At 66.4% G+C, this 113,442-nt stretch carries 112 protein-coding genes (2 of these 112 running past the window's edge); 72 read left to right on the top strand and 40 right to left on the bottom strand.

All coding sequences use genetic code 11. The features are described from left to right. The 29 genes from Q8T13_04965 to Q8T13_04825 form a co-directional block, all read left to right on the top strand. Positions 1–29, top strand: partial view of a hypothetical protein gene (locus tag Q8T13_04965; GenBank protein ID MDP3717105.1) — the 3' end only. 424 nt of this gene lie to the left of the window's left edge; the window shows 29 of its 453 coding nt (coding positions 425–453); its start codon lies beyond the left edge, outside the window; it ends in the stop codon at positions 27–29. A 143-nt stretch (positions 30–172) separates the two neighbouring features. Continuing rightward, complete coding sequence (locus tag Q8T13_04960) at positions 173–475, top strand: hypothetical protein (GenBank protein MDP3717104.1); 303 nt, start codon at positions 173–175, stop codon at positions 473–475. A gap of 92 nt (positions 476–567) precedes the next feature. Continuing rightward, a complete protein-coding gene (locus Q8T13_04955) occupies positions 568–1,344 on the top strand; it encodes a hypothetical protein (GenBank protein MDP3717103.1) in 777 nt (258 codons plus the stop codon). Between the two features lie 125 nt (positions 1,345–1,469). Beyond that, on the top strand, positions 1,470–2,654 hold the full coding sequence (locus Q8T13_04950) for a P22 phage major capsid protein family protein (GenBank protein ID MDP3717102.1): 1,185 nt from the start codon (positions 1,470–1,472) through the stop codon (positions 2,652–2,654). 92 nt (positions 2,655–2,746) lie between these two features. Next, positions 2,747–2,953, top strand: a complete 207-nt coding sequence (locus Q8T13_04945; GenBank protein MDP3717101.1) for a hypothetical protein — start codon at positions 2,747–2,749, stop codon at positions 2,951–2,953. 54 nt (positions 2,954–3,007) lie between these two features. After that, a complete protein-coding gene (locus Q8T13_04940; protein MDP3717100.1) occupies positions 3,008–3,529 on the top strand; it encodes a hypothetical protein in 522 nt (173 codons plus the stop codon). 6 nt (positions 3,530–3,535) lie between these two features. Beyond that, complete coding sequence (locus Q8T13_04935; protein ID MDP3717099.1) at positions 3,536–4,051, top strand: hypothetical protein; 516 nt, start codon at positions 3,536–3,538, stop codon at positions 4,049–4,051. Continuing rightward, positions 4,052–4,408, top strand: a complete 357-nt coding sequence (locus Q8T13_04930) for a hypothetical protein (protein MDP3717098.1) — start codon at positions 4,052–4,054, stop codon at positions 4,406–4,408. Beyond that, positions 4,405–4,803, top strand: coding sequence for a hypothetical protein (locus tag Q8T13_04925; protein MDP3717097.1), 399 nt, complete (start codon positions 4,405–4,407; stop codon positions 4,801–4,803). The genes Q8T13_04930 and Q8T13_04925 overlap by 4 nt, the downstream gene beginning before the upstream one ends. Beyond that, entirely contained in the window at positions 4,800–5,219 is a 420-nt protein-coding gene (locus tag Q8T13_04920; GenBank protein MDP3717096.1) for a minor capsid protein, read from the top strand. The genes Q8T13_04925 and Q8T13_04920 overlap by 4 nt, the downstream gene beginning before the upstream one ends. After that, complete coding sequence (locus tag Q8T13_04915; GenBank protein ID MDP3717095.1) at positions 5,216–5,464, top strand: hypothetical protein; 249 nt, start codon at positions 5,216–5,218, stop codon at positions 5,462–5,464. Before Q8T13_04920 ends, Q8T13_04915 begins: the two co-directional genes overlap by 4 nt. Beyond that, positions 5,451–5,807 carry a hypothetical protein gene (locus Q8T13_04910; protein MDP3717094.1) on the top strand — a complete coding sequence of 119 codons (357 nt, stop codon included), beginning with the start codon at positions 5,451–5,453 and terminating at the stop codon, positions 5,805–5,807. The genes Q8T13_04915 and Q8T13_04910 overlap by 14 nt, the downstream gene beginning before the upstream one ends. A gap of 2 nt (positions 5,808–5,809) precedes the next feature. After that, positions 5,810–6,541, top strand: coding sequence for a hypothetical protein (locus Q8T13_04905; GenBank protein MDP3717093.1), 732 nt, complete (start codon positions 5,810–5,812; stop codon positions 6,539–6,541). Further along, positions 6,534–6,755, top strand: a complete 222-nt coding sequence (locus Q8T13_04900) for a hypothetical protein (protein MDP3717092.1) — start codon at positions 6,534–6,536, stop codon at positions 6,753–6,755. Before Q8T13_04905 ends, Q8T13_04900 begins: the two co-directional genes overlap by 8 nt. 192 nt (positions 6,756–6,947) lie before the next feature. Further along, positions 6,948–7,301: a hypothetical protein gene (locus Q8T13_04895; protein ID MDP3717091.1), complete on the top strand. Its 354-nt coding sequence runs from the start codon at positions 6,948–6,950 to the stop codon at positions 7,299–7,301. 97 nt (positions 7,302–7,398) lie between these two features. Beyond that, complete coding sequence (locus Q8T13_04890) at positions 7,399–7,830, top strand: hypothetical protein (GenBank protein ID MDP3717090.1); 432 nt, start codon at positions 7,399–7,401, stop codon at positions 7,828–7,830. Then, positions 7,830–8,129, top strand: a complete 300-nt coding sequence (locus Q8T13_04885) for a hypothetical protein (protein ID MDP3717089.1) — start codon at positions 7,830–7,832, stop codon at positions 8,127–8,129. The genes Q8T13_04890 and Q8T13_04885 overlap by 1 nt, the downstream gene beginning before the upstream one ends. 6 nt (positions 8,130–8,135) lie before the next feature. After that, the gene (locus Q8T13_04880; protein ID MDP3717088.1) at positions 8,136–10,454 is read left to right on the top strand and encodes a hypothetical protein; all 2,319 of its coding nucleotides are present in this window, start codon (positions 8,136–8,138) and stop codon (positions 10,452–10,454) included. Continuing rightward, positions 10,454–11,977 carry a hypothetical protein gene (locus tag Q8T13_04875; GenBank protein ID MDP3717087.1) on the top strand — a complete coding sequence of 508 codons (1,524 nt, stop codon included), beginning with the start codon at positions 10,454–10,456 and terminating at the stop codon, positions 11,975–11,977. The genes Q8T13_04880 and Q8T13_04875 overlap by 1 nt, the downstream gene beginning before the upstream one ends. Beyond that, the gene (locus Q8T13_04870; GenBank protein ID MDP3717086.1) at positions 11,977–12,381 is read left to right on the top strand and encodes a hypothetical protein; all 405 of its coding nucleotides are present in this window, start codon (positions 11,977–11,979) and stop codon (positions 12,379–12,381) included. Before Q8T13_04875 ends, Q8T13_04870 begins: the two co-directional genes overlap by 1 nt. Positions 12,382–12,385: 4 nt before the next feature. After that, positions 12,386–12,664, top strand: a complete 279-nt coding sequence (locus Q8T13_04865; protein ID MDP3717085.1) for a hypothetical protein — start codon at positions 12,386–12,388, stop codon at positions 12,662–12,664. After that, positions 12,665–13,024, top strand: coding sequence for a hypothetical protein (locus Q8T13_04860; protein ID MDP3717084.1), 360 nt, complete (start codon positions 12,665–12,667; stop codon positions 13,022–13,024). It abuts the gene before it with no gap. A 3-nt stretch (positions 13,025–13,027) separates the two neighbouring features. Beyond that, positions 13,028–13,720: a hypothetical protein gene (locus Q8T13_04855; GenBank protein ID MDP3717083.1), complete on the top strand. Its 693-nt coding sequence runs from the start codon at positions 13,028–13,030 to the stop codon at positions 13,718–13,720. A gap of 12 nt (positions 13,721–13,732) precedes the next feature. After that, entirely contained in the window at positions 13,733–14,209 is a 477-nt protein-coding gene (locus tag Q8T13_04850; protein MDP3717082.1) for a hypothetical protein, read from the top strand. Between the two features lie 14 nt (positions 14,210–14,223). Beyond that, positions 14,224–14,808: a PAS domain-containing protein gene (locus Q8T13_04845; protein ID MDP3717081.1), complete on the top strand. Its 585-nt coding sequence runs from the start codon at positions 14,224–14,226 to the stop codon at positions 14,806–14,808. A gap of 24 nt (positions 14,809–14,832) precedes the next feature. Then, positions 14,833–15,390, top strand: coding sequence for a hypothetical protein (locus tag Q8T13_04840; protein ID MDP3717080.1), 558 nt, complete (start codon positions 14,833–14,835; stop codon positions 15,388–15,390). A gap of 176 nt (positions 15,391–15,566) precedes the next feature. Further along, complete coding sequence (locus tag Q8T13_04835; protein MDP3717079.1) at positions 15,567–16,502, top strand: hypothetical protein; 936 nt, start codon at positions 15,567–15,569, stop codon at positions 16,500–16,502. Continuing rightward, positions 16,484–17,161 carry a hypothetical protein gene (locus Q8T13_04830; GenBank protein ID MDP3717078.1) on the top strand — a complete coding sequence of 226 codons (678 nt, stop codon included), beginning with the start codon at positions 16,484–16,486 and terminating at the stop codon, positions 17,159–17,161. Before Q8T13_04835 ends, Q8T13_04830 begins: the two co-directional genes overlap by 19 nt. After that, on the top strand, positions 17,130–17,735 hold the full coding sequence (locus Q8T13_04825; protein ID MDP3717077.1) for a hypothetical protein: 606 nt from the start codon (positions 17,130–17,132) through the stop codon (positions 17,733–17,735). The genes Q8T13_04830 and Q8T13_04825 overlap by 32 nt, the downstream gene beginning before the upstream one ends. A 210-nt stretch (positions 17,736–17,945) precedes the next feature. Here the strand turns inward: Q8T13_04825 and Q8T13_04820 are convergent, their stop codons facing one another. Next, positions 17,946–18,164, bottom strand: coding sequence for a hypothetical protein (locus Q8T13_04820; GenBank protein ID MDP3717076.1), 219 nt, complete (start codon positions 18,162–18,164; stop codon positions 17,946–17,948). Positions 18,165–18,485: 321 nt separating this feature from the next. Here Q8T13_04820 and Q8T13_04815 point away from each other — a divergent pair, with 321 nt between their 5' ends. Continuing rightward, positions 18,486–19,757 carry a phospholipase D-like domain-containing protein gene (locus Q8T13_04815; protein ID MDP3717075.1) on the top strand — a complete coding sequence of 424 codons (1,272 nt, stop codon included), beginning with the start codon at positions 18,486–18,488 and terminating at the stop codon, positions 19,755–19,757. A gap of 10 nt (positions 19,758–19,767) precedes the next feature. Here Q8T13_04815 and Q8T13_04810 read toward each other — a convergent pair whose 3' ends face one another. After that, positions 19,768–21,225: a phosphatidylserine/phosphatidylglycerophosphate/cardiolipin synthase family protein gene (locus Q8T13_04810; GenBank protein ID MDP3717074.1), complete on the bottom strand. Its 1,458-nt coding sequence runs from the start codon at positions 21,223–21,225 to the stop codon at positions 19,768–19,770. Then, a complete protein-coding gene (locus Q8T13_04805; GenBank protein MDP3717073.1) occupies positions 21,222–21,356 on the bottom strand; it encodes a hypothetical protein in 135 nt (44 codons plus the stop codon). The genes Q8T13_04810 and Q8T13_04805 overlap by 4 nt, the downstream gene beginning before the upstream one ends. A gap of 148 nt (positions 21,357–21,504) precedes the next feature. Between Q8T13_04805 and udk the strand changes: the two genes are divergently transcribed. Continuing rightward, positions 21,505–22,128: a uridine kinase gene (gene udk, locus Q8T13_04800; GenBank protein ID MDP3717072.1), complete on the top strand. Its 624-nt coding sequence runs from the start codon at positions 21,505–21,507 to the stop codon at positions 22,126–22,128. Between the two features lie 33 nt (positions 22,129–22,161). Here udk and Q8T13_04795 read toward each other — a convergent pair whose 3' ends face one another. Further along, positions 22,162–22,398, bottom strand: coding sequence for a hypothetical protein (locus tag Q8T13_04795; protein ID MDP3717071.1), 237 nt, complete (start codon positions 22,396–22,398; stop codon positions 22,162–22,164). A gap of 139 nt (positions 22,399–22,537) precedes the next feature. Between Q8T13_04795 and Q8T13_04790 the strand changes: the two genes are divergently transcribed. Continuing rightward, positions 22,538–23,698, top strand: a complete 1,161-nt coding sequence (locus tag Q8T13_04790) for an aminotransferase class I/II-fold pyridoxal phosphate-dependent enzyme (GenBank protein ID MDP3717070.1) — start codon at positions 22,538–22,540, stop codon at positions 23,696–23,698. A 64-nt stretch (positions 23,699–23,762) separates the two neighbouring features. On the opposite strand, the gene Q8T13_04785 is transcribed toward Q8T13_04790, so the two are convergent. The 4 genes from Q8T13_04785 to Q8T13_04770 form a co-directional block, all read right to left on the bottom strand. Then, complete coding sequence (locus Q8T13_04785; protein MDP3717069.1) at positions 23,763–26,084, bottom strand: DPP IV N-terminal domain-containing protein; 2,322 nt, start codon at positions 26,082–26,084, stop codon at positions 23,763–23,765. Positions 26,085–26,166: 82 nt separating this feature from the next. After that, a complete protein-coding gene (locus Q8T13_04780; protein ID MDP3717068.1) occupies positions 26,167–27,102 on the bottom strand; it encodes a hypothetical protein in 936 nt (311 codons plus the stop codon). A 23-nt stretch (positions 27,103–27,125) separates the two neighbouring features. Then, positions 27,126–30,416 carry a CHAT domain-containing protein gene (locus tag Q8T13_04775; GenBank protein ID MDP3717067.1) on the bottom strand — a complete coding sequence of 1,097 codons (3,291 nt, stop codon included), beginning with the start codon at positions 30,414–30,416 and terminating at the stop codon, positions 27,126–27,128. Continuing rightward, positions 30,409–31,239, bottom strand: a complete 831-nt coding sequence (locus Q8T13_04770) for a sigma-70 family RNA polymerase sigma factor (protein ID MDP3717066.1) — start codon at positions 31,237–31,239, stop codon at positions 30,409–30,411. Before Q8T13_04770 ends, Q8T13_04775 begins: the two co-directional genes overlap by 8 nt. A 406-nt stretch (positions 31,240–31,645) precedes the next feature. Here Q8T13_04770 and Q8T13_04765 point away from each other — a divergent pair, with 406 nt between their 5' ends. Both Q8T13_04765 and sppA read left to right on the top strand, forming a co-directional pair. Then, the gene (locus tag Q8T13_04765) at positions 31,646–32,419 is read left to right on the top strand and encodes a response regulator (protein ID MDP3717065.1); all 774 of its coding nucleotides are present in this window, start codon (positions 31,646–31,648) and stop codon (positions 32,417–32,419) included. Between the two features lie 141 nt (positions 32,420–32,560). Further along, positions 32,561–34,306 (top strand): signal peptide peptidase SppA, encoded by a 1,746-nt coding sequence (gene sppA, locus Q8T13_04760; GenBank protein MDP3717064.1) that lies wholly within the window; start codon positions 32,561–32,563, stop codon positions 34,304–34,306. A 1-nt stretch (position 34,307) separates the two neighbouring features. Here sppA and Q8T13_04755 read toward each other — a convergent pair whose 3' ends face one another. Further along, a complete protein-coding gene (locus tag Q8T13_04755) occupies positions 34,308–36,233 on the bottom strand; it encodes a peptidyl-prolyl cis-trans isomerase (GenBank protein MDP3717063.1) in 1,926 nt (641 codons plus the stop codon). A gap of 136 nt (positions 36,234–36,369) precedes the next feature. On the opposite strand from Q8T13_04755, the gene Q8T13_04750 reads away from it, so the two are divergent. The 7 genes from Q8T13_04750 to Q8T13_04720 all read left to right on the top strand — a co-directional run bounded on the left by Q8T13_04750 (position 36,370) and on the right by Q8T13_04720 (position 44,794). After that, entirely contained in the window at positions 36,370–37,422 is a 1,053-nt protein-coding gene (locus Q8T13_04750; GenBank protein ID MDP3717062.1) for a diguanylate cyclase, read from the top strand. Positions 37,423–37,477: 55 nt separating this feature from the next. Beyond that, positions 37,478–38,503, top strand: a complete 1,026-nt coding sequence (locus Q8T13_04745; protein ID MDP3717061.1) for a rod shape-determining protein — start codon at positions 37,478–37,480, stop codon at positions 38,501–38,503. Between the two features lie 101 nt (positions 38,504–38,604). Continuing rightward, positions 38,605–39,453: a rod shape-determining protein MreC gene (mreC, locus tag Q8T13_04740; protein MDP3717060.1), complete on the top strand. Its 849-nt coding sequence runs from the start codon at positions 38,605–38,607 to the stop codon at positions 39,451–39,453. Then, on the top strand, positions 39,450–39,956 hold the full coding sequence (gene mreD, locus Q8T13_04735) for a rod shape-determining protein MreD (protein MDP3717059.1): 507 nt from the start codon (positions 39,450–39,452) through the stop codon (positions 39,954–39,956). Before mreC ends, mreD begins: the two co-directional genes overlap by 4 nt. A 72-nt stretch (positions 39,957–40,028) precedes the next feature. Further along, a complete protein-coding gene (mrdA, locus tag Q8T13_04730) occupies positions 40,029–41,954 on the top strand; it encodes a penicillin-binding protein 2 (protein MDP3717058.1) in 1,926 nt (641 codons plus the stop codon). Beyond that, positions 41,954–43,039: a rod shape-determining protein RodA gene (rodA, locus tag Q8T13_04725; protein MDP3717057.1), complete on the top strand. Its 1,086-nt coding sequence runs from the start codon at positions 41,954–41,956 to the stop codon at positions 43,037–43,039. Before mrdA ends, rodA begins: the two co-directional genes overlap by 1 nt. A gap of 99 nt (positions 43,040–43,138) precedes the next feature. Then, entirely contained in the window at positions 43,139–44,794 is a 1,656-nt protein-coding gene (locus Q8T13_04720; protein MDP3717056.1) for an Rne/Rng family ribonuclease, read from the top strand. 71 nt (positions 44,795–44,865) lie between these two features. On the opposite strand, the gene Q8T13_04715 is transcribed toward Q8T13_04720, so the two are convergent. From Q8T13_04715 to Q8T13_04665, 11 genes are all read right to left on the bottom strand, one after another. Next, positions 44,866–45,312 carry a hypothetical protein gene (locus tag Q8T13_04715; GenBank protein MDP3717055.1) on the bottom strand — a complete coding sequence of 149 codons (447 nt, stop codon included), beginning with the start codon at positions 45,310–45,312 and terminating at the stop codon, positions 44,866–44,868. 210 nt (positions 45,313–45,522) lie between these two features. Beyond that, a complete protein-coding gene (locus tag Q8T13_04710; protein MDP3717054.1) occupies positions 45,523–46,584 on the bottom strand; it encodes a DUF4097 family beta strand repeat-containing protein in 1,062 nt (353 codons plus the stop codon). 8 nt (positions 46,585–46,592) lie between these two features. Next, positions 46,593–47,342: a zf-HC2 domain-containing protein gene (locus tag Q8T13_04705; protein ID MDP3717053.1), complete on the bottom strand. Its 750-nt coding sequence runs from the start codon at positions 47,340–47,342 to the stop codon at positions 46,593–46,595. A 63-nt stretch (positions 47,343–47,405) separates the two neighbouring features. Continuing rightward, positions 47,406–47,966, bottom strand: coding sequence for an RNA polymerase sigma factor (locus tag Q8T13_04700; GenBank protein ID MDP3717052.1), 561 nt, complete (start codon positions 47,964–47,966; stop codon positions 47,406–47,408). 241 nt (positions 47,967–48,207) lie between these two features. Then, positions 48,208–48,507 (bottom strand): MGMT family protein, encoded by a 300-nt coding sequence (locus Q8T13_04695; protein ID MDP3717051.1) that lies wholly within the window; start codon positions 48,505–48,507, stop codon positions 48,208–48,210. Further along, the gene (locus Q8T13_04690) at positions 48,504–49,184 is read right to left on the bottom strand and encodes a hypothetical protein (protein ID MDP3717050.1); all 681 of its coding nucleotides are present in this window, start codon (positions 49,182–49,184) and stop codon (positions 48,504–48,506) included. The genes Q8T13_04695 and Q8T13_04690 overlap by 4 nt, the downstream gene beginning before the upstream one ends. A gap of 19 nt (positions 49,185–49,203) precedes the next feature. Next, a complete protein-coding gene (locus Q8T13_04685) occupies positions 49,204–50,772 on the bottom strand; it encodes a S8 family serine peptidase (protein ID MDP3717049.1) in 1,569 nt (522 codons plus the stop codon). A gap of 31 nt (positions 50,773–50,803) precedes the next feature. After that, positions 50,804–52,201 carry an HD-GYP domain-containing protein gene (locus tag Q8T13_04680; GenBank protein MDP3717048.1) on the bottom strand — a complete coding sequence of 466 codons (1,398 nt, stop codon included), beginning with the start codon at positions 52,199–52,201 and terminating at the stop codon, positions 50,804–50,806. Next, the gene (locus Q8T13_04675; protein MDP3717047.1) at positions 52,198–54,477 is read right to left on the bottom strand and encodes a HEAT repeat domain-containing protein; all 2,280 of its coding nucleotides are present in this window, start codon (positions 54,475–54,477) and stop codon (positions 52,198–52,200) included. Before Q8T13_04675 ends, Q8T13_04680 begins: the two co-directional genes overlap by 4 nt. An 18-nt stretch (positions 54,478–54,495) precedes the next feature. Next, positions 54,496–55,848: an HD-GYP domain-containing protein gene (locus Q8T13_04670; protein ID MDP3717046.1), complete on the bottom strand. Its 1,353-nt coding sequence runs from the start codon at positions 55,846–55,848 to the stop codon at positions 54,496–54,498. After that, positions 55,845–58,058 (bottom strand): HEAT repeat domain-containing protein, encoded by a 2,214-nt coding sequence (locus Q8T13_04665; protein MDP3717045.1) that lies wholly within the window; start codon positions 58,056–58,058, stop codon positions 55,845–55,847. Before Q8T13_04665 ends, Q8T13_04670 begins: the two co-directional genes overlap by 4 nt. Before the next feature lie 32 nt (positions 58,059–58,090). Between Q8T13_04665 and Q8T13_04660 the strand changes: the two genes are divergently transcribed. From Q8T13_04660 to tsaD, 7 genes are all read left to right on the top strand, one after another. After that, entirely contained in the window at positions 58,091–59,428 is a 1,338-nt protein-coding gene (locus Q8T13_04660; GenBank protein MDP3717044.1) for a thymidine phosphorylase, read from the top strand. A 19-nt stretch (positions 59,429–59,447) separates the two neighbouring features. Beyond that, positions 59,448–60,707, top strand: coding sequence for a NupC/NupG family nucleoside CNT transporter (locus Q8T13_04655; GenBank protein MDP3717043.1), 1,260 nt, complete (start codon positions 59,448–59,450; stop codon positions 60,705–60,707). Then, entirely contained in the window at positions 60,704–61,576 is an 873-nt protein-coding gene (locus tag Q8T13_04650; protein ID MDP3717042.1) for a purine-nucleoside phosphorylase, read from the top strand. Before Q8T13_04655 ends, Q8T13_04650 begins: the two co-directional genes overlap by 4 nt. Beyond that, positions 61,563–61,955, top strand: coding sequence for a cytidine deaminase (cdd, locus tag Q8T13_04645; GenBank protein MDP3717041.1), 393 nt, complete (start codon positions 61,563–61,565; stop codon positions 61,953–61,955). The genes Q8T13_04650 and cdd overlap by 14 nt, the downstream gene beginning before the upstream one ends. 33 nt (positions 61,956–61,988) lie before the next feature. Further along, positions 61,989–63,296 (top strand): PQQ-binding-like beta-propeller repeat protein, encoded by a 1,308-nt coding sequence (locus Q8T13_04640; protein MDP3717040.1) that lies wholly within the window; start codon positions 61,989–61,991, stop codon positions 63,294–63,296. Positions 63,297–63,372: 76 nt separating this feature from the next. After that, complete coding sequence (mtnA, locus tag Q8T13_04635) at positions 63,373–64,404, top strand: S-methyl-5-thioribose-1-phosphate isomerase (protein ID MDP3717039.1); 1,032 nt, start codon at positions 63,373–63,375, stop codon at positions 64,402–64,404. Between the two features lie 59 nt (positions 64,405–64,463). Then, on the top strand, positions 64,464–65,525 hold the full coding sequence (gene tsaD, locus Q8T13_04630; GenBank protein MDP3717038.1) for a tRNA (adenosine(37)-N6)-threonylcarbamoyltransferase complex transferase subunit TsaD: 1,062 nt from the start codon (positions 64,464–64,466) through the stop codon (positions 65,523–65,525). Here tsaD and Q8T13_04625 read toward each other — a convergent pair whose 3' ends face one another. Beyond that, positions 65,526–65,948, bottom strand: coding sequence for a secondary thiamine-phosphate synthase enzyme YjbQ (locus Q8T13_04625; GenBank protein ID MDP3717037.1), 423 nt, complete (start codon positions 65,946–65,948; stop codon positions 65,526–65,528). It lies immediately after the preceding gene. On the opposite strand from Q8T13_04625, the gene Q8T13_04620 reads away from it, so the two are divergent. From Q8T13_04620 to Q8T13_04575, 10 genes are all read left to right on the top strand, one after another. After that, positions 65,949–66,383 carry an NUDIX hydrolase gene (locus Q8T13_04620; protein MDP3717036.1) on the top strand — a complete coding sequence of 145 codons (435 nt, stop codon included), beginning with the start codon at positions 65,949–65,951 and terminating at the stop codon, positions 66,381–66,383. Then, complete coding sequence (locus Q8T13_04615) at positions 66,380–66,952, top strand: HDIG domain-containing protein (protein ID MDP3717035.1); 573 nt, start codon at positions 66,380–66,382, stop codon at positions 66,950–66,952. Before Q8T13_04620 ends, Q8T13_04615 begins: the two co-directional genes overlap by 4 nt. A gap of 26 nt (positions 66,953–66,978) precedes the next feature. Next, entirely contained in the window at positions 66,979–67,953 is a 975-nt protein-coding gene (locus Q8T13_04610; protein MDP3717034.1) for an ABC transporter ATP-binding protein, read from the top strand. A gap of 3 nt (positions 67,954–67,956) precedes the next feature. Beyond that, entirely contained in the window at positions 67,957–68,796 is an 840-nt protein-coding gene (locus Q8T13_04605) for a hypothetical protein (protein ID MDP3717033.1), read from the top strand. Beyond that, the gene (locus Q8T13_04600) at positions 68,793–69,767 is read left to right on the top strand and encodes an ABC transporter ATP-binding protein (protein ID MDP3717032.1); all 975 of its coding nucleotides are present in this window, start codon (positions 68,793–68,795) and stop codon (positions 69,765–69,767) included. The genes Q8T13_04605 and Q8T13_04600 overlap by 4 nt, the downstream gene beginning before the upstream one ends. Beyond that, on the top strand, positions 69,764–70,603 hold the full coding sequence (locus tag Q8T13_04595; protein MDP3717031.1) for an ABC transporter permease subunit: 840 nt from the start codon (positions 69,764–69,766) through the stop codon (positions 70,601–70,603). The genes Q8T13_04600 and Q8T13_04595 overlap by 4 nt, the downstream gene beginning before the upstream one ends. A 9-nt stretch (positions 70,604–70,612) precedes the next feature. Continuing rightward, the gene (locus Q8T13_04590) at positions 70,613–71,602 is read left to right on the top strand and encodes a hypothetical protein (GenBank protein MDP3717030.1); all 990 of its coding nucleotides are present in this window, start codon (positions 70,613–70,615) and stop codon (positions 71,600–71,602) included. A 10-nt stretch (positions 71,603–71,612) separates the two neighbouring features. Continuing rightward, the gene (locus Q8T13_04585) at positions 71,613–73,607 is read left to right on the top strand and encodes a VWA domain-containing protein (GenBank protein ID MDP3717029.1); all 1,995 of its coding nucleotides are present in this window, start codon (positions 71,613–71,615) and stop codon (positions 73,605–73,607) included. Positions 73,608–73,903: 296 nt separating this feature from the next. Next, positions 73,904–74,908 (top strand): hypothetical protein, encoded by a 1,005-nt coding sequence (locus Q8T13_04580; GenBank protein MDP3717028.1) that lies wholly within the window; start codon positions 73,904–73,906, stop codon positions 74,906–74,908. Positions 74,909–74,957: 49 nt separating this feature from the next. Then, positions 74,958–75,362 (top strand): gamma-glutamylcyclotransferase family protein, encoded by a 405-nt coding sequence (locus tag Q8T13_04575; GenBank protein ID MDP3717027.1) that lies wholly within the window; start codon positions 74,958–74,960, stop codon positions 75,360–75,362. A 128-nt stretch (positions 75,363–75,490) separates the two neighbouring features. Here Q8T13_04575 and Q8T13_04570 read toward each other — a convergent pair whose 3' ends face one another. The 4 genes from Q8T13_04570 to Q8T13_04555 form a co-directional block, all read right to left on the bottom strand. After that, positions 75,491–75,757, bottom strand: coding sequence for a PilZ domain-containing protein (locus tag Q8T13_04570; GenBank protein MDP3717026.1), 267 nt, complete (start codon positions 75,755–75,757; stop codon positions 75,491–75,493). Beyond that, positions 75,757–76,140 carry a hypothetical protein gene (locus Q8T13_04565; protein ID MDP3717025.1) on the bottom strand — a complete coding sequence of 128 codons (384 nt, stop codon included), beginning with the start codon at positions 76,138–76,140 and terminating at the stop codon, positions 75,757–75,759. Before Q8T13_04565 ends, Q8T13_04570 begins: the two co-directional genes overlap by 1 nt. A 160-nt stretch (positions 76,141–76,300) precedes the next feature. Then, a complete protein-coding gene (locus Q8T13_04560) occupies positions 76,301–77,041 on the bottom strand; it encodes a tetratricopeptide repeat protein (protein ID MDP3717024.1) in 741 nt (246 codons plus the stop codon). Between the two features lie 87 nt (positions 77,042–77,128). Next, positions 77,129–80,080 (bottom strand): TonB-dependent receptor, encoded by a 2,952-nt coding sequence (locus Q8T13_04555; protein ID MDP3717023.1) that lies wholly within the window; start codon positions 80,078–80,080, stop codon positions 77,129–77,131. Positions 80,081–80,407: 327 nt separating this feature from the next. Between Q8T13_04555 and Q8T13_04550 the strand changes: the two genes are divergently transcribed. From Q8T13_04550 to Q8T13_04540, 3 genes are all read left to right on the top strand, one after another. Then, positions 80,408–81,457 (top strand): isocitrate/isopropylmalate dehydrogenase family protein, encoded by a 1,050-nt coding sequence (locus Q8T13_04550; protein MDP3717022.1) that lies wholly within the window; start codon positions 80,408–80,410, stop codon positions 81,455–81,457. Positions 81,458–81,531: 74 nt separating this feature from the next. Further along, positions 81,532–82,713, top strand: coding sequence for an acetyl-CoA C-acetyltransferase (locus Q8T13_04545; GenBank protein MDP3717021.1), 1,182 nt, complete (start codon positions 81,532–81,534; stop codon positions 82,711–82,713). After that, positions 82,713–83,570, top strand: coding sequence for a 3-hydroxyacyl-CoA dehydrogenase family protein (locus Q8T13_04540; GenBank protein ID MDP3717020.1), 858 nt, complete (start codon positions 82,713–82,715; stop codon positions 83,568–83,570). The genes Q8T13_04545 and Q8T13_04540 overlap by 1 nt, the downstream gene beginning before the upstream one ends. A gap of 1,104 nt (positions 83,571–84,674) precedes the next feature. Here Q8T13_04540 and Q8T13_04535 read toward each other — a convergent pair. Both Q8T13_04535 and Q8T13_04530 read right to left on the bottom strand, forming a co-directional pair. Beyond that, positions 84,675–85,487 (bottom strand): nucleotidyl transferase AbiEii/AbiGii toxin family protein, encoded by an 813-nt coding sequence (locus Q8T13_04535; protein ID MDP3717019.1) that lies wholly within the window; start codon positions 85,485–85,487, stop codon positions 84,675–84,677. Next, positions 85,445–85,675, bottom strand: a complete 231-nt coding sequence (locus Q8T13_04530; protein ID MDP3717018.1) for a hypothetical protein — start codon at positions 85,673–85,675, stop codon at positions 85,445–85,447. Before Q8T13_04530 ends, Q8T13_04535 begins: the two co-directional genes overlap by 43 nt. A gap of 113 nt (positions 85,676–85,788) precedes the next feature. Here Q8T13_04530 and Q8T13_04525 point away from each other — a divergent pair, with 113 nt between their 5' ends. Both Q8T13_04525 and Q8T13_04520 read left to right on the top strand, forming a co-directional pair. Then, positions 85,789–86,022, top strand: coding sequence for a DUF6364 family protein (locus tag Q8T13_04525; GenBank protein ID MDP3717017.1), 234 nt, complete (start codon positions 85,789–85,791; stop codon positions 86,020–86,022). Further along, positions 86,012–86,437 carry a PIN domain-containing protein gene (locus tag Q8T13_04520; protein ID MDP3717016.1) on the top strand — a complete coding sequence of 142 codons (426 nt, stop codon included), beginning with the start codon at positions 86,012–86,014 and terminating at the stop codon, positions 86,435–86,437. Before Q8T13_04525 ends, Q8T13_04520 begins: the two co-directional genes overlap by 11 nt. Here Q8T13_04520 and Q8T13_04515 read toward each other — a convergent pair. Next, entirely contained in the window at positions 86,429–87,118 is a 690-nt protein-coding gene (locus tag Q8T13_04515) for a TRAP transporter TatT component family protein (protein ID MDP3717015.1), read from the bottom strand. The two genes, Q8T13_04520 and Q8T13_04515, sit on opposite strands and share 9 nt — an antisense overlap. Positions 87,119–87,125: 7 nt before the next feature. Here Q8T13_04515 and folE point away from each other — a divergent pair, with 7 nt between their 5' ends. Continuing rightward, positions 87,126–87,776, top strand: coding sequence for a GTP cyclohydrolase I FolE (gene folE, locus Q8T13_04510; protein ID MDP3717014.1), 651 nt, complete (start codon positions 87,126–87,128; stop codon positions 87,774–87,776). A gap of 96 nt (positions 87,777–87,872) precedes the next feature. On the opposite strand, the gene Q8T13_04505 is transcribed toward folE, so the two are convergent. Further along, on the bottom strand, positions 87,873–90,719 hold the full coding sequence (locus Q8T13_04505) for a TonB-dependent receptor (GenBank protein MDP3717013.1): 2,847 nt from the start codon (positions 90,717–90,719) through the stop codon (positions 87,873–87,875). A gap of 194 nt (positions 90,720–90,913) precedes the next feature. Here Q8T13_04505 and Q8T13_04500 point away from each other — a divergent pair, with 194 nt between their 5' ends. After that, positions 90,914–91,636, top strand: coding sequence for a hypothetical protein (locus tag Q8T13_04500; protein ID MDP3717012.1), 723 nt, complete (start codon positions 90,914–90,916; stop codon positions 91,634–91,636). On the opposite strand, the gene Q8T13_04495 is transcribed toward Q8T13_04500, so the two are convergent. The 3 genes from Q8T13_04495 to Q8T13_04485 all read right to left on the bottom strand — a co-directional run bounded on the left by Q8T13_04495 (position 91,623) and on the right by Q8T13_04485 (position 94,690). Further along, positions 91,623–93,011, bottom strand: coding sequence for an aminotransferase class V-fold PLP-dependent enzyme (locus Q8T13_04495; protein MDP3717011.1), 1,389 nt, complete (start codon positions 93,009–93,011; stop codon positions 91,623–91,625). The two genes, Q8T13_04500 and Q8T13_04495, sit on opposite strands and share 14 nt — an antisense overlap. Before the next feature lie 180 nt (positions 93,012–93,191). Then, positions 93,192–93,989: a CoA transferase gene (locus Q8T13_04490; GenBank protein ID MDP3717010.1), complete on the bottom strand. Its 798-nt coding sequence runs from the start codon at positions 93,987–93,989 to the stop codon at positions 93,192–93,194. Continuing rightward, complete coding sequence (locus Q8T13_04485; protein MDP3717009.1) at positions 93,974–94,690, bottom strand: alpha/beta fold hydrolase; 717 nt, start codon at positions 94,688–94,690, stop codon at positions 93,974–93,976. Before Q8T13_04485 ends, Q8T13_04490 begins: the two co-directional genes overlap by 16 nt. A 61-nt stretch (positions 94,691–94,751) precedes the next feature. Between Q8T13_04485 and Q8T13_04480 the strand changes: the two genes are divergently transcribed. The 3 genes from Q8T13_04480 to Q8T13_04470 all read left to right on the top strand — a co-directional run bounded on the left by Q8T13_04480 (position 94,752) and on the right by Q8T13_04470 (position 97,931). Continuing rightward, the gene (locus Q8T13_04480) at positions 94,752–95,510 is read left to right on the top strand and encodes a hypothetical protein (GenBank protein ID MDP3717008.1); all 759 of its coding nucleotides are present in this window, start codon (positions 94,752–94,754) and stop codon (positions 95,508–95,510) included. A gap of 28 nt (positions 95,511–95,538) precedes the next feature. Beyond that, positions 95,539–96,231 carry a glycosyltransferase family 2 protein gene (locus tag Q8T13_04475; GenBank protein ID MDP3717007.1) on the top strand — a complete coding sequence of 231 codons (693 nt, stop codon included), beginning with the start codon at positions 95,539–95,541 and terminating at the stop codon, positions 96,229–96,231. A 74-nt stretch (positions 96,232–96,305) separates the two neighbouring features. Beyond that, positions 96,306–97,931 (top strand): hypothetical protein, encoded by a 1,626-nt coding sequence (locus Q8T13_04470; GenBank protein ID MDP3717006.1) that lies wholly within the window; start codon positions 96,306–96,308, stop codon positions 97,929–97,931. Here Q8T13_04470 and Q8T13_04465 read toward each other — a convergent pair. The 4 genes from Q8T13_04465 to Q8T13_04450 all read right to left on the bottom strand — a co-directional run bounded on the left by Q8T13_04465 (position 97,928) and on the right by Q8T13_04450 (position 103,010). Beyond that, entirely contained in the window at positions 97,928–98,497 is a 570-nt protein-coding gene (locus tag Q8T13_04465) for a VTT domain-containing protein (protein ID MDP3717005.1), read from the bottom strand. The two genes, Q8T13_04470 and Q8T13_04465, sit on opposite strands and share 4 nt — an antisense overlap. A 47-nt stretch (positions 98,498–98,544) precedes the next feature. After that, entirely contained in the window at positions 98,545–100,083 is a 1,539-nt protein-coding gene (locus Q8T13_04460; GenBank protein MDP3717004.1) for a sodium/solute symporter, read from the bottom strand. Next, entirely contained in the window at positions 100,083–100,373 is a 291-nt protein-coding gene (locus Q8T13_04455) for a DUF485 domain-containing protein (protein ID MDP3717003.1), read from the bottom strand. Before Q8T13_04455 ends, Q8T13_04460 begins: the two co-directional genes overlap by 1 nt. A 132-nt stretch (positions 100,374–100,505) precedes the next feature. Then, positions 100,506–103,010: an ABC transporter permease gene (locus Q8T13_04450; GenBank protein ID MDP3717002.1), complete on the bottom strand. Its 2,505-nt coding sequence runs from the start codon at positions 103,008–103,010 to the stop codon at positions 100,506–100,508. 392 nt (positions 103,011–103,402) lie between these two features. On the opposite strand from Q8T13_04450, the gene Q8T13_04445 reads away from it, so the two are divergent. Further along, positions 103,403–104,158: a hypothetical protein gene (locus Q8T13_04445; protein MDP3717001.1), complete on the top strand. Its 756-nt coding sequence runs from the start codon at positions 103,403–103,405 to the stop codon at positions 104,156–104,158. 70 nt (positions 104,159–104,228) lie between these two features. On the opposite strand, the gene Q8T13_04440 is transcribed toward Q8T13_04445, so the two are convergent. After that, positions 104,229–106,307: a radical SAM protein gene (locus Q8T13_04440; protein MDP3717000.1), complete on the bottom strand. Its 2,079-nt coding sequence runs from the start codon at positions 106,305–106,307 to the stop codon at positions 104,229–104,231. Positions 106,308–106,524: 217 nt separating this feature from the next. Between Q8T13_04440 and Q8T13_04435 the strand changes: the two genes are divergently transcribed. Together Q8T13_04435 and Q8T13_04430 are read left to right on the top strand one after the other, a co-directional pair. Beyond that, complete coding sequence (locus Q8T13_04435) at positions 106,525–107,766, top strand: amidohydrolase family protein (GenBank protein MDP3716999.1); 1,242 nt, start codon at positions 106,525–106,527, stop codon at positions 107,764–107,766. 60 nt (positions 107,767–107,826) lie between these two features. Further along, complete coding sequence (locus Q8T13_04430; GenBank protein ID MDP3716998.1) at positions 107,827–109,443, top strand: hypothetical protein; 1,617 nt, start codon at positions 107,827–107,829, stop codon at positions 109,441–109,443. Positions 109,444–109,507: 64 nt separating this feature from the next. On the opposite strand, the gene Q8T13_04425 is transcribed toward Q8T13_04430, so the two are convergent. From Q8T13_04425 to Q8T13_04415, 3 genes are read right to left on the bottom strand one after another with little or no spacing between them, the layout of a single operon-like run. After that, positions 109,508–110,662 carry an aminotransferase class I/II-fold pyridoxal phosphate-dependent enzyme gene (locus tag Q8T13_04425; GenBank protein MDP3716997.1) on the bottom strand — a complete coding sequence of 385 codons (1,155 nt, stop codon included), beginning with the start codon at positions 110,660–110,662 and terminating at the stop codon, positions 109,508–109,510. A 40-nt stretch (positions 110,663–110,702) separates the two neighbouring features. Then, complete coding sequence (gene speB / locus Q8T13_04420) at positions 110,703–111,509, bottom strand: agmatinase (protein MDP3716996.1); 807 nt, start codon at positions 111,507–111,509, stop codon at positions 110,703–110,705. Positions 111,510–111,516: 7 nt separating this feature from the next. Beyond that, positions 111,517–112,296, bottom strand: coding sequence for an SDR family oxidoreductase (locus Q8T13_04415; GenBank protein MDP3716995.1), 780 nt, complete (start codon positions 112,294–112,296; stop codon positions 111,517–111,519). Positions 112,297–112,453: 157 nt separating this feature from the next. On the opposite strand from Q8T13_04415, the gene Q8T13_04410 reads away from it, so the two are divergent. After that, positions 112,454–113,442 carry the 5' portion of an acetylornithine deacetylase/succinyl-diaminopimelate desuccinylase family protein gene (locus Q8T13_04410; GenBank protein ID MDP3716994.1) on the top strand. Its footprint extends 280 nt past the window's final position, so only the first 989 of its 1,269 coding nucleotides appear in the window; its start codon is at positions 112,454–112,456; the stop codon falls past the right edge of the window.

The following is a 113,442-nucleotide window of genomic DNA, read 5'->3' as shown; positions in this document are numbered from 1 at the left end:
TCATGCAATCGGCATTGCGCGCCCAGTGATGTATGGCGCCCGGTCTGTGTCGCGGCTGCCGGAAACGCCCCGCGAAGTTTCGCGTGAAGGGCGGTCGCGTCAAGGCCGACCGAGACCACGACCTGTGTTTTCAATGCACCCGCGCCCAGAAGGACCGGGACCGTCCACGCCGATGGCTCGCGAACCGATCCGAGACCGCGAACGAGTAACGCCCGCGACGGTGCTCCGCCAACGCGAAGCGCTCGAGCAGCTGCTGCTCGCCGTGTCGCACCAGGTCGACGCCTTGCTCGAGCACGAGGGCGTCAGCATCCGCAGCTCTGCGAGGCGCTCAGGGCTCGCGCCGATGACGATGACCACCCTGTTGGCGGCCCGCCGCGATCTTCGCCTGTCGACCATCGTGGATGCCGTGGTGGCTATGGGCGGGCGTGTCGAGATCCGCATCTGCGCTAACGAACTAGGCCAATCTGAGCCGTAGCCTCGAAACTCTGGCAGGCTGTCACCGTTCACACAATTTGACGGGCTCGATCGCGGCGGCGTGATGCTGCGCGCTCTACCCCGGGAGGCGAGATGCCACTTAAGAAAGTTCTAGCGAGCAAGGCCGAGCTCGATGCGTTGCCAGAGGCCACGCGCGGGCTCTACGTCGAGAAGGACGGGAAGTTCATCCTCGACCTGGACGGCGACGACGATGTCACCGGCTTGAAGGGCGCGCTCGACAAGGAACGCGAGAACGGCAAGAAGCTCGCGAAGGAACTCCAGCAACTGCGCACTGACCTCGCCGGGACCGACCCCGTCAAGGCCAAGGCCGCCATCAAGCGGCTGCAGGAGCTCGAGGACAAGGAACTGATCGAGGCGGGCGAAGTCGAGAAGCTGGTGACCAAGCGGGTCGCCGCGCTCGAAGCCGACAAGAACGCCGAGATCGAACGACTGAAGGGCGAACTGGGCGGCCGCGATGCGCGGCTGAGCGAGCTGCTGATTGATAACCAGCTGCGCCAGGTCGCCACCAAGGTCAAGGTCCGCGACACCGCCGTCGATGACTTCATCGCCCGCGGCCAGCGGCTCTACAAGTTGAAGGACGGCAAGGCCGTCCCGATGAACGGCGAGGAAATCGCCTACAGCAAGAAGAAGGCGAACGAGCCCATGCCTATGGAGGAATGGGCCGCCGACCTGGTCGCCAACGCGCCACACCTGTTCGAAGGGTCCGGCGGTGGGGGCAGCCAGCAAAGCGCGGGCGGCGGAGGCAAGGCCTTCACCATCACCCGCGAGGAAGCTCGCGACTCTGGCAAGTATCGCCAGATGAAGGATGAGGCCGCGAGGGCCGGGCAAGACCTGCAGATCGTCGGGTAATTCCCGGCGGTCGGCAGACAATTAGACCCACGCACGCAGCTGCAGGGCGGGATGCCTTTCAGTCGACCGGGATGGTCGCGTGACTTCGGTCACAGCGCTATTTCGTTTCCACTGAAGGAGAATCCATGGGTAACACCCTGTCCGCGTACGATCCCATCTTTTACGCCAACGAAGCTCAGATTGCGCTCGAGAAGGCGCTCGGCATGGCCGGTCGCGTCTATCGCGGGTACGACGACGAGAAGACCTCGCGCGAGAAGGGCTCGGTCATCACCGTCAAGGTGCCCGGCACGTTCACCGCGCAGGATGCGCCGTCGGCCGCGCAGGACGTCACGGCGTCCTCGATCACGATGAGCCTCGACTACCACAAGGAAGTCAAGTTCGCGCTCACCGACAAGGAACTCTCCTACACCAGCCAGCAGATCATCGCGGATCACATCGTGCCCGCCAGCTATGCGCTGGCCGACAAGATCGACCAGATCCTCGCGGGCCTGGTGACCGGCATCCCGTGGTACACCGACTTCACGGCGCCGGCGGCCGTGGCGGACATCACCGCCGCGCGCAAGATCATGTTCGACAACAAGGTGAACCTGAAGGACGAGTCCAAGCTGCACTGCATGGTCTCGGGCCAGATCGAATCCGAGTTGCTGAACCTCTCGGCGTTCACGCAGCACCAGGGTGCCGGCGACGCCGGGGCCGCGGCGCAGATGAGCGGCTACCTGGGCAAGAAGTTCGGCTTCAACTTCTTCGCCAACCAGAACGCGCCGGCGCTGACCTCGGCGACCGTCGCCGACCTGGCGGGTGCGATCAACAACGGTGCTGGCTACGCGGCCGGCATCAAGTCGATCGCGGTCACCGGCATGACCACCGCCGCGCAGTTCCGTGCGGGCGACATGGTCCTCATCACCGGCCACACGCAGCAGTACGTGCTGACCGCCGATGTGCTGCTCTCCGGCGGTGCCGGCACGCTGTCGATCTACGGCAGCCCGAACGTCCAGGGCGGCGGCCTTGAGTCCGCGGTGGTCGACACGCAGGTGGTCACCATCGTGCTCAACGGCGGCTCGGGCGCCACGAAGACCAACAGCATCATGTTCCACGAGGGCTTCGCGGCCTTGGCGATGGCCAAGCTGCCGGATTTCTTCGACGGGAATGGCGTGAAGGTCTTCGCGATGCCCGTGGATCCGAAGTCGCGCATCTCGGTGCGCGCCCGCACCTGGTCCGACCCGAACAACAGCAAGTTCTACGTCGCCCTGGACGCCCTCTTCGGCGTCAAGGTCCTCGACGGGAACAAAGCTGTGCGCATGCGCGACTAGTTCGCGCATCCCCAACCGACCGTTTCCGCTGACGCGCGCCGGCTCCTCACGAACGAGGGCCGGCGCGTCCCAGCCGCCACGAGGAGACCTGTATGGACCCGATTCGCAATCCCGACCAGTTCGTCCGCATCAAGGACGCCAAGAACCCTGGCGGCTCGCTCGTGCTCGCACGACGCGACTTCGTCGAGGGCGAACACGAGCTCTTCGACGCAGCCGACGCGCCGACTGGCGAAGCCTCGGAACCCAAGGCCCCGAAGACGCCGAAGGAACCCAAGGCCCCGAAGACGCCGAAGGCCTAGCAGCCACCGTTCACCGGTTACTCGTCCACCACGATTCTCAGGAAGGTAAGGGCTATGCGTCGATCCTCATTCGCAGTTGTCGCAGCCATCGTGCTCGCGATCGTCGTGTCGTTCACGGTGTCGAGCTCCACGGTGGAGCGTCAGATCATCGGTCAGCTGGTCTGGACGACCGGCACCACCGCGCCGTCGGCCACGCAGGTGCCGGCGCCGAGCACGGGCAGTCTCTACACCCGCACCGACACCGGCCAGGTCTACATCTACAACGGCTCGGCCTGGATCACGTACGGCGCGCTGGGCACCGCGCAGGGCCTGAAGGTGGCCGTCGGCACCATCACGCTGGACGGCACGAACCCCAGTTCGGCGACGACTGGGCTCGCCGCGATTACCGGGTGCGCGATCGTGGACAAACGAAGCGACACGCCCGGGGATGACCCGAGCTTCTTCACGACCATCACCGCAGCCTCGGCGGGCCGGCTCGATGTCTATGCGTGGAAGAACACCTCCGGCACCGACCCGACGCTCGTCGCCTCGACTGACGCTGACGACCTGGTCGACTACGTCTGCATCGGCACCTAGACCCCGATGGCTCTGGTCCTCGTCGCCACGCCCGGCGCCGCCAACGCGAACAGCTACTGCACGCTCGCGGAGGCGAACACGTATCACGAGTCGCACCCCTATGCCTCGGCATGGACCGGTGCGGCGACGGACGATGCGCGCAACCGGGCGTTGGCGACGGCGACACGGCTCCTCGACGAGCACATCGAATGGGACGGCGCCGCGGCCGACAGCGTTCAGGCGCTGTGCTGGCCCCGGCTGGGGATGCTCGATCGCAACGAGAACACGATCGGCAGCACCACCATTCCCCAGGCACTGAAGAACGCGACGGCGGAACTGGCGCGACAGCTCATCGCCGGCGATCGCACCGCCGACAGCGACATCGAGACGCAGGGCATCAGCAGCCTGACGGCCGGGCCCATCTCGCTGGCCTTCCGTCCTGGCGTCACCGCGAAGGTGCTCCCGGACGCGGCCTGGTCGATGGTCAAGCTGTGGGGCTCGCTGCTTAGCCGCAGCAACACGATTCCCTTGGAGCGGGTGTAGATGGGCCTCGCCAACATCATTCGGAGCGGCGTCGCGGTTGCTGACCGGCTGACCGCTGACCTGCAGGTCGACGTCACGCATCGAACGGTCGGCGCCGCGGACGGCGACGGCAAGCCGGCCACGGGTTCGACGACCACGCGCTCGGCCATCGTGACCTACGAGACCAAGCCCGTGAAGATGCTCGACGGCCGCGAGGCGCTGAGCCAGGCGCAGGTGGTGTTCCTGAGCGACGTCGCTGTCGCGATGGAAGACGTGCTCACGTTGCCGGGTGGCGTTACCGGGCCGATCTTGAAGGTTAGCCGGCCGGCCGATTCCGCTGGCACGGGTGGGTTCTTGACCCAAGTGTGGCTCGGATGAGCGGGTTCTCTCTCGAATGGTCGGGGCTTGATGAGTTCGTCGCAGCCGTGCGCGGCATTCCGTCCGTCGCGCTGAACGCCGCCGGCGGATCGCTCTACCGCGAGGGCGAAGACGTGATGACCGAGTCGAAGGAACTGGTGCCGGTTGACATGGGGCCCCTGCGCGACTCCGGCCATGTGGAGCTGCCGATGTTCGAACCCGGTGAAGTATCGGTCACCCTCGGCTATGGCGGAGCAGCCCAGGACTATGCAGTCGCGCAGCACGAAGACCAATCGTTGAACCACCCGAACGGTGGCGAAGCAAAGTTCTTGGAGACGCCGCTCCTGCGCCGAGCCGATGGCATGGCTGAGCGGATCGGCGCGGACATCGCGCACGCGATCGGAGCGCAACAGTGACGCTCGAGGAGCTGGCCACCCACCTGGCCGCGGCGCCGCAGGGGTTGGGCCTGACGATCGGCACCAACCTGTATCGCGGCCCGCTGCCTGACGCGACGGGGAGTGAGCCGGCGGTGGGCCTGGTACCACGCATCGGGGGCCGAGCGTCCGAACAGGAGTTCGGCGCCGCCGACCTGGCGTTCGAGTGGCCGCGGCTTCGCGTGGTGGTGCGTGGAGCCCGGCAGGACCCGGCGCCGGCGCGCGCGAAGGCTGAAGCGATTTACAAGGTGCTCGGCAAGGTCCAGGCACAAGCGCTCAGCGGGACGTTCTACCACGGCATCAAGTGCTTCCCGGTGGCCTTCGATCGGAGCGATGCGAACGACCGGCCAATCTACGTGTTCGACATCGAGGTCGAGAAGGAAGTGAGCGCGGCATGACCGCCGATGAACGCCAGGCGGCCCTGACGCTCCTTGAGGCGGCGCAGCGCCAGATCGACGCGGCCCGAACGCTACTCGGTGGCCGGCCGGTGGCCGGCGCCAGCAGCCAGGCGCCATCAGGTCGCAACGTGCAGACCGGCGACGGCAAGTGCCCCGAGTGCAAGGAGAAGGCCGGGAAGGTGAAGAGCTCGATCGGCAAAGACGCCAAGGATCTCTGTGGAGCGTGTGGTTATGAGTATCCGTAACGGAGCGAAGCGCGCAGCCGGCCAAGTGGCGACCTTCACCAAGGGCGCCGGCTACGTGGCCACCGTGCGCCTCAGCACGAAGGACAACCAGACGCTGGCATCGCCGGGCGATCCCTGCGGCCAAGTGCCAGACAGTTCGCTGCCACACCTGGTCGCGCACGATCCGCCACAGATTGTGGCGGCCAAGACCTGGAACGCGCTGTCGGCGCCGCAGGCTGGCTGGCTGATCGATCGCGCGGGTCGGAATCAACCAATCGCGACGGCGACTGACCTTGACGTCATCACGCGCACCTGGCTGGCGAAATCCGGTTTCTCGGTGCCTGAACCCGAGACGGGAGTCTAGCGATGGCCAAATACGGCGGCAAGGACGTCCCGTTCATCCTGGTCGATGGCTTCAACCTGCTCGCGTCGAAGGTGTTCGACGTCAACGTGCCGGAGCCAGAGGCCGTGCTCGAGGAGACGACCGGCGTCGGTGACAGCTGGCTAGAACACCTGCCCGTCGGCCTGCGCAAGGCGACGATGTCGCAGAACGGACTGTTCGACGACGCCGCGGACGGCCAGAACGCAGCGTTCAACGAACAGCAGGCGACGTCGCGCATTGTGTGCACCGGTGTCGAGGGCAACACGATCGGCAAGCGCTTCACCGGGCTGCAGGGCGCGTTCGGCGCGAAGTACACGCGCGCCGGCAGCCGCGGCGGCCTTCACAAGGCCTCGGTGGTCTACACCTTGACCGGCCAGGTGGACGAGGGGGTCATCCTCCAGCACCTGACCGCGAAGACAGCCGACTGGGACACCGAAGGCGCCGATTCGGTCGACAACGGCGCTTCGTCGGCCAACGGTTTGGTGGGCTACCAGCACGTGACGGCGCTTAGCGGGTTCAGCGGATTCGTCGGCAAGATTCGACACTCGGCCGACGATGTGACCTACGCCGACCTGATCACGTTCGCGAACGTGACGGCCGCGCCGGCGAAGGAGCGGGCGACGGCCGCCGGCACCGTGAACCGGCACCTGGCGTACAAGGGCGACGTGACCGGATCGGGGTCGCTGACGCCCATGTGTGGAGCGGCGCGTGGATAGCCCCCATGGCTTGAACGTGGACGCACTACCCGCCGACCTGGCCACGTTCACGGCTCAGGCCGAGGCCATGGAGCGCCTCGCGGTGGCTGGTCTGCGGGTGGCGCCAGAGCGGTTGAACGCACGCGAGAAAGTGTTTGCCGCTGCGCTTCAGCGGCACGCCAAGGGCCTGAAGGTCGCGGCGGCCGCTTGGCAGATAGAGATCGCCGCGAAGTAGTCGGTTCGTTGATTTCGTTCGTTCCGGAGCCCGCTCGAGGTCCGCTGCATCCTGCAGCTTCCACCTCAGTAGCCGCCTGACGGGACCGCGCTCAGTAGTGAGCGCTTTCCATAAGGGGGCATCGTGGCCAAGTACGGAGCAAATTCACTCGTTTTCGAATTCGACGCAACGCCGGGCGGGGCCCTGCAGGACATGACCCCACACACGCTCGACATCGGTGGCGTCGAGATTGAAGCCATCCTTGAGGAGTCGCACGCCTTCGGTGTGTCCTGGGTGGCGTCGCTGGCGGTCGGTCTTCGGAAGATGAACGACCTGACGGTCGGCGGCTTCTATGACGACACGGCCAGCACCGGCCCCAACGCCGTGTACAACGACGTCGCGGACGGCCCGAGCGACAGCACCCGCACGGCGAAGACCACCTGGGGCGGCACGAAGACCACCTCCGTGGAAACCTGGATCAAGAAGTTCTCCCGCATCGCCGCGCGCGGCCAAATCACGAAGTACGCGACGTTGCTCGCCCCCACCGGGACGGTCACCGAAGCCTAACGCGCTCTCCCGCCTCAGTGGCGGGATTCCCCCGGCGGCGCGCGCACGCGTGACCCCGCCGCCGGTTGTGCATCACGCAAACGACGAGGAGTGAACCGTGTCCGAACCTTCAGCAGCGACCTTCAAGGTCATCAGCATCACCACCGAAGCCGGTGTCGAGCTCGCCAATGTGCGCGCCGTTACCGGCCCCGACGTCATTACCGTCAAGCGCCTGGGCTGGCGCCGCCTCGAGGAAGCCGAGAAGGCCAACACGAAGGCGGCGATAGCCCACGTGCGTGAACTTGGCGGCATGGCCGTGGTGAAGGAGATCCGCGAGGCCGGCGGCCGGCCTGCAATCGAGGCAGCCGCGAAGGCCGACCCCCTGGTGTCCTACGACATCGGCGTGCTGCTCACGATCGGCGTGACCAGCTTGGATAGCGAGGGGATCGACGAACTCGAACCGGCCACGGCGAAGGCCGTGGCGCGCGAGGTGTTGCGCTTGTCGAACCCGTCGTTGTTCGAGTCGGAGGACGAAAGAAAAAACGCCTAATGCGGTTCCACCGCTTCCTGGAGGGACGCAAGTCCCTGATGCCACAGGAATGGGTGGTAAGCCGCATAGCCGAAGAGTTTCACCTTCCGCCCAGCCTCGCAGTGCGCGAACTGCGGCGGCACCGGGACCTTGTGCTGCGGGTGATGGAGCTGCGTGCGTATGCCGACGCCTTCCACCTTGTACGGGATTCGAAGGGCGAGGACAGCCTCCCGCCCGAAGGGGCGAACCCGATGGTCGACCTTGTGTTTGAACTGCAACTGCGAGCCATGCGCTCGCGAGGTGGACGCAACCGCGACTAGCAACCGATGAACTACACCCTAACCGCCCTCTTGAAGGCGATCGACCAGATGTCGCCAGTTGTTGTGCAGATCGCTGCCAACGTGGCCAAAGGTTCGTCGCAGATGGAAAAATCGTTCAAGAGCGTTCAGGGAGGTATCGACGCTCTAAAGGGTGCCATGGCCGCACTTGGCATTGCGGCCCTGATCACCAAGTTCACCGAGTTCACCGGCAAGCTGACCGACATGTCGGCCAAGACCGGCATCAGCACCACCGGCCTGCAGGTACTGCAGATGCACTTCGATCAGGCCGGCGTCTCGATCGACACGGTCACCGCGGCCGTCGGGCAGATGTCGCGCAAGTTGGTCGGCGGAGACGAGGGCGCCGTGAAGGCCCTCCAAACGCTTGGCCTCAAGGCCGACGAGCTCGTGAAGATGGAGCCGGACAAGGCCTTCATCAAGATCGGCGACGCGGTCGCGGGTATCAAAAACCCGATGGAGCGGTCCGCGATCGCGATGGAGGTCTTCGGCAAGGGCGGCATCGAAGTGCTCGCCGGCCTCGACGGCAAACTCGGCGAAACCACGGAATCGTTCAAGAAGATGGGTCTCGTCCTCGACGAAGACCTGGTCGCCGCCGGCGACGAGTTCGGCGACACGCTGACGGTGCTCGAGACGGCGGGCATGGCGCTCATTGCGCAGGTCCTGAAGCCGATGCTGCCCGCCCTGACGTATCTCGCCGGCGCCGTCAGCGATCTCGCGCGCACTGGCCTGCCGGCGCTCCAGGGTGGCTTCGAGACCCTCATCCAGTGGGGCATGCAGGCGCAGAAGTGGATATACGACTTCCTGGGCGGCGTCGCGGATGCGGCGACGAAGGTCCCTGTCCTTGGTAAGCACCTCGGGATTGCCGGTGACGCCGCCAAGTTCTTCGAGGAGAAGTCGCAGGGCATGGCCGACACCATCAAGGCGATGAATGTCGAGATGCCCAAGCAGGAGGCCGTGCTCCGCAAACTGCCACCGGTGATGGGCCAGTACGGCGATGCGACCGGCAAGGCAAAGAAAGAGGTCGCAGAGCTCGACCCGCAGATCGATCGACTGACGAAGTCGCTGGAGGATCAGATCAAGCGCTACCAGGAGCTGAAGCAGACGGTTGGTCAGGTCGCGGCCACGCCCGATTGGTTCAAGTTGACGAAAGCGTCCCTCGTCGAAGGGCAACCGATCATGACGCGCGCCATTCAGGACACCGCGAAGATGCAGGACGAAGCGCAGAAGTGGGCCGAAACGAACGGCGCCCTGCTCGCGCCATCGATCAAGAACGTCAGCACGCAACTCGCGGACGCCGGCACGAAGGGCGTGAGCCTGTTCCAGAGCGCGATCGCCGGATTGCCACAAGCCATCATGTCGGCCATTCAGGGCGGCGGCAGTGTGATCGGCGCCGCCGGCGCGGCGATCGGCACGAACTTGATGACGAAGTTCTCCGAGAAGTTCGGGCCCGCGATCAAGGCGGCGTTGCCGTTTGGCATAGGCGAAGCGGTGACAGCGCTGCTGCCATCATTGGGCGCCCTGTTCGGACCGGTGGCCGAACGGATCGGCGGGTTCTTCAGGAGCATCTTTGGCGGACCGTCCGCTGAGGAGCTGCGCGGCCGCCAGGCGGTCGCGGACTTCGAGGGCCAGCTGCACTCCTTGCTCACGCAGACGCAGCGCAATGAAGCCGGGAACGAGTCCTGGAAGATGACGGTGATCGCCATTCGCGACGCCTACATTGCCGCCGGGCACAGCGAGGACGAGGCTTTGGCGGCCGCGGAACGGTTATGGCAGTCGAGCAAGAAGGGCGCGGGAGAGACCGAGGCCGCGATCGCTGCGATCAAGGCCATCATGGACGGCACGGCCACGACGAGCACCACCGCGGCGGGCACGGTCGACGCCAGCCTGGATGCCGTCGAACGCGCAGCTCGCGATTCGGCCAGCGCGGTCGGCGGCGTGGTCGGTCAGCTTGATGGAGTCAATCGCGCCCTCGACAGTATGAACCGGGAGGTTCGCACCAGGGTCATCACCGAACACATCGACATCTACACCGAGGACCGCGGCGGCGACGGCTCCGCCACATTTGCGGTCGGCACCAAGGGCGCGTCGGGCGATTGGTTCCAGAATTTCGGCGCCGGTACGCGCGCGACTCTGCACGGTCGTGAGGCCGTCGTGCGAGAAGACCAGGCCGCGGCCTTCGCCGCGGAGCACGGCGCCGGCGGCGGCGACTCGGCCGCTCTGGATCGGATCGAACGCCTACTCAGTGACCAGCCTCGCGCGTTAGCACTGGCCATGCAGAACGCGCTCGCGCTCGGAGGTCGAGGCTAATGGGCGTCGCCTTCTCGATGCGCCTCCTGACGGAATTGTCCGGCGTCTGGACTGACTTTAGTGACGATCTGGACGCGGCCGGCTCAGCGTTGAATCTCGAATACGGCATCGACGGCAACGGTCCCGAGGATCTGGTCGCCGGGTCCGGTGTGCTCGCGTACTTACTGAAGAACCACGCGCGAAACTCGCTCGGCCTTCAGGGCGCGTACTCGCCGCTTCACGCGAACAAGAGGGCCGGGTGGGGCTTCGGCGACCAGGTGAAGGCGATCTTCAATTACTCGGCGGTCGACTACACAAAGTTCCGCGGCAAGGTCCGCGTCATTGATCCGGAATCCGGGCGGTATCGATCGCAGCGGGTCAAGGTCGTGGCGTACGACCATCAGCACGACCTGATCGAAACCGACGTCCGCGAGATGGCCGTGCAGGTCAACAAGACCGAGGCGGAGTCGATCGAGGCGGTCCTCGACGCGATCCCCGCCGAGGCGCAACCGCCGGCGCGCGACATCGACGCCGGCGTCGACGTGTATCCGTACTCGGCCGACGACATCCGGGGCGGCGTGAAGGCGGCGACGTTGATCAAGGACTACGTGGTCAGCGCGCAGGGCCTGCAGGCGACGCGCGGCGACGGCACGTTTATCTACCGCACGCGCCACGCCCGCGCGCTCGCGGTGTCGCAGGGGACGTTCAACGAGACGATGGTCCGGCTGGAGGTGCCCTCGTCGCTTGAGGGCGCCTTCAACCTGGTGCGCGCGACGATCCGCCCGAAGACGGTCGATCCGTCGCCGACCACCGTCCTCTGGGCGCAGACCGGCGGGGCGCCAGAAATGGCGCCGGGCGAAACGGTGACGATCTGGGGCAACTACAGCGACCCGGCCGACCCGCAAGTGCGGATCGGCGGCGTCGACCCAATTGAGGCACTCGTCGCCGGCACCGACTACTCCGCGAACAGCGCGGCCAATGGGTCGGGAGCGGACCTGACGTCTAGCCTGTCCGTCGTCTGCGAAGCGTTTGGCACGACGGCGAAGTTCGTCGTGACCAACGTCGGCGCCGCGGCGTTGTTCCGGACGTCCCTGCAGGTGCGCGGCCGCGGCGTGTACGACCTTGGGGCGCAGACGATCCAGTCGTACGAGGCCGAGGACTACGGCGTTCGTCCCTACGACATCGAACTCCGCTATCAGGACGATGCCGTCGTGGCGCAGGGCCTGGCCGACTACGTCCGGACCACGCGGCAGACGCTCGCCGGTCAAATCCGCTCGATGTCGTTCCTCGCGAACGAGTCTGACTACCTGATGTTGCAGGCACTCAACCGCGAGATCGGCGATCGGATCACGGTCACCGAGACGATGACTGGCTTGACGCTGGTCGACGCGTTCATTCAGAAGGTCAAGTTTGAGGTGTCGACCGGGCCGCGGCTCGTCTGCACGTGGGGCCTCGCGCCGGCGGCGGCCGGGTCTCTGAAGATTCTCGACAACGCCGTGACCGGCGTTCTGGACGCGGCCGCCTGCCGCTTGGGGTACGCATAGTGGGACGCATTCGCGGCGCGAGCCGACTGCACAACGTCAAAACGCCGGAGGAATTGGCGGCCAAGCACGAGGCCGAGATTCGCGCCCGCGCCGATCTCGGCCTGCTCGACGTGGCCATTCCGTTCGTCGCGTCGACGCTTGTGCACGCCCGCGTCGACGGCGGCGAATGGCTGATCGATTGCGAGTGCGGGGCCGGCAACGCCGTCGAGCCAGGTTGGCCGGAGGCCCGCTGCTTCGCGTGTGGAGCGGTTCACACGGTCGTCGCGATACCTGACGAAGAAACGCGCCTGAACATCGAGCACGTCCTCTCGTGCCGGCCGCTCGCAAGGAACCGCTGGTGGCGGCATGGCGAGGACCTCGTCGGGCTCGCCATCGAAAACGCCGAACACGGAGTGAGGTTCTAACGTCATGGCCTGGACCTCGCCAAAAACCTACATCGCCGGGTCGGTGCACACCGCCGCCGAACTGAACACCTACGAGCGCGACAACTTCATCGCGGTTCGCGCGGGTGGCATTGCGATCTCGGGCCAGGCCGCGAACGGCGTTCCGTACGCGACCAGCACGACGCAATTCGGAATACTCGCGGCCGGCGCCAACGGCGCCGTGCTGACGTCCAAGGGGTCCGGCGCGGCGCCGGCGTGGGGGCCATCCCCGATTGCGGTGGCGATTGTGTTCGGCGGAGGTTAAATGGCGGCTCCCAATATCGCAGCGATCGCAACAGTCACCGGCAAGAGCTACGGCTGCGCGGTTGGCACATCGCGCACCGATCTTGTGCCCGCGGTCGCCACCGGCCACGTCGTGAAGGTGAACGTCATCAACCTGGCGAACGTCGACGGCTCGGTTCCGGTTGACGGTACCGTTGAGTGGTACGACGCCTCGACCACCACCTACTTCAAGCTGGGCCAAACGCTCTCGATTCCCGCGGACGGTTCGGTCGCGCCAAAAGAGTGGTGCCCCCTCTACCTCGAGGAAGGCGACAAGCTCACGGTGCTGGCGTCGGCCGCCGGCGATTTAGAAGGCTTCGCCAGCGGCGAGGACATGAGCTAGGCCATGTCAGGGTGGAATGGCGGCGTGATCGGTGCGACTCGCACCCCGACGATTCTGGCGGCGTCCGGCGTGTGGGCGATGAACCTTCTAGCGAACGCGCAACGCGCCGGAATTTGGCCGCGTCAACGCGACGTGGTGGCGTTCGACGCCGTCACCACCGGCGGGTCGTCGTTTTCTCACACGGTGGGGAGCGGCAACAATCGCAAGCTGCTGGTGTGTACTTGGGCCGACTCCAGCGGCGTTACGTACAACGGCGTCGCAATGACCAAGGTCGCCCAGGTGCAACAGGGCTCGGGCATGTGCTCGATCTGGGAGTTGACGGCGCCTCCGGTCGGAACCTACACCGTGGCCACGGCGGGAGGCGGCGGCTACACCATCGCGGCCTCCTACAGGGGCGTGTTGCAGTCGCCCATCTCGCTGTTCGCCACGAATAGCAACGTAGCGTCGGCCACGGCGCCCGTCACTTTTACCACCACGGTGGACGGCTGTTGGGCCGTGCAGTACACGGTGGTCAACGGGTCGGTCACGTCGTGGTCGGCCGGAGCAACACAGATCGCCACGTACGGCGGCGTGACGGCAGCGGCCGACACCGACTCGCCGAAAACGCCGGCCGGTTCGCTGACGATCACGGCGAATCTCAGCGGCGTCACGAACTGGGGCGCCGTGATGGTGGCCCTTGAACCCGCATTCCTGTAGAGGATTGGAAAATTGGATCACTACTTCAACGAACGGGCTCCGGGCCAAACGCCCGACGCGCTCCCGTTCCGGATTCGGCTCTCGAACGGGCTAACCCGCACCGACCCGACAACTTTCACCGCCGAGGAGATCGCCGACGCCGGATACGTGCTCGCGCCGGAGAGGCCGGAGCCGGACCCGGGCCGTCGGGTCGTGTGGGACTCCGGGGTGTGGACCCAGGTGCCTCTCCCGGTGCCGACCCTTCGTAGCCTCTCGCGGTTCGAGTTCATGGGCCTACTCACGCCGCAGGAACGGATCGCGCTGCGCCAGCGCGCGGCCGCCGGCGACGTCGTCCTGGCCGACGCGCTCGAGATGCTCGGGCTTGCGGCTCACGTCGAGGTCGGCCACCCGCTGGTCACACAAATGCTCGGCTACGTGCAATCGATCGGCGTGATGTCGGCCGAACGGCGCGAAGCGTTCGTCGCGGCGATGGACGCCGCGGCGAAGTAAGGGACGGATCAAAAATGGAACCGTCACTCCAAGTCGTCGGCCAATGGCTCGCTGCCTTCACGGCCGCCGTGGGCTTCTTGCGGTGGGCGAAGGTGAAGGCCTTCGACCCGGCCCGGAAGATGCTGCAGCGATTGGGCTCGGCTCTCGACCTAGTTGAGCGCGAGCTCGGTAACGGCGGCAAGTCGATGAAGGACAAGGTGACGCGCATCGACCGCATGACGGCGCGCGTCGATGCACGGCAGATCGCCCTGATGGCGGCCTTGCCTGAGCCGATGTTCTGGACCGACCCCAAGGGCGAGTTCGAGATGGTCAACCGCGCGATGGAAGACCTGACCGGGTTCTCCCGGGCGCACCTCATGGGCATGGAGTGGGTGAGTGCCGTGCACTCGCTCGACCAGGTCCGCGTCGTCAAGGAGTGGCAGGGACCGGATGATGGCGCCGTCAAGCACCAGCGCGCCTGGTTGACCAGCTGCCGGCTGCTGACGCCGTCCGGGCGCATTCTGCTGGTCCGCATCGAAGCGCACCCTATCCGCGAGTCGTTCGGAGATCACCTATTGGTCGGGTGGCACGGCGTGCTGACGGCGGAGGACCGCGCGTGACGCCCGCCGTGCACGGAGGCCGCCATGACTGCTGACCATCTCGCCGCGTTGCGCCAGCAGTTGATTGACCACGAAGGCATGCGGCTGCGCCTCTACCGGTGCACGTCCGGCAAGCTCACGATCCTGTGCGGTTACAACATCGACGACCGTGGCCTCGGCCCGCTCGAACGAGCGCTGGGCCGTCCGCTGACGCGGGCCGGGATCGAACGTGACGGGCTCACCGAAGCGGATGGCCGTCTGCAGCTGGCGGCGGATGTCGATCGGTTCGAGACCGACGTGCGCGACCGCTGGCGCAACTACGACGCGCTGGATGGGGTGCGGCAACGCGCAATTATCGACTTCGTCTTCAACCTAGGCGTCGCCGGCGCCGCCAAGTTCGTCAGCGCGGTCCGGTTCGCCGACATGGCGCTGTCGACCCGTGATGTCGGATTTCAGGAAGCGTGCTGGACGGCCGTCTCGTTTCACATCATGGACTCCGTCTGGGCGCGGCAAGTCGACGATGGCCTGGCGGGCCGCCGCGGCCGCGCCGATCGACTGGCCACCATGATTCGTACGGGCAGGGATCCCGGCATCAAGCGCTGACCACGAAGTTGTCTCAGCTATGGCGTCGACGTGGTGGCCACCCGTCGATCGCTGAAAGGCGTCGCGCTCTGGCGCGCTGAGACACGACATAGAGCATCGGGACCATGAGCGGCCCGAGGTTCACGCACCCACGCGTGGGCTTCGGGCCGCTTTGTCTTTTCAGGGAGTAGAACACCATGACGCGACTGATTCTCTCGACCTTCGCGCTGCTCGCCACAGTGGCCTGCGGCATGACGCTGCCGCCGATTGTCATCGGCGTGCCGCCGCCGACGAAGCCGACCGCCCGACCGGCGGAACCATCGAAGCCAATGGCGACGCTCGCGCTCGAAGTGCTCGACGATGGCACCGGGGCGCCGATCGGGACCGCGTTCGCGCGCGTGGAGGGCGGACCTGAGCGCCAGGCCGACGGCGTCGGCTACATCGCGTTCCAGCTGCCGGCCGGCGGGACCGTCTACGGCGTTCGCGTGGAGGCGGACGACTACGCGCCGGTGACGCGGCGGTTCCAGCTTGGCGCGTCGGCCGACGAGGCGGACGGGGCCGGCAATCGGCAGTTTACCGTGCGGCTCGCGTCGACGAAGCCCGCGCCGACTCCCGCTCCGGTCGTCGTACCACCGCCGCCCGCGCCTCCCCCGACTGCGGTGCCCGCTCCGCCGGCGCCGCCCGTTGAGAGTCCGACGATCGCGGCCTGCGCGGCGGCGAACAACGACGGCCGCGTGTCGCAGGAATGCCTTGACGCCGTAGCAAACCAGTCGCCGGAGGACCTGCGGTTCTGCCGCCAGGGCGCCGCGATCTCGTGTCACCTGATTGTGCGTCGCGTGGTGAAGGCGCTGCGCGCCGGCGCGCAGCAGACGACCGAATCGTGGGGGTGGGGCCTACTCACCAAGGGCGGCGGCGAGCAAGGCTGCAACGCGACCGAATGCGACGGCGGCCTCGGACCTGACGGCAAATACGCGGAGGACGTGATCACGTTCCTGCAGCCTGGCGCGAGCGTGCGCGAGTGGACGGGCGCCGACGTGGTCGGCGGCATCGGCGCGCCGGGCGCGCGATTCGTGGGCGGCGCTCTCGGCCCGGCCAACGATCGCCCGTCGAACAAATGGGCGCCGGTGCCGTGATCCCGATCCTCGCGGTCGCCGGCACGCATGGGTGGGACGGCTCGAGCGCCGGCCAGTGGTACGACCCGACGACCGGGCCGCTCATGGCGTTCTGGCGCGCGAACGGGTTCACGCCGCGCCTCGGCGACGACGGGCACGGCTTCTGCTGGCCGACCGTCGTCGACGGCGTCGGGTTCGGGAATCGGCTGCGCGTCTGGAAGTCGAGCGCCGAGAATCTGATCGACTGGTGCGTCCCCGCAATCGCGAGCGACCGGCGCATCCCCGGCCCCGAACTGCACATCGCGGCCCATAGCCACGGCCTGCAGCCGGTGCTGATTGCCTGCGCCGGCGGCCTCAAGGTCAACGTCCTGATCTCGTTCGGGTCGCCCGCGAGGGCCGACGTGTTGAAGGCGTACGGCCAGGCCGCGCGCCCCAACATCGGCCATTGGGTCCACGTCTACCACGACGGCTTCGACTTCTGGCAGGCGATCGGCGAGGCCTTCGATGGCAACGTCGGTATCGAACGCCAGCAGCTGCTCGCCGACATCAACTGGAAGGTGCCCGGCCTCGGGCATAGCGGCGCGCTGGCCGATCCGAAATGGTTCCCGCGCGTCTGGCCGCAACTGTTCGACACCATCAAGGATCGTCATGGCCGCCCCGACTACCTCGCCCGCGCCTGAAAGCGCCGCGACCGATCCGGACCTCGCGCGACTGCGGGCCCGCCTGAACGAGATCCCGGCCGGGAAGACCGGCGCCCTCGTGGTCGGCGTTGACTGGACCGGCGGCCGGCCGTCGTGGCGGGTTGGCGTCGCGTCGCGCGTCGGCGATCACTTTGCTGTGGGCGCCGACGTCGAGAAGCGGTTCCGCGAGCGGCCGAACGCGAAGATCTACGCGGCGTTGACCTGGCTGCTGCTGATGGCGTTGTGGCTACCGGCGCCGGCGAGCGCGCAGCCGACGAGCTACCCGGCGTCGCTCGTGCGCGTGGTCGACGCGGACACGTACGTCCTCCGGGTCGACCTCGGGTTCGACGTCAGCTACACCGCGACGATTCGGCTCGCCGGCCTCGACACGCCGGAACGCTTCACGCCGGAGGGCCGCCTGGCAACCGCCGCGGCCGAGGCGGCGCTTCGGTCCGGGCCGATCCGCGTCGCGCCGACGGGGGCCATGACGTTCGCACGCCACGTCGCGCACGTCTACGTCGCCGGCAAGAAGCTGGCGGACATCCTCGAGGCGGCCGGCCATCGCAAACGATGATCCGGACGGGCCGTCGTGCCCAAAGCGCTGCGACGTGGCCACGCCGGCGGAACCGGCTGGCACGCCTGGCCGCTTCGTGTGCGTCGGATGTGGGACGGAGTTCCCGTGGCCGCCGAAGACCTGAGGGCGATCAAGAGCCGGTCGCTGGGAGCCTCCGCTGCCCCGGTGGAGGAGGCTGGTGTCTTGATCCCCTCAGTTCGCCCTGGCGTACTAGTAGCGTGTCTCCGACCAGCCCGCGAGCGGGAGCCCGGTGCTCGCGTGCATCTCTTCAGGCGTGACGCCCGCGACGTAGACCTTCGTGCATCCGGCGCTGCAGGTCCTGGTGATGGTGAAGCTCTCGGGGGCGTCATCGAATCCATCCGCCACTACCTGGACGTCGGCCGGCTGCCCGCAGCGTTCGCAGGCCTTGGTTGTCTTGTTGTTGATCATGAAGGCGATGGTAGACCGGCGCTTGGCTTACCGCCCATCCCCGAAAAATCGAGTTACCCCGGAGCTACCCCGCGCCGCGCCCATCGCCTGCCTGCTAATTCTGTGGTTTCAACAAGTTACCGGAGACATCCCTTAAGCCTCAGGAGCTAGTCCGGGCAACCGGGTGGAGGTTCGAGTCCTCTCTTCCGCACCATTCGACTCACCAACTAATCGCCTTCGGCGGTTCGTTGGTTCGCTCATGGCAAGCCACCTCGCCACCTAATCCCATCTTAATCGCGGCTCGGCCAAGGTTTCGGCGTACATGTTGCAAGGGCTTAGCGTATGGCTGAGCCTCGCCGCCGGCGTCAGTGGCCCTACCTCATCGCAATTGCGTTGGCCGTGATCGGCGTCCTCCTGCTGATCGCCCAGGATCAGGAGACGATCCGCGTCGAAAGCCCGCTCGAGGCGGCGGACCCCGGGTTCCCCGACTACCTGGCCGCCTTGACGGGCACCGCCGCCATTGATGGCAATGCCTACACCGTGCTCCGCAATGGCGACGAGACGTATCCCGCGATGCTCGACGCCATTGCCGGCGCCCGGTCCCGCATCAGCTTCGAAAGCTATGTCGCCAAGGACGATGCCACCGGCGAACAGTTCATTGCCGCGCTCATTGCCGCGGCAGGGCGCGGCGTGACCGTGCGCGTCGTGCTGGACTCGATCGGCGCCAGCCTGTCGGATGCGTCGCAGGATCGGCTGAAGCAGGCCGGCGTGCAGGTGAAGTGGTTCAACCCGCTCCGGTTCTGGGCGCTCGAAGAGACCAACTACCGAACCCACCGCAAGGTGCTGGTGGCCGACGGCGAGGTGGCGTTCATTGGCGGCATGGGGATCGCCGATCACTGGCAGGGGCACGCGCAGGACCAGGACCATTGGCGCGATACGCAGTTTCGGATCGAGGGTCCCGTGGTTCGCATGCTCGAAGCCTCGTTCTACGAGAACTGGCTCGAATCGGGCGGCCGGTCTGCGCCGGCGCTCGACCCGGAGCCGCCGCCGCGGCCGGCGGGCGCGCGGTCGGTCGTGGTCTGGAGCAACCCGACGGCGGGCGCCAGCAACATCAAGCTGGTGTATTTGCTCGCCATCGCAGCGGCCCGGCACTCGATTGAGATTCAATCCCCGTACATCACCCTCGACGAATCGACCTTGTGGTCACTGACCGAGGCGCGCCGTCGCGGCGTCCGGGTGCGGCTGCTTGGGGAAGGCACGATCACCGACGCCATGCCGGTGAAGCACGCGAGCCGGTCCGAGTACCAGGACCTGCTCGATTTGGGCGTGGAGATCGCGGAGTACCAGCCGACGATGATGCACACCAAGACGCTGGTGGTCGACAGCATCGTCAGCCTCATTGGCTCGGCCAATTTCGGCAACCGGTCGTTCGAGTTGAACGATGAACTGGTGGTCGCGGTTCACGACCGCGGCCTGGCCGCGGCCATCCTGCGAGACTTCGAAGCGGACTTGCAGAAGTCTACGATGATGACGGCCGCGACCTGGAAGGACCAGCGGTCGTTGACGAGCAAGATCCAGGAAGGGTTCTGGTTCTACTTCAGCGAGGTCTTCTAGCCGGGACCACCTAGACCTGGTCCTGGACGAACGACGCCAGTGCCTGCCGCGCCTTGGCCCACAGGGGCCGCTTGCGCCACCGCTCGAGGTCCACGCGCTCGCACGACCTGGCATCCTCCTCGAACATTTCGTTCAGCTCGCGCGAAACCCCGGCGTTGCACAGGCAGACGTTGTTCTCCTCGTTGTGCGCAAATGATCGGCTGTCGAAGTTGGTGGTCCCCACCGTGGCCCACAGACCATCGACCACCATCGTCTTGTGGTGCAGCATCGTGCGGTTGTACTCGAGCAGCTCGACGCCGGTCTCGAGCAGCGCGCCGTAGAGCCGGATGCTGTTGAGCCGCGCGATCCAGTTGTCGTTTGACGTGCCCGCCATCATGATGCGCACCCGCACGCCGCGCTTGATGGCGTCGCGGAACAGGTCGATGGCCAGGTGGTCGGGTACGAAATAGGGGTTGGCAATGTCGATGCTGTGACGGGCGGCCGAGATCGCCAGGCAGTACATGACCCGCGCGGCCGAGGCGCCGGTTTCGGGCGAGCTCATGACGGTCTGGAGAGCCAGCGGGCCGGCCGGCGGCAGGTCGGGATAGAAGTCCGGACCCGCCACCAACTCGCGCGTGCACTCCAGCCAGTTCTGCGCGAAGCCGGTTTGCAGCGGCCGCACCGCCGGCCCCGCCATGCGGATTTGCAGGTCGCGCCAATGCTGGTCGTCTTGCGCGTCACCGGTCCAATGGTCGGCGATGCCGGCGCCGCCGGTGAACCCGATACGGCCGTCGATGATCAGCGACTTGCGGTGCGTGCGGTTGTTCAGGCGCCGCAGCCGGTTCCAGCGGATCGGGTTGTACCACGCGACGTGACAGCCGCCGTGGCGCAGGATCTCGAGGATCTCGTTGCCGACGGTCGATGAGCCGACGGCATCGAGCAGGATCTTGACCCTCACGCCGTGCGCCGCCCGCTCGGCCAGCGCCCTCGCGAAGGTGAGGCCGATCTCGCCTGCCCAGTAGATATAGGCCTCGATGGTGATCGAACGCTCGGCGCCCTTGATGGCCGCCAGCATGGAGGGATAGAAGCGGTCGCCGTTGTTCAGCAACTCGAGCGAGTTACCCGGCTCGAGTGGCACGCCGGCGGCGCCGGCCATGGTGTGGAGGAAGTCGTCCGAGCCGACGGTCAGCCCGTGGTCGAAGCCGTACTGCGGGGGAAACTCCACCGGCGTCGAGAGCGAACAGAGCCCGGCCCACGCGCCGGCGGCGAACGCCTTCCACCAGTCGCCCTGGGCCACGAAGTACACGCACACCGCGGCCCACGGCGGCCACGACCAGATCAGGCGGCGCACCCGCGTCCATGCGGTCGAGATGCCCTTGGGTGTCGTCGTGCGCGGATCGCGGGCGGGCTTGTAGCTCGTGCGCGCCGTTCGGGGACGGTGTCGGAGCGGCGACGGCTGGCTGCGGGGCGAAGGCTTAGACAGGCTCACCGGGTTTTCGGCGTGCGGTCATGCCGCACGATCTGGATCGCCAGGTACGCGGCCCCTGCGCCGGCCAGCATCAGCATTGCCAACGCAGGATACCCGAAGATGCGGGCCGTCGTCTCGACGCGCATGATCATCGAGCCGCCGACGATCAGCGCGGCCAGGATCAGTCCCAGCGTGATGCGGTTGGCGACCTGCGTAGCGGCTCAGCTTGGGCGGCAGTAGGTTCACGCTCCCAACTGTTGCAATTGGTGTGCCTGTCGGGCTGCGATATATGATCGTGGCATCAAAAAGCCCTCTTTCGTAATTGGCGTCGCCGGCGGATCCGGCTCAGGAAAGACCACCGTGGTCCGGCGGATTGTCGACAGCCTGGGCCTGGACGAGGTCACCCTGCTCGACCACGACCGCTACTACCGAGACCGAAACGACCTGCGGCTGGAGGAGCGCGCGGCGCTCAATTACGACCACCCCGATGCGCTCGAGACCGACCTGATGGTGCGGCACGTGCGGGAATTGAAGGCGGGGCAGGCCGTCGAAGTGCCGCAGTACGACTTCACGCGTCACGCGCGGTTGTCGGAAACCAACACTTTTCAACCCAGGCGCGCCCTGATTGTCGAGGGAATCCTGGTGTTCACGGACGCGGCCCTGCGCGACCTGATGGACATCAAGGTGTTCGTCGACACCGATTCCGACACGCGGTTCATTCGCCGTCTGCGGCGCGACGTCGCCGAGCGCGGGCGGACCATGGAATCGGTAATCGACCAGTACCAGAGCACCGTGAAGCCGATGCACCTGGAGTTCGTGGAACCCAGCAAGCGCTACGCCGACGTCATCATCCCGCTCGGCGGCCACAACACGGTGGCCGTCGACCTGTTGTTGACGATGCTGCGGAGTGTGGCGGGGAGATAGGCAACCCCAGGAAGGGGTTGCCTCCACCCGAGGCTAGCCCTGGCGGTTGCGGTTGAAGAGGTAGGCGCCGAAGGCGGCGAGGCCACCGAGCAGAACGATGTCGCGGATCAACTTGAACAGGTTGATCACCCAGGCAATGCCGAGGCCGAGCGCCACCCACTGCACCCACCACTGGCCAGGCGACGTCATCATGTTGATGACGAGGCAGAGCAGCAGGATGAACGGGGCGGTGACGAGGAACTTCACGCGTTTCAGGGGTCCAAACACCATAAGCTCCTTTCCCTAATCATACGAGGCCGCCCCGGGAAGGTTCGACCACGATGACCACCTGGGATTTTAGGCGCGTTTCTGGTTTGGCGCCGCTCGGGATAGAATTCACCCGATTTCTCGTTCCTTCCTGGAGGTTTTCATGTCCGTTCGGCATCCGTTTTCTCGTCGTCAGTTCGTAGGGGGCGTCGCCGCGACCATCGGCGCCCTGAGTCTTCGTCCCGAGGCCGACCTGCGCGCGCAAGGGCAGACCGCCCAGTTCACCGGCGGCGAAGCCGAGTACGACGCCTACATCAAGCTGGCGAGCAACGAGAACAACTACGGCCCGCCGCCGTCGGTGATGAAGGCCATGAACGACGCGTGGAAGTACTCCAACCGGTACGGCTACCCTGACGGCAACGTCGTCCAGGTGATTGCCGACCACCACGGTGTCAGGCGCGAAAACGTCCTGTTGACGGCCGGATCGGGCGAGGGGCTGAACGTGATGGCCACGACCTACCTCGGGCCGGGGAAGAAAGTGCTCGGCGTCAGCCCGTCCTACGCCAGCATCTTTCAGCAGGCGGCCAACGTGAAGGCCGACTCGATTCAGATTCCGCTGACCAAGGACTACCGGCAGAACATCAGCCAGATGATCGAGACCGCGAACCGTTACGCGCGCGACATCGGCTTCGTCTACATGTGTAATCCCAACAACCCGACCGGCGCGATTGTCACCGCCAGGGAAATCAAGGACCTGCTCGACAACATCCCGAAGGACATGCCGGTGCTGATCGACGAGGCGTACCACCACTTCGTGGACGATCCCGCGTATGGCACCGCGATCCCGTATGTGCTCGAGGGCCGGCCGGTCGTCGTGGCCCGCACCTTCTCGAAGATCGCGGCGCTGGCCGCCATGCGCATCGGCTACTCGGTCGCGCCGGCGGAAATGATTCGCGACATGCGCATCTACGCGTCAAACAGCGTCAACGTGCTGGCCAAGTGGGGCGCGGTCGCCTCGCTGAAGGACAAGGCCGCCGAAGCCGACGTCAAGGCCAAGATCCTCGACATGCGCAACAAGACCACGAAGGTGCTGGAATCGTGGGGCTACCCGGTCATCCCGTCGCAGGCCAACTTCTTCATGGTCAGCCTGGGCGACCGCACGGTGCAGGGGGTGATCGAGGAGTTCCGCAAGAAAGGCATCCTCGTCGGCCGGCCGTTCCCGCCCATGCTGAACCACCTGCGCGTCTCGGTCGGCACGGCGGAGGACATGGAGAAGTTCATGACCGCCTTCAAGCAGATCTTCCCGCAGAAGGCGCAGGGCTGAAACCAGACAGACAGGCGGGCCTCGGGCCCGCCTGTTCTCGCCGCCGGTTTTATCCCGCCGCAGCCTACGAAGTAGGCGAAGGCGGACCTTTCAACTGAAATCCTGCCGGCGGTTCCACTCCCATCAAGTGCTTCACGAAGTAGTCCCAGCGGCGCCGGACCATGTACGGTTCGTTGCCGAAGCCGTGGCCGCGGTTGGGGAAGATGATCAGGTCGAAGTCCTTGTTGGCCTTGATCAGCGCGTCAGCGACGAGCAGCGTGCTGTAGAACGGCACGTTCGCGTCCATGGAACCATGCGCCAGCAGCAGCTTGCCCTTGAGCTTGTGCGCGATCAGCTGGTTGGCCTGGTTGTCGTAGTTGGTCGTGCCGTCGGCGTTCTTCTCGAGCAGTCCCTGCCACTTTTCGGCCCAGTCGTCCTCGTAGACACGGTTGTCGTGGTTGCCGGCCTGTGACACGCCGACCTTGAAGAAGTCGGGGTAGCTGAACATCGCCGCGGCGGTGGCGTACCCGCCGCCGGAGTGGCCGTAAATCCCGGCGCGCTCGATGTCAATCCACGGATAGCGCGACGCCAGCTCCTTCATGCCGGCCACCTGGTCGGGCAGGGTGTTGTCGCCCATGTTGCCGTAGTAGGCCGCGTGGAAGCGCTTCGACCGCCACGGCGTGCCCATGCCGTCGATCTGGACGACGATGAAGCCGAGTTCGGCAATGGCCTGGGTGTCGCCCCGCGCGGCCGAGAAGCTGCGGCTGCCCACGCTGCCGGTCTGCGGACCGGGATAGATGTTGTTGACGATCGGATACTTCTTTGCCGGATCGAAGTTGGTCGGCCGATAGAGCAGGCCATAGAGCTCGTCGACGCCGCCGCGGTCCTTCACGGTGATCGGCATGGGCGGCTTCCACCCGGTGGCGAGCAGGCGCGAGATGTCGGCCTTCTCGAGCGGCAGCACGACCTTGCCCGAGGCGTCGCGCAGCACCGACGTCGAGGGGACGTCTGGCCGCGAGAAATTATCGACGAAGTAATTGCCCGAGGGCGACATCGAGATGGCGTGGTCAGCGTCGTCTGGTGTCAGTAACTGGAGGTTCGAGCCGTCCATGCCGATGCGGTAGAAGTGCCGGAAGTAGGGGTCCCGCCCGCGTTGCTTTCCGACGCCCTGGAAGTACAGCATGCGGTTGGCTTCGTCGACACGCGTCAGCTGCGTGACGTTGCCCTCGCCGCTGGTGATCGGGTGCTTCTGCTTGCCGGTGTGCAGGTCGTGCAGGTAAAGGTGACCCCAGTTCTCGCGCTGCGAAAACCAGATCGCCTCGTTCGAGCCCGGCAGGTACTTCCAGTTCACCTTGCCGTTACCCGATTCGAGGAACGTTTCGCCCTTCTCCTCGAGCACGTCACGAATCGCGCCGGTGGCAGCGTCGGCCACACGCAGGTTGGCCTGCTGGTGGTTGCGCGAGGTCGAGACGAACGACACCTGGCTGCCGTCCGGATGCCACTGCACATCCACCCACTCGCCGCCGCATTTCACGTCGTCACAGAGGGTCGAGCGGTGCTGGTCGGGGCCCATCTGCAGCCGAATCACCTTCGGCCCGTCCACTTCGATGACCACGCGTTCGATCATCGTGACGTGCTCATCACCCGGCAGCGGGTACTTCCAGGCCGAGAGCGCGGGGTGGCCGACCACGGTGTTCACGAGATACATCTCGCCGGTCTTGCGCTGGTCTTGCTGGAACGTCGCGATCTTCTTCGAATCGGGTGACCACACCATCACGGGGTTGTCGCTGCGGATCCAGCCGGCGTTGTCGGTGGCATAGCCGTAGTCCTTGACGCCGTCGGTCGTCAGTTGCGTGTCGGCGCCGGTGGCGACGTCGCGGACCCACAGGTTGTGGTCGCGAATGAACGCGGCCAGCTTGCCGTCGGGCGACAGCATGCTGTTGGGAATCCGCGCCGGGCGGTCAGCACTGGTGCAGGCCGCGCCCTGCACGTCGCAGGTCCAGCGTTTGGTGTCGCTGTCGAATGAGAAAGAGAGACCGTCAGCGGCAAAGCTCAACTGCGTGAACGGCAGGCGCGTGGCCGGCACCGGCTTGCCCATGGCCGTCGTGAGCGCGGCCGCGACGGCAGTGTGGTTGAACGCGGGGGCTTTGGTCGCCCGCACCGCATCGACGAGCACGAACTCGCTGCCGGCCGCCGTGACGTTCCGGTACCAGAACCGGTCGTTGGGCAGCCAGTTGGCCTGCACGGGCCCGTTCGAGACGAGCGGGTTGGTGTTGTAGCCAAGATAGCGCTCGGCGCGTTCGTAGTCGGCCGCCGTGACAGCCGCCCGCGACTGGGCGGCGCCGGGCAGGGTCATGGCGGCGATGAGCGCGCCGGTCGCGAGGGAGAGCAGAGACAGCTTTCGCATGGCAAAAGTATGCCACGCCTGCGCTCAGGGGAAGATGAAGACCGGGCTCGGGCAAACCCGGTCTTCCAAGGGGACGAACGGTCTAGCGCTTGGTGCCGAGGCCGAACATGGCCATCCAGCACAGCCAGGTGTCGGGCGGGAAACGCGTTTCCGAGGCGATCAGCCCCGCACTTGCGCTCGACGGATTGACGAACGGCAGCGCGGTCTCCGGAACCGTGCGGCCGGTGGCCTTGTCGCATTCCGCGACGATCGGCTTGGCATCAACCAGGTAGTCGAAAACCAAATCGCTGTGCTCGATGCGCGTCGGGCTGCCGCCCCGTGCGTCCATGGCGGCAGCGCTGAAGATCCAGAGGTCTTCCTGTTGGCCTGCCGGGATCACATGGGTGACGGCGTCACGGACGCTGGTGAGGCGGATCGAAGTCGCGGCCGCCGCGTCGCTCTTGTAGTTCACGGCGTCGGTCAGCTTTTGGCTGTAGCCGTCGAAGGACCACACGCGGCCGGCGTCCGGGTGCGCGGCCGAGTTCTCCAGGCGGCCGCCGCGCAGGGAGACCGTGGCCGATGCCCACTTCTCGACGTTGCCGCGGACCCGCTTGCCCGGGGCAATGCGATCCATCTGCGCCAGCTGCGTGGCTTCGTTGGTGACCGCCTCGCGCGTGCCGGAGACGACATCAAGCGAGGTGTTGCTGAGCGAGCGGAAGACAAAGTCTTCGGGCCGCGTGCCGATGAGGGCGTTGTCGAAGGCCTCTGGGACGACGCCCGTGACTGGAGTGAAGTTCAGGGCCTTCGCGATCGATGATCCAGCCCGTGCCATCAGGAATGGCACATGGGTCAGGTGGTGATGCTGGCCAGGGGTCGCCACCAGGACCGAATGATCCTGGCGTTCGATGAAACCCATCATACCGACGAAGCGAATGGCAACCTGGCCGGTCGTGGGGGCAGCGAGCGCGGGACGAGCGATTGCGGTACACGCGGCGGCGGCTCCGAGGGACACTCGGCTGACAAACTGACGACGATTCATTTCGTGCTCCTGAGGTTGGGGGGCTATCGATCGGAGCCGTACAGCACCAACGCACTCCAAGCGCCGAGTCGACGGCCGTTGCTCTGTAGAACGTTGCGTTGGAGAGTGTTGAGGGCTTCGTCAGCGGTGATGCCCGAAGACATCAACCGGTGGAATCCCACCATGAGTTCGCGAGTGGCCGCTTCGTTGGCCCCGGGCAGCGTACCCACCACGGCCGGTACCCCGGCGGCGATGAACGCACGCGCCAGGCCAAGGGACCCTTCGCGGCTCATTGATTCGTTGGCCGTGACGTCGTCGATCACCACCACCCTGGTGCGCGGCAAAGCCCGGCTGGCAAGATCACGGCCGAGTAAGGCGCCTGAATATCGAACGCCCGGTTCGTCGGACAGCATGAGGCGCGACAGCAACGGGTAAGCGGCATTGGGCCTGGTCTGCGCGGATAGGTGAACGATGGCGTGCGATGGAGCGTCGGCGATAAACCGCGATCGCGTGGCCGCCGAACCGGTCAGCACTGCGGGCTGGTTGTAGGCGGCGGCGACGGCGAGCGCCTCGCTGGCCGCCAGTGCGCCCGGACCACCGAAGATCAATGAATCCGTCTGGCCGGTGGGTGGCGGCGAAGCGCGACCGGCGGCGGCTCCGGCAACGTTGGACGCCATCGTGACGGTCATTTGCTCAACCAGGAAGCGACCCTTGGAGGCATCCCACAAGGCCGCGAAGCTCACATCCTGGTAGGTGGCATCCGGCACGAACGAGAGTCGCGATACCCCGGCCAGGTCGCCCGCGACGGGTCTCAGGATCTCCCGGAACAGGTCCGCACCGGCGCCAGGGACGACGGCCTCGAGGCGAATCTCGTCCAGCTGCCGCGACACCAGTCGCTGCGCGTCGCGTCTGGTCAGCGGCCGCATGACTACCGTGGTGCGCTCATGGCCGATGACCCAGACTGCCAGCTCGTCTTCGAACTGATTGAGGGCGACGATGGCCTCGCCGACTGGTATCGATCGTTCGATGTCGCTCAACGTGTGGTTGACGGGGGCGCGGTTTTTTTCGGCGAGCGTCCGCGCCCTCGCCCGCTCCGACATCGCGAACGCCCGGGGATAGTCCTTGTTCCTGATGGCGAATTGGACGGCCGTGTCGAACAGTTGCCACGACTCGTCGAGGGTAGAGACCTGGCCTTCGTCCGACAGCGATGAGCGTTCTTCCTCGAACGCCTGGATGCCGCGCTCGAGCGCCGCATCGGCCGCCACCAGGTTGCCCAAGACGATGTTGGCCTTGGCCAACTGCAACGCCAACTGGGCGACGCGGAGACGATCACCGCGCTGCCCGACACGCTCGATCGCCGCTTCGGCCGCCGCGATGGCTCGCGCGGGATCGGTGCGGCGGAACACGTTGCTCTCAGCGGCGAGGATCGGTTCTTCGATGCGCAGGTTGACAGCCGCGGCCGGCACCGCGGCCAGGGCCAAACGTGCAGCGGCGAGGTCATTCTGCGCAGCCTTGTCCTGACCCAACTCCGACAACAGGGCGGCACGGGCGCTCAATGAGTCGACAATCGGGGCCAGTCGGCCGGCGGTCTTCGCGTTGTCGACCACCGCGTCCTGGAAAGCGAGACTGGCTTCCGGATTCTGGCGCCTGACCGCCGCGGCGGCGCCAACCAGCACACCATAGTGGAGTCGCTGCGATCTGGAGATTGTCAAAACGGGTAGCGCCGCGGCCCGGTGTTCCCACGCCTGTCGTTCGTCGCCGAGATAGCCGTGCAAGCTCGCCAGCAGGTTATGGGCCCCGGCGGCCTGCTCGACGTCTCCCATCTGAGCAAAGGTAGCGAGGGTGTCTTCGTACGCCGCCTGTGCCTCGCCAATGCGACCCTGGCCAAATGCGATGAGCCCAAGGAACCAGGTGCTGCGGCCGGCGGCAAAGAGATAGCGCCGTTCACGGGCCTCGGTGCCGCTGGCTGCAAAGGCCGACAGAGCGGTGCCGGTCTGGCCCGTGACGAAGTTAATCGCCGCCAGTTCGATGCGTGCGCGGACGGCAAAAGGCGAGTAGGCGGCGTGCAGCTGCGGCAACGCGGCCGCGAAGCTCGCCGCGGCCGCCGGGAAGCGGTCTTCGGCGAACGCGCGCGCGGCCTGCGCGTAGCCGGCGTGAGCGACCGCCAGGGCGCGCACGGCGCCGGATCCGCGTGCCTGGGCGCGTTCAATCGCGGCTACCGTGTCGATGTAAATCCGGTCACCCGCGACGCGGCCGAACGCCTCGGCCATGGCTCGCACGCGGGCGAGTTCAACGGCGCCGTCGCGCCCGGCCTCGACCGCAGCAGCCCATGCCGGCAGCAACTCGTTCTCGAGTACGGCCCGGGCCTCGGTCATCTGCGTCCGCACGGCGGCGTCGGCGAGCGTCACGTCGATGTCGCCACGTAGCTGCGGCTCGATCGCGAGCCAGGCGGCGGCCGCCGTTGGCCTGGATAGCTCGGCCAACCGCGCGCGGGCTTCGTCGGCCCACGGCGAATCCGCATCGCGTTCGAGATAGTCTGCCCACGCACGCTTCGCGTCGGCCGTCAGTGACAGGGCCGTCATCGCCAGGGCCCGGTTGAACCACGCCTCGGTCAGGGACGGATCGATCCGGCGGGCGCGATCCGCCGAAGCCAGGGCCCGGGGCAGGTCATCGGGCCGCAGGCCCAGCCGGGCCCGTTCGAGTTGCACCGTCGCGACATCGTTCAGGTACCGCGCGTTGGCCGGCTGTTCTCGCGAGGCCGCCAGCAGCGCATCGGCGGCGGCGTCGAACTGTCCGGCCAGCAACTGCGACCGGCCCAGGTCGTTCAATCGCGAGGGTGTTTCTCGTTCGCCGAACGACTCGCGAATCTTGGCGGCGGTCAGGAGGATCCGATCGGTCTCGGCGGCTCGGCCACCTTGCCCCCCAGCAGATGGCGCACCCAGTGGGGCATGCGGGAACCCCCCGGTCAGCCGGCCGAGAACCGATCGTTGCTCACTGACGCCGACAAGATTCACGAGCCCCGTATCGCGATCCAGCCACGGCCTCACGAGTGAGGGCGTGAACAGGACTGTGACCACGGCAGCCGCGGCTGCCAGCACACCCACCAGGGTTCGTCGAGTGGCTGCGCGTGAAGCGATCTCCACCGCAGGCTCGGCGTGGGGTGTGGACTCCGGCACGTCCGCAACCGTTCGCACGACCCCGGCCACCAGTGCCAGGCACTGGGGACACGAGGCAAGATGGCGATCCACGCGAGCACGCTCGGCCAGACTGAGGCCCCGGTCAACATACGCCGCCAGAACCTCCGGTTCCGGACAGCGGGTGTAGGAATCACCCATCTTGATTAGGTAGACGGACAGGTCCCAAAAACCTCTCAACCTCGGCGCGCAACAGCGGTGGCAGGGCGATGGTGGGATGGCCAATGAGCCCGATCGCTTCGCGGGGATCGATGCCCGAGTTCGTCAACGCGCGTTTTAGTTCCTTGATCGTCCGGTCCAGCCGGCGGTGCAGCGTCGGCACGGAAATGCCGCTCGTGCGCGCGATCTGGGCGATCGAAAGGTCATGCCGATACCGCAACGTGAGCAGCACCTGGTCCTGATCCGGAAGGGCCGCGATCGCTGACTGCAGGGTTCGTGCCAGTCGCTCGATGTTCACGCGGTGCTCGGCATCCTCGACTCGGGACTCTGATGTCTGCGGGGACGGTACCGCCGCGGCGGCTTCTTCTCCTACTTCAGTTGTCTTGAGCCGGACCGGCAATTGGTTCCACAGGTCGCGCAACTCGCGCACGGACACGCCCGAGCCCTGGCTGGTTTGCACGATTTCCAGCGCTTCGTCCAGCGTGTACCCGTCACGGGTCACCAGCCGCTCGAGCAGCACGGCCACTGGCCCCAGCCGATCCGCCACCGCCGACGGGCGCCACCGGCCCCACCGTTCCACGCAGAAGTCGAGCGACAGCCGCTCGATCACCGCGGCCAGATAGGTCCGCCATGAACTGCGATGCTGAAACTTGCGCAGAACGGCGTAGTCGTCCTCGATCAGGCGCAGGCGGACAAATCCGGCGAACTCCTCCTGCTCGGCAGACAGGTGTCGCCGCCGACCCGTCGTTCGCACGATTTGATCGATGAGGTCGAGGTGTTCGACGAGCAGCCGTTGATAGTCCACGCGGATTTGGATGGGAACCCGCCCGATTATCAGTACGCGTCGGTGTCAACACAAGGACGGTAACGGACAGGCGCGAATATTTTGGGTGAAAAGACAGTTGAGAGAATCCGCGCGCATGGCCGTCTAGATCAATAGCGAGACCGTCCCTTGGTCCGGTGCCCTTGGCACGACTCCTGAACTACAGCTCGTCACAGGAGGCAGGACGACGATGGGAACGCCCGCAAATTGGCCGATTCTTGATGAATTCAACCAGACGACCCTACCAGGGGATGCGTGCGCGCCCATGTGCGGGCCTGTGCGCCCAGTGGGACACACGCAGGATCGTTGGAAGCAGGATAGTATGATGATCAGCTTCTTTGGCGGACCCGGCGGGGCAGGAGCCCGCGTCTGGTCCTCAGGCAGAATTGTGGCGGACCAACCGGATCTGGAACAGCTGCGGACGCGAGTCCGCGAACTGGAAGCGTTGTGCACGGACGTGCTCGTCGCCGGCGTCGATATTGGACTGCCGCAGCACCTCCTCAATCAACTCTGGGGCGCCGTCGGCCACGGCGAGTTACCACACGCATTCAACGTCGACCTGCCTCCGGCGCCGCCGCGTCCGCAGACCGTGGCACCCGCCGCGTCTGAACCGGCCACCGTGACCGCCATGCCGGAGAAGCCCGCGGCAACCGGCCACGCGGCCGCGACGCCGCGTCCGCCGCTGGAGATTCCCGACATCCCGCTGACCTCGAACCCGCTGACGGCGCCGAAGGACGACTCGCACCCCAAGCCGCCGCAGGCCGAACTGAAGCCGCTCGGCATCAAGAAGACCGTCGTTGTCGTCGACGATGACCCGATGATGCTTGACGTGTTGTCCCGCATCCTGCAGCGCGAGAATTTCGAGCTGCTGATGGCGAGCGGTGGTCCCGAAATCATCCAGAAGCTCGCCGGGCACACCGGAGACGTTGACCTGCTCGTCACCGACTACGCGATGCCCGACATGCAAGGCCGCGAGCTGGCCGATCGTGTCCGCGAGCGGTTCCCGGCGGTCAAGGTGCTGTACCAGACCGGCTTCAGCGACATGCTGTTCGAAGACCGGGTGGAACTCGAGGAGGGCGCCGCGTTCCTCGAGAAGCCGTTTACTGCGCGGGGCCTGCGCGAGGCGGCCCGGCTGGTCCTGTTCGGTTCGATCAATCCCTAAGGCGGCGGCTTGCCGGGGTCGGATGACTCCGGTTCCGTCCCTGCATCCGCCCCACGCGCCACTTTCCTGGGCTCGCCGCCATGGCCGAGGTTCGGGTAGCGCCCGCCGCCCACGCCCGCCACGCACGGCTATACTGATCCGGTGAATCGCGCTGTCAGATTTGTGTTGGTGTTCCTGGTCGTGGCCACGATGGTGTCGGTCGCGGCCATGGTCATGTTGTTCGTACTGGTGGGCTCGGAACCGGCCGTTCCGGCGCGCGCGACGCTGGTCTTGAGCCCGAACGGGGACCTGCCCGAAGTGCTGCCCGAGGTCATGTTCGGCGGCGACGAGCTGACGGTGCGCTCGTATGTCGAGCTCATCCGCAAGGCGAAGTCCGACTCGCGCATCACCGGGATCCTGTTGCGGCCCGGCATGCTCAGCTCGCCCTACTGGGCCAAGATCCAGGAAGTGCGCGACGCGCTCAACGACTTCCGCGCCAGCGGCAAGTACGTCCACGCCTGGCTCGAGTACGCCGGGGATCGCGAATATTACCTGGCATCGGCTGCCGACCGCGTGTTCCTGTTGCCATCGGCCACGCTCGACCTGACCGGCATTGCCAGCTACGAGCTGTTCCTGCGCGGCACGTTCGACTGGATCGGCACCTATCCGGACTTCCTGAACGTCGGCGACTACAAGAGCGCCGTCAATACCTACCTGGAGAAGTCGTTCACGCCGGCCCATCGCGAGATGGCCGACTCGCTCAACCGCAGCCAGTACGAGCAACTGGTCCGCGGCATCGCCGATGCCCGCAAGAAGTCCGAAGAAGAGGTGCGCGGGCTGATCGACCAGGGCCCGTTCCTGCCGGTCGACGCGTTGCGCCTCGGGTTGATTGACGAGGTCGCCTACGAGGACGAACTTGACGACCTCAACGACGACCTGCGCGGCGCCGAGTTTATCGACGCCGAAGACTACGCCCAGGTCTCGTCGCGCGTCACCGGCCGGTCGAAGGTGGCCGTGATCAACGCGGTCGGCGTGATCAACTCCGGCCGCAGCGGCTACGACCCGATCAACGGCGCGGTGGTGGGCGCCGATTCCCTGGTGGAGTACATCCGCAACGCGCGCGCCGACCGCTCGATTCGCGCCATCGTGCTGCGGGTCGACAGCCCCGGCGGGTCGTCCACCGCCTCGGACGTGATCTGGCGCGAGTTGTCGATTTCGCGCGAGAACGCGCGGCCGTTGATCGTCTCGATGTCGGACCTGGCGGCCTCGGGCGGCTACTACATCGCCCTGGCCGGCGATGCCATCGTCGCGCAGCCGGGCACGCTCACCGGATCGATCGGGGTCTACACCGGCAAGTTCGTGACCGCGGGCAGCTTCGAGAAGCTCGGCGCCAACATCGAGTCGGTCAGCCGCGGCAAGCGTGCCGAAATGTACTCGCCGGACCGCCGCTTCACGCCCGATGAGCGCGAGAAGATCGCGGAGTCGATGCAGGCGGTCTACGACCAGTTCGTGGAGCGCACGGCGGCGGCGCGACATATGGCGCCCGAGAAGGTGGATGAGGTCGCGCAGGGACGCGTCTGGACCGGCGAGCAGGCTCGCCAATTGGGCCTGGTTGACGAACTGGGCGGTCTCTATACCGCAATCGACCTGGCCAAGCAGCGCGCGAAGATCCCGATCGACGAAGAGGTGGAGCTGGTGGTGTTTCCGCCCAGGCGCAGCGTGTACGAAGTGCTGTCCGACCAACTGCGGTCGCCGCTCGGCCGCCTGCAGGAACGCCACACAGCCGACGCGTTGATTCAGTTGCTGGGGCCGCGCGAAAGAAAAGCCTTGTCGGCGCTGCTCGCACCGTCAAGGCTCTTCAGGTCCGGGCAAGTGCTGGCGCACATGCCGTACGTGTTCGTGAGGTAGGTTAAACGCCGCCGGTGACGCGCGCGAGCGTGTCCTGGCGGATGTTGATCTTCAGGCCGCTCTTGGCCTTCTGCATGTAAGCGCCGAAGAACTTGTCGCGGCGCGCGTTTACCAGCTCATCGCGCAGCGTGTCCTTGCCCGACTCCACTTCGGCGTCGGTCACGCCGACCTTCTCGACCACGCGGATAACCGCGGTGCCGGTGGGCGTGGAGATCGCTTCGCTCACGCCGCCCTGGGGCAGCGCGAAGGCGGCGGCATCCACGGCTTCACTGATGCCGAGGTCAGGAATGGCGCTGCCGCGGGCGACCAGTTCGGTGGTCTTCACCTCAAGGCCGGCGCGCTTGGCCGCGGCGGTGAAGTCCTTCGCGGTCTTGAGATCGTTGGCAATTGCCGCCGCACGCTGCCTGGCCATTTCCGCGGCTTTTTCCTGGCGCACGTCGTCGGCGACGCGTGCCTTGACCTCGGCCAGTTGGGGCACGTACGAATCCTGGCGGCCGGTCACGGTCGCAAAGACCCAGCCGGTGGCGACGCGCAGGGCCGGCGTGACTTCGCCCTCCTTCATGGCGAAGACGCGCGACGAGAGTTCCGGCTGCGCGCCGATGCCCTGGATCGGCTCGTCCGACGCCATCATCCCGGTTTCGACCACCGCCAGGCCGCGTTCCTTGGCGACCCGATCGAGGTCGGCGGGCGTCTTGGTGGTGGCTTCGAGCGACTTGGCAATGCTCTCGGCCTCGGCCTGCGCCTTTTGCCACTTCAGCTGGTCCTCGAGCTCGGCGCGGACGTCGGCCAGCGCCCGGGTCGACTCGGGCTGGTTGTCGACGACCTTGATGATGTGGAAGCCGAACGCCGTCTTCACCAGGTCGCTCGTCTCGCCTGCCGTCATGCCGAACGCCGCCTGTTCGAACTCGGCCACCATGCGGCCGCGGCCGAAGTAGTCGAGGTCGCCGCCGTTCATGTTGTTGGTGTCGTCCTCGGAGTACTGCTTGGCCAGCGCCGCGAAGTCGGCGTTGGGCGCCTTGGCCTTCTTCAGCACCTCTTCCGCCTGTGCCTGCACCGCCTTCTCGTCCTTGCCTTCGAGCTTGAACAGGATGTGGCTGGCGCGCACCTGCGCCGGCGTCTGGTACTGCGTCAGGTTCTGCTGGTAGAACGCGGCGATCTCGGCATCGGGCACGACGATCGCGCTGCGGACCTGCTCGACGTTGACCTGCGCGTACTTGATCTTGCGTTTCTCGCCGATGCGGTACTTGTCCTTGGCGTTTTCGAAATACGGCACCAGTTCGGCGTCGGTCACGGTGACCTGGCTCTTGAACGCCTCGGCGGTGACCGGCACCACCTCGAGCTTCACCTTCTCGTTGCGCTTCTTGAACTCGGCGACCACGTCGGCATCGTCGACCGACATCCAGCCGGTGAGCGCGGTCCGCAGTTTCTCGATCTGCAGGGCACGGCGCAGGCTGGTCTCGAATTCCGTGGTGCTGAGCGGCGGATTCTGGATCTGCAGGATCTGCCGGTAGCGCTGCTCGCCGACGAACTTGCCGTTTTCCTGGAAGCCGGGCAGGGCGAGAATGCGCTCGCGAATCTCGACATCGCTGACGGTGATGCCTTGTTTGCGCGACTCGGCCACCATGGCCTCTTCATCGATCAGCTGCTGCAGGATCTGGCGGTCGATGCCAAGCTGCTTGAGCAGCTGGTCGTTCATCTGTCCGCCGTAGGCGTTGCGATAGGCCTGCACCTGCGCGTTGTAGCGCCGCGTGAACGCGCCTACCGTGATCGTCTCGTCCGCCACCGTGGCGAGCTCCTCGTTCGGAGCGGCGCCGGTGGGGGTGGTCAGGAAATCAGGGATGTAGAACAGCACGAAGGTCAGGACTACCGCCGCCAGGCTCCACTTGAGCCAGCCCTTGTGTCGCCGCATCCGGTCGAGCATCGTCATCGGTCAAAATCCTCTGGGAAACCAGAATCGTAACACGGAGGCGCACCCGGCCGAACCTTCGTGATTGAACCATCGTGCTTGAACCCCGTGTTTGAACCCCCGGGATTGAACCCCCGTGATATATTCAGTCAGTTGAATGACTTACGGCGGTTCTCGCCGTCCGGATCTGGCCGCTCGCCTGCGACGTGGCCAGCGCGCGCTCAAGAGCCGTCTCGAACGGACTGAGTCCGTCCTGGCCCTGGTTCGCGCCGCACACGACTCGCTTGACCCCGAAAGCATTGGCCGGCTCGTCGTGGCCCGTGCGGACGAATGGTTCAAGGCGCCCGCGTGCGGGCTGTTTGCTGCCGACCTCGACGGCCAAGTCGTGGGCCTGTCGTCAAAGGGCATGGGACCGGCGCTTACGCCCGCGGCGATCGGTGTAGCGCGCTGGGTGCTGGCGTATGGGCGCGAGCTGACGTCGGCCGACCTGCGAAAAGACGCGCGGGCGCCGGGGGCGGCCGGCGCGGTGCTGGCCTGGCCGTTGCGTTGCCGGGCCCAGACGGTGGGCGTGCTGGTCGTGGCCGAGCGGCAGGCCGCCACGCAGGCGCCGCACCTGCCTCCGGCCGTGGGCCAGTTGCTGGGTGTGATGCTGGAGGGTCCCGCGCAGGCGTTGGACAACGCCTTGCGGCTGCGGCGGTCCGAGGCACTGTCGGTGACCGACGACCTGACCCAGCTCTACAATTCGCGGTACCTGAACCAGGTGCTGCGGCGCGAGGCCAAGCGCGCCTCGCGTTCGGGTCGTCCGCTGTCGCTGCTGTTTCTCGACCTGGACGGCTTCAAGGGTGTCAACGACGCCCACGGTCACCAGGCGGGCAGCACGGCGCTGGTGGAAGCGGCGGCCGTCATTCGGCGGTGCGCCCGTGAAACCGACATGGTGGCGCGCTTCGGTGGCGACGAGTTTGCACTGATCCTGCCCGACACGGGATCGGAAGGCGCGGCAGCCGTTGGCGACCGTGTCCGGGAACGTATCGCGGCTCATCCATTTCTCGCGGGACATGGCCTGAGCATGCGACTGACCGCGTCGGTGGGAGTGGCAACGCTGCCCGACGTCGCGGCTTCGGCTGAAGAATTGGTGCGTGCGGCCGATATGGCGATGTACCAGGTAAAAGATTCGGGTAAGAACGGGGTTCGCATCGCCCAGGCCGAATAGGCCAGCGCTGCACGGTTCTGCACACAGCGCTTAGTAAGAAGCACTAGTTAAAAACATGGGTCTAGGTTCGTTTCTGTCGTTTCTTTCCACTGACTTGGCCATCGATCTCGGGACGGCCAATACCTGCGTGTACGCCAAGGGGCGCGGCATCGTCGTCAACGAGCCCTCCATGGTGGCGGTCAACAAGGTCACCGGGCGCGTCGAGGCGGTCGGCACCGGCGCCAAGGAAATGCTCGGGCGGACGCCCGGCAACATCGTCGCCATCAAACCGATGAAGGACGGCGTGATCGCCGACTTCGATGTCACCGAGAAGATGCTGACGTACTTCATCAAGAAGGCGCACAACGGCAACGTGTGGGTGCGGCCGCGCATCATCATCGGCGTGCCGTCGGAAATCACGCAGGTTGAAAAGCGCGCGGTCAAGGACTCGGCCTACCGCGCCAAGGCCAGCGAAGTGCACCTGATCGAAGAGGCCATGGCGGCGGCGATCGGCGCCGGCCTGCCGATCACCGAGCCGGCCGGCAGCATGATCGTCGACATCGGCGGCGGCACCACCGACATTGCGGTGATCTCGCTGGCGGGCATCGTCTACAGCAAGGCCGTGCGCGTGGCCGGCAACGAGATGGATGAAGCAATCATCCAGTACATCAAGAAGACCTACAACCTGCTGATCGGCGAGCGCACCTCGGAGCAGATCAAGATGGAGCTCGGCTCGGCGTATCCGCTCGAACAGCGGATGACGATGGAGATCAAGGGGCGCCACCTGATCGAGGGCGTGCCCAAGACCATCACCATCACCGACGAGGAGATCCGCGAGGCGCTCGCGGAAACCGTCAACGTGATCGTCGATGCCGTGCGGATTGCCCTCGAGCGCACGCCCCCCGAGCTGTCGGCCGACATCGTCGATCGCGGCATCGTCATCACCGGCGGCGGCTCGATGCTGAGGAACCTCGACAAGCGACTGCGCGAGGAGACCGGCCTGCCGGTGTCGAGCGCTGAGGATCCGCTGTCGTCGGTGGTGCTCGGCGCCGGCAAGATGCTGGGCGAGTTCGACCTCCTCCGCAAGATTGCCATCGATTAGAGCCGTGTCGGGAGTCGGGAGTCGGGAACCGGGAGTCGAAATGCCAAGCACCACGACTCCCGACTCCCGTCTCCCGATTCCCGGCCAGCGATAGAACCCGTATGGCTTTGGCCGATATCCGACAACGTCCCGGCGTGCTGCTTGGCGCGGCCATCCTGCTACACGTCGTCCTGATCTCCGCCCAGGTGAATACCGCGTCGGGGCTGCCGGTGCTGCAGGTGGTTACGTTCGGGTCGTTCGCCGAGGTGCAGCGCGGCACGACGGCGCTGTTCGACGGCGTGCGGAACTTCTGGTCGGGCTACGTCGCGTTGCGCCAGGTGCACGCCGAGAACGACGCCCTGAAGAGCCAACTGCAGACGTTGCAGGTGCGGTTGCAGCAAGAGCGCGCCGAGGCCCAGCGCACCGACAGCCTGCGCCAGTTGCTCGAACTGCGCGAGCGCGCCCACCTCGACACCACCGCCGCCGAGGTGATTGCCGCCGCCGCCTCCCCGGAATTCCGCACGGTCACCATCGACAAGGGCACCAATGAGGGACTGCGCAGCGACATGGCCGTGATCTCGCCGGCTGGCGTGGTCGGCCGCGTGATCCTGCCGGCGCGGCGGGCGTCGAAGGTGCAGTTGCTGATCGATCGCAACGCCGCGGCCGGTGCCTTGATCGAGCGGACGCGCGTGCAGGGCGTGGTCGAGGGGTTTGGCGACGGGTCGCTGCGGATGCAGTACGTGCCGGGCACGGCCGACGTGAAGCCGGGCGACCTGCTGGTGACGTCGGGCATCGACGGCATTTACCCGAAGGGTTTCGTGATTGGCACCGTCGAACAGGTCGAGCGGGGCAGTGGCGGTTATCACCAGATCACGGTGCGGCCGGCAGTGGATTTCGCGCGCCTCGAGGAAGTCCTGATCGTTCGCACGCCCCAAGCGTCCTCGGGCGACGTGCCCGAGGGGACGCCGTGAGGGCGGTCGCCGCTGCGGCGGCCATCGTGGCCGCGCTGGCGCTGCAGACGACGCTGGCGGGGATGGTGATTCAGGGGACCGCGGCCATCGACCTGGTGCTGATCGTGGTGGTCTATATTGCGCTCAAGTCGGGCCCGGCGGCCGGCCTGGTCAGTGGGACCGCGGCCGGGTTGGTCCAGGACGCGTTGTCGAACCCGATCCTGGGCATTGGCGGCCTTGCCAAGACCATCGTCGGCTTCCTGGCGGGGGTGCTGGCCACTCAGTTCATTCTGAACGGGCCGCTGCCCCGGCTGGTGCTGCTGGTCCTGGCGACGTTCCTGCACGCCGCCATCTTCATGGGGCTCTATGTGTTGCTGGACCTGCGGCAGTTTCCAGACCCGCTGCCATCGGTGGTCGGGCAGGCGCTCGGCAACGGCTTTGTCGGCGTGGTGGCGTTCCAGCTGGTCGAGTGGTTGCCGGGCTTCGTCGACCGCAGTCGCGGCAGACGGTCTTTGAAGCGATAATTACAAGATTCGGGGGCGGGAGTAAACTCCTGAACCCGTGAACCCGTGAACCCGTGAACCCGTGAACCTGCCATGGCCATTGCCGAAGATCGCCGCCGCCTGACGACCCGCCTCACCGTACTACGGGTGTCGGTGGCGGCCGCCTTCCTGCTCCTGGCGCTGGGCTTCTGGTTCTTCCAGGTCGTGCAGCACGCCAAGTTCCAGGAGATGGCGGAGAACAACCACCAGCGCACGCTGACGTTGCGCGCGCCGCGGGGCATCATCTTCGACCGCACCGACCAGCTGCTGGTCGAGAACCGCAACTCGTTTAACATCTCGATCCTGCGCGAGCACACCAAGGACATGGCCCGCACCATTCGCCTGTTGGCGTCGGTGACCGGGGTCGACGAGAAGATGGTCGGCGAGGTCGTCGCGCGCCAGCGCCGCGAGCCGAGCTACCGGCCGATCGTGATCATCCGGGATGCGACGCTGGCCCAGGTCGCGGCGGTGACCGCGCGCCGGCTCGACTTCGAGCTGCCCGATGTGATCGTCCAGGAAGTGCCGACCCGCGAGTATCCCGATCAGTCGATGGCGGCGCACCTGATCGGCTACGTCGGTGAGGCCAGCGAAGACCAGATGAGTGCCGACCAGGTGGCCTCCGGATCGATCGTCGGCCAGTTCGGCATCGAGCGGGTCTATAACAAGCTGCTGATGGGCGCGGACGGCGCGCGCCGGGTCGTCGTCAACAGCATGGGCCGCGAGATTCGCACGCTCGAAGAAGTGCCGCCGGTGCAGGGCCGCCGCGTGCAGCTGTCGCTCAACTCGGCCATGCAGAAGGCCGCCGAAGACGCCTTCCGCGCCGCCGGCTACTGGGGCGCGGCGATAGTGCTCGAGCCCAAGTCCGGCGACGTGCTGACCCTGACCAGCCTGCCCGCCTTCGACCCCAACGATTTTGCGACCGGCATCGACCGTGCGACGTGGAACCAGCTCAATACCGACAAGTTGCGGCCGCTGCAGAATCGCGCGATCCAGGGCCGCTATTCGCCGGGGTCGCTGTTCAAGATCCTGATTGCGACGGCGGCGGTCGAGGAGGGTGTGATTTCGCCCGAGCGGCAGATCTTTTGCGCGGGCGGCGGCACGTTTTACGGCCGCTTCTTCCAGTGTCTCGGCAAGCACGGATTCATGGACATGCGGCGTGCGCTCGAAAAGTCGTGCAACACCTACTTCTATACGGTTGGCGACATGCTCGGCATCGACCGCATCCACAAGTGGGGCGAGAAGCTGGGGCTGCACGGCAAGAGCGGCATCGACCTGCCCAACGAGGCGGATAGCATCGTCCCGTCGCAGGAGTGGAAGCGCAAGCGCTTCAACGAGCGGTGGTACGCCGGTGACACCATTTCGGTCGCGATCGGCCAGGGCATGGTGGACGTAACGCCGATGGGGCTGGCGGTGATGATGGCCAGCATTGCCAACGGTGGCACGCGCGTGGTGCCGCGCCTGGTCAAGGCGTTTGATGACGGTAATGGCTGGCAGCCGGTGGCCGCGCCGCCGAGCCCATACGCGCCGTTCCTCATGAAACCCGAGACCATCTCCGCGGTGCGTGACGGCTTGTGGCTGGCGGTCAACGGCGCCGGCACGGCGCGGCGCGCGATGATCCCGGGCCGCGACGTGTCCGGCAAGACCGGCACGGCGCAGGTGATTTCCCTCCAGGGCAAGAAGCGCGCCCGCGGCACCGACCGCGACCTGCGCGACCACGGCTGGTTCGTGTTCATGACGCCGAAGGACAATCCCGAGCTGGCGGGCGTCATCTTCACCGAGCACGGCGAGCACGGGTCGTTGGCGTCGCCGATCGCGAAGCACATCATCCAGACCTATTACGCGCAGCGTGACGGCGAGCCGTTGCCGGTGCTCGCGCCGCCCCCGGCGGCGGCGCCGGTACCCGTTCCTGTGCCTGTGCCTGTGCCGGCGGCACCGGTCCGCACCACGGCGATGACCGGTCCGGCCGGGGGAGGGCGCTAGTGTTCGAGCGCCGGCTCTACTATCACATCGACTGGGCGCTGATCGGCGCCGTGCTCGCCATCTGCGCGATGGGCCTGGCCATGATCTACAGCACCACCGGCGGCGCCGGTCCGGTCTACTGGACGCAGGTCTACGCGCTGGGGCTGGGCGCCGTGGCCATGGTGCTGTGCCTGTCGTTCGACTATCGCTCGCTGGCCGACAAGTCGCACTTCTTCTATCTGGCGATGATGGTGGCGCTCGTCGGCGTGCTGTTTTTCGGGGCGGTGCGCGGCGGGTCGCGCCGCTGGATTGACCTGGGCGTGTTCAACCTCCAGCCGTCGGAATTCGCGAAGGCCACGCTGGCGTTGATGCTGGCGAAGATGCTCGGCGAAGAGCGGCGGCCGGCCCTGACCAATACCGATCTGGCCCTGGCCGTTGCCCTCACCGCCATTCCGTTCCTGGCCATTGCCCGCCAACCCGACCTGGGCACCGCGGTCACGTTGTTGCCGATCCTGCTGGTCGTCGTCTTCGTGGCCGGCATGCCAATGAAGTACATCTACACCATGGTGCTGCTGGCCGTGCTGGCGGCGCCCATCGCCTACAAGTTCGGCCTGCAGGACTACCAGCGGGAACGCATTTCCACCTTCCTCGACCCGGCCCAGGACCCCCGTGGCGCCGGGTATCAGCAAATCCAGGCCCGCATCACCGTCGGCTCCGGCGGCGTGTGGGGCAAAGGCTACATGGGAGGCACGCAGGGGCAGCTGCGCTTCCTTCCCGTCGCGCACAACGACTTCATCTTCTCGGTGCTCGCCGAGGAGCAGGGGCTGGTCGGCGTGCTCGTCGCACTCGGGTTGTACCTGTTCGTTATCATGCGCGCGCTCGATGCGGCCCGGCTGGCCAAGGACCGACTCGGCGCTTATCTCGTCCTGGGCGTGCTCTCGTCGTTCACGTTCCAGGTTGTCTACAACATCACCATGTCGGCGGGTCTGGCGCCGGTCAAGGGGCTCACGCTGCCGCTCATGAGTTACGGCGGCTCCTCCCTGATCGCGACGCTCGCCGGGTTCGGCCTCATCCTCAACGTGCGGATGCGGCGGTTTACGAACTGATGCCGACTATGGCGGGAGTCGGGAGTCGGGAGTCGGGAGTCGTGTACGTCGTCTCCCGGTTCCCGGTTCCCGGTTCCCGATTCTGACAGGGCACTTTCCATGAACAAAGAAATGATCATCGCCTCGAATGGCCACGAAACCCGTGTCGCCATTCTCGAGGACGATCAGCTCGCTGAGCTGTTTGTCGAGCGCGAGCAGAATCGCGGCGTCGTCGGCAACGTCTACAAGGGCCGGGTGTCGAAGGTCCTGCCCGGCATGCAGTCGTCATTCGTCGACATCGGCCTCGAGCGCGACGGCTTCCTGTATGTCTCGGACGTCATCGCCAACCTCGACGAGTACGACAAGGACGACGACGACGACGAAGGTGCCAAAGGTGCCAGGGGTGCCAATGGTTCCAAGGGCGAGGGTGCCGAGGGTGCGGGTGCCAATGGTGCCGAGGCCGGGGCCGAGGGTACGGCCGCGCCCGAGCGCCGCGGCCGTGGCCGTGGCGGACGTGGTGACCGCGAAGAGGGCAAGGAACGGGCGCCGGAGCCCAAGATCGAAGAGCTCCTGAAAGAGGGCCAGGACGTGATCGTCCAGGTGGCCAAGGAGCCGCTCGGCACCAAGGGCGCGCGCCTGACCTGCCACGTCACGCTGCCGGGGCGCTTCCTCGTGTTCATGCCGACTGTCGACCACATCGGCATCTCCCGCAAGATCGACAGCCGTGAGGAGCGCACGCGCCTGCGCGGCATCGTCAAGGAGTTCCGTGAGCAGCACCACTTCAGCGGTGGCGTGATCATCCGCACGGCGGCGTCGAACCGCTCCAAGGACGACATCCTCGCCGACCTCAACTACTTCTACAAGATCTGGGTCGACATGCGGCAGCGCGGCGAGCAGAAGCGCTCGCCGGTGACCGTCTACCAGGAGCCCAGCCTCGTCGCCAAGCTGCTGCGCGACCTGCTCACCGACGACTACTCGGCGATTCGCATCGATCATGCCGGTGAACACCAGCGGGCGCTCGAGTTCATCGGTCGCATCATGCCGGGCCTGGCGCCGCGCGTGAAGCTCTATGACAAGGACTTCCCGATCTTCGACGAATACGGGGTCCAGGCCGAACTCGACAAGGCACTGCGCAGCAAGGTGTGGCTCAAGTCGGGCGGCTCGATCGTGATCAATCAGACCGAGGCGCTGGTCGCGATCGACGTCAACACCGGCCGCTATGTCGGCAAGAAGACCGCCGGCCGGCTCGAAGACACCATCATCAAGACCAACCTCGAAGCGGCCAAGGAAATCGTCCGCCAGATCCGGCTGCGCGACCTCGGCGGCATCATCGTCTGCGACTTCATCGACATGGAGGAGAAGAAGAACCGCCTGAAGGTGTTCGGGGCGGTCGAGCAGGAGCTGCGCAAGGACCGCGCGCCGTCAAAGGCCCTGCAGGTCTCGGACTTCGGCCTGGTGATCGTCACGCGCAAGCGCGTGAAGCAGAGCCTCGAGCGCGTGCTGACCGAGCCGTGCCCGTATTGCTCGGGCGCCGGCACCATCAAGTCGAGTGCCACGGTCTGCTACGAGATCCTGTCGGAAGTGAAGAAGGTGGGCTCGGACCTGGACGGCCCGGGTGTGCTGCTGCGGGTCAATCCCGACATCGCCCGCGCGCTGCAGGAGGAAGAGAAGGGCGTGCTGCGCGACCTCAAGGAACTGCTGCGCCGCGACGTCATCGTCAAGCCCGACGTGCACCTGCATCACGAGCAGTTCGACGTCATGTCGATCGGCGGGTGACGGGCCACCAATAGAAAAAGCCGGGTACCGCGTCGTGCGGTCCCCGGCTTTGTCGTGTACGGCTCGCGGTGTTACATCGCGGGCGGCATGTGAATGAGGTAGCCGACACCGGCGCGGTTGATCCAGACGCGCAGGTACTCGTTCCCCTTCAGCATTTCCACCCTTGTGCCCGTCCGCGTCGAGGCGGGCGCGTCGGGGCCGGGCTGCAGGTCCTTGGCTTCGGCCGCGGGGATGATGCTGACGACCTCGCGGCCGGCCACCTTGCCCCCCTGGACGAACTCGACCCAGCGCTCCATGGTCTGTCCGGGCACGACCGGCGTCACGGCCTGCGCGGTCAGGCGGACCTGGTAGGTCCCGGCCTTCAGCGCCTTGCCGTCGGCCATTACGCTCCGGGGCAGGCTTACCGACCCGAGGCTCGCCTCGCCCGCGGGCACCTGGCCTTGCGGGGTGGTTTGCGCGGACACGACGCCCGCTGTCAACACGGCCGCAAGCATTGCGACAAGAATCCTGACCTTCATGCGTTCTCCTCCTGGCGGCGATCCGGGGGACCGCCTTCGGGGTTCATTATGCCAGAAGAGTGCCATTCGACTCGATAGGCGTCCAGCCCGGCTGGACACCCATCTCGCTCATGGCAGGCCATCTGGAGGGCAGCTGCAGGCCCCAAGTAGGGCAAGGGCCTGCCCTGAGCGAGTAACCGGACGCTTAGCGTCCGGTTACGAGTCGAAGGGTTACTTCTTGGTAATCACGACCGAACCGCTATGGCTGCGAACCGCAACCAGGGCGCTGGCGTCGCCGTAGGCGCCGCGGATGGCGCGGTTGCTGGCGCCCCGCCGTTGGTCACGGTCGTTGCGGCCCATGGTCCGCAGGGTCACCGGCACGTCCGACCGCACGCTGCCGCTGAACGTGTCGGCGTCCAGTTCGAAACCGGTGTTGCCCGAGAGGACGATACGGACGTTGCCGGAGTGGGAGGTGAAGGCGTACCGGCCGGCCTTGATGAGCGGGGCATCGAAGTCGATGTTGCCCGACACCGACTTGGCCTCGACCCGCTCGACCTGCGTCCCCGACAGCCGGACATTGCCGCTGACCGAGCCGGCCTGGAGCGTCCGCACTTTGAGCCCGGAGGCGATCACCGAGCCGCTGACCGTGCTGAGCACCATCGTCGACGCGCCGCCGGCGTCGCGGGCGGTCACGTCGCCCGACACCGTTTTGGCGAGCGCCAGGTTGGGGGCGGAGTCGACGCTGACATCGCCGCTGATCGTCTCGGCCCGCACTTCACCGCGCACGCCCGAGACGATCACGTCACCGGAGATGGACTTGACGGCGACCGAAGCGCCCGTGGGGACGGCAATCACGTAGTCGATTCGGCCCGAAAAGCCGCGGTCCCCGTTGCCGCGGCGCGGGTAGACCGAGCGCACTTCGACACGGCCGTTGAAGTTGTTCATCTCCACCCGCAACTCGCTCAACAGCCGCTTGGCCTCGTCTGCGCTGCGATGGCGGACCCGCCTGGTGGCCTCGACGCGAATCTCGTTACCGCTGCTGCCGGTGACTCGGACGTCGCCGGCGATGCCGGTGAGGTCGAGCGCCGCGCCCTCGTCGACCTTGAAGGTCTGCGAGGTCTTGTCAACCGTTTCGGGGCCCTGGCGCGAATCCTGGTAGCGCTCGAACCAGCTCGGACGCGGGCCGCCTTCGTCCAGCAGCAGGCCGCGCAGGGTGACCGCGGCACTGGCCGGCGAGGCGCTCGCGACCAAGGCGAGGGCGACAATCAGGCGTGGGAAGAATCGGTTCGGCATAACGTCCGTTACTGCGACAGGGTCTGGATGCGGCGCCCTGCCTCGGCTTGATTGCCCTTACGCATTTCGTTGATCAACTCGACCGTGGTCTGCAGCAGCGCCACCTTGGTGCGGAGGGCGTCGAACAGGCCGTCCTGCGCGTTGGTGCTGGCCGGCTGCGACTTGAGCGCGGCGCGGCTCTCGCTGATCGCCTGGTCGATCACCGTCAAGTTCTTCTGCAGGACCGACGCCACCTGCGGGTCGAGTTCGCCGTTGTCCTGGTTGGCAATGGTCTGCAGGTCGTCAATCGCCTTCTGGTAGTGCTTCTCGGCCGCTTCGAATTCTGCGGCCACCGACTCGACGCTGATCGCGCGCCCGGTGGCCTCGGCCGCGTTGTCGGCTGGCGCGTTGTCACGCGACATCAGCGGCAGCAGGCCGATCACGGTCGCCAGCACCAGCGCCGCGGCGGCGCCCAGCCACACGGGCCAGTTCGCGCCGCCTCCGCCAAGGCTTCGGCGCCCAAGCTCTGGCATGGCGAGCAGCCGGCCTTTCGGGGCCGGTTCCGCGGCCACGGCGGCCTGCAGGCGCGTCCATGAACCGGGCGCCGGCTCGTGACGGTCGAGCATGAAGGCCGCCGCACGGATGGTGCGCAAGTCGGTGACGAGCGCGCCGCAGAGGTCGCAGGCCTCAAGATGCCGCTCGACGTTCCGCTGGGTCGCGGGATCGAGACGCCCATCGACGAAATCGACCAGGGCGGCATTGAGGTCACTACAGGTCATAACTGAAACTGAAACTGAAACTGAAACTGAAACTACCAACTAAAACTACCAACTATCAACTCTTCAACTTTCAACTCTCTTCCGCAGTCCGTTCGCAAGGTAGGAGCGAATACGCATCCGCGCCTTGTGCACCTGCGACTTCGACGTGCCTTCCGACACGCCGAGCATGGTGCCGACCTCATGATGCCCGAACCCTTCCACGTCGTGAAGGAGGAAGGCGGCCCGGCAGGCCGGCGGCAGCGACGCGATCGCCCGTTCCAGGTCGATGCGGCTGACCGCGCTCAGGATCGGCACCGGCGACGCGACCGGCACGGCGTCGGGCTCGTCCAGCGAGTCGGTGTGCTGGCCCATGCGCGTTTGCCGGTTGCGCAGCACGTCCAGGCAGTGGTTCATCGCCAACCGGTAAAGCCACGTGCCGAGGGACGACTCGCCCCGAAAGCTCGCAATCTTCCGGTAGGCCAGCAGGAAAATATCCTGCAGCAGGTCGTCGGCCTCGCCCTTGGCGCCGGTCATCCGGCTCGCCAGATTGTAGAGCCGCGTGGCGTGCTGGCGGTACAGGGCCTCGAACGCCGACCCATCCCCACTCCGAATGCGCTCGACCAACTCGAGATCGGCGCTGTTCACGTCACTTGTAGGGTTAGACGGGGACATGGGGGAGGAGGTTGATAGGGTGCCTAAGGTGCCTAAGGTGCCTAAGGTGCCTAGGGTGCCTAGGGTGCGCGGGGGTGGGCCTGGGATTGGTGCGCACGCCAACAGAGACGTCTGAAAGGCCTAATTGGTTCGCATTCTTCGTCTTTGCACCTCAGGCACCTTAGGCACCCCAGGCACCCCAGGCACCCCAGGCACCCCAGGCACCCTAGGCACCCTAGGCACCCTTCCAATGAATTCCCGAAAAGCCTACCACTCGTCCCGGGGCGACGGTCAGGCCCTCCGCCGATAGCAGGGACCGTTTGAGGGACAAACTGGAGTAGCCGCCCAGCCGGCCCCCAGCGGCGACGACCCGGTGGTAGGGCAGGCCGGGCCGGTCGGCGGTGCGCATGATGTTGCCCACGGCTCGGGCGGCGCGGGGCTTGCCGGCCAGGCGGGCCACGTCGCCGTAGGTGGTCACCCGCCCCGGCGGGATGCGCGACACGATCAGCAGGACCTTGCGCTCGAACGCGGTCACCGGCCCACCGTGATGCGCGCCCGGAGGCTGGTCCCTCCGAGGTTGTCTTCGCCAAACGCCTTCGACACGCCACCCTCGCCGATGGCGTCAGGTATTGTGGTCCAGGCGACCTCGCCTGCCACGCCCAGCCAGCGCGTGATCTTGAACTCGGCGCCGCCGCGCAGGTGGTATCCGCCAAACCGCTCGTGGACGTCTTCGCCCGCGCCCGAAAACGAGGAGGTCTCTTTGTAGCCCATCGAGGTGTAGCCCCCGGCCGCATAGGGAATCAACTTGGGCAGGCGGCGAAATCGAAACTTCCAGCCGGCGCTGATCTCGAGCGGCACGACCGAGACGTTGACCGGGATGCCGAGCGGGTAGACCTGGCCGTCGAGGATCAGCACGCGCTCGCCTTCAGCCGCGAACTGCCAGGCGCCGATGTCCACGAACAGCCCGCCCCACGGCAGGCCGGCGGTGGCGCCGCCGCCCAGGATGGTTCCTGAAGGCGTGCCCAGGATGGCGTCGAAGCTGTCGGTGGCCGCGAAGGTGAACTGCCCGACCATGGCGTAGCCGCCCATCTCGATGCTGCGCGAGGGCGCGGATCGCCGCACGGTGGTTTGCGCCGTGGCCGGCAAGGCCATCGACAAGGTCGCAACCATCGCCAGAACACCGAGGCGCCCCACCTGTGTGATCTGCGTCATCTGTGTCATCCTGTGGCCGTTATCGCGCGAGGCCGAGGCCGCGCAGCGTGGCGCGTGGGTTGATGAGGCCGTGGCCGAACAGGTCGTCGCGGCCCGCGGCGCCCTTGTCGGTGGCATACAGCTTCATGGCCGCCTCGATCGCCGCCGGGTTGGTCACGCCCTGCTGCATCAGCAGCGCGGCAAAGCCCGACACGTGCGGCGTCGCCATGGACGTGCCCTGGTAGTAGTAGTAGGAAAACGAGTCGGCCCGTGGCGGCCCGTACTGCGACGGCGGCCGCTCGAAGGTTTCGAGCAGGTCGAGGTCGAGGGTCTGTTGCAGGATGCCGGCGCTCGTGCCGCCGGCGCGCTGGTCGCCGCCGGGCGCCGACAGTTCCACGAACGTGCCCGAGGTCGAGTAGTAGGCCGCGTCGAGCGTGCGGCCGACCGCGCCGACCGCCACCATCCCGTTGATGTCGGGCGCCGGCTGCGCCAACCGGTTGGGCTGGTTACCGCGGTCGCGGGTGTTGCCTGACGCCACGGCGATGAACACGCCCCGGCCCACCGCGTAGCGCATGGCGTCGGTGACCACCGGCGCGGGTCCGCCTGACGAGCGGCCAATGCTCAGGTTGATCACCTTCGCGCCGTTGTCGGCCGCATAGCGAATCCCTCGCGCCACCACATCGTCGGTGCCCTCGTTCGGACTCGAGAAGATCTCATCCCACAGCGACTGGATGATCTTCACCGGCATGATCCGGACGTTGTAGGCCATGCCGGCGACGCCGATGCCGTTGTTGGTGAGCTGGCCAACCGTGCCCGTGACGTGCGTGCCGTGCGAATCGAGATCGACCGGGAAATCGTCGTCCCAGATGAAGTCGCGCGGGGCCACGAAGCGCGTCGAGCCGCTCGCGCCCAGTTCCGGCGCCGCCGCGAACGGGACGTCAACAATCCCTAGGGCGGGGTAGAGGGGGCCGCCCTGGGTCATGCGGAACGGGAATCGCGAGTTGTAGCGGAACGTGCCCGAATGGAAGGCCACGCCACTGTCGAGCACGGCCACGATGATGTCGGAGGTCGCGCCAGGCTGGATGTCCCACGCGCGCTCCATGTCGAGGGCGGGGAAGTTCCACTGGTTGGCGTACAGCGGGTCGTTGGGCCTGCTCATCGCGTAGTTGCGATAGCGCGGCTGGGCGTACTCGACGTCGGGCCGCGCGCGCAGCACCGCGGCGGCGGCTTCGGGATCGGCGTCGTGGGGAATGCCGATGAGGTCGAAGTTGGCGGAGCCGGATCGGTCGACCGTGTCACCGGCGACCTGGCTGGTCGCGGCCGTGATGCCGCCGGCCGTGGCGTCGGGCTTGAACTTGACGATCACCGAGCCGCGGACGTACGGGAGGTCGGCGTCGCCGCGTTCGCGCAGCCGGTCGGCGTCGTCGCGGCCGCGCGCCGGGCGCGGCGGGTCCTGGTCACGCAGGCCGCGATCGATCGGCGGCAGCGAGGCCTCCTGCATCAGCATCCGGGTGAAGGCGGGCGCCTGTGGTTCCTGGCCGATCCCGGTGGCGGTGAGCAGTCCCGCGCCAATGACGGCCGCGAGGCCCACCGTCTTCCACAACGTCATACCGTCATGTTAGTTGCTCCGGCGCCCACCGCTACAAGTAGTTCAGCGGATCGATCCCGTACTCGGCGGGATCCAATGGTGCCAGCACGCTCTTGGGCCCGGGACCGTCTGCGGTGGCTTCCCACAGGTTGATGTCGTACGGAACCTCCAGGGCCTGTCGCGACGGCAACTGGATGACGCGGACGCGTGGCTTGTAGGGATCCGGCGCGTGCACGGCCATGACCACGGCGAGGGCGCCGGTGTCGAGGCGCACCAGGTTGCCGGGCGGGTAGATGCCGAGCAGCTGCGTGAAGCGGCGGACCAGGTGCTGGTCGAACTGCTGGCCGTCGTTGCGCTTCATCACTTCGAGAATGCGGTCCGACGGGAAGGCCTGCTGATACGCGCGCTGCGATCGCATGGCGTCGTAGACGTCGGCAATGCTGCACAGCATGGTGCCCAGGTTGAGGCCGGCCCGCGAGACGCCGAAGGGATAGCCCGTGCCGTCGAGGCGCAAGTGGTGTTCGAACGCGATCACCGGGGCAATCGCCGGCATTTCCGGCGTGCGCCGGAGAATCTCCGCGCCGTCCACCACGTGCATGCGCATGATGTTGAACTCGGCGTCGGTCAGTTTCTCGGGCTTGTTCAGGATCTCGGTCGGCGTGCGCACCTTGCCGATATCGTGCATCAGCGCTGCCAGGCCCAATTCGCGCAGCATCGAGCCTTCCATGCCGAGCGCGCGCGCCTGCGACATGGTCAGAATCGACACGTTCACCATGTGCGTGAACGTGTAGTTGTCGTAATTCTTGAGTGCGGTCAGGGCAATCAGCGCGGTCCGGTTGGCTGACACGGCCTGCGCCAGTGAATCGATCAGGGCGCGAGCGGCCTTCGGGTCGGGCGTGTCCTCGGTCTTGGCCATCTCCCACACCTGGCCGGCCACATTCGAGGCGTCCGCATAGAGACGCCGGATCGTCGCGACGTCGGCTGCCGACTTCTCGACTTTCTGCTCGGCCTGGATGCGCCCCACCCGAATGTGCGTCAGCGTCCCGAGCACGGCCAGCGGATCGTTGGGTTCGACGCCTGGTCCCGACGCGCCGGGCCGCCGCTCGGGGTGGGCAATGGTTTGCGCCAGCGTCTGCAGTTCGTCGGGGGTCACGCCACGGTCGAACACGATGCGTTCGATGCCGAGCGACTTCAGTCGCCGGATCATCTCGCCCATCGACTCGGCGGCGCGCGGCAACGGCATGTCGCCGACAATCACTTCCTGGCCGATGATGCCGATCGCCACCGACGGTTGGTCGCTCAGCAACTGCGTGATCGATTCGTTGAGGCCGTCGAATGCCCGCTGCACCAGCGGATGCGAGGGCGCGTACAGCTGGGCGCCGCGCAACGCGGCGCCCAGCCGGCGCATGAACTCGTCGGCCATCCGCAGGCGGGTGACTGGATCGATCACGCCTGGGTCCTCCGTGCCGCGGACCGCATCGGCGCGGGTTCGGCCAGCGCCGTCCTGACCGCGCGCTTGACGCCGCGCGAACCGCCGTCGGCCGCTTCGCTCAACGTGCGCTCGGCGCTCGGCAGGCTGATCGCGCGCAGGGCGCGCGCAGCCGCCGTCCGGATGCGGGTGGTGCGCCCAGGCGCGTACCACTCGCCGCGATAGAGGATGTCCTTCAGCGTCGCGACCGAGCGTTCATCGTTGGCGACGCGTCCGAGCGACTCGATGTTCGAGATGTAGTCGCCCTCGAGCGCGCCGGTGTAGCCGGTGTGCGTGAGCAAGTGGACGAACAGCGGCGCCGCGCGCTCGTCGCGCAGCGACCCGAGCGCCTGCAGGATCGCCTCTCGCGTGTGCGGCTGGCCGTTCTTCAGGGCGTGCTCGAGTGCCTGGAACGCCTCGTTCGTGCCAATCTGCACGATCGCCCGCAGCGCCTCTCGTTGCACCTGCGGATCGCCATCGTCCAGGAGGTTGCGCAAGTCGGGCAGCGCGGCTTCACCCCCCAGGGCGCGCAGCAGGTCCACTGCGGCGCGGCGCACCGCCGGGTTCGGCGACGTGCGCAACTCGTCGGCGTACTGGCGGGCGGCGCTGCCGAACCCGATCAGGATGTCGCGCAGGAGGCGCACCGTGCGGGCGTTGTCTTCGGCGGCCAGCGCATCGGCCAGGGGCTCGACCAGGTCGGGGCCAATGGTGTTGCAGATCTGCGTCGCGATGCCCACTTCGCCGTCGGTGGCCTGGCGCAGGAACAACGCCAGGTGCCGGACCAGGGCACCATCGACCAGGCGCGTGACGCCAGCCGCGGCGTACGCCGCATTGGCCGACTCGGTCCGCTTCGCGGCGGCGACGACGGCATCGACCAGTTGGGCGGCGAGCGCCAGATCGCCGACGAGCACCAGCTGTTCGATGCTGCCGACGGTGAGATCCAGCACTCCGGCCCAGGCATCGTGGCGCGCCTCGATGGTCAGCAGATCCAGCAACAATCGCTGGTCAAGGCCACGGACCTCTTCGTCGCTAACCGTGGACATCCAGGCGCGGATGCGCACCGGCGGGTCGTCGCCGATCTTGTCCACCTCGAGCGCCATGGTGCGCGCCGAGGTCAACTCGCGGGCGTAATCTTCCGACACGAACTGCGAGTCGGAATACGTGGTCAGCATCTGCGTCGAGCTGTTCCACACGCTTTCGAACTGCGGATCGTCGCCGAACATGGCCGCGGCCTGTTCGGTCGCAGCGGCGAGGATGCTTTGTTGGCGTTCGGGGTCGGGCACCAACGTCTGGAATGCTGCCGCCAGCCGGTTGCTGGCGCCGCGGTCCTTGACCACGTTTTCGACGAGAAACCTGGTCAGCATCTCGTCGGTGAGGCGGGCCTGCAGCTCGCCGCCCAGGTCCATGCGCGGTGCGGTCGAGCCGGGCGGCTGCAGCGGGGGCGGATCGGTGATGAGCGTCAGCAGCATGTCCGGCGACATCTGCGCCGCGGCGCCGGCCATGCGATCGAGCACGGCGTCCAGTTCGCCGGGCTGCCGTTCGGCGGCGTAGTTGGCCAGCCCGTGCATCAGTTCCAGCAGCGACTTGCGCTGCTGGACCGAGTCGTCGCCGCTGGCGCGGCCGTGCGCCTGCAGCTTCTCGGCGAATTGCGCCAGCCGCTGCGAGTCCTTCGCCATCTCGAGCATGCCGGCCATGCCCGGTTCGAGGACGCCCGACTCTTCCTGCTCTTCGCTGAGCGTGGCCAGGATGCGGTCCCACGACGCCGACTCGCCGTTGCCGGCGCGCTCGCGCAAGACCTCGGCATAGTCGATTTCTTTGAGCGTGATCGACTGGTTGCCGTTGGCCGCCCACGCCGCGGCCACGCCGCCAATGGCCCGGGCGTCCTCGGGCGACTTGGCGAGCAGCATCAGGAAGGCATGCCACTCGTCGGGTTCGAGCGTGCTGAGCAAGGTGACTTCGCCGATCATCTGCAGGTGGAGCAGCGAGGCCAGTTCGGCGGCGGCTGGATCCGGTTTGGCGAAGCCGCGGCCACCCACCAGCAACGCGTCGGGCAACACGGTGATCGGCAGCGGGCCGTGATAGACCGCCTGCTTGCCGGCCTCGGTAATGCGCGACAACGCCCCCTGGATCGTCGGATGGCTGGGCGGGTACATCGACACCACGCGCGTCGCCGCCTTGCAGGCCTTGGCGAACTCCGACAGGCGCCCGGCAGTGTCGGGCGAGAGCGGTTCCGGCGACGGAGTGGATGAGGACGGCATGGCTGAGGTAACCAGGAATTATAAGTACGCCAGCGGGTCAATGCCTACCTGGGGGCCATCGACGGCTTCAACCACCGCACGATGGAACTCGCCGCGGCTGTCGCGATCCCAGGTGTTGGTCAGGAGCGGCGTTTCATACGGCGCGCCCAGGCGATCGAGCACCAGCTTCACTTGTGGCCGGAAGGGGTCGTCCGGATGGGTCTGCGTGACCACCCCCACTTCCTCGGTGCTGAGCCGGACCACCGTGCCAATCGGGAACAGCCCCATCAGGTTGACGAACCGCCGCAGCAGCGACGGATGGAACGCCGGGCTGTCCTGCTGGCCCATGATGTGCTTGATGCGATCGGTCGCCAGTCCGGCCCGATAGACGCGATTGCTGCGCAGCGCGTCGAACACATCGACGATGCTGACCACCATGGTGCACAGGTTCAGCGTCCGCGCGCCGATGTTCTCGGGGTAGCCGCTGAGATCCTGCTTCAGGTGATGCTCGAAGGCGACGACCGGCGCCAGCGCCGGCGTTTCGGGCGTGCGCCGCAGGATGTGCGCGCCGTTCACCACGTGCAGCTTCATGATGGTGAACTCTTCGTTGGTCAGCTTGTCGGGCTTGTTCAGGATCTCGAGCGGCGTGTGGACCTTGCCGATGTCATGCATCAGCGCCGCGAAGCCGAACTCGCGCAGCATCGGACCCTCGAGGTCGAGCGAGCGCGCCATCGCCATCGACAGCGCCGCCACGTTCACCATGTGCGTGAAGGTGTAGTTGTCGTGCCGCTTGAGCGCGGTGAGGGCGAGCAGCGACGTGCGGTCCTGGTAGACCAGCTTCGACAGGCTGTCGATAATGCCGCGCGCGTCGGCCGGATCGGGTTGCTGCCCGGCCTTCGCGGCCGTCCAGATGGTCTCGGCGGTTGACACCGCCTTCGTATACATCTGCTTGGCCGCTGCCAGTCCCACTTCCGAGTCGTCGGGTTCTTCGACCACCACCTTCGACACCTGGATGCGGCGAACGCCACGCGAGGTCAGGCGATCGCTGACGGCGGTGCGCGAGGTGCGGTCGGCCAGCTCGTCCATCAGCGCCCGAATGTCGGTGACTTCGACCTCGCGGCCGAACGTGATCTTCTCGATCTTGCGGTCGCGCATGTCGCGCAGCAACCCGGCCAGCGAGCCCGAACCGCGCGGTAGCCGGAAGTCGTTGACCACGACATCGTCTTCCAGGAAGGCCACGATCACGGCCGGCGTCTCGGCCAGCGTCGGCTTCAACAGGGCGTGCAGCGCCGTGGCCGCGCGATCGACCAGGGGATGGGTGGGGGCGTAGAGCTCCGTCGCCCGCAGCGCCGCGCCGACGCGGCGGACCAGGTCTTCTTGCGGCGTGATCATGCGGGCGACCGTGGCGCGGCGGCCATGCGCCGCAGGAAAAAGTCGCCGTTGCGGGCGAGGTCGGTCAGGGTGTCACGGGCCTTGGGCGTGCCGATGCGCGACAGCGCGCGCAGCGATGCCTCGCGCAACCGCCGCGTCTTGCCCCAGGCCAGCCACCGGCGGCGCCGCGCCATGGCGGCAATCTGCGACAGCGCGCGGTCGTCACGAAACGACGCCAGCGCGTCGAGCGTCTCGACCACCATCGACAGGTCGTCGCCGAACGGATCGCTGTCGTCGAGCACGCGCGCCAGCATCGGCACGACCCGTGGATCCTTGAGGTTCACGAGGGCGGAGATGACCGCGGCGCGGGCCTCACCCGCGGTCGCCTTCAACACCATGTGCAGCGCACGGCCGGCGGCCGCGTCGTCGATGCGCGCGAGCGACGATACCGCTTCCTGCAAGACCCGCACGTCGGTGCGCCGTAACAACGCTTGCAGCGGCGGTACCGCCGCCGCCGTGCCGATTTGTCCCAACAGGCGCGCCAGTTCGCGCTGCACGAACCAGCGCCGGTCGTCGATCGCGGCCGCGAGGCCCGGAATGGCCGGCGGCCCAATCTTGGCCAGCAGCGCCGCCGCGCGCTCGGTCGCGACCCCACCGGTTTCTTTCTGGAATGCGCCGATCACCGCCGGCACGGCCGGCGCGCCGATGGCGAGCACGACCGCTCCCAGGCTGCTGCACTCCTCGGCCGAGAGGTCGGCGAGCCCGGCCGCCGATTCCACCAGCGCGCTGGACGTGCCGAGGCCATCGAGGGCGCGCCGGCACGCGTCGGGTGCCAGCGCGGGCGGTCGGGTCGTCGCCGCGGTCAATTCCGTCACCACCGGGACCGCCTCGGCATAGGCGCCGGCCAGCAGCAGTTCTTCGACAAAGGCCGCCATGTCGCGGGCCGTTTCCGCCATCCGCTCGGCCTGCGATTCGTTGCGCAGCAGGTCGATCAGCAACTGGCCCGACAGGCGGCGCACGCTCTCGTGGCCGAGCGTCGACAGCCACTCGGGCATCTCTGGCGGCAGGCCGCGCGCCGCCAGGTCAGCGGCCCGCTCGGCCGCCGAGTCCATCGACTGGCGGTAGTCGGTCGACACGTAGGTGGATTCGTCGTACTTCAGCAGCAGCTCGTCGAGCGACTGGCGGATGTCGTCGATTGGCCGCTTGCTGCCAAAATCGCGTTCCGAGATCAAGCGCTTGGCGAGGGTCAGCACGCGGCGCTTGCGTTCGAGGTCCGGGGCCAGCGTGTCGAGCACCTTCGCCAGCCGGTTGGTGGGGTGGCCCGGCGCCGACATGGCGCGTGCCAGCAGCATGGCCACCTGCTGGTCGTCGAACGCCTGCTTCAGCGCCCCGACGATCTGCACCCCCTCGCCGGCGCTTTCCTCCTGCAACATGAGCTCGAGCGCGGTGGAGGGGTCGAGGTTCGAGGCGGCCAGCGCCAGCGAATCGATCACTTCCTGCACCCGCTCGGGCTCGAGGGCGGCCACGGTCTTGGCGATGTGGCGGTACACGGCCAGCACGGTGGCGGCCTGGGTGGTCACGAGCGGCGAGCCGTCAGGCGTGGTGAAGGGCTCGCGGCTGTCCTTGGCCAGCTCGCCAATGGCGCCGACATCGCGCGAGATCTCGAGCAGGCGCTGCTGTTCGTCGGCCGTGAACGTCGACCGGCCCATGATGATCGACCGGACAATGGCCTTCCAGCTGGAGTCGCGGCGCGCCGGTCCCTCGTCCAGTTCGCGCTCGAGAATCTCCTGGTAGTCGATCTGCTCGAGCAGGATGGCGTTCTGATCCTCGTCCGCCCAGATCGCGGCCGGGCCGCCACGCGAGCGGCGGGTCGCGCGATCGAGTGACAACACGTTCAGGAGCGATCGAATCACCGCCTCCGGCGGCGCCATCATGATCGAGACCTGCAGGATGTCGCGGTCGTGCAGCAGCTCGGCGCACTCCACCACGGCCAGTTCCGAAGACTCGAGCGCAACGCCGTCGAGCAGCAGCTGGTGAGGCGTGACCGCCAGTTGCATCAGGCCGCCGCCGGCCGCGTCGGCCGCCGCCACAGTGAGGCGCTCCACCGCGGCGACCACGGCCGGGTGCTCGGGCGGATAAAACCCCCAGCTGCGCAACGCGAGCGTCATCGCGCGCGCCAGGTTGACGGCGTTGCGGGTGAGGTCGGCCGGTGCGGCCGCGCGCTGGGCCATGCGTGTGTCTAAGATATACTGCCGACCGCCCCATGCGAGCCGTCGACATTATTCGCGCCAAGCGGGACGGCGACGCGCTGTCGCGCGAGGCGATCGACGCCTTTGTGACCGGGGTGACCGACGGATCGTGGCCCGATTACCAGGCGTCGGCCCTGCTGATGGCGATTGTCCTCAAGGGGATGAACGCGGTCGAGACCGCCTGGCTGACCGACGCGATGGCCCGCTCGGGCGACCGCGTCAACCTGGCGCACATTCCGGGCATCAAGGTCGGCAAGCACAGCACCGGCGGCGTCGGCGACAAGGTGTCGATCGTGCTGGCGCCGCTGGCCGCCGCGTGCGGCATCACGGTGCCCAAGATGTCGGGCCGGGGCCTCGGCCACACCGGCGGCACCCTCGACAAGCTGGAGGCCATTCCCGGCTTCCGCGTCTCGCTGACGCTCGACGAGTACCAGGCGCAACTCGCCGACATCGGCTGCTGCCTGATCAGCCAGACCGCCACCATCGCTCCCGCCGACAAGGCGCTCTACGCGCTGCGCGATGTGACCGGCACCGTCGACAGCCTGCCGCTGATCGCCGCGTCCGTGATGAGCAAGAAACTGGCGGAAGGCAGCGATGCGCTCGTCCTCGACGTGAAGTGCGGCCGCGGCGCCTTCATGAAGCGGGTGGCGGACGCGCGCGCGCTGGCGCGCTCGATGGTGTCGATCGGCACCGCCGCCGGCGTGCGCACCGAGTGCCTGATTACCCAGATGGATGTGCCGCTCGGCCACGCCGTGGGCAATGCCCTCGAGATTGCCGAGTGCGTCCAGGTGCTGCGCGGCCAGGGCCCCGCCGACCTGACCGAATTGGTCGTGCGTCTGGGGACCCGCATGGTGCGGCTGGCCCAGAAAGCCGCCACCGACGAGGACGCGGCGGCCCTGGTGCGCGACACCCTGGCGTCGGGCGCGGCGCTGGCCAGGTTCCGCCTGATGGTGGAGCGGCAGGGCGGCGACCCAACGGTGGTGGACGACCCCGGCCGGCTGCCGTCGGCCTCCCTGACCCACGTGGTGACGGCCCCGCGACGCGGTTTCGTGACCGCGCTCGATGCGCTGCTCGTCGGCCGCGCCGCCGTGGCGCTCGGCGCCGGCCGCGACAAGAAGGATGACCAGGTGGATCTGACCGCCGGAATCCTGCTGCTCAAGAAGCCCCTGGATGCGGTGACCGCCGGCGAGCCGGTGATGGAACTGCGCTACAACGATGCCTCGCGGCTGTCGGCGGCCTTGTCGCTGGTCACGCAGGCCCTGGTGATCGGCGACCAGCCGCCCGCCGCGCCGCCGCTCGTGCTGGGCTGGGTGCACGACAGCGGCGAGACGATGTTCGTCGCCAACGCGTAACGGTAGTGAGGGACCTGTGCTGAGCACACTGCAACCGCTGATCGGTCTTTTCGGCATCCTCGGTCTCGCCTATGCCTTGTCAACCAATCGCCGGGCCATCAGCCTGCGGATTGTCGGGTGGGGGCTCGGCCTCCAGGTGCTGTTCGCCTTGATCGTCCTCAAGACCACGATCGGCCAGCGGGTGTTCGAAGTGCTGGGCGAGAAGATGCGCCAGCTGCTGGAGTTCGCGGTCGTCGGGTCGGGTTTCGTGTTCGGGGCCATCGGCGACGCGTCGGTGTGGAGCCGGGTGATGACCGGTGCGCTCGGCGAGGAAGGTGCGCGTTACGGCGTCGTGTTCGCCTTCCAGATCCTGCCCACCATCATCTTCATCGCCGCGTTGTTCGCCATTCTCTACTATGTCGGCCTGATGCAGATGATCGTCCGCCTGTTCGCGGTCGTGATGAACAAGCTGATGGGCGCCAGCGGCGCCGAGTCGCTGAACGTCGCCGCCAGCATCTTCATGGGCCAGACCGAAGCGCCGCTGACCATCCGGCCGTTCCTGCCCCGCCTGACACAGTCGGAACTGATGACGGTGATGACGTCGGGCATGGCCCACATCTCGGGCGGCATCATGGCCGCCTACATCGCGTTCGGCATCGACGCCAAGCACCTGCTGACGGCCGTGATCATGACGGCGCCGGGCACGCTGTTGATGGCGAAGATGTTCGTGCCCGAGACCGAAACGCCCGAGACGCGTGGCACCGTCAAGCTCGAGGTGGTGAACACCGACGTCAACATCATCGATGCGGCCGGCCGCGGCACCTCCGAAGGCCTGCACCTCGCGCTCAACGTCGGCGCCATGCTGATCTCATTCGTGGCGCTGATTGCGCTGCTCAACGCCATTCTCGGCGCCGCCGGCGGGCTGGTCGGATTCGAGGGCCTGTCGCTGCAGATCATCTTCGGCTGGGTGTTCGCGCCGGTCGCCTGGAGCCTCGGCGTGCCGTGGCAGGATGCGGCGACGGTGGGCAACCTGCTGGGCACGCGCATGGTGCTGAACGAGTTCATCGCCTTCGCGCAGCTTGGCGGCCTGAAGGAGACCCTTGACCCGCGCTCGTTCACCATCGCGACGTTCGCGCTGTGCGGCTTCGCCAACTTCGCGTCGATCGGCATGCAGATTGGCGGCATCGGCGCGCTGGCGCCGACCCGCCGCGGCGACCTGGCGCGGCTGGGCCTGCGGGCGATGCTCGCGGGCACGCTCGCCAACTTCCTGACCGCCATCATCGTAGGCTTCCTGCTGTGAGCCTTTCAGGGATCGGGGATCAGGAATCAGGGATTGGGGGAAGCGGGTTGGGCTCGGATTTCGATCGTGCGACGGAGGCGGCCGAGTGGCTGCGGGGCCACGGCTGCGGCGGCGCGGACGTCGCAGTGGTGCTCGGCTCCGGCCTCGGCGACTTCGCGAACCACCTGGGCGATTCGTTCACCATTCCGTATGGCGACATCCCGCACTGGCCGGCCTCGAAGGTCATTGGCCATGCCGGCAAGCTGGTCGGCGGCACGCTGCGCGGCAAGCGCGTGCTGGCGCTGTCGGGCCGCGTCCACGTCTACGAAGGTCACCCGATGACCACGGTGACTTTTGCCGTGCGGGTGATGGGGCGGCTGGGCGTGCCGCGGGTGATCCTCACCAACGCGGCCGGCGGGATTGCGCCCAACTGCTCACGAGGCGCCCTGATGGTGATCGACGATCACATCAACCTGATGGGCGACAACCCGTTGATCGGGCCCAACGACGAGCGCTACGGCGTGCGCTTTCCGGACATGTCCCACGTCTATTCACCGCGCTTGCGAGCGCTCGCAGACGAGGCGGCGAAGGAGCAGGGCGTGGCGGTGCAGCACGGGGTCTACATCGCCGTGCTCGGGCCGAGCTACGAGACGCCGGCCGAGATCCGCGCCTTCCGGACCCTTGGCGCGGATGCCGTCGGCATGTCCACCGCGCCCGAGGCCATCGTCGCGCGCCACATGGGCCTGGAGGTGCTCGGCATCTCGTGCATTACCAACCCTGCGGCCGGCGTGTTTCCAGAGCCGCTGCACCACGACGAGGTCATGGAGACGGCGCGCCAGGTGAAAGGGCAGTTCATCGGGCTGCTGGAGGGGATCATTGGCCGCCTCTGAGGTCCTGATCGCGGCCGCCCGGGCCGCACGCGAGCGGGCCGTGGCCGACTACTCGGGCTTCAAGGTCGGCGCGGCGCTCGAGACCACCGATGGCCAGCTCATCACCGGCTGCAACATCGAGAACGCCACCTACGGCCTCACGGTGTGCGCCGAGCGAGTGGCCATGTTCAAGGCGCTCTCCGACGGCCACCGGGCCTTTACCCGCATCGTGGTCGTCGCCGACACTGACTCGCCCACGCCGCCGTGCGGCGCCTGCCGGCAGATCCTGTGGGAGTTCTGTGGCGACATCGAAGTGGTGCTCGCCAACGTGACGGCCGTGACGACGACACTGCAAATGAAAGACCTGTTGCCTCTGCCGTTTGATCGGCGTCTCCTGTAGCGCCTGTTCGGTCCAATCGGTTTAACATCGGGCATGCTTCAACTCTGGGCGGCGACGGCCGCGGTGGCTGTGACGCTCCTGGCCTCGGTGTCGGCACAGGTCAAACCCGCGCTCGAGGAGTGGCGGCAATGGCGCGGCCCCTTCAACACGGGGATGGCCCACGGTGACGCACCGCTCACCTGGAACGACCAGACCAACATCAAGTGGAAGCTGGCGATACCTGGCCGCGGTCATTCGACGCCGGTCGTGACCGGCAACCGGCTGTACTTCACCACGGCGATTCCGACCGGCAAGCGAACCGCTCCCGAGGGACGGAGCCGGGCCGGCGGCGGCGCTGACTCGGGCCTCGAACACCGGTTCGAGGTGATCGCCGTCGACCGGCCGTCGGGCCAGGTGGCCTGGCAGCGGACCGCGACGGTGGCCACCCCGCACGAGGGCTATCACCGCACCTACGGCAGCTTCGCTTCGAACTCGCCGGTGACCGATGGCACGCGCGTCTTCGCGTTTTTCGGCTCGCGTGGGCTGTATGCCTACGACCTGGAGGGCACCCTCCTGTGGAAGAAGGACTTCGGCGTGAAGATGCGGATGGACATGGCTTTCGGCGAAGGCACGCCGCTGACGCTGCATGACAACCGCCTGCTGCTGCACTTCGATCACCTCGACCTCGGGTTTCTGGTGATGCTCGATCCGGCGACCGGCCGCGAAATCTGGCGCACCGCCCGCACCGAACCCTACAACTGGGCCGCCCCGTACGTCGCCCAGCATGCGGGCCGGCGTCAGATCATCATGAGCGGGCTGACCGTTCGCAGCTACGACTTCGAGACCGGCAAACTGATCTGGGAAGTGCCGGGCCTGGGCGAGAACACCATCCCGCAACCGGTGCAGTACCGTAATCTCGTCTTCGCAATGAGTGGCCACACGCTGAAGATGCTGATGGCCATCCCCCTGGGCCAGACCGGCAAGCTCACCGCCGCGGCGTTGGCGTGGTCAACGGCGCGCGGGGCCTCGTATACTCCGTCGCCGCTGCTGCACGACAACCGTCTTTACGTGCTCACCGACAACGGCCTGGTCAGCAACTTCAACGCCACGACCGGCGTGCCGGCGTATCAGCAGGCACGCCTGCCGAAGCCCTATAGCTTCAAGGCGTCGCCGGTTGGCGCCGACGGCAAGATCTACCTGGCGACCGAAGACGAAGACGTGGTGGTCGTGAAGATGGGCGACACGCTGGAGGTGCTCGCGACCAATACGCTGGCCAACCAGTCGTTCATTGCCTCCCCGGTGATCGTCGGAGGCGAGTTATACCTGCGCAGCCAGACCCACCTGTTTCGAATCTCGCAGTAGTCCCGACCAGGAGTGCCCTCCCGACAAGATTTGCCCTCCCGGCAAGCTGTGCCTTCCCGGTATGATCCTGTAACAGATGCTCCCAACAATCGCGTGGCAAGACCCCGACATCGTCATGATCGATCAACGCAAGCTGCCGGCCACGGAGGTGTACGTGACCTGCCGCAGCGTGAACGACGTGGCCAAGGCCATCAAGACCATGGTCATTCGCGGCGCGCCGGCGATCGGCGTGTGCGCGGCCATGGGCCTGGCGCTCGGCGCCGCGCGCAGCAAGGCCACCGGCACCAAGCAGTTCACCACCGAGTTCCAGCGCAACTGCGACCTGCTGGCCGCCACCCGCCCGACGGCCGTCAACCTGTTCTGGGCGATCGAGCGAATGAAGCAGTCGTTCGCCGAGGGCGCCCTGGCCGGCGAATCGGTGGACCAGCTGAAGGCGCGGCTTCGGACCGCCGCCGATGCCATTCATGATGACGATGTGGCGAGTTGCCGGGCGATTGGCGCGTTCGGGGCGACGCTGGTGCCGGAAGAGGCGTGCATCCTCACCCACTGCAACGCCGGGGCACTGGCCACCGCCGGCTACGGCACGGCGCTCGGCGTGATCCGTGGCGCGGTCGAAGCCGGCCGCAAGGTGCGCGTGCTGGCCGACGAGACGCGGCCTTTCCTGCAGGGCGCGCGGCTCACGGCGTGGGAGCTGGTGAAGGACGGCATCGATACCACCGTCATCACCGACAACATGGCCGGCGCCATCATGCGTTCAGGTGACATTAACCTGGTGGTGGTCGGCGCCGATCGCATTGCCGCCAACGGCGACACCGCGAACAAAATCGGCACCTACTCGGTGGCCGTGCTCGCGAAAGAGCATGGCATTCCGTTCTACGTGGCGGCCCCGTGGTCCACCATCGACCTGGCCACGCCCGACGGCAATGCCATCCCCATCGAGGAGCGCGATGCGCGCGAGGTGACCCACGTGGGATCGGTGCAGCTGGCGCCCGAAGGGGCGCGAGTGCGCAACCCCTCGTTCGACGTCACGCCGAGCAAATACATCACCGCGATCATCACTGAGAGGGGTATCGTCAAGCCACCGTTTCTCGAGAACCTTCGTGCTTGAACCCTCGTGCTTGAACCGGCGTGATTGAACCCTCGTGCTTGAACCGGCGTGATTGAACCATGTTAGTCCTCGGCATCGAGACATCGTGCGACGAAACCGCCGCTGCCCTGGTCGAGCAGACCGCGGATGCGGTCAAGCCGTGGGCGATGCGATCGAACGTCGTTGCCTCACAGGTGGACATTCACCGCGAGTGGGGCGGGGTCGTGCCGGAGCTGGCGTCGCGCCAGCACGTGCGCGATATCTGTGGCGTGGTCGAGCGCGCGCTCTCTGATGGCGGCGCCACATGGCAGGACGTCGACGCCCTGGCCGTGACCCAGGGCCCAGGTCTTGTCGGCTCGCTGCTGGTCGGCGTGTCGTTCGCCAAGTCGGCGGCGTGGGCGCTGCAGAAGCCGCTCGTGGCCGTGAACCACCTCGCCGGCCACATCGAGTCGATCTGGCTCGAACACGGGCATATCCCGCTGCCGGCCATCATTCTCGTGGTCTCGGGCGGTCACACCAGCCTCTATCTCGTACAGCGGGAGGGGGAGTACGAACTGCTTGGCCGGACGAGGGACGATGCGGCGGGGGAGGCGTATGACAAGGTGGCGAAATTGATCGGCCTGGGGTATCCGGGCGGGCCGATTCTCGATCGTCTGGCGCGCGACGGAAGCGACACCGCGATCAGCTTTCCGGGCACGCGCCTGACCAATCCCGACCGCAACGCGCCTGAGCGGGATGGCCGCTTTGATTTCAGTTTCAGCGGGCTCAAGACGGCCGTGCTGCGCCATGTGCGGCAGCGGCAGGCGGCGCTCGGCACCGAGCAGTTGCCGCCCAACGAAATCGCCGACCTCGCGGCCAGTTTTCAGTATCGCGTGGTCGACACGCTGATTGATCGCGCATTTGCCGCCGCCCACTGGCACGGCGCCAAGTCGATTGGGATCGCCGGCGGCGTGTCGGCGAACTCGCGATTGCGGCACGAGGCTTTGGCCAGAGCCGGGCGCAGCGAGATCCCGGTTTACATCCCGAGCCTCGCGCTGTCCACCGACAATGCGGCGATGATCGCCGCCGCTGGGATCCGCTTGCTCGACGCCGGGCGGCTTGCGCCAGCTGATCTCAATGCCGCAGCCAGTCTCCCGCTGTGACTACTCGCCGATCACCTTGATCAGCACTCGCTTCGCTCTCTTTCCATCGAACTCGCCGTAGAAGATCTGCTCCCAAGGGCCAAAATCGAGCGCCCCCTTGGTGATGGCGACGACCACCTCGCGGCCCATCAGCTGGCGCTTCATGTGCGCGTCGGCGTTGTCTTCGCCGGTGCGGTTGTGGGCGTAGCGGGTGGGTGACGCGTCGAACGGCGCCAGCGCCTCGAGCCATTTGGCGTAATCCTGGTGCAGCCCACGCTCATCGTCATTGATGAAGACCGAGGCGGTGATGTGCATCGCGTTGACCAGGACCAGGCCTTCGCGGACGCCGCTCTTGCCGACGGCGGCCGCCACTTGCGGCGTGATGTTCTCGAAACCCACGCGCGCGGGAATGGTGAAGGTCAGATATTCTGTGTGTGACTTCATATGGCCAGAGAATACCCTGCGCAACCCGTGGTCGGCGTCGGCGCGGTCGTCGTTCGCGACGGCCGGGCGCTGATCGTCAGGCGGGCCCATGGACCACGCCAGGGCGAGTGGTCGTTGCCCGGCGGCCATTTGCACCTCGGCGAATCGCTGATCGACGGGATGCGCCGCGAGGTGAAGGAAGAGACCGGCCTCGAGGTCTATCCGGGGCCGATCATCGAAACGTTCGACCGGGTGCACCGCGACCCCGATGGCCGCATCCGCTACCACTTCGTGATCATCGACTTCGTGTGCGCGTCACCCGGTGGCGACGCGGTGGCCGGCTCGGATGCCGAAGCGGTGGAGTGGGTGACCGGGGCCGAACTCGACGCCTACGGGGTCAACGCGCACGCCGCGGCGGTCATTCGCAAGGGCTTGGAGTATTCTTTTCCGGCATGACCCTCTCACGTGAAGCCGCCTGGCAATTGCTGACCGAATGGACCCAGGGCGAGAGCCTGCGCAAGCACGCGCTCGCCGTGGAGGCTGCCGTGCGCGGGTACGCGCGCCAGCAGGGTGCCAACGAAGAGGAGTGGGCCGTCGTCGCGCTGCTCCATGACTTCGACTACGAGAAGTATCCGACGCTCGGCGACCATCCCAACAAGGGCTGCGAGCACCTGCGGTCACTTGGCTACCCGGAGTGGGTCATGCGGGCCATCCTCTCGCACGCCTCGGAGATCACCGGCGTGCAGCCGGAGTCGCCGGTCGAGAAGACCCTGGTGGCCTGCGACGAATTGGCGGGCTTTGTCACCGCGGCCTCGCTGGTGCGGCCGTCCAAGAGCGTGCTCGACCTCGAGGCCGCCTCCGTGATCAAGCGGATGAAGGACAAGGCGTTCGCCAGGCAGGTGCCGCGCGATCACCTGGTTCGCGGGGCCGAGCTCATGGGGCTGCCCCTCGAACAGCACGTCACCAACGTGATTGGATTCCTGAGGCTCGAGGCTGACGCCTTGGGACTTCGGGGAACGCTGTAACCCTTAGAGCCGTATACTCAACGCAGATGACCGAAACGGGTGCGGGCCAGGCCCATCCCTTAGACGCGCCACGGTTCGCCGGACCGGTGGTCCAGTGCCAGAATCTCAGCGTCCGCTACGGCAAGCAGTGGGCGCTCACGGACGTCACCGCGGTGTTCCCCCCGGGGGCGGTCGGCCTGCTCGGCCCGAACGGCGCCGGCAAGAGCACCCTCCTCAAGTCGCTGCTTGGCTTCCTGGTGCCCGACAAGGGCAGCATGAAGGTGATCGACATGGACGTGGCCACGCAGCCGCTCGAGATTCGCGAGCGGATTGGCTACATGCCGGAAAGCGATTCCCACATCCCCGGCATGAACGCAGTGTCGTTTGTCGCCTACTGCGGCCAGTTGTCGGGCCTGCCAACGACCGACGCCATGCAGCGCGCGCACGAAGTGCTGTACTACGTCGGCCTCGGCGAGGCGCGCTACCGCAACATCGAGACCTACTCGACCGGCATGAAGCAGCGCATCAAGCTGGCCCAGGCCATTGTCCACGACCCCGATTTGCTGTTCCTGGACGAGCCCACCAACGGCATGGACCCCAAGGGCCGCGACGAGATGCTCGAGCTGATTCACGATCTCGCCCACAACAAGAACGTCAACCTGATCCTGTCGTCGCACCTGCTGCCCGACGTCGAGTTCACCTGCGACCACGTCGTCGTCATGGACAAGGGCACGGTCGCCACCTACGGACCGATCGACGCCCTGAAGGGCACCACCGGTCGCGTCTACGAGCTGCGGATCAAGGGCGACGAGACGCAGTTCATCAGCGTGCTGCGCAGCGAGGGCTTCGACGTCAAAGACTCGGATGAAGACGTCATGCGGGTGTTCGTGCCCGGTGTGGCCGGCGACAACCCCAAGGTGCTGTTCGACCTGGCGGCCCGCGAGCGGGTGCAGGTGCGTCACGTGCGTCCCAGCGTGCCGACCCTCGAAGACGTGTTCGCGCGCGCGGTGGGAGACAAGTAGCCCATGCCCATTCACGATCAGGGTTATCGGCGCTACGGCGGCACCCGCGCCACCATCGGCCAGGCCTGGCGGGTGATGACCCGTGCCGGCATCATGAGCGTCATCTCCAAGCGCCAGTTCCTGGGTTTGATGCTGTTTGCCTGGGCGCCCTTCGTCGTCCGCGCGGTGCAGATTTACGTCTCGGCCACGTTCCAGCAGGCGTCGTTTCTCGCGCCCAAGGGCGAGACCTTCCGCGAGTTCCTCGACCAGCAGGGCGCGTTCGTGTTCTTCGTGACCATCTACGTCGGCGCCGGCTTGATCGCCAACGACCGCCGCGCCAATGCCTTGCAGCTCTACCTGTCGAAGCCGATGACGAGCGCGGAGTATATCGCCGGCAAGCTCGCCATCCTGTTCCTGTTCCTGGTGTCGGTGACGTTCCTGCCGGCCATGATGCTGCTGCTGACGCAGGCGATCTTCGCCGGCAGCCTGACCTTCATCAGCAACAACCTCTACCTGCTGCCGGCCATCACCTTGTTCTCGCTCGCGCAGGTGCTGCTGGCGTCAACCACCATGCTGGCCTTGTCGTCGCTGTCGAAGAGCAGCCGCTTCGTGGGGGTGATGTTTGCCGGGTTGTTCTTCTTCACCACCGCGCTCTTCAACGCCTTGCGCGGCATCACCGGCCGCACCAATTTCGCGTGGCTGTCGCCGACCGCCTCGCTCGAGCAACTGGGTGACGTGATCTTCCGGTTGCCGCCGCGCTACCAGTTGTCGCCGGCCATCGCCGGGATCACCGTGCTGGTGTTGATCGGCGCGTCGTTCTTCATCCTGAGCCGCCGCGTCCGCGGGGTGGAGATCGTCACATGACGACAAGCTTCGCCACGTCGGGAGTCGGGAGTCGGGAGTCGGGAACCGGATTGGTGCTGGTCCAGGCCGATCACGTGTCCAAGTGGTACGGGCAGGTCAGCGGCCTCAACGACGTCACCGTGTCCATTCCGCCGGGCATCACCGGCTTGCTCGGGCCGAACGGCGCCGGCAAGTCGACGTTCATGAAGTTGATGACGGGGCAGTTGAAGCCGAGCCAGGGCACCATTCGCGTGCTCGGCGAGCCGATCTGGGGCAACCCCGACGTCTACGCGCGCATTGGCTTCTGTCCCGAGCAGGACGCGTTTTACGACCGCATGACCGGCTTCGAATGGATCAACGCGCTCGTGCGCCTGAACGGCTACAGCGACGCGGAAGCCGAGGCCGCGGCCAAGGCCGCTCTCGACAAGGTGGACCTGCTCGACGCGGGCGCCAAGAAGATTGGCGCCTACAGCAAGGGCATGCGCCAGCGCGTCAAGCTCGCCCAGGCGCTGGTCCATGACCCCGAGTTGCTGATTCTCGACGAACCGCTCACCGGCATGGACCCGCTGATGCGGCGCAAGACCATCCGCCTGATCAAGGACTGGGCGCGCGCCGGCAAGCACATCATCGTCTCGAGCCACATCCTGCACGAGATCGAGTCGATGACCTCGAACATCCTCCTGATCAACAACGGCCGCATCCTCGCCGAAGGCAACGTGCACCAGATTCGCGACCTGATCGACACGCACCCGCACACCGTGTTCGTGCGCGGCGCCGACCCGCGCGCGCTGGCGCGCAAGTTCATGCAGGAAGACGATGTGCTCAGCATGAAGTTCGAGCCGGGCGCGGTGATCGTGGAGACGTCGAAGCCCGACAGCTTCTATGCGCGGCTGACCGAGCTTGCCGCGTCGGGGGAGTGCGGCCGCATTGACGAAGTGCAGTCGCCCGACGACAACCTGCAGGCCGTCTTCAAGTACTTGGTGAAGCAATGACCACGGCCATCCCGAAGCACAAGCACATGAGTTTCTGGGCCGCCTCGCGCCGGGTGTTCGACCTGTCGCTCGGCGAAATGCTGTGGTCGCGCCGCACCATCTTCATGGCGCTGGTCGTCGGCGGCCCGGTGCTGCTGGCGGTGATCGTCAAGGTGCTCGAGCTGTTCGGGATGTCGGCGCTGCGCGTCAACGGCCAGCGCGTCGCCGGCTTCGGCATTTTCGGCGTGATGATCTGGATGCTGTTCCTCCGCTTCATCGTCCCTGTGCTGGGCGTGTTCTACGGTACGGCGCTGATGGCCGACGAGGTGGAAGACAAGACCATTACCTACCTGTTCACCCGCCCGATTCCGCGCGGCGCGGTGCTGGTGGGCAAGTACCTGGCCTACCTGGCGTGCACCCTGCTGGTGGTGCTGCCGTCGGTAATGATCGTCTTCTTCCTGCTGGTGCCCTTCTCGGAGCTGCCCGCGACATTTGGCTCGCTGGTCACCGACCTCGGACTGCTGGCCCTGGGGCTGGCGGTGTACGGGGCCCTGTTTGCCTTCGTCGGGGCCTACTTCAAGCGGCCCCTGGTCATCGGGCTGGTGTTCGCCTTTGGCTGGGAGCAGGTGGTGATGGCCCTGCCGGGCTACCTGAAGCAGTTCACAATCGCCTTCTACATGCAGTCACTGGTGCCCCACGCCATGCCGTCGGACGGCGTGGCGAGCATCCTCCAGGGGATGTTTCGGGAGAACCCGCCGGTGGCGGTGTCACTGGCGTGGCTGTTTGCATACCTGGTCGTCTTCCTCTACCTGGCCACGCGCGTGGTCGAGCGGAAAGAGTACATTCTCGAGCAGTAGGAAAGCCTTTTGGGACACCGCGCGCACGTGATCATCGCGCTCATCGCCCTGGCCGCAGTTGCCGCGTCAGCCCAGGCGCCTCCCGATCAAAGCCTGCCACCCGTGCTGGCGCGCATGGGCGCCTACATCAGCAGCTACGGCGAAAAGGCGGCCCTCGTGGTCGCAATCGAGGAATACACGCAGACCGTGATGTTCGAGGGCGCCGCCGCGCCTACGCCACCGCGCCGCCTGGTGGCGGAGTTTGCGATCGTCAAGACCGGTGATGGAACGGGCTGGGTGGGCTTTCGCGACGTGGTGGAAGTGAATGGCACGGCCATCGCGGATCGACGCGACCGCCTGGTGTCGTTGTTTACCGCGACAACCACCACCGACGCCACCGAGTTGCAGCGCATCGCCAACGAGAGTTCGCGGTTCAACGTCGGGCCGGTCAGCCGCAACTTCAACGTGCCGACGTCCGCCATGTTCTTCTTTATTCCGGATAACCTCGCGCGCTTTGCGTTCACGCGCAAGGGCACCAGGAAGATCAACGGCGAAGAGACGTGGGAGATCGCGTTCAAAGAAACGCGCACGCCGACCCTGGTCATGACCGCAGCCGGCGTGGACGTGCCGGTGTCGGGAACGCTGTGGGTCAAGCCCGATGATGGCACCGTCGTGCGCACGCGCCTGCAAATGAAGAACTTTGCCGACCAGATGACGTCGCCGGTGCAGACAGCCCCGAGCCAGCGGCCCCCGCTCAACCCGTCGGCTACGCAAGGGCGGCGGGAGGCCGCGGTGCCGACCATGTATTGGGACAAGATCGAGAGCTCGGCGGATATCGAGGTCACTTACCGCCCGCACCCGGTGCTGGGGTTGTGGCTGCCGTCTGAGATGGCAGAGTTCTACAGCGGCCCCATCACCCTGAAGATCACCCCGTCGGTCGGGCGATCGACGACCCGCGCCAAGTACTCGGATTTCAAGCAGTTCGGCACCGCCGCGGCGCTCGTGGTCCCAAAGCAGTAGAGTCGATCGCATGAGTGTGCCTGTCTTGCGCATCGCCGTCCTGTCATGGCTCGTGGTCGTGGCAATCGCCGCGGCTCCGCATGCGGCCGGGGGCGGCCAGCAGCCGGCGCCCGCGTTTCGGACCGGCATCGATCTCATCACGTTCGAGGCGACCGCGCTCGATCGCGATGGTGTGCCGGTGCGGAATCTCGGCCCTGAAGACTTCTCGGTCACGGTTGGCGGGCGGCCGCGGAAGGTGGTCTTCGCCGACTTTCACGGCGACGGCATGGTGGTGGCCGCTGGTGGCACGACCGCACCGGCGCGCGAGAGCCGTGGCCGGGCGTTGGGCGCCGAGGGCCGCATTGTCGTGATCGTGGTCGATCGCGATTCGCTCGCGCCAGGCAACGAGGCCGCCCTGCTCGAGGCGGCCACCGCCGTCATCGACGGACTGCAACCCGCCGACGCGGTCGGCCTGGTCGGTGTGCCGGTCGGCGGTGTGGACTTGACCCGCGACCACGACCGCGTGCGCGCGGCGTTGCCCCTGATGTCGGGCACCCGTCCGCGCCAGGACATGTATCGTGACCGCAATATTTCCTGGGATGAAGCGCTCGCCTACGAGCGAGGCGACTCTCGCGTCATTGCCGAGGTCATCGAGCGCGAGTGCTATCGCATCCCCGCCGACCCCAACGGGGGACTGCAGAACCGTTGTCCGCCCGACCTCATCGTGCAGGCGCGCGAGTTGCTGCAGATTGGGCGCGCCCACGTTGAGACCACGACCTCGGTCCTTGAAAGCCTGGCCGCGAAGCTGGCCCCGCTGCGCGGCTCGAAACACGTCATCCTCATTTCCGGCGGGCTGCAGTTTGGCCAGGACCTGCTGACGCGCTTTCAACGGTTTTCGCAGAAGGCAGCCGAGGCGCAGTTGACCCTCTACGCCGTGCACCTAGACCAACCCGACTCGAACGTCACCGACCGGCGGACCGTCACCTCTGCCTTTGGCGGCCGCGAGGCGACCGCGGGCCTCGGCGCCCTGACCGGCATGACCGGCGGGCGGCTGTTCATGGGGGTGGGCCGCGCGACCGGCGTCTTCGATCGCATCACGACCGAGATCAACAACTTCTACGTGCTCGGGGTCGAGAGCGGGCCCGAAGACACGTCCGGCTCGCCTCGCTCGCTGGAGGTTACGGTCAAGCGGCCGGGGCTGACGGTGCGCTCGCGGCCCGAGGTCGCCCCGCGGCCCTCCTTCGCCGTGGCTTCGGAGGGCAAGCCCTCGGTTGCCAAGGCTTCGGAGGGCAAGCCGGGGACGCCGGCCGCCGATCCGTTGCTGGCGCTCCTGAACCAGCCGACCGACATCAGCGATCTCGCGATTAGCGCCACCGCGTATTCGACCCGTGGCACCGAGGAGAGCACGCTCCGGGTGTTGATCTCGGCGGAGCTCTCAGCCGAGCGGGCGCGGTTACCGGCCGATTGGGCATTCGCGGTCTTCAACGACGGCAATGTGGTCGCCACCGGCCAGCAAACATTCGAGGCCGGCACACCTGGGCCACTGGTCATGACGACGTCGGCGAAGCTCCTGCCCGGGCGATACCGCCTGCGCGTGGCCGCGAGGGATGCGGATGGCCGCGCCGGCGTTGTTGATGTGCCACTGGCTGCGGGCCTGCGAGTCGCCGGCGAGCTGCAATTGAGCGATCTGGTCGTCGGGATCAGCGAGGGTGGAAGGCTTCTACCGCGCGCCCGGGTCACCCAGGGGACGCCGGTGTCGGCCTTGATCGAACTGATGTCCGCCGACGCGGACCGCCTGGCAGGCGCCAGGGCGGTCATCGAGGTGATCCCTGCCGGCACCGCCGAGCCAGTACGGAGGTTCCTGATGGCCGTCCAGACCGTCGACGGGGCGTCGGTCATCATAAATGCGGCGGAAATTGACACTTCGAGCCTTCCGCCGGGCCGCTATACCGCCAGCGTGGTCGCGACCGTCGACGGCCAGCCGGTCGGCCGGGTCAGCCGGGTGTTCGAGATTCTTGAAAAATGAGGGGGGTCGGGGCTTCCACCTTCGCGCCGAGCGCTTCGGTGGACAAGTCGCCCCTCCTGGGGCTCGGCGGCTCCGCCGCCGTCGTTGGGGTCGGCCCGATGGGCCGTCCTGGGGGATTCCCCACGAGGCGCGGGAGCGCCAAGCCCTACGAAGACCGAAGGTCGAGCCCTACCAGGCGCGGAGCGCCGAGCCCTACGCCCGAAGGGCGCCCCAAAGAGCGCCTAAAACGACAGAAATGTGACGAATTGCGGAACTAACGCCCCCGGCGAGTCCGTATACTCAAGCAGGAGACCCGCATGTCGAACAAGACGCGATACTTCGTGGCGGTTACGGGCGCGATTCTGGCTATTGGCCTGGGGACGGGCATTGTCGCGTCCTACATGGGCTTGCCGGTCTCGGTCCTGACGAGCGCCGCCGGTCCGGAAGAGCTCGAGTACGTGCCGGCCGATGCGGCGGTCGTTGCCTACGCCAACGTGCGCGACGTGATGAACTCACAGCTGCGCAAGCGGTTCACCGAGATGGAGCCCTCGCAGAACCAGAAGAACGAGTTCGAGGAGAAGACCGGCCTCAACTTCGAAGAAGACATCGACACCGTGGTCGCCGCCGTGATGCCCAAGGGCAACATTGCCGACAAGCCCAACGAGGCATTCCTGCTGCTGGTCCGCGGCCGGTTCGAGGCGTCGCGCATCGAGGCGCTGGCGCTCGAGCATGGCTCCACGGTTTCCGAGTACCAGGGCAAGCGCCTGATTGCGTTCCACGAGGAAAAGCGCGACACGGCAGACGAGGGCATGGCCCTTGGGTTCGTCGCGGCCGACCTGGTCGCGTTCGGCAGCGTGACCGGCGTGAAAGCTTCGATTGACGCGCGCCGCGAAAACCGCAACGTCGTGGGCAACATCGAGATGATGCGCCTCGTGAGCGAGCTCGACAACGCCAACGCCTGGGCAGTGGGCCGTTTCGACGCCATTGCCCACCAGTCGGGCCTGCCCACCGAAATCGCCGCGCAGATGCCCGCCATCACGTGGTTCTCGGCGGCCGGCCACATCAACGGGGGCGTGAGCGGCGTGCTCAAGGCCGAGGCCAAGGACGAAACCTCGGCCGCCAACCTGCGCGATGTGCTCAAGGGCGTGCTGGCACTGGCCAAGATGCAGGCGGGTAGCCAGCCCGGCATGCAGGCGATGGCCGACTCGCTGCTGCTGTCGGGCGAAGGCAAGAACGTCGCCCTGTCGTTCACGGTGCCGGCGGAAGTGCTCGACGTGCTCGAGGGCCTCGCCAAGGGCCGCAAAGCCGCCGCCATCCAGTAGTGCCAGAAGGGCAGCACTTCAGTGCTCCCGCGAGGTAATATGCGCGGACGTGCCTGACCACGTCTTTTTCTACGGAACGCTGATGTCGCCGTTCAATCGGCCCGGGCGGCTCCGCGTCACTCCGAAGCTCAACTACTCAGGGCGTGGCTCCATTGGGGCCGCGCTCTTCGATCTAGGGATCTATCCCGCAGCGGTTCCCACCGACGACCCCGGCCGGGTCTGGGGCGAGGTCTACGAGATGCTCGACACCGCCCCGGTGCTGGCCGCGCTCGACGAGATCGAGGGCTACCGGCCGAGCGAACCGGCACGCAGCCTCTACACCCGCATCCTCACCGACGTGACGCTGGACGACGGCCGGACGGAACAGGCGTGGGCATACTTCTACAACGCGCCGCTCGGACGTGCGCAGCGCATTAACTCGGGCGATTATCTCGAACACCTCGGCAGGACTTGAAACTTGAGAGTTGAAAGTTGACGAGTTGAAAGTTGGTAGTTGAAGTTGGAAGTTTCAGTTTCAGTTTCAGGAACTGAAACTGTCACTTGCAAACTTCAACTACCAACTACCAACTTTCAAATTTCAACTTACTTGGTGAGCTCGTCGACGAAGTGCGCGATCGCGGCGGCGACGCGGTCCGACAGTTCGATGAACTCGACGCCGGTGCGGTAGGTGATGATGTCCTGGTCGACGTCGCTGATGCGCGAGTGCGCGACGCGGCCCTTGACGACGACCGAGCGATCGCCGAGGGTGAGGCGGAACTCGTGAAGCGAATCCAGCTGCAGGGGGAAGCCGGTTTCCACCTGCATGCCGCCGTGGCTCATCTGGCGCACGGCGGTCGGCTGGAATACCATTACCTCGCCGTGTAACGCCCCCAGGAGTTCGATGCGCTTGGAATCGCGCTTGTTGTCTTCCGGGGCCATTGGCTCGAAATTATAGCGTAGGCCTCGCCGTTGACGTAGGTGAGGATGGGCAGCCGGCGCGTCGCCGGATCGAGCTGCAGCATCTGCAGCACCTGGCACGCCTCTTCGTCGTCCGGCGCAAAACACAACACCACCAGATCGGGACGCCGCCGGCGAATCGCCAGGTACGGGGTGTCGTCCTTGTCGATGAAGTCGACGCGGTAGCGGGTGGTGCCGAGCATCGGCTGAATGCCAGCCAGCGCCTCGGGACCTGCGCCAACGATCAGGGCTCGCGGCATTGCTGTGCTGTCGGCCTGCGTTTGGACGGGTCTCATGTGCGCACTCCCTCTGTCCCCATATCTACAAGAACCGCGCCAGACAGAAATGTGCGTTTCCTACAGAAATAGACGTGTGGCGCACTCAAAAAGTGACACAACTCGTCACTGGCATCGACAAGAAGTGGCAGGGAAGGGAGACGAAAGGGCGCATTTCGCCCTACGGCCTGCGGTCCCGAATCGCCTGTTCGAGTTGCGGGTTCACCCTGAAGCCCGCCTTCTTCGCAGCCTTCAGCGACGCCTCGGCTTCGGCGATGCGGTTGGTTTCGAAGTAGACGACCGCGAGGTTGCTGTGCGCCTCGCCGAACCTGCCGTCAACGGCGATGGCGGCCTTGTACTCCCGTTCGGCGTCGGCGAGCTTGCCTGACCGGAAGTACGCGCTGCCCAGTGACAGCGACACCCACGGCGGCACCGACGCGTCGATGCTCATGTCGTTGCCGCGCGCGATCGCATTCTGAATGTCACGACGCTGGTTATTCAGTTGACGGAGCAGGTTCTGCTGCTGCGGGCTCGGCGGCATCGTCTGCACCTGGCGGACTTGTTCGTCGATTTCGGTGATGCGATCCTGGCGGTAGCGCTGGGCATCTTGCTGGTTGGTGAAGTGGCGCCCGGCCTGGGCGATATAGAGCTTGCGGCAAGTGGTTAGCGTGGCGATCGCCGAGACGTATTGCTTCAGGGCAATCTGGGCCCGGCCGAGCCCGTAGAACGCGTCCTCGAAGGTGTTGTCGATGGCCACCGCCTGCTGGAACGATTGGGCGGCCCGTTCAAACGACTCGGCCGACATCAGTTCCCACCCCTGCCGGTTGTGGGGCCGGGCGCGGTCGCGTTCGGGGGTTGTCTGCGCAGCCGCGGTGCCGGTCAACGTCAGTGCGGCAAGTGCGAGGGCGAGTATGTGGCGCATGGAGCCTCCTGGGCGATCCCCCCAAAACGAAACTGCCCCGCGGGCCGAAGCCCGCGGGGCAGTGATGATATCCGACGCGGAGCGCGCTTAGAAGAGGAAGCGCACGCCGATCCGGGCCTGCATCGGCGTCTGGAACGCGTTGTCCATCAGGAAACGCGGATCCTTCACGATGTTCTGGCTGACGATCAGGTCGGCCAGGTTCTGCCGGCCGGTGTAGAACAAGGCCTCGTCCGGCGTCACGCCGTTGGTCTTGTGGTAGGTCGAGTGCTTCCCAACCGCGGTGTCCTGGTTGAACAGGTTGAGCACGTTCAGGCTCAGCTGCACTTCCTTTGAGCCGCCCACGTTGAAGCTGTGCTGCACGAGCAGGTCGGTCTGCGAGAACATCGGCGTGCGGCCGTCGCTGCCGCGGCCCAGGTACTGGACCGGCAGGTTGTTCGGCGCGTAGATGCCGATTTCGCGCGTGACCGGCAGGCCGCTCGCGATGTATTCGTTCACGCCCACGCTCGTGCCGAAGCCGAACATGTAGATGAACTGGCTCTTGAACTGATGCGGGCGATCGGTCGCCAGCGGACCCAGGGCTGCTTTGCCGCCGTCCTGGAACATCATCAGCGGGTAGTCCCACAGCCGGCCCACGTTCGGGCTGGTGCGGCCGTTCTCGTCAGACTGCGACAGACCGGAGTAGTTGCCATAGAGGCGGCTCCAGGTGTAGCCGGCGCGCAGGTACCAGTTGTTGGCGTAACGCTTGTCGAACGCGAACTCGACGCTGTCGAAGTCGCGGACCGCCTTCGGGTTCGCCACGTTCGGGTTGGTGAACGCGAGTGAGGCCAGGTTGAAGCCCGGGTTGGCGATGATGTAGATCTCGTTGCCGGCGGCGTCGAGGGCGCCCGTATCTTCAATGGCGCGATCGACCTGCTTGTGCACGTAGCGGACGCTGACCGCCATGATGTCGTTCAGCTGGTGTTCAATGCCGGCCGAGGCTTCCTGCAGCTTCATGGGCTTCAGGTCCGGATCCTGGTGATCGGCGTCAAGCGAGACGAACCGGAAGTCGACGGGTCCGCGGATGAGCGTGCCCGAGCAGGCCGGGGGGCACTGGGCGCCGGCCGTCAGGTTGGTCCAGTCAGGCGTGTCGAGGGTGTAGTAGTACTCGAGCCACTTGTCGCCGCCGAACGAACCGCGGGGGAGTTCCAGCTTGAAGATGTCGTAGAAGACACCCCACGAACCGTAGGCCTTCCACTTGCCGTCGCCCTTGATGTCGTAGGCGAAGCCGACGCGCGGCGCCAGCTTGTCGGCGAAGTTGAACTCGACGCCGTAGTCCGGCACGCCTTCCTGAGTCGAGTAGGTCGGCACCCGCTCGCGCTCGGTGCGCACGCCGGCGTTGATGGTCAGCTTGTTGTTGATGGTCCAGGAATCCTGGATGAACAGGCCGATGTTGGTGGTCGTGACGTCGCCCTCGGTGATGAAACCCTGTTTGGGGACCACACCGTTGCTGCGCACCTGGTAGTAGCCATACGGGCCACGGAGACCGCCAAGGGCGGTATTCCAGCGGATCCGGACGAGGTTCGCCGATTCGCCGCTCAGCACGTTATTGCCGACCTGGTCGGCCTGCACGCCGAACTTGATCTGGTGCGCGCCGCCTGCATTGGCGTAGAGCGTGCCGTCGGCCTGGAAGTAGAGACGCGTCTGCTGGTCGCGCGTCACCTTGGTGTTGGTGGGGATGTTCTGGAACCCGCTCGCCCGCTGCAGGCTCACCGGCGTGTCGAGCAGGCCGATGTTGTTGCCGGTCGAGAAGATGACGCGCGGCTGTTCGACCACGTTCGAATCGTTCTGGTCGGCAAAGTAGTAGCCGCCGCGCATGCCGAGGAAGAACCGGGGCGACGCCACCCAGTCGAGGTTGCCCGACACCGAGTAGTTCGGGAACTTCGAGGTCTTGGTGTAGTTGGTCCCGGCCGGATCGGTTCCGGTCAGTGCCGGCAACAGGCCGTTGGTTTCACGCCAGCTGTTGTTGTATGACACGCGGCCGCGCAGGCTGTTGCTCAGTTGCGCGGTGACGTTGGCGGTGATGTTCTGCGCCGGCGTCTTCTGCTCGACCGAGGCCGTGCCCGCCGCGGGGTTGCCGGCGCTCGTCGGGCTGACGTTGCGCGTGGTCGTTTCCATGACCGGCAGGTAGGCGCCGAAGAACCAGGCGCGGTCGCGGACGAGCGGGCCGCCCAGGGTGAAGCCGGGCTCAGTCCGCTTTTCATCGTCCTTTGGGTAGGTGATGTACTCCGCGATGTCGTCGTTCACCAGGTTGCGGCGCAGGGTCGGGGTCCGGTCCCCGGACAGCGAGCTGCTCTGGTAGTTGAAGATGCCGCTGCCGTGCATCTCGTTGGTGCCGCTCTTGGTCATGGCGTTGATCACGCCGCCCGTGGCGCCGCCAAACTCCGCGGTGTAGCCGCTCGACTTGACCTGGACTTCTTCGACAAAGTCGGAAATCAGTCGCTTGCCCGACGTGCCGCTGACCAGGTTCGTGGTCTCGATGCCGTCGATGATGTAGCGGTTCTCGCCGGCGCTGGCGCCGTCGATCGAGATGCCGCCCAGCTTGTTTTCCTGGTTGGCGCCGGGCGCCTGCGTCACCATCGTGGTGAAGTCGCGGCCCTTCGGCAGCAGTTCGACCTGCTCGGCGCGGATGTTGGCCTGCCGCGACGTGCTGCGCACGTCGACCAGCGGGGTCTGGGCGGTCACGGTCACCGTCTCGGCGACGCCGGCGAGCGGCAACGCGAAGTCCACCTTCTTCATCTGGCCGAGGCCGACGCGCACTTCAACGACTTCCCGGGCCACGAAGCCCTGGAGGTTGGCGCTGACGCGGTAGTTGCCGGGGGGGAGCGAGGGGAAGCGGTACAGGCCGACCGCGTCGGTCACCGTCGCGCTGACGACGCCGTTAGCGGTGGCTTCAACGGTAGCGCCCGGAAGGACGGCACCCGAGGCGTCCTTGACGACGCCTTCAATCGAACCACGCTGATCCTGCGCCCAGGCGGGCGCGACCAACGTGCAAAGCAACATGATTACTGCGAAAGGTTTTGCGAACATTACCTTTCCTCCTTTGGAAAGCAAACAACAACGCAACAGAAAGAATGAGGAAACTCACCGGCGCCGGGGTTACCGCCGCCAACGGCCCCGGGTCACCGGGACTCCTCGATGGTAGCCCACGGACGAGGCCGAATGTGGTGCGAATCCGAAGGAATATGGGACGAAATGCACGGGTTATGGGCCAGACCCTGGCCTGGTTTTCGGTTTTGGCCCGTAAATACAGGGGTTTTTTGAACGTTCGTTTGATAGTATCTTTTTTCTCATGCTCCCCATAACTCACCCGGCCGAGGACGTTCACGCATGAGAGTGGCGGTCATTCCGGGCGACGGCATTGGCCAGGACGTCACCGCGGAGGCGGTGAAAGTGCTGCAGGCGACCGCGGCCGCGTTCGGCCGGCGGTTCGATCTCGTGCACCTGCCGTGGAGCGCGGACCACTACCTGAAGACCGGCGAGACGCTGCCGGCCAACGGCTACCAGATGCTGCGCGACGAGTTCCAGGCGATCTTCGTCGGGGCGCTGGGCGACCCGCGGGTGCCCGGCAACCAGCACGCGCGCGACATCCTGCTCGGCACGCGGTTCGAACTCGATCTGTATGTGAACTACCGCCCCGTGCGGCTGCTCGCCGATCGCCTGTGCCCATTGAAGGATCGCGGGCGCAAGGACATCAACTTCGTCGTCTTCCGCGAGAACACCGAAGGCGTCTATGTCAGCGTCGGCGGCCGGTTCAAGGCCGGTACGCCAGACGAAGTCGCCATCCAGGAAGAGATCAACACCTTCAAGGGCGTGAACCGCATCATCCGCCACGCGTTTGAGTACGCGAAGGCCAACGGCCTGACGAAGGTGTGCATGGCCGACAAGAGCAACGCCATGCAGCAGGGCCACGCCCTGTGGCAGCGCGTCTACAAGGAAGTGGCGGCGGAGTACCAGGGCATCACCGCCACGCATCAGTACATCGACGCCCTCGCCATGTTCCTCGTGAAGGACCCAGGTCAGTACCAGGTGATCGTCACTAACAACCTGTTCGGCGACATCGTCACCGACATCGGCGGGGCGCTGCAGGGCGGCCTGGGCATGGCGGCCTCGGGCAACCTTCACCCGGGCAAGACCTCGTTGTTCGAGCCCGTGCACGGCTCGGCCCCGCCGCTCGCGGGAAAGAACGTGGCCAACCCGATCGGCGCGATTCTGTCGTCAGCCCTGATGCTCGAAACGCTGGGCGCCGGTGACGAAGCGAAGGCGATCGAGCGGGCCGTCGAGGCCGCCATCGCGCAGAATCACACCACGTCCGACATCGGCGGCCCGCTCGGCACGCGCGAGGTAGGGGATTGGATCTCGAAAAGAATTTCGAAGTGAAGCTTGCCAGGAGGGCGGCACAGGTCGCCAGGTTTGCCAGGAGGGCAGCACTTTAGTGCTGCCGTGGGAACAATATGTCCAAATCAGTTTTCATTCTCGGCGGCGCCCGGACACCCATGACGCAGCACGTCGGCGCGCTCAAGGACGTGTCGGCGATTGAGCTTGGCGCGATTGCGTCGAAGGGCGCGCTCGAGCGCACCGGCACCAGGCCCGAGTGGATCGACCACGTCGTGTTCGGCAACGTCCAGCAGAGCAGTGTCGACGCGCACTACGGCGCGCGTCATGTCGGCCTCAAGGCGGGCGTGCCGATCGAAGTGCCGGCGCTGACGGTGAACCGCTTGTGCGGCTCGGGCATCCAGGCGGTGCTGAGCGGCGCGCAGCAGATCCAGTTGGAAGAAGCGGGCGTCGTGCTCGCCGGCGGCATGGAGAACATGAGCCAGGTGCCGCACGTGATTCGCGGCGCGCGCTCGGGCTTCAAGCTGGGGCAAGGCAAGCTCGAAGACTGGCTGTGGGAAGGGTTGACCGATCCCTACGCGGGTTGCTCCATGGCCATCACCGCCGAGAACTGCGCCGTGAAGTACGGCATCACGCGCGAAGACGCCGATGCCTACGCCCTGCGCAGCCAGCAACTGGCGCACAAGGCGTGGACGTCCGGGATCATGACCGACGAAGTGGTGCCGGTCGAGATCCCGGGCCGCAAGGGCGTGACCGTGATCGCGCAGGACGATTACCTGCGTCCCGAGACGACCATGGAGATCCTGGCCAAGCTGCCCACTGTCTTCAAGAAAGACGGCGTCGTCACCGCCGGCAACGCCAGCGGCATTGTCGACGGCGCGGCGGCCCTGGTGATTGCCGGTGAAGAGGCGGTCGCGAAGCACGCGCTCAAGCCGCTTGGCCGCATCGTGTCGTGGGCGACGGTCGGCGTCGAGCCGACGATGATGGGGATGGGCCCGGCGCCGGCCATCCGTAAGGCGCTCGAACACGCCAGGATGACATTTGGGCAGCTCGACTTGATCGAGATCAACGAAGCCTTCGCGGCGCAATACCTCGCCTGCGAAAAGGAGCTCGGCCTCAGCCGGGACAAGGTGAACGTGAATGGCGGCGCCATTGCCATTGGGCATCCGCTGGGCGCCAGCGGGGCGCGCATTCTGCTGACGCTGCTGCTCGAGCTGCGCCGGCGCGGCAAGAAATACGGTGTGGCCTCGGCCTGTATTGGCGGCGGTCAAGGCATTGCGATGATCGTGGAGGCGCTGTAATGGAAATCAAGACCGTTGGCGTGATTGGGTGTGGCCTCATGGGCGCGGGCATCGCGCAGGTGTCGGCCGCGGCCGGGTTCAAGACCTTCGTCCTCGACGTGAACGAGGACGTCGTCAAGAAGGGCATTGGCCGCATCGACAAGTTCCTGACCGGCGGCATCGAGAAGGGCAAGGTCACGCCGGAGCAGAAGGCGACCGTGTTCGCCAACCTCACCGGCACCACCAGGTTCGAAGACCTCAAGGACTGCGACCTCGTCATCGAGGCCATCGTCGAGAACGTCGAGGTCAAGAAGAAGACCTACGCCCAGATCGAGGCGGTGGTCGGCACGCACTGCGTGATCGCGTCCAACACCTCGTCGCTGTGCATCACCGAGCTTGGCGCCGGCACCACGCGGCCCGACAAGGTGGCCGGCCTGCACTTCTTCAACCCAGTGCCGCTGATGAAGCTGGTGGAAGTGATTCGCGCGCTCGCGACCAGCCAGGAAACTTACGATGCGCTGATGACGTTTGCCCGCGCGATCGGCAAGGAGCCGGTGACGGCCCCCGACCGCGGCGGCTTCATCGTCAACCGCCTGCTCGTGCCGTATCTCCTCGACGCGATCCGCTGCTTCGAGGAAGGCCTGGCGACGGTCGAGGATATCGACAACGGCATGAAGCTCGGCTGCGGCTACCCGATGGGCCCGTTCACGCTGCTCGACTACGTCGGCCTCGATACGACGTATTACATCGCGAACATCATGTTCGACGAGTTCCGCGAAGCCCGTTTCGCGCCGCCACCACTGCTGAAGCGCATGGTGCTGGCCGGCCACTTCGGCAAGAAGTCCGGCAAGGGCTTCTACGAGTACGCGGCGAAGTAAGGCAGGTCAGAGCCTGCAGTTTTTGCACTGTTTCCAGCCAGTCGGCAATTTCCACGCCAACTTGGTTGAAAACATCGTGCAAAGTCTGCCAAATTCGTCGTCTGAGGATCGCGTGACCAGCGCAAAATGCGCTAGCTCATGCGGTCGAGCCTCAAGAACACGGGTCTTGATGGATTGACGCCTTTCAAGGGCGCCTTCCATGCGCTGGAGGTGGCGAATCGGTATGGGTGCTCGCACGAAGTAACCGAGCCGGGACTCTAGGAGTGCCTTGACTGCGTCCAGATCCCGTCGGTCTAGTTGCGGCGCGCTATTCAAGATTGCCAAGACGCGGTTCTGGAATTGCAGGCCATCGCTCGCAGACCAAGAGGTGATGTTCTTGACTTCGATGATCTTGTTGCCAAGCGCCAACACGAGGTCCGGACGCGATCGTGAACCGGCGCCGAGTATCTCCGGCGCTCTCTCGTCGAAGTAGCGGACGTTCTCCCAAGTTTGATTCCGACACTGGGCAGCCTCGCCGAAGCATCTCTTTGCCATGGCATCCCTGGGGCATCGGGCACACATTTCGCGACTATCAGTTCTTGGTCCCTCATACACAGTCTGGGACGAGAGACCCGCGAGTATGTGCTATCGATTTGCGGTCAGGTGACGTCGCCTGGGAACGGCCCCTTCTTGACGACGTCGAGCCTCACGCCTCCGACACACCGCTCGTCACCAACTATTTCACCTGTAGTTCGACATCACATTCGTCGATCGAGTCGATTCGAATCGTGGCACATGGTGGCACTACATTCGGCATCCAGTTGAGCGACGGGCACCTGGCCTGGGTGGCACCATACGGCATTCCGTATGACGCGTTTCCGGTCGTGCACGGGCGCGCGTTGTTTCTGACGAGCCAGAGCCACATGGTCGCTCGACGATGGCAGCCTGATCGACAGGCAAGGCGGCCAAGCTGCTGCGCAACGGCATCGAAGACTCGCTCGCGGCGATGGCGGTGAGCATCCGTGACCGGACACAGTCATCGTCGTGCCCGTGTCGCGTCACCGCCCCGCCCGTTCATGGGACACAACCGGTCCGTCGTCTGGGAACGGCAGGCATCTGGAACCCTCAGCCGGCGATCCGGGGAAGCGCTCCGCCCAGGCGGCCAGCGTGAAACACAATCTCGCCAGTCTTGATGCACCGGTCGAGGTCCGCGACGCCACCGCGAAACAACTCCCCCGAGGGCGTCAGCACAGCTTTGCCGACTTCGGTGGCTGGCAGTCTTCCAATCAGGGGCGGCGCGGCATCGAGGGCGTGGCGCCAGCGTCGCGACAGGTCGGCCGCGTCAGGTGGCGGCCCCTCGAAGGCCAGGGACGCAACTTCCTCCGCCGAGTACTGCGATGAGCGACGGGCGTGGTCGATCACACCAAGCGGCGAGAAGCCGGGATCCTTGCCACACGCCGCCCACGCCAGGTATCCCAGCGGCTGCAGGCGCTCGTCGCAGGCGATCACATCGATCCAGTCGCGCACTTCGAGTCGCCCGATCAGCGCCAGCACCTTGTTCGTCGCCAGGTCGAAGGGATGCAGCGTCAGACCCAGTTCCTGGTGCTCCACGAGCGGAAAGAAACGGTAGGCGCTGTCGTGGACCCACTCGATGAGCAGTTGGTGGTGGTCCCGCGAGGCCGTGGCCTGCACGAAGCCCGGGCGTTCGCGGATCGCGGCGACGGCATAGCCGTGGCCTTCGAGCAGCAGCCGATCCGCGTCCCACGATCGTGCCACGGCCTCGGTGGAATCGTGGAACAAGTCGAGATCGCGCGACAGACGATGAGCCTCGAGCGCCACATTCAAGGCGATGCCGCCGGCCACATAGCTTTCGCCGCCCGCCCGGCGCCGGCCGGCTAGGAGCTGGCAGACGTCGCGCTGGAAGACTGTGAGAGCCATGTGCGGAACTGGGCGACGCGCAGAAACGCGGCGCGGTCGCCGTGCTGCGCGATCTGGCGCAGCACCTCCTCGCGCTCCGCCGGCGTTTGCGGATAGTAGTCTTCCCGCAGGAACCACAAGCACCGTGCGCGGTACTGGTCGACGAAGCGGCGGAATTCCTCGTTCGAACACGCCGGCGACCGGGACATGACGGCAGTGTAGCATCCCGCGGTAACCCCGTTGACCAACCCGTGGTTCGCACGTAGAATGGTGCTGCACGTGACATACGTGCTCATCTTGGCTGGAGCGAGTCAACCCTCACATGAAGACCAACGTCACCCTCAAGCTCGACGCCGACCTCATCCGCGAGGCCCGGGTCCTGGCGGCCGAAGAAGGGCAATCGATTAGCGCACTCCTGACGGAACGGCTCGAGGCGCTGATCCGCGAACGGAAGGCATTCGACAAGGCGCGGCGGCGCGCCTTGGCGCGATTGCGCGAGGGGTTCGACCTCGGCTTCACTCCTCCCAAGTCGCGAGACGAGCTGCATGAGCGATAGGTTCTTCGTCGACACGAACATCCTGATGTACGCGCATGACTCAGCAGCCGGGGTGAAGCACTCGCGCGCGAGGACGCTGGTCGAGGAGCTCTGGCGCGACCGGTCTGGTGTGGTGAGCACGCAGGTGCTGCAGGAACTGACCGTCAACCTTCGCAAGAAGGCGCGCACGCCGCTCGATACCAAGACCACTCGCGAAATCGTCGCCGACTACCTGACGTGGCACGTCGTCGTAAACGGGGGCGAGGCGATTCTCGAGGCGCTCGACCTCGAAGCGCGATACCAGATCTCGTTCTGGGACGCCCTCGTGATTCAGGCCGCGCACGTCTCGGGCGCGGAGGTCGTGTATTCGGAAGACCTCTCACACGGGCAGGCGTATGGGTCGGTGCGAGTGATCGATCCGTTCAAGTCAGCGTAGCTTCTGCAGCAGCTGCTTCGCCTGCTCCTTGAAGCGCCGATCCTCCGGCGTCCAGTCGGGATCGAGCGGGGCATCGATCGCCGCCTGGTACTGCTTCCGCGCCTCCTCCTTGCGTCCCATGTCAGCCAGCGTGTCGGCGAGGAAGAGGTGTGAGATCACGCTGTTGGGGCCGTAGGTCAGGGACTTGCGGAGATGCTCTTCGGACTTCTTGTTGCTGCCGCCGAAGAGGCCCGGCACCTTGAAGTACCACCGGCCCAGCGCGCGGTCCGCTGATCCCTGCAGGAAGGCGGGTTCGAGCTTTAACGTCGTCTCCAGCGCTTCGCGGATGGCGCCGCGGTATTTCATGCCCTGGCGCAGGCCGAACGACTCGGCGAGCGCGCCCATGTTGGCGGCCATCCAGAAGTGGCCCTCGGGCCGCTTCGCATCAATGGCCATCGCCGCCCGCGCGGCGGCGATGCCGGATTCGAGCGCCGCCTTGCGCTGCGGTTCGGGCAGGCCGTTGGTCCCCAGCCAATAGCGGGCCTGGGCGAGCCGATAGGCCGCGGTGAAGTCGTACGGGTTGGCCGTGAGCCGGGCGGACCAGAGGTCGGCGGCTTTCTGGGCGCTGGCCAGGTTCTCGCGATCCCGATAAAGCGCGTCGGGATCGTCGGCGGGAACCTGGACCGCAAAATGTGCATCCAACGGAGGTATGGCCCCAGAGACCGCGACCCCCGAGATGCCGGCGACCGAGATGTACAATGACCCGATGCAGGATCTCATCCACCGGCTGCTGATTGAACTGGGCGAAGACCCGACCCGCGAAGGGCTGGTCAAGACGCCGCGGCGGGTGGACAGGGCGCTGAGGTTTCTCACAAGCGGGTACCAGACCGATATCGACGAGACGCTGAACGGGGCGCTGTTCAGCGTCGATTATAGCGAGATGGTGATCGTCCGCGACATCGACTTCTACAGCATGTGCGAACACCATTTGCTGCCGTTCTTTGGCAAGTGCCACGTGGCCTACATCCCGAACGGCCGGGTGATCGGCCTCAGCAAGATTCCGCGCCTGGTCGATATCTTCGCGCGGCGGCTGCAGCTGCAGGAGCGGATGACCAACCAGATCGCCGAGACCATCACCGAGAAGATCAAGCCACTCGGCGTCGCCGTGGTCTGCGAAGGCACGCACCTGTGCATGTCGATGCGCGGCGTGGAAAAGCAGAACTCCTACACCATCACCAGCGCCATGCTGGGCGCCTTCCGCGATCACTCACGGACGCGCATGGAGTTCCTGGAGTTGCTGAAGCTGCGCGGCGGGATCGCCTCGTCTGGTCCGACCCACTCACACGACTTCGGCGACTAGCGTCGCGAGTTCAGGAAGACGGAAACAGGAGATCAAGAGATCAGAAGAATGAACTTCTCCTGAACTCTTGACCTCCTGTGACTTTCTCGTGATCTGCTAGAAGCGCAGAGCCGCGTTGAAGCGGACGTTCCGCGGCCCGTAGACCTGCGCCGGCGAGGCGAACTGCGGCACCGTGTTGATGGCCCCGGCCGGATCACCGTTCTGCCGCAGGTTGATGGTGTTACCCAGCGTGCGGGCATCCCAGTGGGTGTTCGAGTTGCTGACGTTGTGGACGTCCACCGAGATCTCCAGGCTGCGCGCGCCGAAGCGCGCGGTCTTGAACACGCGCAGGTCGCCATTCTTCCGGAACGGCAGCCGGTACGAGCCGAGCGGCTCGACATTGACGGTGGTGTTGCCGCCGACGGTCTGCGCGGTGCTGATCTGCCGGGTGATGGCGGCGCCACTCTGCGCGTTGAGGTTGCCGGCGATGCCGATGTCGTACCACGGCAGGATGTAGGTGCCGCTCACCTTGAACTGGTGGGGGCGGTCGCCAATCTGGCCGGTGACCGGACCCGCCGCGTTGATCAGCGCGTTCGGGTTGACGTTCACGCTGACGCCCTCAATCCGCGTTTGCGAGTAGGTGTAGCCAGCGAGCATTTGCCAGCGACCCGACATGCGCTTGGTGCCGGAGATCTCGATGCCGTTGTAGGTCTGGCGGAAGCTCCGGTCGTTGGTGAAGAAGGTCTGATTCACCGCCGTGGACGTGCGGTTGTAGAACTGGAACGTGCCATCGTCGGCCGTGCCGGCCACCCCGTCGCGGCCGTTGTCGTTCCGGGTGGTCAGGAACGTGTCGTACGGCGCCGCCGGGTTCGACGTGGCCTGGGGATTGCGTTCCGTGCGATGAGTGGCGATCACACTCAGCCGCAGTGACGGGAACAGTTCGTGATCGAGGCCGCCGGTGATCTCGTCGGTGTACGGCCGCGAGTAGTTCGGGTCCACCGACACCGTCGAGGTGTTGACTCGCGAGATGACCGGTGTGCCGGTCTGCTCGCCCGGCTGGAAGCGGAGGTCGCCGTTCAGATCGTTCCAGGGATAGTTCTCGGAGTAGTTCCCGTTGGGGTTGATCGTGTCGAGAATACCGCCGCCCGCCGCGATCACGTAGTAGTAGCGGCCTACCGCGAACTTCAGGCCGGTGCGCCCGTCGCCCCGGACGTCGTACGCGGCACTGAGGCGCGGCCCGGCCGTCTTCCAGTCGACCACATCCGGCAGTTCGGCGAATGACCGGGTGAGGTCCGGGAAGAACCGGCTGGCCGGGCTGCTCTGCTCCGGGAGGTAGCCGTTCAGGTGTTCCCATCGCACGCCGGCGGTCAGCGTCAACCGTTTGAACGACACGCTGTCCTGCGCGTAGAGGGCCAGGATGTTCAGACCGGTCTTGGAAAAGAACGGGGTGCCGAACAGGGTCACGTTCTGCGACCGCCCGGTGGCGCTGCTGTAGGTCAGTTCCACATCATCGAAACGCGAGACGCGGTTCTCGACCTGCATGTGCGAGTAGTCGGCGCCGAACTTGAACTCGTGCCGGCCGCCGGCGAACTCGTCCAGGTAGTACTGGCCGGTGGCGTTGGCCTGGTAGCGGTCGCGCCACCGCTCGGTGCCGGTGGTGAAGTTGCGGGTGCGGATCCCCGTCGCCGTGTCCAGCAGCGTCTGGTCGGCGCCGTTCAGGTAGGTGGGGAAGAAAATCTTGTTCAAGCCGACGCGCGCGTCGATGAAGAACTGCTGCGTGACTACCGAGTTCAGCAGCACCTGGTAGATGTCGAACACGTCGTCTTCGTTGCTGGTCGAATCCTGCACCAGCGTGTTGGCGCCGGCCAGGAAACGGTTGGGTTTCTTGTAGTACTGCCGCGAGTACAGGCCGGTGAGACGGCTCTTGTCGCTGATCTGATAGTTCAGGTTGACGAGCCCAGACGTGATGTCGGTCTTGTCGAGCACGAGCGACGAAAACGCCGCCGGCGTGTTGACGTGCACGCGCCAGTCGCGGAACGAGGCGAACATGCGCAGCTTGTTGGCGACCAGCGGGCCGCCGCCGCTGACGTTGACGTCCGAGACAAAGTCCACGCTGTTGGATTCAGGCCGGAACCCGAACCGCAGCAGCTCGTCGTCGATGTTCTGCCCCTGCGTGGCATCGCCCAGCCAGGCGCCCGTCAGCCGGCCGGTCCAGCGGTCGCCGCCGCTCTTGGTCACCATGTTCAGGAACACGCCGCTTGTCGGCACCGTGATGTCGTGCGCGCCGGTCGAGACCTGGATGTCGTCGAACGCGTCGAAGTCGTAATAGAAACCGGCGGCACCGATCGCCGCCGGGTCGCCGACATTGATGCCGTTCAGGTAGCTGGAGTTCTGCGCGCTGGTGGTGCCGCGTGCGTTGAACACGCCCTGCAGACCACCCGACGTCCCGCCGACGTCCGGCCGGGTGATCAGCAGGCTCGGCACCTTGTATTCCACCAGCGACCAGATGTCGCGGCCGCCCGGGGTGGCCTGCAACAACTGCTCGCCCAGGTTGACGCTGGTGTTGGCGCTGGTGGTATCGACGACCGGCGAGGCGCCAGTGACCGTGACCGTTTCGGCGACGGCCGCGACCGTCAGGGACAGGTCCAGCGGCACCGTTGCGCCGACCTGCACCGACACGTTCTCGCGGATGACGGTACGAAAGCCCTGCAGTTCGACCTTCACGGAGTAGATGCCCGGCTGCAACGACGGAAAGCGGTTGACGCCGCCGGCGTCGGTGACGCCGCTCATGGTCCCGGCCACCAGCACGGGGCTGGCCAACGTAACGATGACACCGGGCACGGCGGACCCCTGCTCATCGGTGACCCGGACCAGGATCGACCCGGTCTGGACTTGGGCGGCGACAGGCGCCGTCGCGAGGGCCATCAAACTGATCGCTGCGAACCACAATCGAACTCTACTCATTGACCTATCCTCCGGAAAACCGGTTGCGCCCTACGAGAAGTTGGAGTGGAACAAGCTTGCCAGCACTCGCTACTCGGCGGCTGACCTGACAGAGAGAGACAGGAAAGCACGCGAGGTGACCAACAGTCAGTCGGGGCAACAGGCTAGCCCGAGCCTAAGCAAACGAACTGCCGAACGGACGCTATACTTACGGAATGCGTGTGATGCTGGCTCTTCTGTGTGCAAGCCTCATGTTCATCCCGTCGCTCGACGCACAGACCACCAAGACCACCCCGAAGAAAGCGCCGGCCAAGACCACCCGGAAGGCGGCGGCGCCGGTAATTTCGCGCATCCAGGCCGAGTTGAAGTGCCCCTCCGAGCTGGGGCAGGGCGTGGCCACGGGCCGCCGCTATTGTGACGTGCTCACGGCGAGCGACCCGAAGGACGGCATTCTCATCACCATCCCGCCGCACCGCGGGCCGGTGAAGCTGATGTTCGAGCTGCACAACCGCCACACCTATTCGGCCGAGCTCGTCAAGCAGCAGCAGGCTTATCGCAAACACACCGCGACCATCGGCGTGATGTCGATGGACAACACGCTGATCGATCGGGCGACGGTGCAAAGCGAGTTTCGCACTGAAAAAGACCTGTTCGACCGCATCAGCGGGGGCGCCGGACCGGGCGGGATGAAGGCGGTGGCGCCGATCGGCTCCGAGTTCATCACCGTCGAACTGCCGGCCGCGGTCGTCGACCAGGTGTCGGTGATGGGCGAAAAGCTGTCGGTCGTGAGGCCCGACGCCACCGACAACTTCACCGCCACGGGGCGGCCCATCGCCACCATCAGCAACGTGATGCTGGAATTCACACCCGCACCCGCAGCGAAGAAGGCGCCGGCCCCCAAAGCGCCGGCCAAGAAAGCGCCGGCTAAGAAAAAGTAGCGAGCGCCGCGCGGTAACAGGCCAGCATGGCATCGGCCGAACGGTCGATGTCGGCTTCGGTCGTCGACCAGTTCGACACCGCAATCCGCATCGCCTGCTGTCCCTGCCAGAACGCGCCGCCGGCCCAGCACGTGCCGTCGGCCTGCACCCGCGCAATCACATCCTGGGTCGTGCGATCGTCTCCAAACCGCACCAGCACCTGGTTCAGCACCACCTCGTTCAGGATGGTGATGCCGGGTGCCGCCGACAACCGGTCCGCCATGCGCCGCGAGAGCGCGCAGTTGCGGCGGACGAGCCCCTCGATGCCGGCGCGGCCAAGCGCCCGGAACAGCGCGTAGAGCGGCACCACGCGCGCGCGCCTCGATGACTCGGGCGTCCAATCCATGCCAATGCGTTCTTCGTCGTCTCCCCGCTGCAGATACGAGGCCTTCATGCCCATGGCCGCGCGCAGGGGCGCCGTGTCGGCCACAATCGCGAGGCCCGAATCGTAGGGCACGTTCAGCCATTTGTGCGCGTCGGTGGCCCACGAATCCGCGGATTCAATGCCGCGCACCTGCGATCGCAACTCGGGTACCGCGGCGGCCCACAACCCGAATGCGCCATCGACGTGGACCCACGCGCCGCGCGCGTGCGCCATCTCGACGATCTCCGCGATCGGATCGCTGGCGCCGGTGCTGACGTTGCCCGCCTGCGCGCACACGATCATCGGGCCGTCGCCCGTGCCCAGCTGCGCCCGCAACGCATTCGCACGCATGCGGCCCTGGCCGTCAACCGGCACGAACTCGAGTTCGTCGCTGCCAAACCCGAGATACCGCAGCGCACCGACCGCCGACACGTGGACCTCACCTCCGACGAGCACCCGCACCTTGGGCGCGCGCTGCAGGCCCTGGGTTTCGACGTTCCAGCCGGCGCGATGCAACACTTCGTGCCGCGCCGCGGCCAGGCACGTGAAGTTGGCCATGTGGCAACCGGTGACGAAGCCGACCCCGGCGGATGCCGGCAGCCCGAGCAGCTCGACGATCCAGCCAGAGACGATGTCTTCCATCACCGAGGCCGCTGGTGAGAGCACGTACAGGCAGGCGTTCTGATCCCACGAACTGACCAGCCAGTCGGCGGCCACCGTGACCGGCACCGCGCCACCGGTCACGAAGCCGAAGTAGCGCGGCCCAATGGTGGCAACAATGCCGGGGTCGGCGGTCTTCGCCAAGTGATTGATCACCTCGACCGAATCGGTCGCGCCGGCGGGCAGCGGCCCGCCGAGCGCCATGAGCAGGTCAGCACGCTCCGCGCGCGAGCCCACATGCCGCTCCGCGACCTCGTCCATGTAGCGTGTGGCGTGACCATAGGCTGCCGCGAGCGGATTGTCTGCATTCATGATGAGTAATTGGACTGTGTGTTCGAGAGTGATTGGTCTGTGTGGTGGAGAGTGATTGGTCTGTGAGAGTGATTGGTCTGTGCGTTGGAAAGTGATTGGTTTGTGCGTTGGAAAGTGATTGGTCTGTGTGTTTGAAAGTGATTGGTCTGTGTCTAATTTGTGTCTAATCTGTGGCCGCATTTAATCAGTGGCCTTGAGCGGAATGTCGCGTTCCGTGGCCCACTGCTCCCATTCGGCGGCCGTCCGCGTCGCGAAAACTGTGGCCAGGGGCGAGCCGTCGGCAAGCCCCAGCGCGGCATAGAGCCTCTCACGAAAGTGCGGCTCGAGCGCGCCGACTGCAATCGCGCCGTCCCTGGCCGCGTACACCCCATAGGCCGGGTTGGCCCCGCCAAGCACGCCACCTGGCGCCGTCAATCCGTGGCGCAACGGCGCGGTGAGGTCCTTCAGCGCGTCGAACAGTCCGACCACGCGGCTGCCTCCCGGGCCCTTATGCATCATCTCGAGCACCGCGGCATGCGCGCGCTCGGCGCCCAGCAGATCGGCGAGCAGCGTCTTCGGCAGGCCTCCCTGCAGCAGTCCGGCCTGTGCCTGGTAGGTCACGTCATGCCCCGGCTCTTCCGGATGCGCCGTGTTGCCGACGATGTTCAGGTGACGGAGCAGGGGGAATCGCATGGCGAGCGCTGGGGCATCGAGGCCGAGACGGCCGAGCGCGCTCGGACGGTGGCTCGCGATGAACACGTCGGCGGAGCCGAGCAAGTCCATCAGCGCCCGCATGCCGTCGGCCGACTTCAGGTCCAGGCGCGCGATGGTTACGCCAGCGTGCAGCTCGTCGTACCAGGGCCGGCAGAACCCGTGGAGCGGATCGCCCCACGGTGCCTCGATCTTGATGGCCGACGCGCCTGCCGCCATGAGGCGGGCGACGGCCACCGGCCCGGGGACGTTTTGCGCCATGCTGACGATCGTCATTTCGGCGTCCATTCATCAAGAATCGCCGACAGGTCCAGGTCGGGTGCAATCAGGCAACTGTGGCCATGGCCTTCGAGCACGCGCAGGCTCGCGCGCGGCGTAAGCGAGGCCATCAGCCGCGCCTGAGCCACCGACGGCACGACCACGTCGCGGTCGGCAGCCAGGTACAGCACGGGCGACTGGAGCGACGCCAGCTGCTCGCGAAGGTCGTAGTCGCGCAGGATGTGCAGCCGTGAGAGATAGCCTTCGCGCGTCGTCGATTGCATCAGCTGGAGAAACCGGCGGATCTCTTCGGTGCCGGTGCCCGGCGAGTGCATCCGCCGGCCGTTCAGTTGCCGCACCAGGCGCATCATGCCCCACGGCGTGGCGCGTAGCAGGTGATACCCCAGCCACAGGCGCGCCGGCGAACCGAAGTGCGCGAACGAGTTGAGGATGACCAGCCGGCCAATGCGCTCCGGATGCGCCAGGGCATAGCTGAGCGCCAGGGCGCCGCCGAACGACTCGCCGAGCAGCGTCACCGGGCGGTCTGAGGCCGCCAACACCGACTGGTGCAGGTCGGCCACCAATTCGCCCATGGCCCGCACCTCGTCGCGCAGGCGGACGGTGGTCACGGCATAGCGCCGTTCCAGCCGCGGCACTTGTTTGTAGAACAGCAGGCCGGTGCCGTCGATGCCGGGCACGAGAACGAGTGGCTCTTTTGCAAGCGCTTTCAAATCACCAACTCGTGAGATCACCAAATCACCAAATCCGCCTTCCCTATGGTAGCTTCTCGCGGTGACTCCTGCGCAGGCTGGCCGCGTTTCCTGGACCGTGCTCACCATGTTCGTGGTGCAGAGCCTGGTGTTCGGGTTGTCGGTGTTACCCGCGTTCTACTTCTGGACGTGGACCCAGGGCTGGTCGATTCCGCCGCTGATTCGCCCGGCCATTGTCGCGACCACCCTCGTGCCGGCCTATTTGTTGTTCGCGATCGTGCTGGTGGCGTTGTCGGCGCTGTCGACGCGGGTGTGCGGCTGGCGGACGGCGCCGAACGGGGCCTGGAAACTCCGCGATCTCGAATGGCCCCTGCTCGACTGGGTCCGCTACATGGTCTCGATCCACATCGTCCGCGTCTTCGTGGGGACCTTTTTCCGTGCGTCTGCGCTGTGGACGCTGTACTTGCGATGGAACGGGGCAAAGATTGGCCGCGGTGTCCACATCAACAGCCTGTCGATTTCGGATCACAACATGCTGGAGTTCGGCGACGGTGTGGTCATTGGCGAGAGCGTGCACCTGTCGGGGCATACGGTGGAGGCCGGCATGGTCAAGACCGGCCCGGTGCGCCTGGGGCGCTTGGTAACAGTGGGCCTGGGCAGCATGGTGGGCATCAACGTCGAGGTCGGCGAGAAGTGCCATATCGGCGCCCTCAGCGTGGTGCTCAAGGGCTCGACACTTGAAGGATCTGCTATCTACGCAGGCATTCCCGCACGTAAGATAGAGCGCAAGGCGAACGCCAAGGTCGTAGAGGAAGACGATGCGGCGATTGGCTTCTTCTGACTTCTAACCTCTGACTTCTGACTTGCTCTTGCCGCCCCTCATCTCAATCGTCGTTCCCGTCTACAACGAAGCGCGGACGGTGGCCGAAGTCATCGAGCGGCTGCTGGTGATCGAGTTGCCGGCACCGCGCGAGATCCTGGTCGTCAACGACGGCTCGACCGACGGCACCCGCGAGGTGCTCGACCGGTTGCCGGTCCGGCCCGAGTTGCGAATCATCCATGCGGCGAAGAACGGCGGCAAGGGCAGCGCCATACGCACCGGCTTCACCGAGGCCTCAGGCACCATCGTCGCCATCCAGGACGCGGACCTGGAACTCGATCCGGCGCAACTGGCGGTGCTGGTGCAGCCGATCCTGGACGGCCGCACGAAGGTGGTCTATGGGTCGCGGTTCCTGGCCGGGCGTCCCGACGCGCCGTGGCTGTCGGTGTTTGCCAACCAGGTGCTGACCGGCATTACCAACGTGCTGTTTGGCGGCCGGCTCACCGACATGGAAACCTGCTACAAGGTGATGACCACCGAGGTCGCGCGCGGGCTGCGGCTCGAGTGCAATCGCTTCGACATCGAGCCGGAGATCTCGGCCAAGCTGCTGCGCGACGGCCACCCGATTCTCGAACTGCCGGTGCGCTTCGAACCGCGCAGCCGCGCCCAGGGCAAGAAGATTGGCTGGCGCGACGGCGTGCGGGCCATCCAGGTCCTGATCAAGTACCGCTTGTCACGATGAGCCGCCTTCGCCAAGGCTTCCACCTTAGCCAAGGCTTCGGCGGACAAGCCGGCGCGCCAGGCTCCTGGCTCCCCGTGGCGTTGGCGCTCGCAGCTGCGCTGGGGCTCGCCACGTTCGGCGTGACGCGTGGGACCGGCGCCGTCGGCGGTTCCGACTCGTCCTGCTATGGGTTGATGGCCGAAGCTTTCGGCACCGGGCAGTGGCAGCCGGCGAGTGCGCTCGCGGTCGAGGCGCCGTGGCCCGAGGCCTCCCGCACGCTGGCGCCTGGCGGCTTCATTCCGTCACCGGTTCGACCAGACGCCGCTTCGCCGGTCTGTGCGCCCGGGTTCTCGGTGCTGATGGCGCCGTTCTACGCCATCGGCGGCCGCGACGCGATTTTCGCGGTGACGCCGATCGCCGCCTTCGTGCTGGTGTGGTGCGCCTTCGTGCTGGCCAATCGCCTGGCCGGCGGCCTGGCGGGCGTGTCGGCCGCGGCCCTGACGGCGTCGAGTCCGATCGTGCTGTTCCAGGCAGTGCAGCCGATGAACGACATCGCGACGGCCGCGCTGTGGCTTGCGGCGCTGGCTGTCGCCACGGTCCGGCTAAAGCCGGACGCCACATTGAAGTCGGAGCCTGATGTAGTGTCCGGCTTTAGCCGGACCGGCTTCGATGTGGTGTCCGGCTTTCCTGTCCACCGTAGCCTTGGCGAAGGTGGAAGCCGGACCTCGTTGCTGGCCGGCGTCCTGGTTGGCATCGCCATCCTGGTCCGCCCGAATCTCGCACCGCTTGCCGTGATCGTGGCCGCGATGCAGTGGCGGCCGGGACAGCCGATACCGTGGCGATCCACTGGGCTGATGGTGGTCGGCGCGCTCCCGGGCGTGGCCGCGTGGTTGTGGTTGAACCAGGTGCTGTACGGCAGCCCGGTTGGCAGCGGTTATGGCCGGGTCGACCAACTCTTCAGCCTGTCGAACGTCGCCTCGAATCTATCTAGTTACGGCCGCGCCTTCTACCAGACGCAAACAGTGTTTCCGCTGATTGCCCTCGCGGCGCCGTTATTGCTCGCCGGCGAGTCGCGACGCGTGGCGCTGTGGCTGCTCGCCGCCGCGGCCGTGGTGTTTGGTATCTACCTGCCGTACCGTCCGCACCCGGAGTGGTGGTACTTGCGGTTCCTGATTCCTGCCATCGTGCTGCTGCTCGTGGTGGCGTGTAGCGTGGCCGTACGGGTTGCCGATGGGGCCCGCATGCGCGGCGTCGTGGCCATCGGCACGGTGATGTTGGCGCTGCTGGGCATGCGGGTGGCCGGCGCGCGCGACGTGCTGGCGCTGCAGGCCCTCGAGGGACGGTATCGCGAGACCGCGAACCTGGTGGCCGAACGGCTGCCGCCAAACGCCGTGCTGATTGCCGTGTGGCAGAGCGGCAGCGTGCGGTTTCATGCCGGCCGGGAGGCGGTGCTGTGGGACTCGCTCGAACCGGCCTGGCTGGATCGCGCCGTGCAGTGGCTGTCGGCGAACGGCCGCGTGCCGTACATCCTGGTGGAGCGCCGCGAAGAAGCGGAGTTCCGCGATCGTTTCCGCGGCCACGCCGACCTCGGCGCACTCGACTGGCCGCCCCGGTTCAACATCGGCGGGCAGGCGAGGATCTTCGATCCCGCCGATCGCGTCCGTTACCTGGCTGGCGAGGAGTATCCCACCGAGAACACGCGCCCGGCCCGGCGCCGCTAGCGCAGCACCCAGTCGCCGAGGAAGATGTAAATCCCGTAGACCGTGCCTTCGCCCACGACCACGCCGAACAGGAACTTCTTGAAGTTGATCTTGAGCGAGCCGCACACGTAGCAGATCAGGTCGGTCGGCAGGAACAGCATGAAGCTCCAGCCGATGATGATCGGCAGCTGGTACGACTGCAGCAGGTCCTTGAGCTGGCGAATCTGTTTCGGGTACTTCCGCTCGAAGAGCTCGTCCATGTGGAGGGCTTCTGCGAAGAAGTAGCAGATCGAAGACGAGATCGCGATGCACGGGAGCGTCAGCGCCAGCAGGACCCACGGATCGAAGAACGGCATGGCGACCAGCAACGGGAAGGTCGCCGGCACCAGCGTGAAGGCCCGCAAGGCACCGATCACCAGGTAGGCGATGGCCGCGGCCCAGAACGACGCCGACATCGCGTCGCGCATCTCCGCCTGCACCACTTCCCGCTGGAAGAAATACAGGTACAGGGCGCCCGCGACGACGAGCAGCCAGATCGCGAACAGGGAATAGCGGATGCGGGGGTTGTGCAGCTGAAGCGCGGTCAAACAGAAGCTCAGAGTTTACAGACGGCGGGCGGGCATGCCAGGTTCCATTATCCCGCGTCTTGGTCCGCTCCGAAATGGATCTGCTGCTCGAGCTTCGCGAAGCCGGCCGAGGCGGCCGGCTCGGGCGCCGCCAGCGACACCACAATCCCGATGACGAACGACAGCGGAATGGTAAACAAGCCCGGGTTGCGGTACGGGAAATACGCGGTGGCGTTTTGCAGCAGGTCGACCTGGATGGTCGGCGACAGGTAAATCAGGGCCAGCGTGGCGAACGTGCCAAACAGGATCGACGCCTGGGCGCCGCGCGTCGTGAACGGCTTCCAGAACATCGACAGGATCAACGCGGGGAAGTTGGCGCTGGCGGCAATGGCGAAGGCCAGGCCCACCATGTACGCCACGTTCTGGCCCTTGAACGCGATGCCCAGGGCGATCGACACCGTGGCGAGCAGAATGGTGGCGCTGCGCGCAACCAGCAGTTGTTCCTTCTCGGTGGCGCGGCCGTGGCGGAACACGTGCACGTAGATGTCGTGCGACAGCGTGGCGGCCCCGGCCAGCGTGAGGCCGGCGACCACCGCCAGGATGGTGGCGAAGGCGACGGCGGCAATGAACCCCAGGAACGCCTGTCCGCCCACCACCTCGGCGAGCAACGGCGCCGCCATGTTGCCACCTGCGTCCACGGCGCGGATGTCGGTCTGGCCGACCAGCACCATGGCGCCGAAGCCGAGGATAAAGGTCAGCAGGTAGAAGACGCCGATGATCCCGGTCGCATAAGCCACCGAGACGCGCGCGGTGCGGGCATCCGGCACGGTGTAGAACCGCATCAGGATGTGCGGCAGACCGGCGGTTCCGAACATCAGGGCCAGACCCAGTGAAATGGCGTCCACCGGATCCGAGACCAGCCGGCCCGGTGCCAGCACGCCCTCACCGTACTGCCGGGCAGCTTCCGAGAACAGCGCCAGCGGATTGAACGCAAACTGCGCCAGCACCATGCCGGCCAGCATGAAGGCGCCCGACAGCAGCAGCGCCGCCTTGACGATTTGCACCCACGTCGTGGCGATCATCCCGCCGAACAGCACGTACGCGAGCATGACCAGGCCGACGATCACCACCGCCACTTCGTAGCTGAGACCGAACAGCAGCCGAATCAGGTTGCCGGCGCCGACCATTTGCGCGATCAGATAGAAGGCGACGACCGCCAGGCTGCCGGCCGAGGCGGCCACCCGCACCGGCGTTTGCCGCAACCGGAACGCGACCACATCGGTGAAGGTGTACCGGCCAAGGTTCCGCAACGGCTCGGCGATCAGGCACGCCACCACCGGCCAACCGACCAGGAAGCCGATCGAGTAGATCAAGCCGTCGAAGCCCGACAACGCCACCAGCCCGGCAATGCCCAGGAAGCTGGCGGCGCTCATGTAGTCGCCGGCCAGCGCCATGCCGTTTTGCCAGGCCGTGACCGAACCGCCGGCGGTGTAAAAGTCTTTCGTGCTGTGCGTGTGTCGAGCCGCCAGCCACGTGATGCCGAGCGACAAGACAATGAAAATGGCGAAGCCCGCCATGGCCACCACGTTGGGCTCTCCGGTCTGCATCAGCGGCCCTCCATGTGGGCCTTGCGAATGGACGCTACCGCATCGTCATAGTGCGTGTTGGTCCAGCGCACGTAGACCAGGATCAGCGCCATGGCCGAGAGGATCACGAACACCCCGAGCAGGATGCCGACGCTCAGCCCCGGGACGAGCACCGTGCCGAGCAGTTCCTTGTTGAAGGCGATCAGCAGGATGAAGGCGACGTAAATGAGGGTCATCGCCGCCGTGACGAGGACCGACAGTCGCCAACGGGCGGCGGACAGGGTGACGAGGCGGGAGGCCGAATCGCTCATGCGCCGTCATCATAGCTTGGGGCTGGTAGGGCTGGTAGGGCTGGTAGGGCTGGTAGGGCTGGTAGGGCGGGTCGGGGCTGGTCGGGCTGGTCGGGGTCGTCGGCGTCACCCGCCTCACCCGCCCGACCAGCCCTATTCGTCGCGCAGCGCCACGTTCGGGTTCAGCGCCGCGGCTCGGCGTGCGGGCACCCAGGCAGCGAACGTCGCTACTATGGTGAACAGCACTGCCATGGTCGCGTAGGTGGCCGGGTCGGTGGCCGTGACCCCGACCAACAGGCTGGCCATGATGCGGGTCAGCGCCGCGGCCGCCACCAGGCCAAGCACGATCCCGGCGAGGCTCAGCCGCAGCCCCTGGCCAATCACCAGCTTGAGGATGCTGTGGCCCGACGCGCCGAACGCCATGCGCACGCCGATCTCGGTCGTCCGCTGCCGCACCGTCGTGGCCAGCACGCCGTACAGTCCGATCATGGCCAGGACGGCGGCGACGCCCGCAAACACCGCGATCAGGATCAGCGCGAAACGGGTCGGCGCAATCGCCTCGTCCAGGTAGTCCTGCCACGGCCTGACCTCGGTCAGCAGCAACCGCGCATCCTGCTGCGCGATGGCGCTGCGCACGGCCGCCGCCAGGGCGTTCGGGTCGCCGTTGGTCCGTACCGCCCAGCGGAACGCCGGGCCGAAGTTGGCGTAGCCATCGGGGAAGAACATGCCTTCACGGCCATCGTCCATCATGGTCGTGTGCCGCTGGTGCCGCGACACGCCAATCACCTCGAACGTCTGCGGCTCGTCGGTCGTGACGCGCGCCAGCATCCGCTGGCCCACGGCCTGGCCCGACGGGAACAGCTTCGCCGCCAGCAGGTCGTCGATGATCATCACGCGCGCTTCGGGCCGGTTGTCTTCGTCGCCGAACGCGCGGCCCGCCGCCATCGGCGTGCGCGTCATCTCGAAGTAGCCGGGCTGCACGAAGTGCACGATCGCCTGCTGGAACTTGGCCGGGTCGGTGGCCGCTTCGAGCGGGCCGTAACGAGCCAGCGAGTTGACGCCGTCGAGCGGCAGGGGACCAGCCACCGTGGCATCGACGACGCCGGGTAGCGCCTTCAGCCGCTCGAGCGTCGTCCGCTTGAACGTCTGCTGGGCCTCGGGGCCCTGGGCCCGATTGTTCTGGATGATGAACGTCAGCACACCGTTGGCATCGAAGCCCGGGTGGGTGTTCTGCAGTGCGATGAACGTGCGGATCATGAGGCCCGAGCCGACCAGCAGCACGAACGCCAGCGCAACTTCAGCGACCACCGCACCGTCGCGCAGCCAGCGTCCCGAGCCGCCGCCCACCAGGCGGCCGCTCGAACGGAGCACATCCATGACGTTAGGCCGCGACGCCCGCCACGCCGGCGCGACGCCGAAGATGAGCGCCGCCACCAACGCCGCAGCCGCCGTGAACGCGAGCACGGTGCCGTCGAGCGAGACGGCGGTGGCCCGCGGCAATGCTTCGGGCGCCAGCTGAATCAGCGCGTCGAGCCCGAACTGCGCCAGCCACAGGCCGACCAATCCGCCGAACGTGGCCAGTACCAGGCTTTCGGCCACGAGCTGGCGAACCAGGCGCCACCGGCTGCCGCCCATGGCGGCGCGTACCGCCAGTTCCCGCTCGCGCGCCGAGGCGCGCACCAGCAGGAGGTTCGCGACGTTCGCGCACGCGATCAGCAGCACGAACACCACCGCTCCCATCAACGCCGCCAGCTGCGGCCGCACGTCGGCCACCAGGTCGGCGTGCATCGGCTCAATCCGGAAATTGGCGTTGGCGGTTTCCTTGATCGGAAAGCGTCCGCGCAGATCGGCCGAGAGCCGATCGAGTTCCGACTGCGCCTGCTCGAAGCTCACGCCGGGCGTCAGCCTGGCGATCACGCGCAGGAAGACGTTGTTGCGCGACCCGGTCTCGTAGTTCACGCGATTGGCCACCACGATGTCGGGGCGCGGCTCCACATCGGTGCCCGGTGGAAACAGCAACTCGAACCCCGGTGCCAGCACGCCGACGATGTCGGCGCGGCCATTGCCGAGTTCGATGGTCGTGCCGACGATCGAGTCGTCGCCGCCGTAGCGGCGCTGCCAGAATTCGAAGCTGAGCACGGCAATGTTCGGCAGGGGCGGCGTTTCAGGCCCAGCCTGCGCCGCCGGCGCCGCGCCCGCCGCAGGTGGTGGCGGTGCTGGTTGCGGCGTGCCATCTTCCTCGACGAAGCCACGGCCGACATGAATGCGGTGGCCAAGCAGCGTGAAGATGTTGGTGGTGGCCCCGGCGCCGCTCACCTGCTCCGCGTCGCCACGGCCGTCGCCGCCAATGGTCGGCCGGAAGGTGTTGACCCCGGCGACGCCGTCGAACTGCGTCAGCACCGTGCGCAGGTCGAAGAAGTCGCCGGGAGAGATCGGGAAATCAACGACGTTGCGGTTCCGCAGGTCGGCCCAGACAGTCCCCAGGCGAGCCGCGTCGTTGTAGGGAAGCGGCCGCAGCACCACCGCGTTGACAACGCTGAAAATGGCCGTGGTGGCGCCGATGCCCAGGCCAATGGTCAGCACCGCGGTCAGGGCAAAGGCCGGTTGCCGCTTCAGCGTGCGGAAAGCAAAGGCGAGGTCGCGAATCAGTGTGTCCATGGATTGGTCCGCCTAACCACCTTCGCCAGAGGCTTCGGTGGTCAGGAAGGCGGACGCCACATCTTGTAGCATCCGGCTTTAGCCGGATAGACAAGAGCACGTCCCGTGCCTGACTTTAGGGTCCAATTCGGCCTGAAAACTGTCGCGTGGACTGACCCACTGGTCGAGACCGGGGTGACGGTGTCCGGCCCCGGACAGGCAGTCGCATGCGGGAAACCGAACCGCCGGTCCGTCTAACGACCTGAAGGCGGGTGATGCGGGCAACCAGCGGGCACACGAAGCGAGCATGGCACCTTGGGATACTGCTGACTTTGGTCCCCGCGATCGCCGCCGCCCAAGCCCCTGGTGTTGCACCCGCGCCGGCCGAGTCGTCTACGACCACTATCGACACCATGATCGATCCATCTCTAAGGAGTCCCCTGGCGGTGCCGACGATCGAGTGGGCGGCCGAGGTGATGGACGAGGCCAAACGCGCCTCGGGAAAACTGGGATTCGTGTTGCGGCCGGGCTGGACCGGCGAGGTTGGTTTCACCGGCGCCTTCGATCGCAACTTCGCGTCCGGACGGCCCACGAGCCTTCGCCGGCTGACCAACGGGTCGTCGGCCTGGGGCGCGACCACCTGGACCCGTGCGGGCAGCACCCGCGCGACGCCGCTGCTGGCCGCCCGCGTCGAGGCCGGCCGCGATGCCTTTGACTATTACGACATGACCCTCGACCGTCGCAGTGACGCGCACGCACGGTATGCCGTCACGGCCACCGGCGGCCTGATCCTCCCGCGCGACCTCGTCATTGCCGCGACGTATCGCTGGAGCGAAGCGTGGCAGATCGCCGAGGGCGAGTCGTGTCACGCGGTCGCGGACACCGGCTTGACCGCCTGCCCGGCCGATCGCCTGTTCCGCCGCCCGGCGGCCGAGCGCTGGCAGCAGTTCGAGGTCCAGGCGCAGGTGCACCTTGGCGACAAGGTGGGCGCCGAGGTGTTCCTGACCCGCGATGGCCGCGACCACGGGTGGGGGGTCGAGGTGCCGGTGTATTTCATGGCGCACCGCGAGGGCGGCTTCACGGGCGGGCTGGTGCTGACCTACAACGGCGCCACCGGCAGGGGTGACGTGTCGGCCTTCGTCGGGCAGGTTTTCAGGATCGCCAAATAGAAAAGGCCGGGTCCCCTCATCAGGGCCCGGCCTTGGTCGCCCCGGGCGCACTAAAGTGCGCCCCTACGTCTTAGTGCGTCGTCGGCTGCTGGGCCTTCTTCAAGCCCTGGATCTGCAGCACCGGCACGCCGGGCTGTTCCTTCAGCACTTCCTTGCGATAGAGCTTTTCCATCTCCGCGTGGTGGCGCAGCTCTTCGGGGGTCATGTTCTTCTTCTTCTGCGCCGCGATCTTCTCGTCGCGCGAGTTCTTCGCGATGCCCAGGTCGTCGAGGTCGGTCTGGATGCCCGCGGCCACCGCTTCGGCGTTCAGCTTCAGCGTGTGTTCCGTGGTGGTGAGCGGCACCGACTTGTTGCCGGCGAAGATCTCGTGGCGGCCGTGCTCCTCGTACCACTTGGTCAGCGTCGCCGTCATATGCATCTTCTCGATGATGTTGCGCCAGCCGATGCCGGTGTTGTACGCGCAGAAGGAGATTTCGCCCATCTGCGTGGCATACGGGATGATGCACATCTCGGTGCGGCGGAAGTCGTAGTTGAACAGGTCCTGGAACCACATGCCCGCGATGAACAGGAAGTTCCAGCGATCGGCGCGGCGCTTCTGGATGTCGTCCATGGTGCGCGAGCCATCGACCTTGCCGTAGTCCTTGCCGGTTGCGCCGAAGGTCTTGTCGAACTTCTTCAGCAGGTCGCTCAGCTTGAAGTGCGTCGGCGACTTGAACGAGTCGTAGTTGCGCGCCAGCGCGATCGCCATGCCGGCGACGGTCAGGAACTTGCCGCGGGCCGCGTCGTTGACCATCGCGACGTCCTTGGCGAGCTGTTCGGCCCGGAGGAACGCCGTGACCGGCACGGCTTCCTTGGTTTCCTTGTCGATCATCACGGCCATGCCGACGCCGCAGTTGGGGTGGCAGCCGCAGGTCAGGTTGCCCCATTCGTTGTCGGGCCCCTTGGCGACATCGGCCCAGTCGGTGAACGTGCCCATGAACGAAATCGGGAACCAGTCGCGCACCGGCTCGCCGAGGCCCGTCTGGTTCTTCACGTCGTGCGCCAGGTGCGACAGCGTGTAGCGCTGCGCCGCGCGGCGCTCGGGCGTCACCTCTTCGTCGCGGCCGGTGAAGCTCACCGGCTGGAACGACAGGAAGTTGATCCGCTTGGGATTGTCGAGCGCGAACTCGATGATCCGGCCGACCTGCTCGTTGTTGACGCCGTTGACGATGGTCACGACCGGGACGATGTCGACGCCGGCGCTGTGCAGGTTCTCGATCGCGCGCAGCTTGACGTCGAACAGGTTGCCGACGCGGCGGTGCGAGTTGGCGGCGTTACCGATGCCGTCGAACTGCAGGTACGCGTAGCGCAGGCCGGCTTCGGCGGCGGCCTTCGAGAAGTCGGGGCTCTTGGCGAACTCAATGCCGTTGGTCGCGGCCTGCACCGACGAGTAGCCGACCTTGCGGGCGTAGCGCACCGCATCCAGGAAGTACGGGGAAAGCGTCGGCTCGCCACCCGAGAACTGCACCGACATCTGCCGCTTCGGCTTGATGGTGATGGCGTTGTCGAGCACCGTCTTGATGTCCTCCCACGTCAGTTCGTGCACGAAGCCAACCTGGTTGGCGTCCATGAAGCACGGGTCGCACATCATGTTGCAGCGGTTCGTGAGATCGACCGTCAGCACCGAGCCACGGCCGTGCTTGATGGTGCTGCTGCCGTGGTTGTGCAGCTTCTCGTCGTTGTGGGCGCGGATGTCGCGGCCCGGGAACACCTCTTCGAGGTGCTTGAAGAAGGCGGTGTCGATGGCCATCGTGTCTTCGAAGTGCCCGTGAATGGGGCAGTCCTTCATCATCACGATCTTGCCGTCCTTCTCGTCGATGGTGGCCTTGATCTCGCCGACCTTCTCGTTGAGCAGGGTTTCAAGCGGGCGGGTGCCGTCGAGAATCGCCTGGCGCGCTTCGCGCACGCACGTCGGGCACAGCGAGTCGGTCTGCCGCGGCCAGCCAAGTGGCGGCTTCGTCTTCTGGTACGACTTCAGAAGGGGCTTGTCCGACCAGCGCGGCGTCATCGACGGGTTCTGGCTGATCTTGTTGAGCTGGGAAAAGATCTGCCAGACGCCGTTGGCGGCGATCGACAATCCCTTTTCCGCGTACTTAATTGGCGCGTGCATGAGCACTCCTCACTGATCGGTCGGGCTCTGTCGAGGTGGTGCAAGTCAGGATCACGGCCCGTAAGTGATTGACTGGTCGATATCTTACGGGTTTTTTGTGCGGCATTGCACACGGACGCCGGATTGGGCAGAAAGCCGCGCCGAATTGGCTAATTGGCCGCGTGAATGGTCAAATGCCGACAGAATCGGTCGCCAATTATTGGGGTTATGCTGCCGGATGCGCCTCCCCATCACCTCGGCAATTGCCTTCGCCGCCAGCCTGATCTCCATCTCAGCACAGCCAGGCCGGGTCGGAAGTGAGGACGCCGTGGCCCTGACCAACGCCTCGGTGGTCAATGTGCGCAGCGGCGCCATCACGCGCGGCGCGACCGTGGTGCTTCGTGGCGCGCGGATCGAGAGCGTTAGCGCCGAAGCGGCGCCGGCCGGCGTCCGCGCCATCGACCTGAAGGGTCGCTACGTGGTGCCGGGACTGATCGATGCGCATGTCCACATCACGTCGCTCCCGCAGATGCGGGCCGCGCTCGACAGCGGCGTCACCACCGTGCGCAGCGCCGGCGTGTCGCACTTCGTGGATGTCGGGCTGCGGGACCTGGTGCGGAAGGGCTTTGCCGCCGGCCCCGACATGATGGCCACGGGCTATCACGTGCGCCCCGGCGTCGCCGCCGAGTTCTTTCTCGATTTTCCCGACGAGGGTGGGTTGATGGGCGGCGGCGCGCCGGCCGCCGACACGATTCGCCGCGTGGTGCGCGCCAACCTGTCGCGTGGCGTGGACTGGATCAAGACCAACGCCACCGAACGGGCCGGCACCCCGGACACCGATCCGCGCCGGCAGCTTTATAGCCAGGAAGAGTTGCGGATTCTCGTGGTCGAGGCGGCGGCGAAGAACATCCCGGTGATGGCGCACGCGCATGGGGCCGAGGGCGCCGACGCGGCGGTCCGCGCCGGCGTGCGCAGCATCGAGCACGGCACGTATCTCTCTGACGACACGCTGCAGCTGATGGCGAAGCAGGGCACCTTCTTCGCCCCCACCCTCGACATCGTCAACGACCTGGCCGAGGCGGGTGGCGACTACGACAATGCCGGGCTGAAGCGGCGCGGTGAGATGATGCAGCCCATTCTGCACGCCGCGGTGCAGCGCGCGCACAAGTTCGGTGTCAAGATCGTGGCCGGGTCCGACACCGGCTACGGACCCTCGAGCATCGCGCGCGTGTCACGCGAGCTGGGCATGCTGGTGTCGGCCGGCCTGACGCCGTTGCAGGCGCTGCAGGCGGCCACCCTGACCAACGCCGAGATGCTGCGACTCGAGAAGCAGGTGGGCGTGGTGGAGGCCGGCTTCGAGGCTGACCTGCTGGTGGTGGACGGCAACCCGCTCGACAATATCCGGACGTTGCTGGATCCGCTGCTCGTGATCAGCAACGGCCGCGTCGGTTTGGACCGTTTGAGTTTCGGAAAACCCTGATCCCTGATCCCTGATCCCTGATCCCTGATCCCTGATCCCCGATCCCTGAAGGAGACGTCGATGAAGCGACTGGTATTTTGCATGTGTCTCGGGCTCGCGCTGGCGACGCCGGCGTGGGCGCAAACCGAGCAGCACGATCACAACGCCAAGCCTGGCGCGATCAAGGCTGGCACGGTCGACTTCGAGACCTCGTGCAGCCCGGCGGTGAAGGACGAGTTCAACCTGGCCGTCGCCGAACTGCATTCGTTCTGGTTCCCCGAGGCGCGAGCGCTCTTCGAGAGCGTCGCCAAGAAGGACCCCAACTGCGCGATCGCCTACTGGGGCGTGGCCCTCACGTACTGGGGCAATCCCTTCGCCGGCCAGCGGTCGCCGCAGGTCATAGCCAATGGAAAGGCCGCGATTGACAAGGCGAAATCAACCGGCACGCCGACGCCGCGAGAGAAGGGCTACATTGACGCCGTCGCGGGCCTGTTCTCGAGCGCCGATGTCACCACCCAGCGCGCGCGCGTCGTCGCTTACGAGGGTGCCACGGAGCTGGTGGCCAGCCAGAACCGCGCTGACGTGGAGGCCCGCATTTTCTGGGCGCTCGCCATTGCGCAAACCGCGCTGCCGAGCGACAAGACGTTCGCGCAGAACCTGAAGGCCGCCGAGATTCTCGAGCCGCTCTACAAGCGGATGCCGAATCACCCCGGCCTCGCGCATTACATCATCCATGCTTACGACGTGCCGGCGCTGGCCGCGAAGGCGCTGCCCGCGGCGCGCGCCTATGCCGACATCGCCCCGTCGGTGCCGCACGCGCTGCACATGCCATCGCACACGTTCACGCGGGTTGGCGAATGGAAGGAATCCGTCGATACCAACATCCGTTCGGCTACGGAGGCCGAGAAGACCGGCAGTGGGCTCAGTGAAGGCCTCCACGCCCGCGACTACATGACCTACGCCTATCTCCAAATGGGGATGGACAAGGAAGCCAAGACCGTCGTGGACCACGCGGCTCAGGTGGCCGCCGCGGCGGCCGCGTCGCCAAGCGCCACCGGTGCCAACACGTTTGCGATTGCGGCCATTCCGGCTCGCTACGCGATGGAGCGCGGCCAGTGGGCCGACGCGACCATGCTCAAGCCGTGGCCGGCGCCGGGCGCGCCGTACACGGAAGCCATCACGCACTTCGCGCGGGCGATCGGGTTTGCGCGTTCAGGCAAGCCGGCCGAAGCCGCTGCCGACATCGCCCGTCTCACGGCGCTGCGCGACCGCGAGATCGAGTTGAAGGACGCGTACTGGACCGAGCAGGTGGACATCCAGCGGCGCGGCGCAGAGGCGTGGGTGATGTTCGCGGAAGGCAAGCAGGCCGAGGCGCTCTCGGCCATGGCGGCGGTGGCCGACGTCGAGGACAAGACCGACAAGGCGGCCGTGACGCCAGGACCGATTGCCCCGGCCCGCGAGATGTACGGCTTCATGCTGCTCGAAGCCGGCAAGGCCAAAGAGGCGCTGGCCGCGTTCGAAGCGGTCACGAAGAAGGAGCCCAACCGCTTCCTCGCGCTCTACGGCGCGGGCAAGGCGGCCGAGGCCACCAGGCAGACGAGCAAGGCCAAGGGGTATTACCGGCAGATCGTCGAGATCTGCAAGGACGCGGGGCCCGAGCGCCCCGAGCTGCAGTACGCCCGAAAGATGGCCAAATAAGAAACAGGAGGTCAGGAGTTCAGGAGAATTTGAATGGTCAGACTCTCTTGGACTCTTGATCTCCTTATGTTTGATTCACCCAGGCGCACAGGCGTGCCAGCGCATCGGTGACGGTGGCCTCGCTCGCCGCGAAACAGATCCGCACGTAGCCCTCTCCCGACCCACCAAATCCCACTCCCGGCGCGATTGCCAGGCCGGTGTCGCGCAACAACCGCGTGGCGAACGCGGTTGAATCGGTCAGCCCGGCGATCTGCGGAAACGCGTAGAACGCGCCAGCCGGCGCGGGCAGCGACACGCCAGGAGTCGCGGCCAGTGCGGTCACGACTTGCGCGCGCCGCTCGGTGTAGTGCCGGCGCAGCTCTGCGATGTACGGCTCGCCGTCGCGCAGCGCGGCGATGCCGGCCTGCTGCACCATGGCCGACGGATTCGAGGTCATGAACTCCACGGCCCGATACATGGTCTTGATGGTGGCCTCGCTGGCCTGCGCCCATCCCAGCCGCCAGCCGGTCATGTTGTAGGTCTTCGAGAAGCTGTTGACGACGATCAGGCGGTCGCGATTGCCGGCGACCCGCGCGAATGACGGCGCGATCGGTTCCTCATACACCAGCCGCTCATACACCTCGTCCGCAAGAATGATCAGGTCGTGCTGCGCGGCCAGTTCCAGCAGCGCCCGCTGCTCCGCGGCACTGATCACCCAGCCGGTGGGGTTCGACGGGCTGTTGATGATGACCATTCGGGTGTGGCGGTCGATGGCGGCGCGGACGCGATCGAGATCGAGCCGGAACCCGCCGTCGTCTCGCACCAGTGGCACCGGGCGCGGCTCGCCGCCGGCCATGATCACGCCGTTCGAGAAAATCGCGTACGTGGGCGAGACAATCACCGCGTTGTCGCCGCGACTGACGAAGGCGCGAATGGCGGCATAAATGGCCATCGACGCGCCGACCGTGCTCATGATCTCAGTCGGGCGATATCCCACGCCGTGGAGATGGTGAATCTGCTGCGCGATGGCTTCGCGCAGTTCGAGAGCGCCGGCCGTGTGGGTGTAGAAGGTGTGCCCGGCCTTCAGCGCGGCATCCGCGGCTTCGCAGATGAACGCCGGCGTCGGCAGATCGGACTCGCCGTAGCAGAGCTTGAGCGACCCCGGCATCGATTCGGCGGCCGTCGCAATCTGCACCATCGGTGATTCGGCCACGCCGGAGAACTCGCGGGTGTATCGCACCGGCGCATTCTACTTCGCCCGGTCCGCCTGAAGGCGGACGCTACATTGCGGGACCCAGCATCATCTGCCCAGCGATCTCGCGGACGATCTTGGCGGCGACATTCGCCGTCACGCCGCCGAGGTCCTGCGCCGGATTGAACTCGACGACATCGGCGCCCACGATCGGCCCGCGCAGCTGGTGGATCATTGTCAAGACGTCGCGGACGCCCAGGCCGCCGGGCTCGCGGTGCGAGACGCCGGGCGCAAAGGCCGGATCGAGGCCGTCGAGGTCAACCGAGACGTAGACCGGGCCGTCGATGGCCGGCCGCGCGCCGCTGGCGAAGTGCCGCATCTCGATGCAGTTCACGCCGAACCGCGCGATCTGGTCGCGCTGGTGCGGTGTCAGCGTGCGAATGCCCACCTGCACCAGCGTGACGCCTGGGCATTCCTCCATGATGCGGGCGAACGGGCAGGCGTGCGACAGGCGATCACCTTCGAAATGGTCGTAGAGGTCGCCGTGCGCGTCGATGTGGAGGATGGTGAGCGTGGGCCGTTCAGCCGTGACCGCCATCAGGATCGGGTAGGTGATCGAGTGGTCACCGCCGAGGGCGATCGGTTGGAACCCGCTGGCCAGCAGTGCGCCAATACCCATCTCGATCTGGTCACGCGCCCTGGCCGAATCCTCGGCCAGGGACAGGTCGCCCGCGTCGGTCAGCCGGGCAAGGTCGGCGCCGTTCTCGGTGAAGGTATTGCCGGCCGGCGACCACAGCGCCTGTCGGATCACCGGCGGCGCCGCCGCGGCCCCGCGCAGGAACGAGGAACTGGCGTCGTAGGGCAGGCCGATGAGCTGCGGTGCGGCTGGCGGCATGGGCGTCCTACATTCCCGGCGGCGTGAACCGTCCGTCGTTGGCGAGCCAGCCGCCATCGGCGAACAGGATCGTGCCGGTCACGTAGCTGGCCGCATCCGACAGCAGGAACACGGTGGGGCCGGCCATCTCCGACGCCTGTGCCCAACGCTTCATGGGCGTCTTGTCGGCGTAGGCCTGGTACCACGCGGGCTGCGACTTGATCGGCGCCGTGAGCGGGGTTTCAATCACGCCCGGGCCGACCGCGTTGACCCGCACCCCCAGCTGTCCCCACTCGGTGGCGGCGGTGCGCACCAGTTGCACGATGCCCGCCTTGGTCATCGAGTAGACCGACTGCCCCGGCTCGGTGACGAGCGATCGAATGGACGAGAACAGCACGATGCTGCCGGATTTCTGGAGGACCATCAACTGGCCCGCCGCCTGCAGCACGTTGAAGTTGCCGCGCAGGTTGACGCGCACCACGCGGTCGAACTCCTCGCCGGTGTATTTCAAGATGGATTTCCGGACGTTGATGGCCGGTGTGCAGACCAGGCCGTCGAGCCCTGGGCGGTGGTGCAGCGAGTTGGCGAGGCCATCGCGCACCGAGGTCTCGTCGGCAATGTCCATCACACCCGAGTCGGCCGAGCCGCCGGTCTTGGCGATCATCTCCGCGGTCGCCGCGGCGTTGGCGGCGTTGATGTCGAGGCAAATGGTGTGGCCGCCCTGTTGCGCAACCCCGAGGGCGACCGCCTGGCCGATCCCCGAACCTGCGCCAATAACCGCTATCGTCTTTCGATCGAGTCTGAACATGACCAGACTATAGACGTTCAATGCGGACCACGGAAACACCGAATCACGAAACCACTCGAACGTTGTCGTCCACGACCAACTACCAACCTTCGTGTTCTGTGTTTCCGTGCTTCTGTGTCAGCATTTTCGAAGCCTCCCGACCTGCTAGACTCTTCCAGTGGCTGCCTCCGCCATCGACCGCGTCCTCGCTGAAGTTGATCGCGCTGCCGACGAGATGATCGATTTCGCGGCTCGGCTCGTGCGCATTCCCACGGTGAACCCGCCGGGGGAGGAGTACGAGGCGTGCGCCAATGCGATTGGCGACCAGTTGCGGGCGCATGGCGCCGACGTCCACCTGCTGCCGGCAATCGGCAAGCGCGAACACACGCCGCTCCATCCCCGCATCAACGTCGTCGGTCGTCATGACGGCCGCGTCAAGGGACCGGGCATTCACCTGAACGGGCACTTCGACGTGGTGCCGGCGGGGCAGGGCTGGACGCGCGATCCGTTTGGCGGTGAGATCGAGGGCGGCCGGCTCTATGGCCGCGGCTCCTGCGACATGAAGGCGGGCCTCGCCGCGGCGGTGTTTGCGGCCGAGGCGATTCGCCGGGCCGGTGTCGCGCACGCGGCGCCGATCGAGATCAGCGGGACGGTCGATGAAGAAAGCGGCGGCTTCGCGGGCGTGGCGTGGCTGGCCGAGAACCGCTGGATCTCGCGGGAGCGAACCAAGGCCGTGATCATCCCGGAGCCGTTCGGCGTGGACCGGGTGTGCGTCGGTCATCGCGGCGTCTACTGGTTCGAGGTGGTGGCCGAGGGCCGCATTGCCCACGGCAGCATGCCGTACCTGGGCGCCAACGCCGTGGAGGGCATGTCGCACCTGCTCGAGCTGGTGCGCGACGAGCTCGGGCCGGCGCTCCTGGGGCGTGTGACGGCCATGCCGGTGGTGCCGGAAGGATCGCGCCACGCCACCATCAACATCAACGGCATCGACGGCGGGCAGCCGGTGGACGAATCACCGAGCCCATGTGTCGCCGATCGCTGCCGGGTGGTGTTCGATCGCCGCTTCCTGCTCGAAGAGGGCCTCGAGCGCACCCGCGCCGAGATTGCCGGGCTGGTGGCCAAAGCGCAGGTGCGCATGCCGACCGTCCGGTTTTCGATTGAAGACCG

The organism is Acidobacteriota bacterium (assembly GCA_030697165.1).
Lineage (GTDB): Bacteria > Acidobacteriota > Vicinamibacteria > Vicinamibacterales > UBA2999 > 12-FULL-67-14b.
The sequence above is the reverse complement of the archived record's forward strand: the minus strand, read 5'-3'. Positions and strand labels throughout refer to the sequence as shown.

Coding starts and splice junctions, on each gene's coding strand:
- Q8T13_04960 (MDP3717104.1), top strand. CDS start 173: ATGGCTCGCGAACCGATCCGAGACCGCGAACGAGTAACGCCCGCGACG.
- Q8T13_04955 (MDP3717103.1), top strand. CDS start 568: ATGCCACTTAAGAAAGTTCTAGCGAGCAAGGCCGAGCTCGATGCGTTG.
- Q8T13_04950 (MDP3717102.1), top strand. CDS start 1,470: ATGGGTAACACCCTGTCCGCGTACGATCCCATCTTTTACGCCAACGAA.
- Q8T13_04945 (MDP3717101.1), top strand. CDS start 2,747: ATGGACCCGATTCGCAATCCCGACCAGTTCGTCCGCATCAAGGACGCC.
- Q8T13_04940 (MDP3717100.1), top strand. CDS start 3,008: ATGCGTCGATCCTCATTCGCAGTTGTCGCAGCCATCGTGCTCGCGATC.
- Q8T13_04935 (MDP3717099.1), top strand. CDS start 3,536: ATGGCTCTGGTCCTCGTCGCCACGCCCGGCGCCGCCAACGCGAACAGC.
- Q8T13_04930 (MDP3717098.1), top strand. CDS start 4,052: ATGGGCCTCGCCAACATCATTCGGAGCGGCGTCGCGGTTGCTGACCGG.
- Q8T13_04925 (MDP3717097.1), top strand. CDS start 4,405: ATGAGCGGGTTCTCTCTCGAATGGTCGGGGCTTGATGAGTTCGTCGCA.
- Q8T13_04915 (MDP3717095.1), top strand. CDS start 5,216: ATGACCGCCGATGAACGCCAGGCGGCCCTGACGCTCCTTGAGGCGGCG.
- Q8T13_04910 (MDP3717094.1), top strand. CDS start 5,451: ATGAGTATCCGTAACGGAGCGAAGCGCGCAGCCGGCCAAGTGGCGACC.
- Q8T13_04905 (MDP3717093.1), top strand. CDS start 5,810: ATGGCCAAATACGGCGGCAAGGACGTCCCGTTCATCCTGGTCGATGGC.
- Q8T13_04895 (MDP3717091.1), top strand. CDS start 6,948: ATGACCCCACACACGCTCGACATCGGTGGCGTCGAGATTGAAGCCATC.
- Q8T13_04885 (MDP3717089.1), top strand. CDS start 7,830: ATGCGGTTCCACCGCTTCCTGGAGGGACGCAAGTCCCTGATGCCACAG.
- Q8T13_04880 (MDP3717088.1), top strand. CDS start 8,136: ATGAACTACACCCTAACCGCCCTCTTGAAGGCGATCGACCAGATGTCG.
- Q8T13_04875 (MDP3717087.1), top strand. CDS start 10,454: ATGGGCGTCGCCTTCTCGATGCGCCTCCTGACGGAATTGTCCGGCGTC.
- Q8T13_04865 (MDP3717085.1), top strand. CDS start 12,386: ATGGCCTGGACCTCGCCAAAAACCTACATCGCCGGGTCGGTGCACACC.
- Q8T13_04860 (MDP3717084.1), top strand. CDS start 12,665: ATGGCGGCTCCCAATATCGCAGCGATCGCAACAGTCACCGGCAAGAGC.
- Q8T13_04855 (MDP3717083.1), top strand. CDS start 13,028: ATGTCAGGGTGGAATGGCGGCGTGATCGGTGCGACTCGCACCCCGACG.
- Q8T13_04845 (MDP3717081.1), top strand. CDS start 14,224: ATGGAACCGTCACTCCAAGTCGTCGGCCAATGGCTCGCTGCCTTCACG.
- Q8T13_04840 (MDP3717080.1), top strand. CDS start 14,833: ATGACTGCTGACCATCTCGCCGCGTTGCGCCAGCAGTTGATTGACCAC.
- Q8T13_04835 (MDP3717079.1), top strand. CDS start 15,567: ATGACGCGACTGATTCTCTCGACCTTCGCGCTGCTCGCCACAGTGGCC.
- Q8T13_04830 (MDP3717078.1), top strand. CDS start 16,484: ATGGGCGCCGGTGCCGTGATCCCGATCCTCGCGGTCGCCGGCACGCAT.
- Q8T13_04825 (MDP3717077.1), top strand. CDS start 17,130: ATGGCCGCCCCGACTACCTCGCCCGCGCCTGAAAGCGCCGCGACCGAT.
- Q8T13_04820 (MDP3717076.1), bottom strand. CDS start 18,164: ATGATCAACAACAAGACAACCAAGGCCTGCGAACGCTGCGGGCAGCCG.
- Q8T13_04815 (MDP3717075.1), top strand. CDS start 18,486: ATGGCTGAGCCTCGCCGCCGGCGTCAGTGGCCCTACCTCATCGCAATT.
- Q8T13_04805 (MDP3717073.1), bottom strand. CDS start 21,356: ATGATCATGCGCGTCGAGACGACGGCCCGCATCTTCGGGTATCCTGCG.
- Q8T13_04795 (MDP3717071.1), bottom strand. CDS start 22,398: ATGGTGTTTGGACCCCTGAAACGCGTGAAGTTCCTCGTCACCGCCCCG.
- Q8T13_04790 (MDP3717070.1), top strand. CDS start 22,538: ATGTCCGTTCGGCATCCGTTTTCTCGTCGTCAGTTCGTAGGGGGCGTC.
- Q8T13_04785 (MDP3717069.1), bottom strand. CDS start 26,084: ATGCGAAAGCTGTCTCTGCTCTCCCTCGCGACCGGCGCGCTCATCGCC.
- Q8T13_04780 (MDP3717068.1), bottom strand. CDS start 27,102: ATGAATCGTCGTCAGTTTGTCAGCCGAGTGTCCCTCGGAGCCGCCGCC.
- Q8T13_04775 (MDP3717067.1), bottom strand. CDS start 30,416: ATGGGTGATTCCTACACCCGCTGTCCGGAACCGGAGGTTCTGGCGGCG.
- Q8T13_04755 (MDP3717063.1), bottom strand. CDS start 36,233: ATGACGATGCTCGACCGGATGCGGCGACACAAGGGCTGGCTCAAGTGG.
- Q8T13_04750 (MDP3717062.1), top strand. CDS start 36,370: ATGACTTACGGCGGTTCTCGCCGTCCGGATCTGGCCGCTCGCCTGCGA.
- Q8T13_04745 (MDP3717061.1), top strand. CDS start 37,478: ATGGGTCTAGGTTCGTTTCTGTCGTTTCTTTCCACTGACTTGGCCATC.
- mreC (MDP3717060.1), top strand. CDS start 38,605: ATGGCTTTGGCCGATATCCGACAACGTCCCGGCGTGCTGCTTGGCGCG.
- mrdA (MDP3717058.1), top strand. CDS start 40,029: ATGGCCATTGCCGAAGATCGCCGCCGCCTGACGACCCGCCTCACCGTA.
- Q8T13_04720 (MDP3717056.1), top strand. CDS start 43,139: ATGAACAAAGAAATGATCATCGCCTCGAATGGCCACGAAACCCGTGTC.
- Q8T13_04715 (MDP3717055.1), bottom strand. CDS start 45,312: ATGAAGGTCAGGATTCTTGTCGCAATGCTTGCGGCCGTGTTGACAGCG.
- Q8T13_04710 (MDP3717054.1), bottom strand. CDS start 46,584: ATGCCGAACCGATTCTTCCCACGCCTGATTGTCGCCCTCGCCTTGGTC.
- Q8T13_04705 (MDP3717053.1), bottom strand. CDS start 47,342: ATGACCTGTAGTGACCTCAATGCCGCCCTGGTCGATTTCGTCGATGGG.
- Q8T13_04690 (MDP3717050.1), bottom strand. CDS start 49,184: ATGACGCAGATCACACAGGTGGGGCGCCTCGGTGTTCTGGCGATGGTT.
- Q8T13_04685 (MDP3717049.1), bottom strand. CDS start 50,772: ATGACGTTGTGGAAGACGGTGGGCCTCGCGGCCGTCATTGGCGCGGGA.
- Q8T13_04675 (MDP3717047.1), bottom strand. CDS start 54,477: ATGCCGTCCTCATCCACTCCGTCGCCGGAACCGCTCTCGCCCGACACT.
- Q8T13_04670 (MDP3717046.1), bottom strand. CDS start 55,848: ATGATCACGCCGCAAGAAGACCTGGTCCGCCGCGTCGGCGCGGCGCTG.
- Q8T13_04665 (MDP3717045.1), bottom strand. CDS start 58,058: ATGGCCCAGCGCGCGGCCGCACCGGCCGACCTCACCCGCAACGCCGTC.
- Q8T13_04660 (MDP3717044.1), top strand. CDS start 58,091: ATGCGAGCCGTCGACATTATTCGCGCCAAGCGGGACGGCGACGCGCTG.
- Q8T13_04640 (MDP3717040.1), top strand. CDS start 61,989: ATGCTTCAACTCTGGGCGGCGACGGCCGCGGTGGCTGTGACGCTCCTG.
- mtnA (MDP3717039.1), top strand. CDS start 63,373: ATGCTCCCAACAATCGCGTGGCAAGACCCCGACATCGTCATGATCGAT.
- tsaD (MDP3717038.1), top strand. CDS start 64,464: ATGTTAGTCCTCGGCATCGAGACATCGTGCGACGAAACCGCCGCTGCC.
- Q8T13_04625 (MDP3717037.1), bottom strand. CDS start 65,948: ATGAAGTCACACACAGAATATCTGACCTTCACCATTCCCGCGCGCGTG.
- Q8T13_04620 (MDP3717036.1), top strand. CDS start 65,949: ATGGCCAGAGAATACCCTGCGCAACCCGTGGTCGGCGTCGGCGCGGTC.
- Q8T13_04615 (MDP3717035.1), top strand. CDS start 66,380: ATGACCCTCTCACGTGAAGCCGCCTGGCAATTGCTGACCGAATGGACC.
- Q8T13_04610 (MDP3717034.1), top strand. CDS start 66,979: ATGACCGAAACGGGTGCGGGCCAGGCCCATCCCTTAGACGCGCCACGG.
- Q8T13_04605 (MDP3717033.1), top strand. CDS start 67,957: ATGCCCATTCACGATCAGGGTTATCGGCGCTACGGCGGCACCCGCGCC.
- Q8T13_04600 (MDP3717032.1), top strand. CDS start 68,793: ATGACGACAAGCTTCGCCACGTCGGGAGTCGGGAGTCGGGAGTCGGGA.
- Q8T13_04595 (MDP3717031.1), top strand. CDS start 69,764: ATGACCACGGCCATCCCGAAGCACAAGCACATGAGTTTCTGGGCCGCC.
- Q8T13_04585 (MDP3717029.1), top strand. CDS start 71,613: ATGAGTGTGCCTGTCTTGCGCATCGCCGTCCTGTCATGGCTCGTGGTC.
- Q8T13_04580 (MDP3717028.1), top strand. CDS start 73,904: ATGTCGAACAAGACGCGATACTTCGTGGCGGTTACGGGCGCGATTCTG.
- Q8T13_04570 (MDP3717026.1), bottom strand. CDS start 75,757: ATGGTATTCCAGCCGACCGCCGTGCGCCAGATGAGCCACGGCGGCATG.
- Q8T13_04565 (MDP3717025.1), bottom strand. CDS start 76,140: ATGAGACCCGTCCAAACGCAGGCCGACAGCACAGCAATGCCGCGAGCC.
- Q8T13_04560 (MDP3717024.1), bottom strand. CDS start 77,041: ATGCGCCACATACTCGCCCTCGCACTTGCCGCACTGACGTTGACCGGC.
- Q8T13_04555 (MDP3717023.1), bottom strand. CDS start 80,080: ATGTTGCTTTGCACGTTGGTCGCGCCCGCCTGGGCGCAGGATCAGCGT.
- Q8T13_04550 (MDP3717022.1), top strand. CDS start 80,408: ATGAGAGTGGCGGTCATTCCGGGCGACGGCATTGGCCAGGACGTCACC.
- Q8T13_04545 (MDP3717021.1), top strand. CDS start 81,532: ATGTCCAAATCAGTTTTCATTCTCGGCGGCGCCCGGACACCCATGACG.
- Q8T13_04540 (MDP3717020.1), top strand. CDS start 82,713: ATGGAAATCAAGACCGTTGGCGTGATTGGGTGTGGCCTCATGGGCGCG.
- Q8T13_04535 (MDP3717019.1), bottom strand. CDS start 85,487: ATGGCTCTCACAGTCTTCCAGCGCGACGTCTGCCAGCTCCTAGCCGGC.
- Q8T13_04530 (MDP3717018.1), bottom strand. CDS start 85,675: ATGTCCCGGTCGCCGGCGTGTTCGAACGAGGAATTCCGCCGCTTCGTC.
- Q8T13_04525 (MDP3717017.1), top strand. CDS start 85,789: ATGAAGACCAACGTCACCCTCAAGCTCGACGCCGACCTCATCCGCGAG.
- Q8T13_04520 (MDP3717016.1), top strand. CDS start 86,012: ATGAGCGATAGGTTCTTCGTCGACACGAACATCCTGATGTACGCGCAT.
- folE (MDP3717014.1), top strand. CDS start 87,126: ATGGCCCCAGAGACCGCGACCCCCGAGATGCCGGCGACCGAGATGTAC.
- Q8T13_04505 (MDP3717013.1), bottom strand. CDS start 90,719: ATGAGTAGAGTTCGATTGTGGTTCGCAGCGATCAGTTTGATGGCCCTC.
- Q8T13_04500 (MDP3717012.1), top strand. CDS start 90,914: ATGCGTGTGATGCTGGCTCTTCTGTGTGCAAGCCTCATGTTCATCCCG.
- Q8T13_04495 (MDP3717011.1), bottom strand. CDS start 93,011: ATGAATGCAGACAATCCGCTCGCGGCAGCCTATGGTCACGCCACACGC.
- Q8T13_04490 (MDP3717010.1), bottom strand. CDS start 93,989: ATGGACGCCGAAATGACGATCGTCAGCATGGCGCAAAACGTCCCCGGG.
- Q8T13_04460 (MDP3717004.1), bottom strand. CDS start 100,083: ATGCAGACCGGAGAGCCCAACGTGGTGGCCATGGCGGGCTTCGCCATT.
- Q8T13_04455 (MDP3717003.1), bottom strand. CDS start 100,373: ATGAGCGATTCGGCCTCCCGCCTCGTCACCCTGTCCGCCGCCCGTTGG.
- Q8T13_04450 (MDP3717002.1), bottom strand. CDS start 103,010: ATGGACACACTGATTCGCGACCTCGCCTTTGCTTTCCGCACGCTGAAG.
- Q8T13_04445 (MDP3717001.1), top strand. CDS start 103,403: ATGATCGATCCATCTCTAAGGAGTCCCCTGGCGGTGCCGACGATCGAG.
- Q8T13_04440 (MDP3717000.1), bottom strand. CDS start 106,307: ATGCACGCGCCAATTAAGTACGCGGAAAAGGGATTGTCGATCGCCGCC.
- Q8T13_04435 (MDP3716999.1), top strand. CDS start 106,525: ATGCGCCTCCCCATCACCTCGGCAATTGCCTTCGCCGCCAGCCTGATC.
- Q8T13_04430 (MDP3716998.1), top strand. CDS start 107,827: ATGAAGCGACTGGTATTTTGCATGTGTCTCGGGCTCGCGCTGGCGACG.
- speB (MDP3716996.1), bottom strand. CDS start 111,509: ATGCCGCCAGCCGCACCGCAGCTCATCGGCCTGCCCTACGACGCCAGT.
- Q8T13_04415 (MDP3716995.1), bottom strand. CDS start 112,296: ATGTTCAGACTCGATCGAAAGACGATAGCGGTTATTGGCGCAGGTTCG.